This is a genomic window from Sphingomonas sp. GW821-FHT02B09 (assembly GCF_059421875.1).
In genome coordinates this window covers 1-112163 of the sequence record NZ_JBWKVV010000008.1, presented here as the reverse complement: position 1 = coordinate 112163, position 112163 = coordinate 1, and the positions used below count along the sequence as shown (strand labels likewise).

General features: G+C 67.8%; 107 protein-coding genes, 1 pseudogene and 1 riboswitch. Of the genes and pseudogenes, 61 read left to right on the top strand and 47 right to left on the bottom strand.

What is annotated here, in order from left to right; all coding sequences use genetic code 11:
• Positions 1-53 precede the first annotated feature (53 nt).
• Complete coding sequence (locus AC07U4_RS21475; RefSeq protein ID WP_495196994.1) at positions 54-482, top strand: hypothetical protein; 429 nt, start codon at positions 54-56, stop codon at positions 480-482.
• 70 nt (positions 483-552) lie between these two features.
• A complete protein-coding gene (locus AC07U4_RS21470; protein ID WP_495196993.1) occupies positions 553-1647 on the top strand; it encodes a DUF5694 domain-containing protein in 1095 nt (364 codons plus the stop codon).
• Between the two features lie 47 nt (positions 1648-1694).
• Here the strand turns inward: AC07U4_RS21470 and AC07U4_RS21465 are convergent, their stop codons facing one another.
• The gene (locus tag AC07U4_RS21465) at positions 1695-1931 is read right to left on the bottom strand and encodes a hypothetical protein (protein WP_041394156.1); all 237 of its coding nucleotides are present in this window, start codon (positions 1929-1931) and stop codon (positions 1695-1697) included.
• 147 nt (positions 1932-2078) lie between these two features.
• On the opposite strand from AC07U4_RS21465, the gene AC07U4_RS21460 reads away from it, so the two are divergent.
• Positions 2079-2486: a hypothetical protein gene (locus AC07U4_RS21460; protein WP_495196992.1), complete on the top strand. Its 408-nt coding sequence runs from the start codon at positions 2079-2081 to the stop codon at positions 2484-2486.
• 16 nt (positions 2487-2502) lie between these two features.
• On the opposite strand, the gene AC07U4_RS21455 is transcribed toward AC07U4_RS21460, so the two are convergent.
• Entirely contained in the window at positions 2503-3696 is a 1194-nt protein-coding gene (locus AC07U4_RS21455) for a PQQ-dependent sugar dehydrogenase (RefSeq protein WP_495196991.1), read from the bottom strand.
• 273 nt (positions 3697-3969) lie between these two features.
• On the opposite strand from AC07U4_RS21455, the gene AC07U4_RS21450 reads away from it, so the two are divergent.
• Positions 3970-4911 carry a diguanylate cyclase domain-containing protein gene (locus tag AC07U4_RS21450; protein ID WP_495181371.1) on the top strand — a complete coding sequence of 314 codons (942 nt, stop codon included), beginning with the start codon at positions 3970-3972 and terminating at the stop codon, positions 4909-4911.
• Between the two features lie 66 nt (positions 4912-4977).
• Positions 4978-5757: a hypothetical protein gene (locus tag AC07U4_RS21445; RefSeq protein WP_495196990.1), complete on the top strand. Its 780-nt coding sequence runs from the start codon at positions 4978-4980 to the stop codon at positions 5755-5757.
• A gap of 16 nt (positions 5758-5773) precedes the next feature.
• Here AC07U4_RS21445 and AC07U4_RS21440 read toward each other — a convergent pair whose 3' ends face one another.
• Positions 5774-6142: a hypothetical protein gene (locus AC07U4_RS21440; RefSeq protein ID WP_495196989.1), complete on the bottom strand. Its 369-nt coding sequence runs from the start codon at positions 6140-6142 to the stop codon at positions 5774-5776.
• Between the two features lie 129 nt (positions 6143-6271).
• Here AC07U4_RS21440 and AC07U4_RS21435 point away from each other — a divergent pair, with 129 nt between their 5' ends.
• Positions 6272-6640 carry a hypothetical protein gene (locus tag AC07U4_RS21435; protein ID WP_495181368.1) on the top strand — a complete coding sequence of 123 codons (369 nt, stop codon included), beginning with the start codon at positions 6272-6274 and terminating at the stop codon, positions 6638-6640.
• Positions 6641-6700: 60 nt separating this feature from the next.
• Here AC07U4_RS21435 and map read toward each other — a convergent pair whose 3' ends face one another.
• Together map and AC07U4_RS21425 are read right to left on the bottom strand one after the other, a co-directional pair.
• Positions 6701-7468, bottom strand: a complete 768-nt coding sequence (gene map, locus AC07U4_RS21430) for a type I methionyl aminopeptidase (protein ID WP_041394143.1) — start codon at positions 7466-7468, stop codon at positions 6701-6703.
• Positions 7468-7659, bottom strand: coding sequence for a ParD-like family protein (locus tag AC07U4_RS21425; RefSeq protein WP_041394142.1), 192 nt, complete (start codon positions 7657-7659; stop codon positions 7468-7470). The genes map and AC07U4_RS21425 overlap by 1 nt, the downstream gene beginning before the upstream one ends.
• A 334-nt stretch (positions 7660-7993) precedes the next feature.
• On the opposite strand from AC07U4_RS21425, the gene AC07U4_RS21420 reads away from it, so the two are divergent.
• Positions 7994-8149, top strand: coding sequence for a hypothetical protein (locus AC07U4_RS21420; RefSeq protein WP_171009366.1), 156 nt, complete (start codon positions 7994-7996; stop codon positions 8147-8149).
• A gap of 55 nt (positions 8150-8204) precedes the next feature.
• Here the strand turns inward: AC07U4_RS21420 and AC07U4_RS21415 are convergent, their stop codons facing one another.
• Positions 8205-9212 (bottom strand): aldo/keto reductase, encoded by a 1008-nt coding sequence (locus AC07U4_RS21415; RefSeq protein ID WP_495196988.1) that lies wholly within the window; start codon positions 9210-9212, stop codon positions 8205-8207.
• Positions 9213-9386: 174 nt separating this feature from the next.
• On the opposite strand from AC07U4_RS21415, the gene AC07U4_RS21410 reads away from it, so the two are divergent.
• Together AC07U4_RS21410 and AC07U4_RS21405 are read left to right on the top strand one after the other, a co-directional pair.
• Positions 9387-11417 carry an alpha/beta fold hydrolase gene (locus AC07U4_RS21410; protein ID WP_495196987.1) on the top strand — a complete coding sequence of 677 codons (2031 nt, stop codon included), beginning with the start codon at positions 9387-9389 and terminating at the stop codon, positions 11415-11417.
• Between the two features lie 13 nt (positions 11418-11430).
• Positions 11431-12516: a catalase family protein gene (locus AC07U4_RS21405; protein ID WP_495196986.1), complete on the top strand. Its 1086-nt coding sequence runs from the start codon at positions 11431-11433 to the stop codon at positions 12514-12516.
• A gap of 86 nt (positions 12517-12602) precedes the next feature.
• Here the strand turns inward: AC07U4_RS21405 and AC07U4_RS21400 are convergent, their stop codons facing one another.
• From AC07U4_RS21400 to AC07U4_RS21390, 3 genes are all read right to left on the bottom strand, one after another.
• Positions 12603-13043, bottom strand: a complete 441-nt coding sequence (locus tag AC07U4_RS21400) for a hemerythrin domain-containing protein (protein ID WP_495196985.1) — start codon at positions 13041-13043, stop codon at positions 12603-12605.
• Positions 13044-13105: 62 nt separating this feature from the next.
• Entirely contained in the window at positions 13106-13291 is a 186-nt protein-coding gene (locus AC07U4_RS21395; RefSeq protein ID WP_495196984.1) for a hypothetical protein, read from the bottom strand.
• 105 nt (positions 13292-13396) lie between these two features.
• Complete coding sequence (locus AC07U4_RS21390) at positions 13397-14119, bottom strand: Crp/Fnr family transcriptional regulator (protein WP_495196983.1); 723 nt, start codon at positions 14117-14119, stop codon at positions 13397-13399.
• A gap of 183 nt (positions 14120-14302) precedes the next feature.
• Here AC07U4_RS21390 and AC07U4_RS21385 point away from each other — a divergent pair, with 183 nt between their 5' ends.
• On the top strand, positions 14303-14593 hold the full coding sequence (locus AC07U4_RS21385; RefSeq protein ID WP_495196982.1) for a hypothetical protein: 291 nt from the start codon (positions 14303-14305) through the stop codon (positions 14591-14593).
• Between the two features lies 1 nt (position 14594).
• On the opposite strand, the gene AC07U4_RS21380 is transcribed toward AC07U4_RS21385, so the two are convergent.
• The 4 genes from AC07U4_RS21380 to AC07U4_RS21365 form a co-directional block, all read right to left on the bottom strand.
• Complete coding sequence (locus AC07U4_RS21380) at positions 14595-15578, bottom strand: GGDEF domain-containing protein (RefSeq protein WP_495196981.1); 984 nt, start codon at positions 15576-15578, stop codon at positions 14595-14597.
• Positions 15571-15804 carry a hypothetical protein gene (locus AC07U4_RS21375; RefSeq protein ID WP_495181362.1) on the bottom strand — a complete coding sequence of 78 codons (234 nt, stop codon included), beginning with the start codon at positions 15802-15804 and terminating at the stop codon, positions 15571-15573. Before AC07U4_RS21375 ends, AC07U4_RS21380 begins: the two co-directional genes overlap by 8 nt.
• 223 nt (positions 15805-16027) lie before the next feature.
• Positions 16028-17353 carry a chloride channel protein gene (locus tag AC07U4_RS21370; RefSeq protein WP_495196980.1) on the bottom strand — a complete coding sequence of 442 codons (1326 nt, stop codon included), beginning with the start codon at positions 17351-17353 and terminating at the stop codon, positions 16028-16030.
• A gap of 61 nt (positions 17354-17414) precedes the next feature.
• The gene (locus tag AC07U4_RS21365) at positions 17415-18533 is read right to left on the bottom strand and encodes a serine hydrolase domain-containing protein (protein ID WP_495196979.1); all 1119 of its coding nucleotides are present in this window, start codon (positions 18531-18533) and stop codon (positions 17415-17417) included.
• A gap of 58 nt (positions 18534-18591) precedes the next feature.
• On the opposite strand from AC07U4_RS21365, the pseudogene AC07U4_RS21360 reads away from it, so the two are divergent.
• Positions 18592-19319: pseudogene (locus AC07U4_RS21360) on the top strand (methyl-accepting chemotaxis protein); the annotation flags it as partial.
• Positions 19320-19334: 15 nt separating this feature from the next.
• Here AC07U4_RS21360 and AC07U4_RS21355 read toward each other — a convergent pair.
• On the bottom strand, positions 19335-19769 hold the full coding sequence (locus tag AC07U4_RS21355; RefSeq protein ID WP_495196978.1) for a pyridoxamine 5'-phosphate oxidase family protein: 435 nt from the start codon (positions 19767-19769) through the stop codon (positions 19335-19337).
• Positions 19770-19963: 194 nt separating this feature from the next.
• On the opposite strand from AC07U4_RS21355, the gene AC07U4_RS21350 reads away from it, so the two are divergent.
• A complete protein-coding gene (locus AC07U4_RS21350) occupies positions 19964-20611 on the top strand; it encodes a PAS domain-containing protein (protein ID WP_041394123.1) in 648 nt (215 codons plus the stop codon).
• On the opposite strand, the gene AC07U4_RS21345 is transcribed toward AC07U4_RS21350, so the two are convergent.
• The gene (locus AC07U4_RS21345) at positions 20608-21303 is read right to left on the bottom strand and encodes a thioesterase domain-containing protein (protein ID WP_495196977.1); all 696 of its coding nucleotides are present in this window, start codon (positions 21301-21303) and stop codon (positions 20608-20610) included. The two genes, AC07U4_RS21350 and AC07U4_RS21345, sit on opposite strands and share 4 nt — an antisense overlap.
• Before the next feature lie 431 nt (positions 21304-21734).
• Between AC07U4_RS21345 and AC07U4_RS21340 the strand changes: the two genes are divergently transcribed.
• Positions 21735-24779, top strand: coding sequence for a TonB-dependent receptor domain-containing protein (locus AC07U4_RS21340; RefSeq protein ID WP_495196976.1), 3045 nt, complete (start codon positions 21735-21737; stop codon positions 24777-24779).
• Positions 24780-25226: 447 nt separating this feature from the next.
• The gene (locus tag AC07U4_RS21335; RefSeq protein WP_495196975.1) at positions 25227-25808 is read left to right on the top strand and encodes a hypothetical protein; all 582 of its coding nucleotides are present in this window, start codon (positions 25227-25229) and stop codon (positions 25806-25808) included.
• Positions 25809-25986: 178 nt separating this feature from the next.
• Here AC07U4_RS21335 and AC07U4_RS21330 read toward each other — a convergent pair whose 3' ends face one another.
• The gene (locus tag AC07U4_RS21330) at positions 25987-26211 is read right to left on the bottom strand and encodes a hypothetical protein (RefSeq protein ID WP_495196974.1); all 225 of its coding nucleotides are present in this window, start codon (positions 26209-26211) and stop codon (positions 25987-25989) included.
• A 535-nt stretch (positions 26212-26746) separates the two neighbouring features.
• Here AC07U4_RS21330 and AC07U4_RS21325 point away from each other — a divergent pair.
• Positions 26747-27010 carry a hypothetical protein gene (locus tag AC07U4_RS21325; RefSeq protein WP_495196973.1) on the top strand — a complete coding sequence of 88 codons (264 nt, stop codon included), beginning with the start codon at positions 26747-26749 and terminating at the stop codon, positions 27008-27010.
• Between the two features lie 132 nt (positions 27011-27142).
• Positions 27143-27367 carry a hypothetical protein gene (locus AC07U4_RS21320; protein ID WP_495196972.1) on the top strand — a complete coding sequence of 75 codons (225 nt, stop codon included), beginning with the start codon at positions 27143-27145 and terminating at the stop codon, positions 27365-27367.
• A gap of 138 nt (positions 27368-27505) precedes the next feature.
• Here the strand turns inward: AC07U4_RS21320 and AC07U4_RS21315 are convergent, their stop codons facing one another.
• A complete protein-coding gene (locus AC07U4_RS21315; protein WP_495196971.1) occupies positions 27506-29656 on the bottom strand; it encodes a TonB-dependent receptor in 2151 nt (716 codons plus the stop codon).
• A 216-nt stretch (positions 29657-29872) separates the two neighbouring features.
• Here AC07U4_RS21315 and AC07U4_RS21310 point away from each other — a divergent pair, with 216 nt between their 5' ends.
• Complete coding sequence (locus tag AC07U4_RS21310) at positions 29873-30013, top strand: hypothetical protein (RefSeq protein ID WP_495181350.1); 141 nt, start codon at positions 29873-29875, stop codon at positions 30011-30013.
• Positions 30014-30037: 24 nt separating this feature from the next.
• Here the strand turns inward: AC07U4_RS21310 and AC07U4_RS21305 are convergent, their stop codons facing one another.
• On the bottom strand, positions 30038-32116 hold the full coding sequence (locus AC07U4_RS21305) for a TonB-dependent siderophore receptor (protein WP_495196970.1): 2079 nt from the start codon (positions 32114-32116) through the stop codon (positions 30038-30040).
• 141 nt (positions 32117-32257) lie between these two features.
• On the opposite strand from AC07U4_RS21305, the gene AC07U4_RS21300 reads away from it, so the two are divergent.
• The 4 genes from AC07U4_RS21300 to AC07U4_RS21285 all read left to right on the top strand — a co-directional run bounded on the left by AC07U4_RS21300 (position 32258) and on the right by AC07U4_RS21285 (position 36677).
• Entirely contained in the window at positions 32258-33520 is a 1263-nt protein-coding gene (locus AC07U4_RS21300) for a S41 family peptidase (protein WP_495196969.1), read from the top strand.
• A gap of 73 nt (positions 33521-33593) precedes the next feature.
• Positions 33594-33800 (top strand): TOBE domain-containing protein, encoded by a 207-nt coding sequence (locus tag AC07U4_RS21295; RefSeq protein WP_137897767.1) that lies wholly within the window; start codon positions 33594-33596, stop codon positions 33798-33800.
• 1 nt (position 33801) lies between these two features.
• Positions 33802-34179: a winged helix-turn-helix domain-containing protein gene (locus tag AC07U4_RS21290; protein ID WP_041394111.1), complete on the top strand. Its 378-nt coding sequence runs from the start codon at positions 33802-33804 to the stop codon at positions 34177-34179.
• A gap of 89 nt (positions 34180-34268) precedes the next feature.
• Positions 34269-36677 (top strand): TonB-dependent receptor, encoded by a 2409-nt coding sequence (locus tag AC07U4_RS21285; RefSeq protein WP_495196968.1) that lies wholly within the window; start codon positions 34269-34271, stop codon positions 36675-36677.
• Positions 36678-36759: 82 nt separating this feature from the next.
• Here AC07U4_RS21285 and AC07U4_RS21280 read toward each other — a convergent pair whose 3' ends face one another.
• Both AC07U4_RS21280 and AC07U4_RS21275 read right to left on the bottom strand, forming a co-directional pair.
• The gene (locus AC07U4_RS21280; protein WP_495196967.1) at positions 36760-38031 is read right to left on the bottom strand and encodes a PQQ-dependent sugar dehydrogenase; all 1272 of its coding nucleotides are present in this window, start codon (positions 38029-38031) and stop codon (positions 36760-36762) included.
• Between the two features lie 149 nt (positions 38032-38180).
• The gene (locus tag AC07U4_RS21275; RefSeq protein WP_495196966.1) at positions 38181-38906 is read right to left on the bottom strand and encodes an SDR family oxidoreductase; all 726 of its coding nucleotides are present in this window, start codon (positions 38904-38906) and stop codon (positions 38181-38183) included.
• Between the two features lie 148 nt (positions 38907-39054).
• Here AC07U4_RS21275 and AC07U4_RS21270 point away from each other — a divergent pair, with 148 nt between their 5' ends.
• The gene (locus tag AC07U4_RS21270; RefSeq protein ID WP_495196965.1) at positions 39055-39951 is read left to right on the top strand and encodes an AraC family transcriptional regulator; all 897 of its coding nucleotides are present in this window, start codon (positions 39055-39057) and stop codon (positions 39949-39951) included.
• A gap of 6 nt (positions 39952-39957) precedes the next feature.
• Here the strand turns inward: AC07U4_RS21270 and AC07U4_RS21265 are convergent, their stop codons facing one another.
• The 4 genes from AC07U4_RS21265 to AC07U4_RS21250 form a co-directional block, all read right to left on the bottom strand.
• Positions 39958-40302 carry a hypothetical protein gene (locus AC07U4_RS21265; RefSeq protein WP_495196964.1) on the bottom strand — a complete coding sequence of 115 codons (345 nt, stop codon included), beginning with the start codon at positions 40300-40302 and terminating at the stop codon, positions 39958-39960.
• A 4-nt stretch (positions 40303-40306) separates the two neighbouring features.
• On the bottom strand, positions 40307-40627 hold the full coding sequence (locus AC07U4_RS21260) for a Rap1a/Tai family immunity protein (RefSeq protein ID WP_495196963.1): 321 nt from the start codon (positions 40625-40627) through the stop codon (positions 40307-40309).
• A gap of 228 nt (positions 40628-40855) precedes the next feature.
• A complete protein-coding gene (locus AC07U4_RS21255; RefSeq protein ID WP_495196962.1) occupies positions 40856-41602 on the bottom strand; it encodes a hypothetical protein in 747 nt (248 codons plus the stop codon).
• A gap of 36 nt (positions 41603-41638) precedes the next feature.
• Entirely contained in the window at positions 41639-41914 is a 276-nt protein-coding gene (locus tag AC07U4_RS21250) for a hypothetical protein (protein WP_081974588.1), read from the bottom strand.
• Positions 41915-42294: 380 nt separating this feature from the next.
• Here AC07U4_RS21250 and AC07U4_RS21245 point away from each other — a divergent pair, with 380 nt between their 5' ends.
• The 3 genes from AC07U4_RS21245 (at position 42295) to AC07U4_RS21235 (ending at position 46794) form a co-directional block, all read left to right on the top strand.
• Positions 42295-44370, top strand: a complete 2076-nt coding sequence (locus AC07U4_RS21245; protein WP_495196961.1) for an ATP-binding protein — start codon at positions 42295-42297, stop codon at positions 44368-44370.
• A 184-nt stretch (positions 44371-44554) separates the two neighbouring features.
• Positions 44555-46369 carry a putative bifunctional diguanylate cyclase/phosphodiesterase gene (locus tag AC07U4_RS21240; protein WP_495196960.1) on the top strand — a complete coding sequence of 605 codons (1815 nt, stop codon included), beginning with the start codon at positions 44555-44557 and terminating at the stop codon, positions 46367-46369.
• A 53-nt stretch (positions 46370-46422) separates the two neighbouring features.
• Positions 46423-46794, top strand: a complete 372-nt coding sequence (locus AC07U4_RS21235; protein WP_495196959.1) for a response regulator — start codon at positions 46423-46425, stop codon at positions 46792-46794.
• 24 nt (positions 46795-46818) lie between these two features.
• On the opposite strand, the gene AC07U4_RS21230 is transcribed toward AC07U4_RS21235, so the two are convergent.
• From AC07U4_RS21230 to AC07U4_RS21215, 4 genes are all read right to left on the bottom strand, one after another.
• Positions 46819-47550, bottom strand: coding sequence for a TorF family putative porin (locus AC07U4_RS21230; protein ID WP_495196958.1), 732 nt, complete (start codon positions 47548-47550; stop codon positions 46819-46821).
• A gap of 5 nt (positions 47551-47555) precedes the next feature.
• Entirely contained in the window at positions 47556-48005 is a 450-nt protein-coding gene (locus tag AC07U4_RS21225) for a hypothetical protein (RefSeq protein WP_495196957.1), read from the bottom strand.
• Between the two features lie 539 nt (positions 48006-48544).
• Positions 48545-48742 carry a hypothetical protein gene (locus tag AC07U4_RS21220; protein ID WP_495196956.1) on the bottom strand — a complete coding sequence of 66 codons (198 nt, stop codon included), beginning with the start codon at positions 48740-48742 and terminating at the stop codon, positions 48545-48547.
• A gap of 130 nt (positions 48743-48872) precedes the next feature.
• Positions 48873-49166, bottom strand: coding sequence for a hypothetical protein (locus tag AC07U4_RS21215; RefSeq protein ID WP_495196955.1), 294 nt, complete (start codon positions 49164-49166; stop codon positions 48873-48875).
• A gap of 717 nt (positions 49167-49883) precedes the next feature.
• Here AC07U4_RS21215 and AC07U4_RS21210 point away from each other — a divergent pair.
• A complete protein-coding gene (locus AC07U4_RS21210; protein ID WP_495196954.1) occupies positions 49884-50690 on the top strand; it encodes a hypothetical protein in 807 nt (268 codons plus the stop codon).
• A 278-nt stretch (positions 50691-50968) separates the two neighbouring features.
• On the opposite strand, the gene AC07U4_RS21205 is transcribed toward AC07U4_RS21210, so the two are convergent.
• On the bottom strand, positions 50969-52819 hold the full coding sequence (locus tag AC07U4_RS21205) for a hypothetical protein (protein ID WP_495196953.1): 1851 nt from the start codon (positions 52817-52819) through the stop codon (positions 50969-50971).
• A 174-nt stretch (positions 52820-52993) separates the two neighbouring features.
• On the opposite strand from AC07U4_RS21205, the gene AC07U4_RS21200 reads away from it, so the two are divergent.
• Positions 52994-53776 carry a metallophosphoesterase family protein gene (locus AC07U4_RS21200; RefSeq protein WP_495196952.1) on the top strand — a complete coding sequence of 261 codons (783 nt, stop codon included), beginning with the start codon at positions 52994-52996 and terminating at the stop codon, positions 53774-53776.
• A gap of 151 nt (positions 53777-53927) precedes the next feature.
• Entirely contained in the window at positions 53928-54203 is a 276-nt protein-coding gene (locus tag AC07U4_RS21195) for a hypothetical protein (RefSeq protein ID WP_495196951.1), read from the top strand.
• Between the two features lie 155 nt (positions 54204-54358).
• Here the strand turns inward: AC07U4_RS21195 and AC07U4_RS21190 are convergent, their stop codons facing one another.
• Both AC07U4_RS21190 and AC07U4_RS21185 read right to left on the bottom strand, forming a co-directional pair.
• A complete protein-coding gene (locus AC07U4_RS21190; RefSeq protein ID WP_041394085.1) occupies positions 54359-54628 on the bottom strand; it encodes a hypothetical protein in 270 nt (89 codons plus the stop codon).
• A gap of 71 nt (positions 54629-54699) precedes the next feature.
• Complete coding sequence (locus AC07U4_RS21185) at positions 54700-55302, bottom strand: transglutaminase-like cysteine peptidase (RefSeq protein ID WP_052075863.1); 603 nt, start codon at positions 55300-55302, stop codon at positions 54700-54702.
• 194 nt (positions 55303-55496) lie between these two features.
• Between AC07U4_RS21185 and AC07U4_RS21180 the strand changes: the two genes are divergently transcribed.
• The 5 genes from AC07U4_RS21180 to AC07U4_RS21160 all read left to right on the top strand — a co-directional run bounded on the left by AC07U4_RS21180 (position 55497) and on the right by AC07U4_RS21160 (position 60855).
• Entirely contained in the window at positions 55497-56120 is a 624-nt protein-coding gene (locus tag AC07U4_RS21180; RefSeq protein WP_245640930.1) for a polysaccharide biosynthesis/export family protein, read from the top strand.
• A gap of 166 nt (positions 56121-56286) precedes the next feature.
• Positions 56287-56721 carry a hypothetical protein gene (locus AC07U4_RS21175; protein WP_156143938.1) on the top strand — a complete coding sequence of 145 codons (435 nt, stop codon included), beginning with the start codon at positions 56287-56289 and terminating at the stop codon, positions 56719-56721.
• A gap of 12 nt (positions 56722-56733) precedes the next feature.
• On the top strand, positions 56734-58047 hold the full coding sequence (locus AC07U4_RS21170; RefSeq protein ID WP_495196950.1) for an outer membrane beta-barrel protein: 1314 nt from the start codon (positions 56734-56736) through the stop codon (positions 58045-58047).
• A gap of 33 nt (positions 58048-58080) precedes the next feature.
• Positions 58081-60225, top strand: a complete 2145-nt coding sequence (locus AC07U4_RS21165) for a GumC family protein (protein WP_495196949.1) — start codon at positions 58081-58083, stop codon at positions 60223-60225.
• Positions 60226-60231: 6 nt separating this feature from the next.
• The gene (locus AC07U4_RS21160) at positions 60232-60855 is read left to right on the top strand and encodes a hypothetical protein (RefSeq protein ID WP_495196948.1); all 624 of its coding nucleotides are present in this window, start codon (positions 60232-60234) and stop codon (positions 60853-60855) included.
• A 136-nt stretch (positions 60856-60991) separates the two neighbouring features.
• Here AC07U4_RS21160 and AC07U4_RS21155 read toward each other — a convergent pair whose 3' ends face one another.
• The gene (locus tag AC07U4_RS21155; protein WP_495196947.1) at positions 60992-62353 is read right to left on the bottom strand and encodes an O-antigen ligase family protein; all 1362 of its coding nucleotides are present in this window, start codon (positions 62351-62353) and stop codon (positions 60992-60994) included.
• 192 nt (positions 62354-62545) lie between these two features.
• On the opposite strand from AC07U4_RS21155, the gene AC07U4_RS21150 reads away from it, so the two are divergent.
• The 3 genes from AC07U4_RS21150 (at position 62546) to opgC (ending at position 66138) form a co-directional block, all read left to right on the top strand.
• The gene (locus tag AC07U4_RS21150; protein WP_495196946.1) at positions 62546-63589 is read left to right on the top strand and encodes a cell wall hydrolase; all 1044 of its coding nucleotides are present in this window, start codon (positions 62546-62548) and stop codon (positions 63587-63589) included.
• A 41-nt stretch (positions 63590-63630) separates the two neighbouring features.
• Complete coding sequence (locus AC07U4_RS21145) at positions 63631-64905, top strand: glycosyltransferase (protein ID WP_495196945.1); 1275 nt, start codon at positions 63631-63633, stop codon at positions 64903-64905.
• 87 nt (positions 64906-64992) lie between these two features.
• The gene (opgC, locus tag AC07U4_RS21140; protein ID WP_495196944.1) at positions 64993-66138 is read left to right on the top strand and encodes an OpgC domain-containing protein; all 1146 of its coding nucleotides are present in this window, start codon (positions 64993-64995) and stop codon (positions 66136-66138) included.
• A gap of 175 nt (positions 66139-66313) precedes the next feature.
• Here opgC and AC07U4_RS21135 read toward each other — a convergent pair whose 3' ends face one another.
• Positions 66314-66784 carry a PilZ domain-containing protein gene (locus AC07U4_RS21135; RefSeq protein WP_495196943.1) on the bottom strand — a complete coding sequence of 157 codons (471 nt, stop codon included), beginning with the start codon at positions 66782-66784 and terminating at the stop codon, positions 66314-66316.
• A gap of 558 nt (positions 66785-67342) precedes the next feature.
• Here AC07U4_RS21135 and AC07U4_RS21130 point away from each other — a divergent pair.
• The 3 genes from AC07U4_RS21130 (at position 67343) to AC07U4_RS21120 (ending at position 72400) form a co-directional block, all read left to right on the top strand.
• Positions 67343-69289, top strand: a complete 1947-nt coding sequence (locus tag AC07U4_RS21130) for an oligosaccharide flippase family protein (protein WP_495196942.1) — start codon at positions 67343-67345, stop codon at positions 69287-69289.
• Positions 69290-69958: 669 nt separating this feature from the next.
• On the top strand, positions 69959-70987 hold the full coding sequence (locus AC07U4_RS21125) for an acyltransferase family protein (RefSeq protein WP_495196941.1): 1029 nt from the start codon (positions 69959-69961) through the stop codon (positions 70985-70987).
• A gap of 111 nt (positions 70988-71098) precedes the next feature.
• The gene (locus AC07U4_RS21120) at positions 71099-72400 is read left to right on the top strand and encodes a UDP-glucose dehydrogenase family protein (RefSeq protein ID WP_137897794.1); all 1302 of its coding nucleotides are present in this window, start codon (positions 71099-71101) and stop codon (positions 72398-72400) included.
• Between the two features lie 38 nt (positions 72401-72438).
• Here the strand turns inward: AC07U4_RS21120 and AC07U4_RS21115 are convergent, their stop codons facing one another.
• The 4 genes from AC07U4_RS21115 to AC07U4_RS21100 all read right to left on the bottom strand — a co-directional run bounded on the left by AC07U4_RS21115 (position 72439) and on the right by AC07U4_RS21100 (position 77313).
• Entirely contained in the window at positions 72439-73503 is a 1065-nt protein-coding gene (locus AC07U4_RS21115) for a glycosyltransferase family 2 protein (protein ID WP_495196940.1), read from the bottom strand.
• A 249-nt stretch (positions 73504-73752) separates the two neighbouring features.
• Entirely contained in the window at positions 73753-74727 is a 975-nt protein-coding gene (locus AC07U4_RS21110; RefSeq protein WP_495196939.1) for a UDP-glucuronic acid decarboxylase family protein, read from the bottom strand.
• Between the two features lie 36 nt (positions 74728-74763).
• Positions 74764-75762, bottom strand: a complete 999-nt coding sequence (galE, locus tag AC07U4_RS21105) for a UDP-glucose 4-epimerase GalE (protein WP_495196938.1) — start codon at positions 75760-75762, stop codon at positions 74764-74766.
• Positions 75763-75903: 141 nt separating this feature from the next.
• Positions 75904-77313: a hypothetical protein gene (locus AC07U4_RS21100; RefSeq protein ID WP_137897797.1), complete on the bottom strand. Its 1410-nt coding sequence runs from the start codon at positions 77311-77313 to the stop codon at positions 75904-75906.
• 309 nt (positions 77314-77622) lie between these two features.
• Here AC07U4_RS21100 and AC07U4_RS21095 point away from each other — a divergent pair, with 309 nt between their 5' ends.
• The 14 genes from AC07U4_RS21095 to AC07U4_RS21030 all read left to right on the top strand — a co-directional run bounded on the left by AC07U4_RS21095 (position 77623) and on the right by AC07U4_RS21030 (position 94300).
• Entirely contained in the window at positions 77623-78651 is a 1029-nt protein-coding gene (locus AC07U4_RS21095; protein ID WP_495196937.1) for a glycosyltransferase family 8 protein, read from the top strand.
• Between the two features lie 96 nt (positions 78652-78747).
• Complete coding sequence (locus AC07U4_RS21090; protein WP_495196936.1) at positions 78748-80262, top strand: lipopolysaccharide biosynthesis protein; 1515 nt, start codon at positions 78748-78750, stop codon at positions 80260-80262.
• Between the two features lie 37 nt (positions 80263-80299).
• Complete coding sequence (locus tag AC07U4_RS21085) at positions 80300-80632, top strand: YnfA family protein (protein ID WP_495197028.1); 333 nt, start codon at positions 80300-80302, stop codon at positions 80630-80632.
• Between the two features lie 310 nt (positions 80633-80942).
• Positions 80943-81443, top strand: coding sequence for an RNA polymerase sigma factor (locus AC07U4_RS21080; protein ID WP_495196935.1), 501 nt, complete (start codon positions 80943-80945; stop codon positions 81441-81443).
• Positions 81440-82396 carry a FecR family protein gene (locus AC07U4_RS21075; RefSeq protein ID WP_495196934.1) on the top strand — a complete coding sequence of 319 codons (957 nt, stop codon included), beginning with the start codon at positions 81440-81442 and terminating at the stop codon, positions 82394-82396. Before AC07U4_RS21080 ends, AC07U4_RS21075 begins: the two co-directional genes overlap by 4 nt.
• Positions 82393-84780 (top strand): TonB-dependent receptor, encoded by a 2388-nt coding sequence (locus AC07U4_RS21070; RefSeq protein WP_495196933.1) that lies wholly within the window; start codon positions 82393-82395, stop codon positions 84778-84780. The genes AC07U4_RS21075 and AC07U4_RS21070 overlap by 4 nt, the downstream gene beginning before the upstream one ends.
• A gap of 87 nt (positions 84781-84867) precedes the next feature.
• Positions 84868-86133 carry a glycosyltransferase family 4 protein gene (locus AC07U4_RS21065; protein WP_495196932.1) on the top strand — a complete coding sequence of 422 codons (1266 nt, stop codon included), beginning with the start codon at positions 84868-84870 and terminating at the stop codon, positions 86131-86133.
• Entirely contained in the window at positions 86133-87230 is a 1098-nt protein-coding gene (locus AC07U4_RS21060) for a KpsE/RkpR family capsule polysaccharide export protein (protein WP_041394059.1), read from the top strand. The genes AC07U4_RS21065 and AC07U4_RS21060 overlap by 1 nt, the downstream gene beginning before the upstream one ends.
• Positions 87227-88033: an ABC transporter permease gene (locus AC07U4_RS21055; protein WP_495196931.1), complete on the top strand. Its 807-nt coding sequence runs from the start codon at positions 87227-87229 to the stop codon at positions 88031-88033. Before AC07U4_RS21060 ends, AC07U4_RS21055 begins: the two co-directional genes overlap by 4 nt.
• The gene (locus AC07U4_RS21050) at positions 88030-89421 is read left to right on the top strand and encodes an ABC transporter ATP-binding protein (protein WP_495196930.1); all 1392 of its coding nucleotides are present in this window, start codon (positions 88030-88032) and stop codon (positions 89419-89421) included. The genes AC07U4_RS21055 and AC07U4_RS21050 overlap by 4 nt, the downstream gene beginning before the upstream one ends.
• The gene (locus AC07U4_RS21045; protein WP_495196929.1) at positions 89418-90710 is read left to right on the top strand and encodes a glycosyltransferase family 4 protein; all 1293 of its coding nucleotides are present in this window, start codon (positions 89418-89420) and stop codon (positions 90708-90710) included. Before AC07U4_RS21050 ends, AC07U4_RS21045 begins: the two co-directional genes overlap by 4 nt.
• Positions 90710-91873: a polysaccharide biosynthesis/export family protein gene (locus AC07U4_RS21040; RefSeq protein WP_041394055.1), complete on the top strand. Its 1164-nt coding sequence runs from the start codon at positions 90710-90712 to the stop codon at positions 91871-91873. Before AC07U4_RS21045 ends, AC07U4_RS21040 begins: the two co-directional genes overlap by 1 nt.
• 16 nt (positions 91874-91889) lie before the next feature.
• Positions 91890-93032, top strand: a complete 1143-nt coding sequence (locus AC07U4_RS21035) for a glycosyltransferase family 4 protein (RefSeq protein ID WP_495197027.1) — start codon at positions 91890-91892, stop codon at positions 93030-93032.
• Between the two features lie 59 nt (positions 93033-93091).
• Complete coding sequence (locus tag AC07U4_RS21030) at positions 93092-94300, top strand: CDP-alcohol phosphatidyltransferase family protein (protein ID WP_495196928.1); 1209 nt, start codon at positions 93092-93094, stop codon at positions 94298-94300.
• Positions 94301-94317: 17 nt separating this feature from the next.
• Here AC07U4_RS21030 and AC07U4_RS21025 read toward each other — a convergent pair whose 3' ends face one another.
• The 5 genes from AC07U4_RS21025 to AC07U4_RS21005 form a co-directional block, all read right to left on the bottom strand.
• Positions 94318-95190: a glycosyltransferase family 2 protein gene (locus AC07U4_RS21025; protein WP_495196927.1), complete on the bottom strand. Its 873-nt coding sequence runs from the start codon at positions 95188-95190 to the stop codon at positions 94318-94320.
• A gap of 37 nt (positions 95191-95227) precedes the next feature.
• Positions 95228-96343 (bottom strand): glycosyltransferase family 4 protein, encoded by a 1116-nt coding sequence (locus AC07U4_RS21020; RefSeq protein WP_495196926.1) that lies wholly within the window; start codon positions 96341-96343, stop codon positions 95228-95230.
• 43 nt (positions 96344-96386) lie between these two features.
• Positions 96387-96989: a sugar transferase gene (locus AC07U4_RS21015; protein WP_245640936.1), complete on the bottom strand. Its 603-nt coding sequence runs from the start codon at positions 96987-96989 to the stop codon at positions 96387-96389.
• Between the two features lie 293 nt (positions 96990-97282).
• The gene (locus AC07U4_RS21010; protein ID WP_495196925.1) at positions 97283-98413 is read right to left on the bottom strand and encodes a glycosyltransferase family 4 protein; all 1131 of its coding nucleotides are present in this window, start codon (positions 98411-98413) and stop codon (positions 97283-97285) included.
• 69 nt (positions 98414-98482) lie between these two features.
• Positions 98483-99361, bottom strand: coding sequence for a glycoside hydrolase family 16 protein (locus AC07U4_RS21005; protein WP_495197026.1), 879 nt, complete (start codon positions 99359-99361; stop codon positions 98483-98485).
• Between the two features lie 507 nt (positions 99362-99868).
• Here AC07U4_RS21005 and AC07U4_RS21000 point away from each other — a divergent pair.
• The 3 genes from AC07U4_RS21000 to galU all read left to right on the top strand — a co-directional run bounded on the left by AC07U4_RS21000 (position 99869) and on the right by galU (position 102986).
• Complete coding sequence (locus tag AC07U4_RS21000) at positions 99869-100807, top strand: glycosyltransferase family 8 protein (RefSeq protein WP_052075853.1); 939 nt, start codon at positions 99869-99871, stop codon at positions 100805-100807.
• 263 nt (positions 100808-101070) lie between these two features.
• Positions 101071-101973: a hypothetical protein gene (locus AC07U4_RS20995; RefSeq protein ID WP_052075852.1), complete on the top strand. Its 903-nt coding sequence runs from the start codon at positions 101071-101073 to the stop codon at positions 101971-101973.
• Positions 101974-102113: 140 nt separating this feature from the next.
• Positions 102114-102986 carry a UTP--glucose-1-phosphate uridylyltransferase GalU gene (galU, locus tag AC07U4_RS20990; protein WP_041394046.1) on the top strand — a complete coding sequence of 291 codons (873 nt, stop codon included), beginning with the start codon at positions 102114-102116 and terminating at the stop codon, positions 102984-102986.
• 57 nt (positions 102987-103043) lie between these two features.
• On the opposite strand, the gene rfbA is transcribed toward galU, so the two are convergent.
• From rfbA to AC07U4_RS20975, 3 genes are all read right to left on the bottom strand, one after another.
• Positions 103044-103979, bottom strand: coding sequence for a glucose-1-phosphate thymidylyltransferase RfbA (rfbA, locus tag AC07U4_RS20985; protein WP_495196924.1), 936 nt, complete (start codon positions 103977-103979; stop codon positions 103044-103046).
• The gene (rfbB, locus tag AC07U4_RS20980) at positions 103976-105049 is read right to left on the bottom strand and encodes a dTDP-glucose 4,6-dehydratase (RefSeq protein WP_495196923.1); all 1074 of its coding nucleotides are present in this window, start codon (positions 105047-105049) and stop codon (positions 103976-103978) included. The genes rfbA and rfbB overlap by 4 nt, the downstream gene beginning before the upstream one ends.
• Before the next feature lie 161 nt (positions 105050-105210).
• On the bottom strand, positions 105211-106626 hold the full coding sequence (locus AC07U4_RS20975; RefSeq protein WP_495196922.1) for an L-serine ammonia-lyase: 1416 nt from the start codon (positions 106624-106626) through the stop codon (positions 105211-105213).
• 105 nt (positions 106627-106731) lie between these two features.
• Positions 106732-106821: riboswitch (glycine riboswitch) on the bottom strand.
• A 352-nt stretch (positions 106822-107173) separates the two neighbouring features.
• Between AC07U4_RS20975 and AC07U4_RS20970 the strand changes: the two genes are divergently transcribed.
• The 4 genes from AC07U4_RS20970 to AC07U4_RS20955 all read left to right on the top strand — a co-directional run bounded on the left by AC07U4_RS20970 (position 107174) and on the right by AC07U4_RS20955 (position 110662).
• Positions 107174-108139: a replication initiator protein A gene (locus tag AC07U4_RS20970; RefSeq protein WP_495196921.1), complete on the top strand. Its 966-nt coding sequence runs from the start codon at positions 107174-107176 to the stop codon at positions 108137-108139.
• A 453-nt stretch (positions 108140-108592) separates the two neighbouring features.
• Positions 108593-109396: a helix-turn-helix domain-containing protein gene (locus tag AC07U4_RS20965; RefSeq protein ID WP_495196920.1), complete on the top strand. Its 804-nt coding sequence runs from the start codon at positions 108593-108595 to the stop codon at positions 109394-109396.
• Positions 109397-109718: 322 nt separating this feature from the next.
• On the top strand, positions 109719-110381 hold the full coding sequence (parA, locus tag AC07U4_RS20960) for a ParA family partition ATPase (RefSeq protein ID WP_495196919.1): 663 nt from the start codon (positions 109719-109721) through the stop codon (positions 110379-110381).
• Positions 110378-110662: a ribbon-helix-helix domain-containing protein gene (locus AC07U4_RS20955; protein ID WP_041394038.1), complete on the top strand. Its 285-nt coding sequence runs from the start codon at positions 110378-110380 to the stop codon at positions 110660-110662. The genes parA and AC07U4_RS20955 overlap by 4 nt, the downstream gene beginning before the upstream one ends.
• 391 nt (positions 110663-111053) lie before the next feature.
• Here the strand turns inward: AC07U4_RS20955 and AC07U4_RS20950 are convergent, their stop codons facing one another.
• Both AC07U4_RS20950 and AC07U4_RS20945 read right to left on the bottom strand, forming a co-directional pair.
• The gene (locus AC07U4_RS20950) at positions 111054-111209 is read right to left on the bottom strand and encodes a hypothetical protein (RefSeq protein WP_495196918.1); all 156 of its coding nucleotides are present in this window, start codon (positions 111207-111209) and stop codon (positions 111054-111056) included.
• A 161-nt stretch (positions 111210-111370) separates the two neighbouring features.
• Complete coding sequence (locus AC07U4_RS20945; RefSeq protein ID WP_495196917.1) at positions 111371-111685, bottom strand: hypothetical protein; 315 nt, start codon at positions 111683-111685, stop codon at positions 111371-111373.
• 269 nt (positions 111686-111954) lie between these two features.
• Here AC07U4_RS20945 and AC07U4_RS20940 point away from each other — a divergent pair, with 269 nt between their 5' ends.
• Positions 111955-112092, top strand: coding sequence for a hypothetical protein (locus tag AC07U4_RS20940; protein ID WP_495196916.1), 138 nt, complete (start codon positions 111955-111957; stop codon positions 112090-112092).
• Positions 112093-112163: the final 71 nt, after the last annotated feature.

Below are 112163 nucleotides of genomic sequence, written 5' to 3'. Positions count from 1 at the left end.
GGAGCCGCGGTCCGGCTTGCCGGGTTTATCCGTCAGGCAACCAAGGAGGATGTATGACACGCATGACGATCGCCGCGCCGCTGCTGGCACTGCTCGCCGCGACCGGCGCCTGGGCCAGCGTCGATCCCTCGCCCAGGCCGGGCGGCGTCTACCCGCTCAAGCCCGGCATCTACGTTATGAAAGGCGCGAGCTGCCGCGATCCGGCCAATGCCGAGATCCGCCAATATGACGGCCGCGGCCTCAGTACCGCACACACCCGCGCCTGTCGCGCCCGGGTGCTGTCGCGCAAGGGGAATCGCTATACCGTCAGCCAGTCGTGCATCGACGCGGGTGCCGGCCCCGCCCCCCGCTTCGTCGAGCGCCAGACGGTCACCGTCGCCGATGCGCTGACCTTCACGCTGGCGACGTACGGCCCTGCGACGTCCTATCGTTACTGCCCGATCGACCAGCTTCCCGCCGGGCTGCGCAGCGCGGTGCGGTAATCGTATACCACTGTATTGCTCGCCCAATACAGTGGTGGTAGCATGACGCATCCGCTTTTGGGGGATGCGCATGGTACGCAGGTTTGTGGGTGGGGTCGTAGCGGCGCTGTTGCTGGCTGGGGGAGCAGCGCCGGCGCAAGATTACCACCCCGTCTTTCACCCGGAGACGTTGAAGGGACCACCCGTCGGCAAGCCGAACGAGGTGCTGGTGCTTGGGACGCTGCACTTGTCGGGCCTCCCCGAAGATTTCGAGCCGGCGACGCTCACGCCGCTGCTCGACCGCCTCGCGGACTGGCGGCCGACGGGGATCGCGACCGAGGATATGTCCGGCCTGCAATGCGATGCGCTGCGTCGTTATCCGTCGCGTTATGACGAGACGGTCGAGGCCTATTGCTTCGATCCCGCGCCCGCCGGCCGTGCGACCGGACTCGACGTCCCCGCTGCCAATGCCGAGGCGGAGCGGCTGCTTGCCGGCTGGCCCGCCGCGCCCTCGCCCGCGCAGCGGCGCCGGCTGGCGGCGGTGTTCCTCGCCGCGGGCGAGCCGAATTCCGCGCTGGTGCAGTGGCTGCGGCTGCCCGTAGTGGAGCGCCATGCTGGCGACGGGCTCGACGCCACGCTGGTGACCGCGCTCGACGCGCGTAGGGTATCACGTAACGAGAGCAGTCTGATCGCGGCGGTACTCGCCGCGCGGCTCGGGCTCGAACGGCTGTGGAGCGTCGACGACCATTCCGCGGACACGCCCGACAGCCCCGATCCGGCGGAGCGCAAGGCGTATCAGGCGGCGATCGAACGGGCCTGGGACAATCCCGCCAATCGCGCCCGCGCAGCGGCGGAGGCGCCGCTGCGGCGCGGCCTGTCGCAGCCCGGCGGCCTGCTCGCTTATTATCGTTTCCTCAATTCGCTCGAGATGCCGCTACAGGCCTATCGCGCGGATTTCGGCGCCGCATTGATCGAACCATCGCCGCAGCAATTCGGCCGGGGCTATGTCGGGTATTGGGAGACGCGCAACCTGCGTATGGTCGCGAACATCCGCGACGTGCTCGGCCGCTATCCCGGCATGCGGATGCTCGCCATCGTCGGCGCGTCGCACAAAGGGTATTACGAGGCCTATCTCAGCCAGATGCACGACGTGCGGTTGGTCGATCCGCAGGTCGTGCTGCGCTAGCCGCAGGGGGGAGCCGGCGACGCGAGGGTCGCCGGCTCCGGATCCGGTCAGCGGCAGACGCGGACGCGGCGGTCGTGACGGATCACGGTGCGGCAGCGATCGTGACGGTTGCGCTCGAAGCGGCGGCCGCGATCGTGGCGCATGCCGTGCGGACCGCGATGGTCGCGATGCTCGTAGCGGCCGCGATCGCGGTCGTGGTCGCGGCGCTGCGCGTCGGCGGTGCCGACCGTGCCGAGGGTGGCGGCGATCATGCCGATGGCGCCCAGGATCGTGCTGATTTTCATGGATATCTCTCCGCACCCGGAAATGGGCTGGTGGTCAGCATTACGCGACCGACATGACATCGTTCCTGAACGAGTGCGCGGCCAAAGGCCGGCGCGTCGCGCGTTGCCGCTATAATGGGGATCATCGCGGATATCCGGGGGGACGGCGTGGATCGGGCAGGGATACAGGAGCAGGCGGAGGAATTCGTCGCATATTATCAGGATGATACGGGCAGCGCCTTGGACTATTCCGAAGCGGGCATCGGTCAGATGGACGCATTCCTCGAAGGGCTTCACCAGAAGAGGGTCGATCCGGCGGACGTCGCCGATCTGGTGATCGGCGTGGCCTGCTATGTCGGCGAGGTGATCCGGCGCAATCTCGGGGGCGCGTGGGCGGACGACGGCGATGCCGCGGCGCGCGGCGGCACGATCTTCAACCCCAGCATCGTCGTCGGATCGCTGCCGATCCGGCCGGTCGATGCGGTCTGCAACCGCATCAAGACCGGCGAAGCGGAGTCGCTGTCCGGCTGTTATGCCAGCCTGGCGCGGCGCGCGACGGAGCGATCGTCGACGTAACGGCGCCTCGCCTCCCCTATCGCGGCGTCAGCTGGACCAGCGCGCCCCCGGATCCGTCGCGCAATACCCAGAGCGTGCCGTTCGGCCCTTCCTCGATCTCGCGGATGCGGTTGCCGAGGCCGATGCGCGCGACCTCGCTGGCGGTGCTGCCCGACACCCGGACGCGGACGATGCCCTGTTGCGCCAGCCCGGCGAGCAGGAAGTCGCCGGTCCAGCCGGAAAAGGCGGTGCCGCGATACTGGATCATCCCGCCGGGCGCGATCACCGGCGTCCAGCTGACCAGGGGCGGCGTATAGGCAGGATTGGTGGCGTGGCGCGGGATCGGCGTGCCGTCGTAATTGTCGCCCTCCGACACCCGCGGCCAGCCGTAATTCTTGCCCGCCTCGATCAGGTTGAACTCGTCGCCGCCCGCCGGTCCCATCTCGGATTCGAACAGGCGGCCGTCGCTCGCGAAGACCAGGCCATATGGATTGCGATGACCGAGCGACCAGATCTCCGCGCGCGCGCCGGCGGTCGCGGCGAAGGGGTTGCCCGATGCGGCGCTGCCGTCGAGCGTGATCCGCACGATCTTGCCGAGCATCCCCGACAGATCCTGCGCCGGCGTGCCCTGCTGGCGCTCGCCGCTGGTGACGAACAATGTCCGGCCGTCGGGCGCGAAGGCGAGCCGCGCGCCCAGCTGCCCGCCGGTGGTCGCCGGCGTCGCGCGCCAGATCACCGCAAGGTCGGTCAGCCGCGGCGTGGTGGCGAGATCGAGCGTCGCGCGCGCGACGGCGAGCTGCTGGCCGCCGCTGGCGGGCTCGGCATAACTGATCCAGATCCGTGCGTTGCTTGCGAAACCGGGGTCGAGCACGACGTCCTGCAGGCCGAGCTGGCCCGAGAAGGTGACGCGCGGCACCCCGGCGACCTGCGTCTTGCCGCCGGTCTGGGTGACGAGCTGGAGCTGCCCCGATTTCTCGGTGACCAGCATCCGCCCGTCGGGCAGGAACACCATCGCCCAGGGATTGTCGAAACTGGCGACGACGCGCTGGTCGACCGCGGCCACCGCCGGGGTCGGGGTGGGCGTCGCGGTCGGTGTCGGCGTCGGCACCGGCGTCGGTGTCGGTGTCGGTGCGGGGCTGCCGATCGGGGCGGCGTCGCTGCCGCCGTCGCCATCGCCGCATGCGGCCAGCGCCAGCGCCAGCGCGATCGGGACATACAGGCCTGGCCGCATCACGTCATGCTCCCGTTGCGGCCCGTCGAAGGCCCCCGCCGCTGCGGAATGCGCCTGCGGTTTTCGACTAAACGTATGACAATCAAGGAGGATGCCGCGTGAAGAGGGTGAACGGCCGCTACACTATCCTGGATGAGGGCTTGCCCGCCGCCCGTCGTGTCAGGCACGATGTTTCCATAACCCAGGATGTTGCCTGCCGCATCCGGGCACGATATCTCGCGTCAGGGCAACTGTCCTATCTCCAAAACGGTCCTATCGAAAGCACCCGTCACGATGCCGTCGTTCGACCTTGCCCGCGAGGCCCTGGCATTTCTCGAACGGCATCGGCTGGACCCGAGTCCGGCCTATCAGGATCTCGCCAGCCGCTACGTCGCCAATCCGCATTCGCCGCTGGCGCGCGACATCGACGAGCATACCGACGGCGGGCTGCGGCTGACCGCGGATACCGCGACGATGCTGATCGACCGCTACTGTCGCGACGGGCCGCCGGAGGTCACGTGGCGCGAGCGCAACGTCGCGATGCAGGCGGACGAACTGGGATCGCTCGCCGCGGACGCCCACGACCTCACCCGCACGCTCGGCGCGGATATCGGCGCGGCGGGAGGCCGCGTACCGGTCGACCAGGATGCGATCGTCGCACGGCTGGCGCAGGCCGAGCGCGAGCTCGCCGACCTGCGTGGCGAGCTCGCCCGGCTGCGCGACGCGATCACCGGTGGCGCGCCGCGCGTCGCCGGGCACGAGCGCGACGGGCTCACCGCGGCGCTCGACCAGGCCGGCGGGGAGCGGCTGTTCCGCGAAGTCGCGCTGTCGGGGCGGTCGTATGTGATGATCCTGTTCGGGATCGACGGGCTGGTCGGGATCAACGCACGTTATGGCCGGTCGGTCGGCAACAACGTGCTCAGCGCCTTCGCGGCGACGCTGCGCGAGAGCTTCCCGGACGAGGAATTGATCCGGTGGAGCGGCAACGAATTCATCGTCGTGCTGCGCGACGTCGCGCTGACGATGGCGCGGGCGCTGGCGGAGGAGGCGCTCGACGCGTTCCATGCGCGGCGGCTGAAGCTGCGCGGCAGCGGCGACGTGATCGGGCCGCTCACCGCCTCGGCCGGCATCGTCGTCGGCAAGGGCGACGAGACGACCGCCTCGATCGAACAGGCGCGCGCCAATCTCGCCGCGGGCGCGGCCGCGGGTGGGCGCGACGTCTACGGGACGGTCTGAGGCGGCGCGTTTCCGCGGGCACGGCGATCCCGCTATAATGGACGGGTGACGATGGGGTGACGGTCCATGAAGCTAGCCAGGTCCACGCTGACGGCGATCGCCCCGATGCCGCATGACCGCGTCGCACCGGTATCCGCGGCCGAGGCCCCGGGAATCGGATCGGCTGACGGCACGCAGGCCGCGAGCGAGGCGCTGGCGACGCTAGACGCGGTACGACGCAGCGGCAGCGATGGCGGCAAGGCGCGCGCAGCCGCCAGGATCGCCGAACTGAAGACGCGGCTGCACCTGCTCAAATTGCTCCATGCCACCGATGCCGAGAAGCTCGTCCAGGCCGCGGCGCAGATCGCGCGCGAACTGGCCGAAGCGGTGCAGGAATATGTCGGGGCCGGCGGTACCGCCTTCGCGGTGCAGGGCACCGAGGTCACGATCGTCGGCGGGGCCAATCTGACGCCGACCCCCGCGCCGGCCGAGGACGTGCCGCAGGACCCCGCCGGCGCGACCGGCAACGCCGCCCGCAGCGAAGCGCAGGTGACTCCCGCCGCGGGCACCACGACCCGGACGCGGAGCGAGGCCGGCCGGCGCGGCGCTGCGGCACATCCGGACGATGGCGCCGACGACGCCGCCTTCGCCAATGACGCGCGCGCGCTCGCCAACGAGGTACGCGCGATCCTGCGCCGCGCCGAGCGGCAGCATGGCGCGGACGATCACGATGCCGCGCGGGGCAGTCTCAACGACATCGATCGTGCGATGGCGGCGATGACGCAGATGCCCGCCGCTTACGACGCCGCGGTCGCCCGGCTCGCGTCGGTCGCCTCGGGCGCCGCGACGATCTTCGCCCGCGGCTGAGCGCGGCCGCGCCGGATCACCGCCGGCAGAGGCGGGTGGCGACGGCGTCCAGCGCGCGATCGTAGGAGGCTCGTTCGCCTGCGCTGAGGAAGCCCTGTTGTCGCGTGAAGCCGTCGCTGCCGTGACGCACGCGCTCCACGCGTTGCCACAGCATATCGGCCTGCGGCTGGGTCAGCCGGCGTGCCTTGCGGGCGTTGCCGATGTCGGCCTGCAGGATGTTGGCGCGCAGCGCGACATGCGCCTGCCCCCGGTCCCCGCTCGATCCACCGGGCGCGCCGACGAGCGTATGCTGCGCGCGCAGGTCGCAGCTCGGATAGTCGCGCGCCGGCATCTGTGCCCCCGCGCCGGTCGCGGCCAAGGCCAAAGCGGTGATCAGCACGGTCATCATTCGCTCCATCAAATCCTGATCCCGCGGCGATAGACCGCACCACCTGAATGGCGGCTGCGCGATGCGGTCATCACGCTCGACAAACCGGTCGAGTCCGATCACTCTTTCGATTGGAATGGGGGGCTTATGATTTCGATCCGGCGATCATTGGTGGTTGCGACCATATTCGGCGCGGTCGCTTTGACGGCAGCGGCATTGCCGCGGCCGGATCTCAGGCTGTCGTTTGCCTATCATCCCGGTACGAAGCTCGCCACGGCGACCGATTACGATGGCAATCGCCATCTTCTGCAAGTCCGCTGCGTGACAAGCAGCACCGGCAATTGCCACTTCGCGCTGGAAAGCGCGGGCCGGCGCAAGATCGTGATCCTCGAGCCAGGGCGTACAGCGACGCTGGCGAACATAGCGGAAGCCGGGCGAATCTGCTCGAGCGCCGTCGAACTCACGCCGACGTCGTGTACGTGGCATCCGATCCTCGACCTGAAGGACCAAGTCTGAGCTGACGGGTCGGGGCGGATCGAGCGCAGGTACGCCGACCGGGCAGCCCGGCACCGTCCCCTACCCCGCCTGCGTCTCGTCGCGGCGCAGGGTCAGGACCTCGACGCCGTCGTGGGTGACCGCGACGGTGTGCTCGAATTGCGCGGAGAGCTTGCCGTCGTCGGTCACCACCGTCCAACCGTCGTCGCGGGTCGAGACCCTGCGGCTGCCCTGGTTGACCATCGGCTCGATCGTGAAGGTCATGCCCTCGCGCAGCCGTACGCCCGCGCCGCGCCGGCCGAAATTGAGCACCTGCGGCTCCTCGTGCATGTCGCGGCCGATGCCGTGGCCGCAGAATTCGCGCACCACCGAATAGCCGTTCTGGCGGGCATGGCGCTCGATCGCGAAGCCGATGTCGCCGACATGCGCGCCGGGGCGGACCTGGCGGATCCCCGCCCACATCGCTTCCTGCGCGACGCGGACCAGCCGCTTCGCCGCGGCGGGGGCGTCGCCGACCAGATAGGTCTTGCTGGAATCGGCGATGAAGCCGTTCTTCTCCAGCGTGATGTCGAGGTTGATGATGTCGCCGTCGCGGACGATCTCGTCGGCGTCGGGGACGCCGTGGCAGACGACCTGGTTGATCGAGCAGTTGAGCACGAAGCGAAAGCCGTATTGGCCTTTGCTCGCCGGCCGCGCGGCGAGGTCGACGGTGATGAAGCGTTCGACCATGTCGTTGATCTGCAAGGTCGACATGCCGGCGAGATCCTGCGCGTCGAGCATCTCGAAGACCGAGGCGAGCAGCCGGCCGGCAATGCGCATCAGCGCCAGTTCGTCGGGAGTCTTGACCATCAGGCGGCTGCCGCCGCGCGGACCGACAGCTGCGTGGCGACGATATCGTTGAACGACAGCGTCGGATTGGCCTCGGCGAGCATGCCGATCTTCATCCAGAATTCGGCCTGCGCGTTGATCGAGCGGCACATCGTCGTGCTGGCGCGGCGCGCCTGTGCGTGCAGTGCGTCGTCGATCTTGACGATACCCATTTCTTCGTCCCTTTCGGCTATACGATTCGTATATGGACCGTATGCCGGCCGGTCAATGCCACGGCGTGCAGGAGGGACTGGTTCCTGATAATCGTCATGGCCGGACGGAGATCATAAGCGGGGTCGGACAATGATATTGCCACATAAGGGTGGCGAAAGCTCTTGCCTCTGCAAGTTGTTTGGCGTTTACATGCTTACGATGATGTTAATCATGACGAAGCTATCATCGGTTCGTCACGCAATCACTTACAATCATTGGCTAAGTTCGTTGGTAGGCGGCGCTTATGTTGCGTAGGCGCCGCTCAGCCCTAACCCGGGCCAATGGATACGAACGATGACCGACAGTTTCGAAGCTTTGTCCCTGATGGAACGTGCCCTGATGATCATGGATCGGATGGGGCTGGCGTTGCCGGCGGCTCATCTGAGCATGTCGATCGCCACGCTGGAGGAAAGCTTCGGGCTCGTCGACGAGGGCGTCGCGGTCCATTGAGGTGCGGCCGATCCCGGGCGAACACGACGGGGGCCGTGTTCGCCCGGGGTCGGCATCATGCCGGCGGGACCGCCGCGTCCGGATGGAGCACGCCGGTCGCGCGCAATTCGTCCCAGAAGCCGGCAGGGATCTTCGCCCGCAACGCGGCATGGTCGGCGAGGATATGCGCCGGGCTGGCGGTGCCGACGATCAGTGCCGCGGCGACGTCGGGCGCCAGGCTGAACTGCAGCGCCGCGGCGACGAGATCGACGCCGTGCCGCCCCGCGACCGCGCGCAGCGTCGCGAGCTTGTCGCGTTTGTCGGCGGCAATCACCATATTGTCGGCGCCGTAATTGTAGCGCGGTTCGCCGCCCAGGAAGCCCGCGTTGAGCGCCGAACCGACGACGAAGCTCACCCCCGCCGCGCGCGCCGCGGGCAGCACCTGTTCGACCGCATTGGCGTGATCGACCAGCGAATATTGGCTCGCGAGCAGATGCACGTCGCTGTCGGCGACCTCGAGGCAGCGCAGGATCGGCTGCGGGCAGTTCACCCCCATCCCCCAGCCGTCGATCACGCCTTCCTCGCGCAGCCGGGTCAGCGCCGGGAAGGCCCCCCGCTCCGCGACGGTCCACAATGTCTCCCAATCGTCGGGCAGGAAATCGTTGTCGGGCGACAGGTCGTGAACGAAGACGACGTCGAGCCGGTCGAGCCCGAGCCGTTGCAGACTGTCGTCGATCGAGCGCAGCACGCCATCGGCGCTGTAATCGAAATGCGGCGTATTGGGTGAGTTGGTGAACGGGAAATAGCGTTTCGCCTGATGGTCACGGCTGGCGCGCAGCAATTTGCCGACCTTGGACGAGAGGACGAATTCGTCGCGTGGCTTGCGCGCGAGGAAGCGGCCGAAGCGCCGCTCGGCGAGGCCGAGCCCATACCAGGGCGACACGTCGAAATAGCGCACGCCGGCATCCCAGGCGGCGGCCAGCGTCGCCTCGGCCTGATCGTCGGTGGCGAACTGGAATTCGTTGCCGATCGCGACCCCGCCGAGGCCGAAGTCGTGCGGGGGACGATACCGTTGCCGAGCCATGATGCGGCCTTTCCTGCCAGGGGCGAACCGGCCGTGCGCCGATGCCGGGTGTAGCGGCCAGAACGGCAGCCTTGGCCCGTCGTTCCCGGCCAATATGTTTTATTGATTCAGATTAAAATTGGAACGCGCGAGTTGATCGACGGTTGTCGGCGGTGACGTAACAGAAAGAACGCCATGCCGACGGTCGCCCGTGATGATCTGATCATCGATTATCGCGAATTGGGCGGACGCGATGCGCCCGCGATCTTGCTGATACATGGCTGGCCCGACGATGCATCTACCTGGGACGCGGTCGCACCGGTGCTGGCCGAGGCGGGATTCCGGGTGATCGTGCCGACCCTGCGCGGCTTCGGCGCCACCCGCTTCGCCGATGCCGCGGCGCCGCGCACCGGCAACAGCGCGATGCTGGCGATCGACGCCATTGCGCTGATGGATGCGCTCGGCATCGCGCGCTTCATGGTCGCCGGCCACGACTGGGGATCGAACACTGCCGAGGCGCTCGCGGTCGGCTGGCCCGAGCGGATCGTGCGGCTGGCGATGCTGTCGACCCCGCCGCGGCTCGGTGGCATGCCGACCCCGCCGTTCGAACAGGCGCAGCGGCAATGGTATCACTGGTTCATGGCGACCGCGCGCGGCGCGCAGGCGGTGCGCGACGACCGCAAAGGCTTCGCGCACATCCATTGGGTCAATTGGTCGCCGCCCGGCTGGTTCGACGAGGCGACCTTCGCGCGCGTCGCGCGGTCGTTCGACAATCCCGACTGGGTCGACGTGACGCTGCACAGCTATCGCGCGCGCTGGGACGAGGCCGAGCCCGATCCGCGCAGCCAGTGGCTCGAGGACAGGGTCAAGGCGACGCGCACGCTGTCGCTGCCCGCGATGTACATCCAAGGCGACGCCGACGGGATCAATCCGCCGAGCGCGTCGCAGGACGTTCCCGCCAAATTCACTGGCCCGTTCGCGAAGGTCCATCTCGCCGGCGTCGGCCATTTCCCGCAGCGCGAGAACCCCGATGCGGTCGCGCGCCACCTGCTCAACCTGTTCGCCGGCGATCCCGCCGCGCTCACCGATAGTATCGACCGGAGTTTGCCCATGAAGAAAGTCGCCCCCTTTGCCGCCGGTATCGCCGCGATCGGCCTCGTCGCCGCGGCGGCCGTCGGCGTCGCCCAGGCGCAGGGGCGCGACAGCCGCCTGACCCAGGTCGCGCAATTCGACCATCAGGCGACCGGCGTCGCGGTGACCGCCGACGGCCGCCGCTTCGTCAACTTCCCGCGCTGGACCGACGATGCGCCGATCTCGGTCGCCGAGGTGATGAAGGACGGCTCGCTGCGCCCCTATCCCGACGCCAAGTGGAACAGCTGGCGCAACGCGCGCGCCAACGAACTGCCGGTCGGCGATTATTTCGTATGCGTCCAGTCGATCGTCCCCGACGGCCACGGCAATCTCTGGGTGCTCGACCCCGGCGCGCCGGGCAATGAGAAGATCCTCGAGGGCGCGCCCAAGCTCGTCCGCATCGACCTTGCCGGCAACCGCGTCACCAAGGTGATCGCGGTGCCCGGCGACGTCGCGCTGCAGGGCACCTATCTCAACGACATCCGCTTCTCGCCCGACGGCAAGACCGGCTACATCACCGATTCCGGCACGCGCGGCGCGATCATCGTCGTCGATCTGGAGAGCGGCAAGAGCTTCCGCGCGCTCGACGGCCACGCCTCGACGCAGATCGACAAGACGGTCAAGGTGGCGATCGACGGCAAGCCGCTGGTCCGTCCCGACGGCCGCCAGCCGGCTTTCGCGTCGGACGGCATCGCCATCTCCAAGGACGGCAAGACGCTGTATTATCAGGCGCTGACCGGCAAGACGCTCTACGCGATCGACACCGCCAAATTGCGCCCCGAGGTCAGCGAGGCCGACCGCGCGGCCGCGGTGACCACCGTCGCACAGACGCATGTCGCCGACGGCCTGTGGATGAGCCAGGCGGGCGTGCTATACCTCACCTCGCCGACCGATTATGCGATCAAGCGGCTCAACGGGTCGACCGTCGAGACGGTGCTGACCGACCGCCGGCTGCGCTGGCCCGACACCTTCTCGGAAGGGCGCGACGGCACGATGTACGTCACCGCCAGCCATATCCAGGACACCAACTGGTTCACGCCGGGCGCGCCCGCGTCGATCAAGACCGAGCTGTTCTCCTTCCCGCCCGTCAAGTGATCCGGAGGCAATCATGACCTATCTGCGCTACGCCCCCGGGATCGAGACGCCCGAGCCCGACGAACAGAAGACGATCGACGGCATCATCGCCGGCATGACCAAGGAGAGCCAGACGGTCGAACAGCGCGAGGGCCATGCCGTCCGCGCCAGCCACGCCAAGAGCACCGCCTGCGTGATCGGCGAACTCACCGTCGCCGACGACCTGCCGCCCGAACTGGCGCAAGGCCTGTTCGCGCGCGGCGGCACGTTCCAGGTCGCGGTGCGCTTCGCACAAGGGCCGGGCGAGCGGCTCGGCGACCGCGTCTCGACGCATCGAGGCATGGCGATCAAGGTGTTCGGCGTCGAGGGCGAGAAACTGCCCGGCCATGACGCGCCGACGCAGGATTTCGTGCTGGCGAGCGGCACCACCTTCCCCGCCGGCACCGCCGCGGGCTTCCTGTCGCAGGCCGGCAAGATCGGCGCGGCGACGCCGCTGCCCGAGGGCGTGAAGAGCGTCGCCTCGTCGCTCGCGCGCAACATCAACAAGGTGCTCGACGCGGTCACCGGCGGGCCGAGCCCGACGCTCGATTTCTATGGCCATCCGTTCAGCCACCCGCTCGACGATTATTATTTCAGCCAATGCCCGATCCGCTTCGGCGATTACGTCGCCAAGCTCGGCGCCTTCCCCGTCGCGCCCGAGCAGCGGGCGCTCGGCGACTGGCAGCTCGACCCGCATGCCGACGAGGACGGCTTCCGCCACGCCGCGGTCGACTATTTCGACGTGCACGACGCGGTGTTCGAGCTGCGCGCGCAGCTGTGGGCGAATGCCGAGACGCAGCCGATCGAGGACACGTCGGTGGAATGGCCGGTCGAGGACAGCGCCTATGTCACCGTCGCGACGATCCGGCTGCCGCGTCAGGCCGCTTATGGTCCCGAGCGCGTCCATTATTTCGACGAGGTGATGACCTTCCGTCCGGCGCACAGCCTCGCGGTGCATCGCCCGCTCGGCGGGGTGATGCGCGCGCGGCTGCAGGTCTACAAGGCGCTCAGCGACTTCCGCCATCGCGAGAACGGCATCCCGGCCGCCGACACCGCGACGATCGAGGCGATACCGGCCTAGCCGCGTCACTCCGCGGGTTTGCGCCTACGGTCCGGTTTTGTGTTCCCGCTTGTGCGGGAGCACTGGCTGAGTCCCGCCGCCACAGGTTATGTCGGACCGGCGTCGCGCGGTGACGGGCGTAGCTGAATCAGGCCTTCACGCAGCGCCATCGCGTAGAGCAGGCTGGTTTCCTTGATGACACGCTCGCGCAGCCGTTCCAGCATGCCGCCGGCATCGTGGCGGAACGCCGACCAGTCCGCCGGCCGATCAGGTTGCGCCCAAATGGCAAGGAAGTCGGTCCAGTCCTTCTTGAGGATTTCGAACTCGATTATCAGGCCGTTCGCATCGGCGGGATCGGTCGACCGCGCCAGATTGGGGTAGATGAAGCTGTCTTCCTTCGCGAGATGCGTGACAATCGCGGCGGAGAGTTGCGCGAGCAGCCGGTCGGCCTCGGCGAAGCGATCGTCGGGACTGCCGGTCAGTTGCTCGAGCTGGCGGGTGAGCCGGTCGATCCGGTCGTGATCGTCGATCAGCTCCTGATATGCCAATGTCGGGGGCCCACCCTGCCCGGGTTAGCCGCAGATGCCGATTGATCGTGCGGTGGCATCGATCAGTGTCGTGGCTTTGCGGGCCCAAGCGCGGCGAGCCGCGCCGCGACGCAATTGCGGCTGTCGGCAATCATCGCGCTGATCAGATGCTCGTCGCCCGCGTCGGCCACCAGCAGCATGTCGGCCAGTACGGAGTTGATGATCAACAAACGCGCTCGCGCCACCGCGCTGCCGTCTTGTTCCTCCATACTGACTCCTGCGCCGTTGTTGTACGGATCATCCGCGGAGCGATGCTAGCGTGCTGCAGCCGTCATTTTGGCAACATGCGTTCAGATAGCCGACGTAAATTGTTATTATGAGGTGGTCCTGGCGCGACGATGGAGATAGCCGTCGTCGAAGCCGGCGATGCGGACCAGCTTGGCGGGATCGCTGACCTCAAGGCTGCCGCGATGCAGCGTCATCGCACCGGCCACGCGCAGCTCTTTGAGCACGCGGTTGATGTGCACGCTGGTCATGCCCAGTGCATCGGCAAGCAGCACCTGCGACAGCGGCAGCGACAAGGATTCATCGCCGGCGATCTGGATATCGCGCGCGCGCAGGTACAATTCACACATCAGATGCGCGACGCGCTCGATGCTGGTGCGGCGGCCCATGCTGGTGATCCAGGCGCGCATCGTGCCTTCGTCGACGAGCTGCGCAATATACATCGCGCGTGCCACCGCCGGCCGCTGCGCCATCAACAGGTCCATGTCGATCCGGTCGATCATCACCACCCGCGCCGGGGTGATCGTCTGGATGCTGTGATCCATCTCGGCGAGCAGGCCGATGTGGAGATCGCAGGCATCGCCCGGCATCAGGAACGCCAGCACCTGCCGCGTGCCGCTCGGCAACACCTTGTAGCGGCACGCCCAGCCCTCCATCATCACGAATACCGGGCCGGGCCGGTCGCCCTCGCGGATCAGGTCATGTCGCGTCTTGATAACCCGTGGGCGGGCGGTGAGCGCGAGCAGCCCGGCGACGTCGTCTTCGTCGAGCGGCGAATAACCGCGGAGTTTTTCGACGAAGAGATTGGTCATGCTGCTTCATCACACAGGATCCCAGCATGTAATATTGCTCAAAGTTATATACAAATGTTGATGCAAGCATGAGGCAGGCGGCCCGATTCCTGCTAGCTATGTCCCTGTCGGCCATATCCCAGGCTCCGCCGGCTGCGAGACGCAGAAGACGCTCGCGCCTGACCGGAACGGATGACGCGCATCATGATCGACGACAATCGCGACCCCGCCCCCAATCTCGACCTCGACAGGGCTGCACCGCCGGCTGCCGACGCGCATGGCGAAGCGGCGCTGCTGCTGGTCGAAAGCCTGATCCACGGTCTCGTCGCCCGGTCCGTGCTCAGTGTCGACGAGGCGATCCCGCTCGTCACGGTGGCGATGGACGCGCGGGCCGAGATCGTCGCCGAGCGCGGTGAGCGCGAGGAGGCGCAAGACCGTGCGCTTGCCTTTCTGTCCGGGATCGGCACCAGCCTCGCGTTCGACGCCGGCGGGTGAGCTACGCCGGCGCCAGGCGCACGCAATTGCGCCCGCCCGCCTTGGCGGCATAGAGCATCGTATCGGCGCGCTGCAGCCAGACCGGAAAGGATGCGATGTCGGGGCCGAGTGCGGCAACGCCGAAGCTCGCGCTGACCGGCAGCATGCGGCCGTCGGTGAGCGCGATCGGGTGATCGGCGATCGCACCGCGCAGCCGCTCGGCGACGACCATCGCCTCGTCGCCGTTGGTCTCTGGGAGCAGCAGCGCGAATTCCTCGCCGCCCAGCCGGCCGAGCACGTCGCTCGGGCGCAGCGTTACGCTGGCGACCTCGGCAACGCGTTGCAGCACCTGATCGCCGATCGGATGGCCATAGGTGTCGTTGACCGCCTTGAAATGGTCGAGGTCGAGCATCACCAACGTGCTCGACCGTCCGTAACGGCACGACCGCGCGATCTCGCGCTCCGCCTGTTCGACGAAGCCGCGGCGGGTCAGCGCGCCGGTGAGGTGATCGACCTGTGCGATCATGCGCAGCTCGAGTTCGTCGGAGACGATATTGGCGAAATTGCCGAGGATCGCGATCTCGGCCGCGGTGAACTGGCGGACGACGGTGTCCATCGCGCACAGCGCGCCGACGTTATAGCCCTCGGGGGTGCGCAGCGGGATGCCGGCATAGCTGCGGACATGGGGCGGCCCGGCGACCAAAGGGCTGGCGGCGAAGCGCGGATCGGCCTGCGCATCGGCGATGATCAGCGGCTCGCGCTGCTGGATCGTGTGGGTGCAGAAGGAGATCGCGCGCGGTGTCTGCCGGCAGTTCATGCCGCGTTCCGCCTTGAACCATTGCCGGTCACGATCGACCAGCGTCACCGTCGCGATCGGCACCGCCAGCACGGTACGGATCAGCGTCACGATCTTCTCGAACGGCGACTCCGCCGCGCTGTCGAGCACGTCCAGCCGGCGCAGTGCGGCGACGCGGGCATCCTCGTCGTGCAGCCGGGTGTCATCCATGCAACTGCCCCCTCAGCATCTCGCGCAACGCGGCGGTGAGTTCGTCGGCATAGCTGTCCACCAACGTGCGGACGCTGGCGGCGACCATAGCCTCGTCGACGCCCGCCGCGCGCAGACTGGCGATCAGCGCGGAGAGATGCTCCTGATGGCGGGCGACGCTCGCCGCCAGCTCGGGCGGGATCGCCAGCGGCGTCGCGCCGGGCGGCATCGGCCGAAGCTCCTCCATATCGCTCTCCCTCCTGTGCGGCGTGTCCTTGCCTCCACGCTAGACCGCAAAGGTTAACGTGCGGAAAAAGCACATTATTGCGGGGCCGCGGCAAAAGGCCGGCTGCCCCCCGGACGAGGGGCAGCCGGAGGAGTCCATCAAAGGATCGCCAGGCACAGGGTAAAGAGGCACTGGCAGACCGATACTAGCAGGCGCGCCATAAGTGTGCCATCAATATAATACACTAAGGCGCCTGATGCGGTGAAAAGGTCGCCGACAGGCCGTGGTAGAGTTTCTCGCGGCACACCGCCTGGCTCGCCCAGTCGGCGAGGAAGGCCGCGGCGAACATCGGCAGCATCAGCCCGCGGCTCGCGGTCGTCTCCGACAGGATGATCACCGCGGTCAGCGGCGCGCGCACCACGCCGGTGAAATAGGCGACCATGCCCAGGATCACCACCGCGCCGTTGGGATCGGCGGGGAACAGCACGTGGAGCAGGTTGCCGACGCCCGCGCCGACCGCGAGGCTCGGCGCGAAGATGCCGCCGGGCAGCCCCGCCACCGCCGTCGCCAGCGTCGCGACGAACTTGGCCGGGCCGAACCACAAGGGCGCATCGACCCCGCCGATCATCCCGCGCGCGGCACCATAACCAGTGCCCCAGGTCATGCCGGTGGCGACGCCCAGTCCGGCGACGACCAGCCCGCACAGGCCGGCGAACAGCAAGGGGCGCGCCTTGCTCCACCGCGTCAGCCGGCTGCCGCCGCGCGCCAGCGCCAGCATTGCGCGCGCGAACAGTCCGCCCGCCAGTCCGCCGGCAAGGCCCGCCACCGGCACCACGACCAATGCCGCGGTCAGCGACATATGCGCGCCGATCTCGCCGAAATAGACGTAATTGCCGGTCAGGCTCTGCGCGACCATGCCGGCGATGACGATCGACGACAGCACCATCAGCGTCATCCGCTGCTCATAGGCGGCGGCCAGTTCCTCGATCGCGAACAGCACGCCGGCGAGCGGCGTGTTGAACGCCGCGGCGACGCCCGCGGCGCCGCCCGCGATCACCACCGTGCCCTTCATCGTCACGCGCATCAGCCGGTGGCTGACCCCCATCACCGCCGCGGCGATCTGCACCGTCGGCCCCTCGCGCCCGACGCTGCCGCCGCACAGGATCGCGCCCATCGTCAGCAGCGCCTTGCCCGTCACCGTCTTCACCGCGATCAGATTGCCGGTCGCCGCAGCGGGGTCGGCGCGCGCCGCCATCACCTGCGGGATGCCCGATCCGCGCGCCAGCGGCACGTAGCGGCGGGTCAGCCAGACCAGCGCCACGAACCCCAGCGGCGTGGTCAGCAGCGGCAGCCACGGCAGCCGCCGCACGTATCGGTCGAACAACAAAGCGGTCGCGTCGGCGGCTTCGGCGAACAGCACCGCGACGATGCCGATCGCGACCGCACCGGTGATCACCGCGATCCGCTGGCGGAAGCGCACCGACGTCGGCCCGCGCGACCGCAGCAGCGCGCGGAACCGCGACGGGGTCCAGCGGCGGCCACGGCGGGGAAGCGTCGGTATATCGGGCATGCCGCCTCTTAATCCCCCTGCGCGGCGATCGTCACCCGCCTTATGCCCGTATCGCCGCGTGTTAAGGCTGCAACCAGGTCAGCGCATCGAACTCGCGTGCAAACCTGACCCGCGCCGCGCGCGCATAGACGCGCTGGCCGCCGGCGCCGTTGGTCAGCACCACCAGCCCCGTGCCGCGGTCGAGATCGAGGACGAACAGATTGGCGACGCCGTCGTTGCTGCCCCAATGCCAGGCGAAGCGCCGCCCGCCCGACCGTTCGAGCCCCCAGCCCAGCCCCCAGGACAGATCGCCCGCCACCGTCACCGTTGGCACGTCCATCGCCGGATAGCGCCGCGCGAAGCGCAGGAAGCGCGCATAATCGCCCGCCGTCGTCCACAATCCCGCCGCCATGTTCGGCGTCATGAAGAGCGGCAGCGGCGGCTTGCCGAGCGCGGCAGCCGCGGCGATCTGGTCGCTGCGCGTCCACGTCTCGACCGGGCGGCGCGGTCCAGCGGCCCGTTGCGCCTCGAAATGCGCCGGCCCGGCCTCGGGCATCAATTCCCCGTCGGCGTCGTGCGCCCAAGCGACCGCCGGCGTTTGCTCCGTGGTCCAGCCGTAGCGGCTGCGCGTCATCCCGGCCGGGACGAGCACGCGGGCGCGCACCACCTCGGCCGCGGTGCGCCCGGTCACCGCCTCGACCAGCCGGCCGAGCAAAACGAACCCCTCCCCCGAATAGCGGAACGTCGACCCCGGCGCGAAGCGGCTGACAAGGTAGCTGCCCGCATCGGTGCGCCAGTTCGGCAGGCCGCCGGCATGCGATAGCAAATGGCGCGGGGTAATCGCGCGGGTCGCGGCATCGCGGGTGAAGTCGACATGGCGCGCGACGGGCGCGTCGAGGTCGATCCTGCCGTCGCGGACGAGCGCGTGGACCGCGGCGGCCAGCACCGGCTTCGACAGCGATGCCGCCTCGAACAGCGTCTCGGGATTGGCGGGGACGCCCGCGCGGGCGTCGCCCTCGGCCTGCGCGGTCACCGTCGCTCCGTCGAGCCATGCCCAGCTCGCCCCCGGCAGCGCGGCAAGCTCCAGCCATGGCCGCAACCGGAACGCCGGGGACGTGCGCCTAGCCGCCCCGGCGCCGCTGGTGATAGCTCCGGCGGTTGCGCCGATCAGGAGCGTACGGCGTGTCGTTGTCATCGTCATGCGCCGATCATAACGTATCGGCGAATGTGTGTTGCATGAATAATACGGATGGAAAGGATCGGATCGCCGTGCCGAGGATAGCGGCGTCGCGGTCGATCGCGCGATGCAGGCGATGCGCACGATCGCCGAGAAGATCGGCATCGTCCAGGAGATCGCCCGCCAGACCGACCTGCTCGCGCTCAACGCCGCAGTCGAGGCGGCGCGCCGACGACCACGGCAAGGGCTTCGCTGTAGTGGCGGCGGAAGTGCGCAAGCTCGCCGAACGCAGCCAGGCCGCCGCGGCGGAAATCGGGTCGGTCTGCTCCGCCACCGTCGTCGCGGCCGGAGAAGCGGGCGAGATGCTGACGCGGCTGGTCCCCGGTATCCGCCGCACCGCCGAACTCGTCGTCGAGATCAGCGCGGCATGCCGCGAACAGGATATCGGCGCCAATCAGGTCAACCTCGCCATCCAGCAGCTCGATTAGGTGACGCAGCAGAATGCGGCCGCCTCCGAGCAAATCTCCTCCACCTCCGACGCGCTAGCCGACCAGGCGGAGGGATTGCAGCAGACCATCGGCTTCTTCCGGATCGACGAGGCGCACCCGGCGCGGACGAGGACGAGCGCGCGCAAGGCGATTGCGGCCGCCCCGCCCCGCCGGCCGGCGATCGGCGGGACGAAGGTGGCGACCTGAGCAAAGCCCGGCCGGGATCGGTGCTCGACCAGCAGGCGCGGGTCGTGGCTTCGCGCTCGATCTGACCAGCGGCGGCCCGGATGCCGAGGATGCGGAGTTCAGTCAGGTGGCGTGAGGCCGCCGGGCCGCGTCAGGGCGTGATCTCGCCCTCGTCGCTGCCGTCCCAATAGCGGATGCGCGCGGCGTCGACGCGGATCATCACGATGCCGGACGTGTCGATGCCGTCGGGGAAGTAGCGGTCGAGATCCTTGGTCCAATGGTCGGCGAACGCCTGACGGTCCTCGATCAGCGCGGCACGGCCCTCGACGGTGACGAACAGCGGCGGCCCGCCGAGCATCCCGGCCGCGCCGGTGTAACTGAGCGTCGTGTGCGGATCGTCGCGCAGGTCGGCGATCTTGCGCGAATCCTGATAGGAGAAGAAATAGCTTTCGCCGTGATAGTCGACGTCGCCGTTGTTGCTCATCGGCCGTGCGGTGATGACGCCGGCCGCCGAGCGGGTGGCCATCATCGCGAAATCGAGCTTGGCCATCTTCTTCGACAGATCGTGGAGCGTGAGGTCCGTCATGCGGCATGTCCTTTGCTGGGCGCGAAGGTGCGACAGGCACCGGCGGCTGGAACGAACGCAGGTGCCGTTCGGGTGCGTCGTGCCCCCCAAGCCCATATCGTCGCGAAGAATAATCGGTTATGGACTAAGATGCTGCTTTACCACGATACTCTGGCACCCGCCGCGGCACGGGGGCCGGCACTATAGGATTCGGAATGCCTGTTGCGCATTGTGTCTCGAGCACGGCGGGAACGATACTCGTCGCGGACAGCAATTTCTGCCGCCTGCTGCAACGGCCGCATGCCGAATTGATCGGCGCCTCCTATCGGTCGATCACCGTCGCCGAGGATCTCGACAAGAGCGCCGACATGCTCGGCAGCCTCGTCGACAAGGCGGCGCCGACCCGGCTGCGCAAGCGCTATTGGCGCCCCGACGGCACCACCGTCGAGGTCGACCTGCTCGTCTCGCGCTTCGATGCGGCGGGGCATCTGGTCTCGACGCTGTCGTGGCGCGAGGATGAGGCCCCGCGCGACACGCCACTGCGCATGTGGAAGGCGGCGCTGCGCCTCAAGCACCTCTACAGCCTCAAGATGGAGGAATTCGGCCGCGAGCTGTTCGGCGATTTCCCCGGGCTCATCCTGCTCGACCTCTATCTCGCCGAGGCCGAGGGGCGGCTGGCGTCGGTCGCGGACGTCGCCGGATCGACCGGCCTGCCGGTCGACTCGGTGCAGCGCTGGCTGCGGGTGCTGGCGCAACGCCGGCTGGTGCAGTCGTCCGATGGAACGGCGAGCGTCCAATTGGGGCACGACGGCCTCGGCAAGATCGAACGGCTGCTGACCGCGGCGCTCCAGCCGGTCGACTAAACGCCGCTCGCGGGTCGGTCGTGCAGCAGGTCGGCAAGATCGTCGTACAATTCGGGCTGTTTGAGGATCGTCCAGTGATCGCCCGGCATCCGCCTCATTTCGAAGGTCGCGGCGAACCGGCTCCAGCCGAGATCGGCCGCGGTGATCCGCGGCCGGTGCTTGGCCGCCTTGTACAGCAGCACGCGCCCGCCATAATCGGGCAGGGTCGTTCCCGTGATCGCATCCACCCAATAATGCACGAGGAGGCGCATCCGTGATCCGTTGATATGCTTGGGGCTGATCTTATTCCCCAGCCGCACGTACGCCCGGGCGACGCGCAACAGGCCGCCGCGGATCGCCAGCATCGTCGGCAGGTTGATGACGATATAGCGCAGGCCCCGCGCCAGCTCGGTCCTGACATCCTGCTCGAGGCTCAGTGCGGCGGGTGGATAGACCGCGCTGCTGTCGATCATGATGACCAGGTGCGGTGCGCGGCCGCGGCGCGCCAGCCGGTCGGCGAGCGCGAAGGCGAGCGTCCCGCCGATCGAATAGCCGACCAACACGACGCGCTGCGCCGTCGGCGTCGCCGACAGAGCGGGTTCGAGCAGATCGAGCAAGGCGGCGAAGGTCCCGGCAGTCCGCGGCGCCATGCGGAGATCCGGCACGCTGCGCAGCTGGTGGACGCTGCCGAACCGCTCCAGCGTCGCTACCAACGTGCGGACGTGATGGCCCGCGTCGTCGCCCAGCCCGGGAAGCAGCTAAAAGTGATAGGGGAGCGCTGCCGTCATGCCTTCGCATCATAATCGATGACCCGTTGAGGCTTGCTTACCGGCAGCAGCGGTGCGGGCGGTGGTCGACGATGCCGGGCAGCGCGCTGGCATCCGGTCGCGGCGGTGGCCGATGGGAGCGGTCCACCGCCTGCCCGTCAGCGCCCCTCATGGCACGCATGTCACAGTTGCAGGGGATAAGTGCCTTCAAAATCAAGATGTATTTACTTTAGGAGGGAATTGGTATTATCCCGGTCTGGTGAGGACCTGATTTGGTTCCGACCGCCGGACAGTTTACGGTAGCGTTATCAGGCGGCGAAAAGAGAGGGAGAGGCGTGTTGATTCACTCGGTTTCGCGTATCGCATTGATCGGTGCGATGGGGCTTTGGACCCTCCCGGCGATGGCGCAACAGGCGCCTGCGGCGACCCCGAATCCGGCCTCGCCTGATGCCGTCACGCAGGCGGCGCAGGCCGATCCGCAGCCCGGCGCCGATGCCGAGGTCGCCTCCGACACCCGCGCCGCGGCGATCGCCGGCCAGTCGGGTGACGCGCCCAGCTCGGGCGAGATCGTCGTCACCGGCACGCGCATCAACCGCCCCAACGTCACCTCGGCCGCGCCGATCACCTCGGTCACGCAGCAGGACATCCGCGCGCAGGCGCCGGTCAACGTCGAGGACGTGCTCAACCGCCTGCCGCAGGTCGCGCCCGACAGCCAGCAGACCTACAACGATTCCGACGGTCGCCAGCGCATCAAGCTGCGCACGCTCGGCTTCGAGCGGACGCTGGTGCTGATCGACGGCAAGCGCCTCGGCACGCAGAACGGCCAAGACGTCGGCATCATCCCGCCGTCGCTGCTCGAGCGCGTCGACGTGCTCACCGGCGGTGCCTCGTCGGTCTATGGTTCGGACGCGGTCGCCGGCGTTGTCAACTTCGTCCTGCGCAAGGACTTCGAGGGCGTCCAGCTCGACGCCAATTACAATTTCTACAATCACAACAACAAAGACACGATCGTCTCGCCGCTCGCCCGTGCCGCCGGTTTCGGCAGCCCGCGTGGCCTGACCAACGACGGCGGCCGCGCCGACGTGACGCTTACCGCCGGCACCAAGCTGCTCGACGGCAAGCTCCACCTCAGCGGCTTCGTCAATTATCGCAAGACCGACGAGGTCCCCCTCACCTCGCGGTCGAACGCGGGCTGCTACATTACCCAGTTGCAGCTCAACGGTCCGCTGTCGTGCGGCCTGACCCCGAGCAGCTCGACCAGCGGCCTGATCACGCCGCAGGCGGGCGCCAACAAGGGCGGCCAGTTCGTCAACAATCCCGATGGTTCGCGCAATTTCGTGCCGTTCGCCGCAGGCCCCGGCAACGCGTCGAACTATTTCAGCGGCTATGCCTATCAGCGGCCGTCCGAGCGGGTGAACGCCGGCGGCTTCGCGACGCTCGAACTCGCCCCCGAGGCCGAACTCTATGCGTCGGGGATCTGGTTCCGCGACAAATCGTACAACAACTATCCGACGATCGCGAGCGGCACCGTCAACGTCAATTGCAGCAACCCGTATCTGTCGGGCACGCAGGCGACCACGATCGGCTGCGGCGCCGGCACCACCAGCGTGCCCGTCACGCTCGCCTATCGCCTTGGCGAGAACAGCGACCGGCCGGATACCTATGTCAACACCGGCGTCCGCCTGACCGGCGGTGTCCGCGGCAAGGTCGGCGATGCCTGGACCTATGACGTGGGCGGCGTCTACGCGCGCAACCATCAGGATTACATCCCGAGCTTTGGCATCCCCGGCAACCTGCAGAATGCGGTCAACGTCGGCGGCACCGCGGCGGCACCGACCTGCGCGAGCGGCGCGGCGGGCTGCGTGCCGTTCGACATCTTCAGCGCCGGCAACACCGACCCTGCGCTGATCAACTATCTGTTCGGCACCGGCACCTCGGTGACCACCGGCACGCTGTACGACGTCCAGGCCAACATGACCGGCGACCTCGGCAAATACGGCATCACCTCGCCGTTCGCCGAACAAGGGCTGGCGATCGCGCTCGGCACCGAGTATCGCAAGGACACGCTGTCGTCACGCGCCGACGCCGCCTATCGCAGCGCGCTCGGTGGCAACGACACCTATCTCAGCCAAGACGTCTGGGAAGCCAATATCGAGGTGCAGGCGCCGCTGGTCGAGCACAAGCCGTTCGCCGAACTGGTCCAACTCAACGGCGGCTATCGCGTCTCCAAGTACAGCAGCAATCCGAGCACCTTCAACACCTGGAAGGTCGAGGGCGTTTACGCCCCGGTTCGCGACCTGACCTTCCGCGCCTCGTTCAACAAGGCGCAGCGCGCGCCGACCGTCGTCGAGATCCGTCAGGCCAGCAACATCGAATTCGCGGGCGGCGGTTCGGGCACGTTCAACGACTTCTGCGCACCGACCGTCACCACCGGCGCCAATGGCGTGACCTATGGCGCGCCGATCGCCTCGCGCGAAGTGTGCCGCGCAACCGGCCTGTCGGACGCGCTGTATGGCAGCCAGACGCTGTTGTGCAGCAACGGCACCACGCCGAACGGCACGGCCGCCTGTTCGGTGCGCTCGGGCGGCTTCACCGCCGATCCGGAGACCGCCTACACCCAGACCTACGGCCTGGTGGTCAAGCCGCGCTTCATCAAGGGGCTGGTGTTCTCGGTCGACCGTTACCGGATCAAGATCGACAATTCGCTCGGCTACAACGACTATAGCTATTACACCGATGGCTGCCTGCGCTCGGGCGGCGACCAGTTCTTCTGCCAGGGCATTGTCCGCAACCCGACCACCGGTACGCTCTTCGCCAACGGGACGAACGCGACCACCGGCTATATCCGCCAGGGCACGACGAACTATTACACCTCGATCGCGCAGGGCTGGGACTTCCAGGCGCAATATGCGCTCGACCTCGACACGATCGGCCGGCTCGACTTCGGCTTCAACGGCTCGTTGACCACCTTCGCCGGCGGCCAGGATTCGCCGGTGCAGCCCGAGCGCAATTGCGCGGGCTATTACGGCAACGGCTGCGGCCAGCTGATCCCCAAGTGGAGCCACGGCCTGCGCACCACCTATACGACGATGGACAAGAAGTTCAGCGCCTCGTTCAACTGGCGCTATGTCGGCTCGCTGACCAACGCCAACAATTCGGGCGATGCGGCGATCGGCGGCACCCCGGAGCGGGCGCTGACCAATTACTATCGCGTCGCGCCGCAGAATTATTTCGACCTGGCGCTCAACTTCGCGATCGCCAAGCAGTTCGCGCTGCGCCTGATCGCCAACAACCTGCTCGACAAGAGCCCGCCGATCGTGCCGGATTCGTACAATATCAGCCTGGCGCGCAGCAACACCATCCCCCAGCGCTACGACTCGCTGGGCCGTAACATCGCGATCGGGACGACGATCAACTTCTAAGCCTAGAACCAGAACTGAAAGGGGCCTGCGGACGATCCTGCGGGACCTTTCTCAGCTAACGCCGAGCAGCTGGAAGCGTTCGTCGAGATGCGCATTGCCAGCCTTGTGCAACCGGTCAAGTACAAGTTGGGACCGCACGGCTCCGCTGACCGCCCCAGAACCAAAGGGCTGCTTGGGCAACCGGGCGGCCCTTTTCTGTTGCATGTTGCCGCCTGCCCCCTCCCCGGCTCGCTCGCATCGTACGGCCCCTTCGAGCCGCCCTCGCTACGCGTCGGCAGAGGAAGCGCCAGTGCGGGCATCGAGCCCGCCCTGGCGCTGCTGACGCGCTCTTTAACGAGCCTTCCTCGCCGGGGATGGAAGCAGCCCAACCACCCCGGTCGCCGGGCGGTACAACCTCGCCGGAGAGGAGGGCGAAAGGGAGACGCGGTTTCAACGAAGGAGGTCAAGATGACCATCACGTTTCGCGTCGACGATGGCCACAACGTCCTGTCGCCCTCCCCTGCCGTCATCACCCCTGACCAGCTCGGCGCGTTGCACGATCTGCTCGACCGCCATCTCGTGCGCAGCGGCGTCGCCATGATCGTGCCGATCCACGGCGATCCGGCTTCCGGTTCATCCGAGATCGAGGTCCGCGTCTGCCCGCTCGCGCTGGCGTCAATCGCGCGCTGTTTCGACTGGGACCCGGCCGTCATCACCGTCGTCGACGAGGCACAGTTTCTCGGCCGCCGCGCACGCATCTGGCAGTCGGAACCGGGCGGCGACATCAAGCTTGGCCTCGGCCTCAACCCCGACGCCGCGCCCGAGCTGGAGGTCGCCAACGGCAATGCCTATGCGATCCTCGCCAGTCTCGGTCTGGACGAGGAAAGCTGCGGTGCCGTGCCCATGTCGGAGGTGCGGCAGCGGCTTATGGACCCACGCATCCGGCGACGGCTCGATGACGATCCGCACATGACCCGCTACGTCGAAGCGCTGACCACCATGGCGGCGCTGAAACCGGTCGATGGCGAGTACCATCTCGCATGGGCCTGACGACCCCGCTCGGCACTCGAAGGGACCCATAGGGACGCCCAGCCTCACGGCTGGCGCGTCCCTTTTTTTGCCTGCCAATCTCAAGCCGGCTGCGCCGCTTTTCCGACTGAAAAGAGAATGGCCGCACAGGGTAGCAGCCCCGTGCGGCCATCGCCGTGACCATCGGTGTCGAACCGGCTCAGGCTGTCGCCGTGAGCCGCTTCTCCACCTCGTCGACGCCCAGCGTCTTCACCGCCTTCATCAGCCCCTCAAGTCGATCGAGCGGGAGCTTCAGCAGCCCTGCCCTCTCGACCGTCCCGACAGCCGCCTCCCGCACCTTCGCCTGATGCGCCTGACGGCGCTCGACGAGCTTGCGTTCATCGGCCGCGATCGCAGCCAGTTCAGCGTCTAGTGACTTCGCCATAGTCTTGCCTTTCGGTCAGGCTCATCGGCTTCTGAACGGCGCTGTTATACCGGCCACTGTCGCTCTCTGGAAGCCACCTCGCATCACCCCCGAGCAACCCCGGATACGATCCATGAACCAACCTAGTCAGCGCGTCAGCAACCCGGCGCGCAGCGCCCCTCAGAGCCTGCCATTCCGCCTCACGGCGGTGCAGATCCCGGCGGAAAACCGGGACACGCCCACAGCCTCCTCGAAGGACCTTAGGGGGTCAAAGCGGGACAGAGGAATCGGGACTTCAGTAGAGCACACCGAACGCAAGCTTCGCTTGCCTTTTTCCCCGGATTTCCGCGGTTTTTCGGGGCTTTCTAGGCTGTGACAACGTCTGACGCTCTGTCCGACGATGTCACAGCCCTGTTTTGCGTCGAAATCTGTCTGACGGCGTCTGACTGGGAGCTTGATCGATCTCGACGACTACAGTACGACAAGCTGCTTTTCGGAGTCCCACCAGCCTCTCTGCTAGGAGGTTGAGTTGGACAACGGCTCTCGCCGATACACTATGCGGTTCGATCCTGTTCAGTACGAACAGATCGAGGAGATCGCGGCCAAGCTATCGATAGCGCCGGTCGACGTGGTTCGACGGGCAATCGGCAATTACCTCGCGGGTCAGAAGCTTCTGACTGACAGTGAGCTGCGCCACCTCCGCGTCGCCGAGTATACCCAGGTCGCGCTCGACGCGATCATCCGGGAAGAGCACCCGGAGCTGCGCGACACGCTGGTCCTCGAGACGAACCGCCGCATGGAGAAATACCATGGCGCGTGACGACCCCAAGGGCATGCGGCGAGACATCCGCAACAACCGCCTGGCGATCCCGCAGGAGCACCATTCCTCGCGCGCGACACGCCCCGCAATTCGAGTAATTTTACCCGCGGCTCGCAGCTCCTGAACACCCAGGTGCTGATGTGGCTTGGGGTGTCCGCACTGGCGGCCCAGTTACCTGGAATTGCCCGGCGAAATGCTGCTGAAGAAGGTGCCATTGTCGCCGGCGAAGCACGCCGGTTGACCGTTAACCTGCGCGTTGCCCATCGGCTTTCCACTGGCTATTGTCACCGTGAGTTCGGCGAGATGCGCGACCTCGCATTTCGCCTAGGTGGTGCCGGGCATCGCGAGGGCCAGTGACAGCAGGGCGAGCCGGGCGAAGGACATGCGGCACTCTCCTCCCGCGGTGCTGCGGGCGGGAGGAGGATGCTGTCGCCGCTACGGTCGGGCAAATGACAAAGGTGTCAGGGATCTGCCCGACGCGGCCAGCGCCGGGCGTCAGCCAAAGGCTTTGCTGACCCCGAAGAAGACGCCGCGCCGCGGGCCATATTGCGGCGCGCCGACGCCGACCCCGCCGCCATCGCGGATTTCATATTTATGGTCGGCGACGTTGATTACGTCGAAACGCACGTCGACGTTGGGCGCGGCGAAATGGTGGCTCGCGGTCAGGTTGACCTGCGCATAGGGCGACAATTTGGCGCCGTTCGGCACCGCACCGTCGGTGCGCAGGCCCGAGCCGTAGAGCAGGCTGCCGCCCAGCTTGGTCCCGGCCAGCGCGCCCGTGCGCATCGCATAGGACAGGCCACCCGAGCCGGTGTAGCTCTGGTCGTGATCGAGATAGATGTAATGGTCGGCGATATAGGCGAGATCGCCGGCGCCGAAGCTGAACTGGCTCGAGACGATGTCGCGCCCCTTCGCCTTCGCCGCGGCGAAATTGGCGTACACGCTCCACGGCCCGCGGGCGTAGCTCGCATTCGCCTCGATCCCGCCGATCCGCCCCTGCGCATAGTTGAACGGCGTCAGGATGATCGGCGCGCCGAACTGGCCCTCGTCGATCAGGTTCTTCGAGATGCGGTAATAAGCGTCGATGCCCCAGGTGAGATGCGCATCGGGCTTCATCTGGAAACCGGCGTCGAAATAATGCTGGCGCTCGGCGAACGGCGTGGTGTCGGTAGTGACCGCGGGATAGGCGCTGGTGCCGGCGAGCGAGGCGACACTGGTTACCGCGACATTCTCGAAGGGCGGCGGCACGAAATAGCGCGCATAGCTGATATGGCCGGTGAAGCGGGCATCGGGCTGCCAGACCAGATTGGCGCGCGGGCTGAGCTGGTTCTCGGTGCGATAGCCGGCATAATGGTCGTAGCGCGCGCCATAGTTGAGCGTCAGCGTGCGCGCGAAGGCCCATTCGTCCTGCAGATAGCCGCTCAGCGTCACCGCGGTCTTGGCGGCGCGATCGGCGATCACGATCGGCTCGCCCGCCTGCGCGCCGTCGTCGTCGACCGGGAAGACGTTGGTCTGCGTCGCGCTGGTGCTGCGGTCGCGGCTGGCGAGCAAGCCGCCGCGCAGCGTGTGCGCGCTGCCGATATGATAGACCGCGTCGGTCTGCACGCCGAGCGTGAAATCCTGCTTGAGCGCCGCCTGCGCCTGGCCGTTGAACAGCAGTTCGCCGAGCACGTCGGGGCGATAGCGCAGCGACGAATAGCGGCCGAACACCGACGCCTGCACGGTCAGCGGTTCGGCGTCGTGGAGGATGCTGAGCTGCCCGAAGCCGGTGCGTTCGAGCTGGCGCTCGTCGAGCGCCTCGCTCGGAAAGGCGGTGCGGCCGCCGACCGACCAGGTCCCGTCGGGCTGCGCGCCGACCGGATTGGGGATCTGGAACCATTGGTTCGAATAGCCGCCGACGAACGAGATGCGGTTGTTGTCGTTCAGGATGTGATCGACATAGGCGAAGCCCTGATATTGGTCGGTATCGTCGTGCACCGGGTTCGACCGGCCGTCGACGCTCTCGATGCCGAGCGCGTCGTGGCGATAGTCGCCCGAGACGAAGTAATTGGTCCGCCCGGTCGAGCCGCCATAGGTGAAGCTCGGCTCGATCGTGTCGTGGCTGCCGCCGTACAGCGACACGGTGCCGCCGTTCTGGAACAGCCCGCTCTTGGTGGTGATGTCGATGATCCCCGCGCTGCGCAGGCCATATTGCGCGGGCAGCGCGCCGGTGAGCAATTCGAGCTTGTCGACGAGGCGCGGCGACAGCGTCTGGCCGAACACCGCCAGCCCTTCGGGCAGGATGGTGCCGTTGATGCGATATTGCAGGCCGTTATGATCGTCGCGGACGTGGAACTGGCCGAAGCCGTCCTGCACTACGCCGGGCAATTGCAGCAGGATCTGGTTGAACTGCTGGTTCTCGCCGCCCGGCAGTGCCTGGATCGTCGCGCTAATCATCTCGTAGCTGGTCGCGCCGAGGCTCGGCTGGATATGCGCGCGCGCCGCATCGAGCCGCTGGCCGGTGACGACGATGTCGGTGCCCGCACCCGCATCGCCGGTCTGCGCGGCCGGCGCGGTGGCGGGCGGCACCGGCGTCGGCGCATCCTGCGCGCGGGCGATCGACGGGGCGAGGAACGGCAGCAGGCTTACGATCAGGGCAGGTCGCATCGGCGTCCCCTATGTTATAGTGTAACATGATCTCCCGGGCCGCAGCCCCTGCACCGCACGTTCGCCACCGGCAAGCCGAACCGGCGATGATGACGCATTATTCATCAGGACGTTAGCCGAACGGGCGACTGGCCCCCGTCATTCCTCCGCACGCCGGACCGTCGGTGCCGTTTCTGCGCGCTCGTGCGTTTGCACCGTACAGCAGAGGACGAGACGATGAACCCGACCCGCATTCCGGGCAACGAGCCCGACCCCGGCGATATGTCCACCGAGCCGGGCACCGGCATGCCGAACGACAGTCCGGCGGAGCATGATCTGCCCGATGACGAGGCCGATAAACTGGGTAATTTCGCCTAGGCGAAACGCCGTGCGTCGGCGTGGTCAGATCCCGATCCGCAAGGATGCGCGCACCGTCCGCGGCGCACCCGGAAAGACCCACAACCTGCTGTAGGAACTTGCGGCATAGCGGGCGTCGAAGAGGTTGTCCGCTTCGAGCCGGACGCGCAGCACGTCGGACACCGGTACCTCGATCGCGGCCTTCGCCTTGACGTAGTCGGGCAGCACCAGCGGCACGGCGTCGAGCGATCCGGCGCGGTCGCCGACATAGCCGATGCCGCCGCTGAGCTGCCATGTGCGGTTCGCCACCGGCAGGTGGTGCACGACGAACACGGTGCCCGCATGGGCGGGAACGCCGAGGACCCGCGGCGTCGCGAAGGTCGCGTCGTCGTTGCGTGCATCGACCCAGGCGTAATTGGCGACGACCTGCCAGCGCTGCCCCAGGCGCAACGAGGCGTCGACCTCGACACCCCGACTGTTCAACTCGCCCACCGGCGCATTGAACCCGGCGTCGATGGGATCGGTGGTCAGGATGTTCGTCTTCGCAATGTCGAACCAGGTCAGGCCGACGTCCAGTCCTTGCCAGCGTCCGGCAACGCCCACTTCATAGCCGCGCGCCTGTTCGGGGGCGAACCCCTCCCCGGTCCGGCCGGTGCCCGAGTTGAGGAGGAAGGAGTCACCCCAATTGGCGTGGACGGAGACATAGTCGTCCACCGCATAACGCGCGCCGGCGCGGAACTTGACCGGTGCGTCGACGGTGCGTCCGGTACCGCCCGTGGTGTTGTTGACGATCGTCTGACGATAGGGATCGATCCTGGCCCCACCGACGAGGGTGAGCCGATCGGTCGCGTCCCACATGTCCTGCACGTAGAGCGTGCCGGCCCAGCGGCGCTCGTCGTTGTTGGTGAAGGGCAGAAGCGGCGCGGCGATCGCGCCATAGGTCGGCGCAGGATCGTACAGATCGACCGCATAGGGCGCCGCCCCGGTGGGATTGCGACGCATCCAGCGCTCGCCATAGGTCAGGCGATATCCCTTCAGCCCGAGGCTCACGCGGTGCCGTCCGACGTCGCCGGCGAGTTCCAGGCGTGCGGACAGATCGTCGACGGCAAAGTCGCGCGACCGGCGCTGGCGCCATAGCTGCGTGCTGACGATCCGCGACTGATCCGCGGAAAAGCCCTTGAGCGATCCCGTCCGCCACACGACACCGCCGTTCAGCGTCCAGTGGGTGTCGAGCCGCGCGAGGCCGGTGAGCTGATGGCGCATATTGCGGAACCGCGTGACGCCGTTCGCCGGCTCGCCGTAATAATTGGAGCGCGGCAGCGCATTGGCATCGTCCCCGACGGCGGGGATGCCGCGATCGAACGGCGTGTCGAACCGCATGATCTCGCCGAGATAGGTCAGGCGAACCGCCGCGCTGGGCTGCCAGGTCAGCGATGGCGAGACGATGCGGCGCCGGAGCGACACGGTATCGCGCCAGCCGTCGCTGTCCTCCGCCGCGACGACGATCCGTGCGGCCAGAGTGTCGCTGATCGGCCCCGTCGCATCGAGCTCGGCCCGGCGCGTATCGAACGATCCGTAGGTGACGGCAGCATGCGCATGCGACGAGAAGCGCGGCACCTTGCTGACGATGTTGACCCGCCCGCCCGGATCGACGTCGCCGAAGACGGCACCCGCGGGCCCTTTCAGCACCTCGATCCGCTCGACCGTCGCGGGATCGCGGGGCGGCGCCATGCCGCGATTGGCGACGAAGCCGTCGACGTAGAATTCGGCGCCGCCATCGGGCGTGCCGAGAAAGCCGCGGATGGCGAAATTGTCGAGGACACCGCCGCGATTGTTCTGCTGGCTGAAGCCGCTGACCAGCTCCAGCGCATCGCTGAGCCGGTACGTGCCCGCCGCTTGCAGGACGTCGTGTTCGAGCGAGCGGCTCGACTGCGACATCCGCTCGGTCACCGGATCGGACGACAGCGTCCGATCGACCGTGCGGCGCGTGCCGAGCACGACGATGTCGGCGCGCTCCTCCTCGACGTCCTGCGCCTCCGCGGCGAGCGGCGCGGCACCGATCACAAGGACGTACCCCAAAGCGGACGGACGGAAACGACGGACGAAGCCGGTTGTAAGAGGCATGCGGTCTCCAGGCACCGATCCATCGGCGTTAGGTATGTTGCAACGTATCATAAAGCTGCTTTGCTGCGACGCAATACCGCCTGCAGCCGATCGTCGGCATCGCCCTTCCCGTGGCGCGCCGATTGTCCGATACCACACGCCATGATTGCACCGCGCCTGCTCGTCCCGCTCTGCGGATGGATGCTGTTATCGAGCAATGCCGCGAACGGGCAGCAGCAGTCCCAGCCGCTTGCGTTCGACGCCGGCAAGGCATGGTCCTCGTTCGAAACGCTGTTGCACGACCAGTACGGCTATTTCGATCGGGCGGGCATCGACGGCGATGCGATCCTCGCCGCCTTTGCGGCCCGGGCCAAGGCTGCGCCGTCCGACAAGGCGTTCATCGATACGCTCCAGTTGGTATCGCACAATTTTGCGGACCCGCACTTCATCGTCGGCCCCTTCGAGGCGGACGATTGGGCGATCATCCCGACATCGTCGGACCTGTTCGGCACCTATGATGGCGCGGCGTTCCGGATCGGCGAGGTGCGGGCAGGCAGCGATGCGCTGGCCAAGGGCGTCCGGTCGGGGATGACGGTGCTGCGGATCGACGGAGACACGCCGCGCGCCGCGATCGAGGCGGTGACCGGCCGCCCGTTCGCCGCGTTGAGCCCGGTCCAGGTCGCTTTCGCCTTCAACGTGGCGCTGGCGGGACGCCGCAAGCAGCCGCGATCGCTGGACATCGTCGACGGCCGGCGCCGGCGCACGATCGCGCTGGCGGCGACGTCGGACCAGGCGGCTCGTATCGACACCGGTCCGCTCGTCGATGTCGAACGGCACGGCACGCTGGGCATCATCCGGATCAACAACGCCTTGGGCGATCAGGCGCTGATCAAGCAGTTCGGCGAGGCGTTGGCGACGCTGGCGGACACGACGACGCTGCTGATCGATCTGCGCAATACGCCGAGCGGCGGCAACACCAGCGTGGCGCGGGGGATCATGGGGCATTTCCTCGATCACGACCGGCCCTATCAGACGCACGTCATTCCCTATGAGACGCGCGTGCTCGGGCCGACGCGCAAATTCACCGAATTTGTCGCGCCTTATGGCAGCCGTTACGCCGGCAAGGTCTATGTCGCCGGCGGCCATTGGACCGGCAGCATGGGCGAGGGATTGATGATCGGCTTCGACGCGATCGGGGCGACGACCGTCGGCACCGATCTCGCCCATCTGCTCGGCGGATTGAGCAACGAGACGATCGACGGATCGGCAGCCAGGGTCGATATCGGCACCGAGCAGCTGTTCACCGTCACCGGCCTGCCGCGCGAAGCCTATCGGCCGACCCTTTATCTCGACCGCGCCGAGCGCGATCGGACCGCCGATCCGGTGCTGGCCGCGATCGGCAGTGGCGGATCGCCTGCGCGATGATGCACCGTGGCGATCGGCGGGCGATCGACGTAGACGGGTCCGACACGATCCGACACGATGAGGAGGATGAACGATGAAGCTGAGCGCGCGTAATCAGATTTCCGGCACGATCGTCGCGATCACGCCCGGTGCGGTCAACGGCACCGTCAAGGTCGACATCGGGGGCGGCACAATCGTCACCGCCAGCATCACCGAAGAGGCGATTGCTGACCTCGGCCTCGCCGCGGGCGATACCGTGACGGTCATCGTCAAGGCGAGCGACGTGATGATCGGCAAATGACATGAAGATCGGCCCGCTCTGGCTCAAGCTCCAGATCGCCTGCGGCGACGCCCTCGCTCTGGGGCCGGGCAAGGCCGACCTGCTCGACGCGATCAAGACGCATGGCTCGATCTCGGCGGCCGGGCGCGCGCTCGGCATGAGCTACCGGCGCGCCTGGCTGCTCGTCGACGAGATGAACCGCTGCTTCGATCCGCCGGTCGTCGAGACGCTGCGGGGCGGCGGGGTGGAGCGGGGCGCGCGTATCACCGACACCGGCATCCTCGTGCTGCAGGCGTATCGCGAGATGGAAGCGGAGGCGGCGACGATCGCCGATCGCCCCGCCTATGCACGGCTGCGCGCCAGCCTCCGCCCGGAGCCACTGCCCCCCGCCGCGCGCTAAGCCGATCCTCTATATACGTCTGAATACACAGTCGATATACGCCCGGATATAACGAGCGCGGACGCCCCGCGCCAAAGGGGTGTTCATCGATGTCCAAGCGTCTCGCGGTCTTGCTGGGTGCGGTTGCCATGCCTGTCGTCGCGGCACCCGCCGTCGCGCAATCGACCACCGCCGACGCGACGCAGGCCGAAGCCGCCGACAACACGGACGGCGTCGCGGACGTCATCGTCACCGCACGGCGCCGGGCAGAGAATGCGCAGAAGGTCCCGGCCGCGCTGTCGGTGGTGGGCGGCGCGCTGATCGACCAGAGCTATACGGTCAACACGCAGGGGCTGACGACGCTGATCCCCAGCCTCAACTACAGCTCGGCCAATCCGCGCAACACCGCCTTCACCATCCGCGGCCTCGGATCGAGTGTCGTCGCGGTCAGCCAGGCGAATGACGGGCTGGAGCCGGGCGTCGGCTTCTACGTCGATCAGGTCTATCACGCCCGCCCCGCCACCGCCGCGTTCGACTTCGCCGACCTCGAACAGGTCGAGGAACTGCGCGGCCCGCAGGGGACGCTGTTCGGCAAGAACACCACCGCCGGCGCGCTCAACGTCACCACGCGATCGCCGACCTTCACGCAGGAGGGCTTCGCCGAACTGTCCTACGGCTCCTACAATTTCGCGCAGGCCAAGGGCTGGGTCTCCGGCCCGATCACCGACAGCATCGCCTATCGCCTGTCTGCCGTGTCGACGCGACGCGATGGCGTGATCGACAACATCCGCACCGGCCGCGACACCAACACGCTCGGCACGCAGGCGGTGCGCGGGCAGCTGCTGTTCAAGCCCGACGACGCGATCCAGATGCGGGTCATCGCCGACTTCACCAATTTCCAGGCCTATTGCTGCGGACAGGTCTATCTGCGCACCGGCACCAGCCTGCGTGCTGCCGGTCGGCAGTTCGGCGGCCCCGCCGGCCTCGCCGCGCAATTCGGCTATACGCCGGCGAGCACCAACGCCTATGATCGCGTCACCGACATCGACGGGCCGCTCGGCGTCGACACCAACGAAGGCGGGGTTAGCGCGATCACCGACTGGAACCTCGGTTTCGCGACGCTGACCTTGGTCAGCGCGTGGCGCTTCTGGAACTGGGATGCGGAGAACGACCGCGATTATACCGGCCTGCCTGTCCAGCTCTCACAGCACATCCCTTCACGGCAGGACCAGTACAGCCAGGAGTTGAGGCTGGCGTCGAACGGCACGGGGCCCCTCTCCTACGTCGTCGGTTTGTACGGCTTCCGGCAGAAACTCGTCGGGCGGCCGATCAGCATCTACGGGCCGGCCGCGGCGCGCTATCTGATCGGGACGAGCGTCACGACCGGCACCGCACCCACTCAGGTAGTGACCGCGGTGCCATCCAATCTGCTGGACGGCTACGGCCAGGATGGCCGCACCGACTTCCGCAGCCGCAGCTATGCCGCGTTCGGCGAGGTCAACTGGCGGATCGTGCCGACCGTCACTGCCACGCTCGGCCTGCGCTATACGCAAGAGGACAAGGACGGCTATTACAACACTACCGTCTCCGGCGGGCCGGCGACGACCAACGCCGCATTGATCAACGCGCGCCTCGGCGTGTTGCGGCCGCAAAGCTATGACGCACACGACAGCGACGGCAGTTTGTCCGGTCGCAGCAACATCGCGTGGCAGGCGACCGAAAACACCATGGCCTATGCGAGCTATGCGCGCGGTTTCAAATCGGGCGGGATCAACATGTCCGGCCTGCCGCTCGACAACAATAATCGCCCGGTGCTGGCCACCGCGGTGGTGCGCCCGGAGCGCAACGAAACCTATGAGGTCGGGATCAAGAACACGCTGTTCGACCGGCGTCTGATCGTCAACATCGACGGCTTCTACACCAAGGTGCACGACTTCCAGGCGACGGTGGTCGAGAATTCGCTGACGCAGACGGTGCAGCTGCGCGGCTATCTCTCCAATATTCCCGAGGTGACGGTGAAGGGGATCGAGGCGGACGTCACTGCCGTCCTGTTGCCCGGCCTCAGCGCCCGCACCAATTTCGCCTATTCGGATGGCGAGTATAGCAACTACCCGGCCGGCCCCTGCCCGCTGGAAGTTCAGACTGCCGCGACGACCCAATGCAGCCTGACGGGCCGACGTCTTGCCTCACTCCCGCGCTTCGCACTGACGGCGGGGCTAGATTACACCCGGCCTGTCGGCAGCGGCGAGGTATTCGTCCACGTCGATACCGCCTCGCGCAGCGGCTATAACGGCGACCCCAGCCTGTCGCGCTTCACCTACATCCGCGGCTACAATCTGACCAACGCCAACATCGGCTATCGCTTCGCCGATGGCCTCGAGGTGATCGTCTGGGCGCGCAACCTGCTGGATGCGGACTATATCCAGAATTTGACGATCCAGGCGGGCAATTCCGGCCTGATCCTCGGCTCGCCGAGCGACCCGCGCACCATCGGCGGCACGATACGCTTCCGGATGTAGCGCTGCGGCCGATGCCGAGGCGCTGCGAACCACCAAGCAGATCTACGGGGTCAATGCGAAGGCTGAAGAGGCGTGGTGACGGTCACGACGTGCGGCGCACCAGCCAGACGGTGTCGCCCGCATCGTCGACGACGAACACCGCGCCGTCCTCGCGCGTCTGGACGCTCACCGGGCGGCCGTAGACTTCGCCCTTCTTGGCATCGGCGACGAAGCCGGTGAGGAACGGCTGCGGCGCCGCGGTCGGCCGACCTGCCGAGAACGGCACCGCAAGCACGTCATAGCCGCTGAAGCTGGCGCGGTTCCACGATCCGTGGCGCGCGACATAGGCGGTCTGCCCATCCCCCTTGGCGAAGGCGAGGCCGAGCGCCGCGGCATGCGCCCCGACCGCGACGTCGGGCATCAGCGTCGTCGCTAGCAGATCGCGGCGTTCGTTGGCGTGGCGGGGGTCCTGCCTGCCGTAATAGCTGTACGGCCAGCCGTAGAAGCCGCCGTCGCGCACGCCGACGAGATAGTCGGGCGAGATGTCGTCGCCGATCTCGTCACGCTCGTTGACCGCGGTCCACAGCACGCCGCTGGCCGGCGCCCACGCCATGCCGACGGGATTGCGCAGGCCCGAGGCATAGATCCGCTCGCGTCCGCTCGCGACATCCACCGCGAGGATGCCGGCGCGGCGCTTTTCCTCCGCCATGCCGTGCTCGCCGACGTTCGAGGCCGAGCCGACCGACACGTAGAGCGTCCGCCCATCCGGGCTGAGCAGCAGGTTGCGCGTCCAATGGTTGTTGTAGCCGCCCGCAGGTAGCGCGATCAGCGGCTTGGGCGCGGCGGTGATCCGCGTCTGCCCGGGCGTATAGGGAAAGCTCACCACCCCGTCGGTATTGGCGACGTAGAGCCGACCGTCGGCATATTGCATCCCGAACGGCTGGTTGAGCCCCTCGCGCAGGACGAAGCGTTGCTCGGCGACGCCGTCGCGGTCCGCGTCGCGCAGCAGCGTGAGGCGGTTGGCGCTGTATCCCGCGGTCTTCGACAGCGCCTGGCCGCGTTGCACCTCCGGCTCGGCATCCAGCTTGGGCTTGGTGCGCGCCTCGGCGACCAGCACGTCGCCATTGGGCAGCAGCAACGCCTGGCGCGGATAGTCGAGACCGCCGGCGAACTTGACCACCTCATAGCCACGTGGCGCGACCGGCGTGCGCCCCTCGGGCCAGCCGATCGTGCGCGGATGATTGATCACCGATGCCGTCGCATAGGGTTCGGGCTGCGGCGCGAGCCCGACGACCTTGGGTGCGGACTGCGCATGCGCCGCCCCGGCGAGCATCGTCGAGGCGAGAACAAGGTGCGCAAAGAGGGTCTTGGTCATGGTGGCTCCGGCTTCGTCGACCGTGGAACCGCCCGCATCGGTCACATATCCCTCGCGACGTCCGCGACACAAAATGTAACCTGATCGCGCATGCCCCCGACGGCCCCCGCCCCCGCTCCCGGGGCGGGCCGTCGGGAGGCGTCCGGGGGCTACATTCCGGCGGCCGTCGGTCGGACGATGACCTCGTTGATATCGACGCCGTCGGGCTGCGCGAGCGCATAGCGGATCGCGCGCGCGATCGCGTCGGGGGTGAGCGACTTCTGCCGCCACGTCGTCAGTGCGGTCGCGATGTCCGGATCGGTGATGTCGTTGCCGAGCTCCGTCGCCACGACGCCGGGCGAGATGATCGTCGTGCGGATGTCGTCATGTTCCTGCCGGAGGCCTTCGGTGATGGCCCACACCGCATGTTTGGTCGCGCAATAGACCGCCGCGCTGGGCATCACCATATGCGCCGCGATCGATGCGACGTTGACGACATGCCCCGATCCCTGCGTGACGAAGCGCGGCAGCACCGCGGCGATGCCGTTGAGCACACCGTGGATGTTGACGTCGATCATCCGCGTCCATTCGTCTTGCTTCAGCGCGGCGAGCGGCGAGAGCGGCATCACGCCGGCATTGTTGACGAGCACGTCGATACGCCCGAACCGCGCCTGTGCGGCGTCGGCGAAGGCGGCGAAGCTCGCCGCGTCGGTGACGTCGAGCGCCTGCCAGCCGACATTGGCGCCGAGCTCGGCCGCGAGCGCTTCCAGGCGGTCGGTCCGGCGCGCGCCGATGAACAGACGGACGCCCGTCGTGGCCAGTTCGCGTACCGTCGCCTCGCCGATGCCGCTGGAGGCACCGCTGATCAGGATGGTCTTGTCGATGACGTCGGTCATGATGCTTTCCTTGCTGTCGCTGTGACGCGACACAGGTGGCACCGGCGCCGGCCGGAGCGTGAGAGCGATCCCCCGGACGTATTGCACGATCCTCCGAAACCGCAGCGATGCGCTTGCGGGCGTGGCGGGATACGGACACACAAAGGCGATGACCCGGATCGCCGACCTCGCCGCCCTTGTCGCGCGGCACATCACCCGCACCGGCATGGCGAGCACGGCGGTAAAACGGCTGTCGCTGTTTCGTGCCGACGAGCCAACGGTGCCGCTGCCCGCGGTCTATGACGCGTCGCTTTGCCTGATCGCCCAAGGCGCCAAGCGCGTGTCGCTGGCGGATCGCAGCCTGGTCTACGATGCGACGCACTATCTGCTGGTGTCGGTCGACCTGCCCTTGGTCGGGCACGTGACCGAGGCCAGCGCCGAAGCGCCCTATCTGTGCTGCAAGATCGATATCGACCAGGCCGCGCTGGCGGACCTCATCCTCGCCGCGGGTGGCCGCGCGCCGAAGGCCGATTTGCCGGCGCTGGCGGTCTATCGCAGCGACGACGATCTGATCGATGCGGCGATCCGGCTGGTGCGGCTGCTGGAACGGCCCGAGGATATCCCGACGCTGGCACCGCTGATCGAGCGCGAGATCCTCTACCGCCTGCTCAGCGGCCCGCACGGCGCCGCGCTCCGCTACATGGCGGTCGCCGACAGTCACCTCAACCAGGTGAGCCGCGCCATCGCGCTCATCCGCAACGGCTTCGACCGGCAATTGCGCATCGGCGACATCGCCGCGGCCGCGGGGATGAGTCCGTCGTCGCTGCACGAGCATTTCAAGGCGGTGACCAAGATGACGCCGCTCGAATATCAAAAGCAGCTTCGCTTGCAGGAGGCGCGCCGGCTGATGCTGTCGGAAGGGGCGACCGCGGGAAGCGCGGGCTTCGCCGTCGGCTATGACAGCGCGTCGCAGTTCAACCGGGAATATGCTCGCCTGTTCGGTGCCCCGCCACGCCGGGATATCGAGCGGCTGCAGACCAGCGGCAGCCTGTTGATGCCGGTGTGAGGCGCGTCACGGCCGTTCGCCATAGCCGCGGCGCTGGGCGATGGTGGCGCGGTCCCACCAGGCGCGGGCGAGCAGCGTGGCGATGCGCCCGGTCGCGGTGGTGCCATAGCGGACGAGGATCGCCGGCCAGCCGCGATAATGGTCCGTTTCCCAGAAGGTCGCAGGGTCGGTGTCGATCAGCACCTCCTTGTCGTGAAGAGCGACGTGGAGGACGAAGCTCGCCGGGTCGGGGGCGGTGGTGGCGACGAGCATCCGGCCGCGGAACAGCAACGCCGGGCGGCCATAGCGGCTGCCCTGCTCGACCCCGGGCAGCGCCAGCCCCGTCGCGACGACCTCTGCCCAGTCCTTCATGCCGTTACTTGCGTTTGCACGGAAAGGTGTCGCGCAGCGCGTCGCGGATGACGAAGGCCGGGGCGGCAGCGGCCTTCTTGTGCTTGCGCAGATATTTGCGGGCCGAGGCCAGCACCTCGATATTGGATGCGCGCGCCGGCGACGGGCAGATCTGGCGGGCCAGCGACAGCGTGTCGAAGACGCCGAGGATGTAGCCAGTGCAGAAATTGGAGGTCGGGTCGTTGTCCTTGCCGCGGCATTGCTCGACGAGCTGGCCGGTGGTCAGCGCGCTCACCACCACCGGTCGGTCCGCCGCAGCCAGCAGGGCAAGCGTGAGCATCAGCATGATCGTTCCTTCGCATGACCGCCTCCGGTGCCGGGGCGCAGCGGCAGCCTAGGTCAGACCGGCAGCCAGCAAAAGCAGAAGGATGGTTCGCGTGGAGGCGCGGAGGCGCGGAGGTGTTGCATTTGCCGCGCCCGCGGCGTTTCCCGTCGGGCCATGCGATGACGGGACCGCGCTGACCCATCCGATATATCTCTGCGCCTCCGCGCCTCCGCGCGAACGAAACCTGCTTCAGGCGGTCGCGCCGAGATAGGGCAGCAGGCGCAGCCGAGGGAAGACGTCGTCGAGCGGCAGCGTGTCGGGCAGGATGTAGACGATACCGCCCTTCTTCTGGAACAGCGGGCGCAGCGACTTGGTGTAGAAGCTCGTGCCGACGTTGATGCAGCCGAAGCTGATCCGGTTGTCGTCGGGAGTCGGCGACAGCAGGCGGTCGACGCGATGTTCGCTCTTGTGGGTGGTGATCACCGCATGCAGCGCGACCGAATTGGCGTAATCGACCCAGAGTACGCGCTGGTTGCCGAAGGCGCGGCCGAATTTGGCGACGAACCGTCCCGCCGGCGTCGTCCGTTCGGCGGGGCCGATCTCCTCGAGCCGCTTGGCGCCGATCCCCGGCGAGGACTCGTCACCGACGCCGACCCCGAGCAGCACCGGCGTCTCGCCGAGGAATTCGCCCTTGGCGCTGAACAGGAAGAGCGATGCGGTCGGCTTGTCGATCACCGCATAGGGCAGGCCGGCATTGTCGTGCGCTGCGGCGACCCATGCGATCACCCGGTTCGCTGCGTCCGAGCGCGGCAGCGCCGGCACGACGACGGGAGCGACCGGTTTCGCGGTCTTGGCCTTGGTTTTGGCCGCCTTGGCGCGCGGCGCGGTCTTGCGAGCGCCCGGCTGCGGCGCGGTTGCCGCAGCCGGGACGCTCAGCGCGAGCGCGACCAGCACGGCGAGCGCCGTGCGGCCGCGACGGGACAGCCCTGTCGACACGATCTTGTTCAGCAGAGCCGTCCGGTGCCCTGGTGCTTAACCGCGGGGACGGCGGGCGCGCTGCTGCGCCTGCTGCTGGACCTGCTGGTCGAGGCCATCGACGCGACCATTGAGCTGGTCGATGCGCTGGCCGTTCTGCTGCGCCTGGCCCGCGGCGGCCTGTGCCTGGGCGAGTGCCTGGCCCGAGGTGCCCTCGACCGTGCGCAGACGGCCGTCCATGCCGTCGATGCGGGTGTTGACGGTGGCGATCTGCTCCCGGACGAACCCCTTGGTCGCGCAGCCGCCGAGCGCGGTGGCACCGACCAGGATCACGACAACCGCGGAAGATTTAGGGAAATTCAGACGCATATACTCACCTTTCCAACATGGATCGCAGGAGACAGCTCAGGCTCGGCGCCAATTGACAATCGATATCAGGCAAGACGTGCGGGTTATGCGGCGGGAGTCAGGCGACTTCGGAGCGCCGATCGGGCCGATTCATCGGCTGCGGCGGATCCGACGGCGCATTTCATCCTGTCGCGACATCCTGCTGTTACGGGGCTTTAACGATCCTTCGCCAGGATCATTGCAATCGGCCGCCCGGCCGATCGCGATCAGGCCATCCACGCGGTTTCACGCTGTTTGTCTCGTCGCGTTCGCCGGGGGGAGATGATAAGGGTCATGCGGGACCCGCTCCCACGAAGGAACCGATAGTGCCCCAGGGGCGAGAGGTCAGTGCGCTGCTCCGCGAAGCGAGCGAACGGCTCGGCGCCGCCCGGTCGATCGCCGCGGTGGTCGAGGCGCTGCGGCTGACCGCGCGCGACGCGCTCGACGCCGAGGGGATCGCGGTCGCGCTCAAGGACGGCGACCAATGCTATTACGTCGCCGAGGATGCGATCGGGCCGCTGTGGCGCGGCAATCGCTATGCCGCCGACAGCTGCATCTCGGGCTGGGTGATGCGCCATCGCCAGACGACGGTGATCGCCGACGTGCGCACCGATCCGCGCGTGCCGCAGGACGCCTATCGCGCCACCTTCGTGCGCAGCCTGATCATGGCGCCGATCGGCACGCCCGAACCGGTCGCCGCGCTCGGCGCCTATTGGTCCGAGCCCGGCGACCATGGCCCCGAGGTGATCGACCGGTTGCAGATGCTCGCGCAGCTCGCCGGCACCGCGATCGAGAATGCGCGGCTGATCCACGCGATGGAGGAAAGCGAGCGGCTGCGCACGCTGACGCTCGACGCCGGGCGGATGGGCACCTGGGCGCTCGATGCGCTCGGCCACCGGCTCGAGACGTCGGAGACGTGCCGCGTGACGTTCGGCCGCGATCCCGCCGCGCCCTTCACCTACGAGGATTTCGAGGCCGCGGTCGCGCCGGAGGATCGCGACCGGGTGCGCGCGGCGATCGAGGCCAGCTTGGCGCAGGGGCGCGACTATCACGTCGAATATCGCATCACCACGCCCGCCGGCGACCAGCGCTGGATCGAGGCGCGCGGCCGCCCGGCGCTGCTGCTGGGCGGCGGGGTCGAGGGCATGGCGGGCGTCACCATCGACATCACCGAGCGCAAGGTGATGGAAGAGGCGCTGCGCCGCGCGGCGAGTTCGCTCGAACAGCGGGTGGAGGAGCGGACCCGCGAACTGGTCGAGACGCAGGAGGCGCTCAAGCAATCGCAGAAGCTGGAAGCGATGGGATCGCTGACGGGCGGTGTTGCGCACGACTTCAACAATCTGCTGACCCCGATCATCGGCAGCCTCGACATGCTCCACCGCCGCCAGATCGGCGGGGAGCGCGAACAGCGGCTGATCGCGGGCGCGTTGCAGTCGGCGGACCGGGCGCGCACGCTGGTGCAGCGGCTGCTGGCCTTCGCACGCCGGCAACCTTTGCGCCCCGAGCCGGTCGCGCCGTCAGCGCTGATCCATGGCATGGCGGACCTGATCGGCACGACGCTGGGGCCGCAGATCCGGTTGCAGCTCGATATCGCCCCGGCGCTGCCGCATGCGATCGCCGATCCGCAGCAGATCGAAATGGCGCTGCTCAATCTGGCGGTCAACGCGCGCGATGCGATGCCGGGCGGCGGCCGGCTGACCGTGTCGGCGCAGCACGGGGAGAATCCGGCCGCGGCGGGGCTGGCACCGGGGGCCTATGTCGTCATCCGCGTCACCGACACCGGCACCGGGATGGACGCCGACACGCGCCGGCGCGCGGTCGAGCCGTTCTTCTCGACCAAGGGCGTCGGCCGCGGCACCGGGCTCGGCCTGTCGATGGCGCACGGTCTGGCGTTGCAGCTCGGCGGCCGCCTGACGATCGACAGCCATGTCGACGAAGGCACGTCGGTGGCGCTCTGGCTGCCCGCCGGCGCGGCAGCCGCGGCGTTGCGTCCGGCGCCGGGCGTCGCCGCGGCCGCGGTCGCCGGCACCGTGCTGCTCGTCGACGACGAGGATCTGGTGCGGGCGTCGACCGCCGACATGCTCGTCGATCTGGGCTTCGCGGTGATCGAGGCGCGTTCGGGGAGCGAGGCGCTCGCCCGTCTGGACGAGGCGGGCGCGATCGACCTGCTCGTCACCGATCATCTGATGCCCGGCATGACCGGGGTCGAGCTGGCGCGCGAGATCGTCGCGCGGCGGCCGGGCCTGCCCGTCCTCGTCGTCTCGGGCTATTCGGATGCGGTCGGTCTCGCGGCCGATCTGCCGCGGCTCGAAAAGCCGTTCCGCCAGGCCGATCTGCTCGCCGCGCTGACCGGAGTGCTGGCCAAGCCGGCGCCGGCCGACCGCCAGCTCGCCCATTCCTGAGCGGAGCCTTTACCTTTCGTTAGGGAATAAGCGTCAGTGATCCTGACGCTCGGTGCCCCCCAAGGCCGGGTAAATGCCTCGCCCGACGCCGTCCAGGCGCGGCGAGGCGTTTCATGGCGGCTCGGCGACCGCCGGCGGTCGGCCGCCACACATATTTAAGACATTGTTTCTAATCCAAATCGCAATGAAACCGCGCGCGAACGACGTCGAAGACGCCCGGCTGGATGCCCTCGCCCAGCTCAAATTGCTGGACACACCGCCGAGCGAAAGCTTCGATCGCATCACCCGCATGGCGAGCCAGATCTTCGGCCTGCCGGTAGCCGCCGTCTCGCTGACCGATCGCGACCGGCAATGGTTCAAGTCGCGCGTCGGTATCGATCATTGCAGCATCCCGCGCGACAAGGCGCCGTGTGCCGCGGTCGCGGAATCGACCGCGCCGCTGGTCGTCGAGGATCTGCTGGCTGACCCTCATTACGCCGACAGCGTGCTGGCGCGCGCGGGTACGCGATTCTACGCCGGCGCGCCGCTGATCACCAGTGACGGCTATGGCCTGGGCGCGCTGTGCGTCCTGGGCACCGTGCCGCGGCAGGTCTCGCCGGCCGAGCTGGCCGGGCTGGTCGATCTCGCCGCGATGGTGATGGCGCAGATCGAGTTGCAGCACGCCTTCGGCCGAATCGATCCGATCAGCGGCCTGCCGACGCGCAACCAGTTCCGCGACGATCTGACCGATCTTGCGCGCGACCGTGGCAGCGAGCCGCGCTTCGCGGTGGTGGTCGATCTCGCGCGCGACGACCAGATCAGCCGGATCACGCGCGTGATGGGCGGCACGCGCGTCGACGAGCTGATCCGCGAAGCGGCGCGCTCGCTCGCCCGGATGCTCGGGCCGAGCCGGACCGTCTATCACGTCGGAGCGGCGCAATTCGCCTTCCTGTCGCCGCCCGACACCGAACAGGCGGCCTATCTCGAAGTGCTGCAATCGGGGTTCGCGCTGATCCGCCGATCGTCCTCGGCACGGTTCGTCACCAGCGTCGCGATCGGCGTGCGGCCCTTCGTCCTCGGCGACGTGCTGCCCGACGACGTGCTGCGCGGCGCAGCGAGCGCCGCGCAGGATGCGCGCCGCGCCGACGGGTCGATCGCGCTCTACTCCGCCGCCAACGACACCGCCCACCAGCGCCAATATCGTCTGTTGCGCGATTTCGGCGCGGCGCTGGAGGCGGGCGACCAGTTGCGGCTGGTCTATCAGCCGCGGCTCGACATGGCGAGCGGCCGCTGCGTCGGCGCCGAGGCGCTGCTGCGCTGGCGGCATCCGCAGCTCGGTGAGATCTCGCCGGCCGAATTCATCCCGATCATCGAACAGACCTCGCTGGCGCGGCCGACGACGCAATGGGTGCTCGATGCGGCGATGGACCAATTGGCGCACTGGGACCATGCGGCGATCACGCAGACGCTGTCGGTCAACATCTCCGCCGCCAATCTGACCGAGGCCGACTTCGTCGCGCGCGTCCAGCACGGCCTCGCGCAGCGTGGTCTGCGTCCCGACCGGCTCGAGATCGAGCTCACCGAAAGCGCGATCATGGCGCAGCCCGATCAGGCGCTCGCCATGCTGCGCGAACTGGCCACGGCGGGCATCTGCCTGGCGATCGACGATTTCGGCACCGGGCACAGCAGCCTCGCCTATCTGCAGCGGCTGCCAGCGCGCGTGCTCAAGATCGACCAGGCCTTCATTCGCAACCTGACCGGCGCGCAAGGACCCGATTTCGTGCTGGTCGAGACGATGATCGGCCTCGCCAAGAAGCTCGGCTATCACGTCGTCGCCGAGGGGATCGAAACCGAAGCCGCGGCGATGGTGCTCACCCGGCTCGGCTGCGACGAGGCGCAGGGCTTCTGGTTCGCGCGGCCGATGGAAGCGGGCGACTTCGCCACGTGGCTGGCGGACCATCGCGACCGGCAGGTCGTCGACAGTCAGACGGCCGTCGCCTTGCAAATATCGTTACACTAACGGAACAATCCTGCTTTGACGGCATTTTCCAAGCGGTTAGCTGGAAGTCCCTAATGCCGCACGTCTTGATCATCGAGGATTCCTATCTGTTTGGTCAGTTCGTGTGCGATGCCGCGATCCTCGCGGGTGCGCGCACCGTCGAGGTGGCGGAGACGGAGGCCGAGGCCGAACAGGCGGCGACGCGTCGCGTGCCGGCGTTGATCGTCGCCGACGTCAGGCTGCGCCGTGGCACCGGCGTCGCCGCGGTGCGGCGGATCACCGGCGCGGGCGGTCCCATCCCTGTCCTCTACGTCACCGGCCATCCCGAGGGCTGTCGCGGCTGCCCGTCCGCAGGCACGGTGATCCAGAAGCCGGTGTCGCACGACCGGCTGCGCGATACGATCCAGCGCTTCATCACGCGACCCGTTCGGTCCGTTACCCACTGACGGACATCGCTCCGGCCGGTGGGATCAGAAGGACAGTTGCGCGCGACCGACCAGCCGGTCGCCGGCGTGGCGCGCATCGGCGAAGCGGGTGCTGGCGTCCGCCTGCGCGACATCGGTACCGAGATAGTCGATGCCGAAGGTCAGCCGGTCGCGGCGATGCTCGACGCCAAGCCGCCAGTCGACATAGCTGCCGCCCGGCCGCAGCCGGTCCGCGCGGACGGGATCGGTGACGCTGCCCGAGGAATGGCCGAGCCCGGCCAGCAGGGTGAACGGCGTGCCGGGGATGCCGGCGTTGGCGTCGGCGCGGACATGCACGTTGCTGCCGCCGATCGCATCCTGCGACGGCGCGACCGCGACGCCGAGCGTCGCGTAGATCGGGCCATAGCCATAGCCTGCGGTGGCACCGAACTCGACATAGTACAGCCGGCCGCGCGCACCGGCGAACAGATGCCCGGTCGCGGTGGCGTCGAGCCGGATCGCGCCGAGGTCCCAGCCGGTGCCGGCGGTCAGATCGACGACAGCCTCGGCGCCGGCATGGCGCGGACTGTCGCGCAGCGTCACCGCGCGCACCGACGCGTCGAGCGCGCCGCGCGAACCACGCAGTTCGCCGGCGACTGCGGCGCGGCCGCCGCTCCAACTCAGTCCGCGCCGCACCTCGTCGCTCGTCACTTCCGCGCTCGCGGTCACGCCGGCGGAGGGCACGTCCTGCGCCGCGGCGGGGGCCGCCGCGACGAGCCCCAGCATCATCGCCCGCATGCGTATCATCCGGTGCGTTCCGCCCCGTGCAGCCGGTCGAGTTCGGCGCGCAAGGCGGCATGATCCTCTTCGGCGACCGTCACCAGATGGCGCTGCATGTCGCCGGCGCGGTTGGCGACCTCCTCGCTGATCGCGGACCGGTTGGTGATGCACCAGCCCGGCCGGGTGCCGGCGATCGCGGGCGTATCGGCGATATGGCGGCTCATGCTCGTGCCGCCGGTGCCGGTCGCGTGGCGGGCGACGGTCATCTTCGCGGTCCAGTCGCAGTGCAGCGTCGCGCCGCGGCCGCCGCCCGTCGCGGTGCCGACCTGCTTGTGGTGGATTGCGACATCACCACGATAAGTAACGGCGACGCGGCCGCTATGGTGATCGAGCTGCGTGCGATGATCCACGGTCATGCCGAGCGTGGCGCCGGCAGCGCCGAGCGCCAGACCGGCGAGTAGCATATAAGCCATCATGTCTCTCCTTGCGGCATCCCGGCCTGTCCCGGCCGGTGATGCGGATGTTGTGGGACCATGGTCCTACAATCCGGGCAAGGGGCCTCGGGTTGCGGCGCCGGCGGTGCGCAACAAAATGTAAGACGGGCGCAGCATCGGCAGCGGCGATCGGCGGTCATCGGTGCGCCGCGGCATTAGATCTGCGCACGCCTCGACCCGCATAATTGCGCGATTGGTCGCCATACGTTCGCCTGTCCTAGGTCAACGCCAGCCATCCGGACGAGAGGTCGGGAGACCACGGAAACAGACGGCGGGCAGTTCCTGTTTTTTGCACAACTTATACGGCGGGCCGTGGCGTCAAGCGTCTGGGAACAAGCGGAAAATGCCGTCGATACAATTCATAAGGTTCCTTAAGATGGTACAATTACGGGGCCAAAATCTTGCAACAACAAGATAGGTGGGCCTTAAGGAACCTTAAGGTGGCTTGATTGAGAGACGAGATTTGCAAGCCGGCCGGGAAGCTCTTCCGCGATAGGCGGATCATCTCCGAACAGCCGTCATCGGGTCGGCACGGGGTACCCGGCGAAGCGGTCGCCATCGTCGCGGTCGGCGCGTTGCCGTTCGTCCAGCGTCGCGAAGATCGCCGCCTGGTCGAGGTGCGCGCGCCGGCGCGCCGTGGTCGGCGAACGGGCGGCCAGATCCAGTTCGGTTTGCGCCAGTTGCGCAAAGTCGATCGGCACGGACAGGTCGGACAATCACGGGCTCCTTCGCAGTCGCAGCATGCGAGTGGCAAGCTACGAACAAACTTGCCGAATGATGCAGCCGCAGCCGTCCCGCGGGATGAAACGGTGCGGACGCCGGCCCAAAGGACCGGCGTCCACTCGGTCAGAAGCGCAGGCGCACGCCCGTCGCGATGCTCTCGCGATGGTCGTCGCGGCCGGTCTGCGCCTCGACGGTCGAGAACAGCTCGATGCCGCCGTTGAGGCGATAGCCGACCCCCGCCGAGACGGTTCCGACCAGCGGCGCGCGCTGCGCCCCGAAGGCGCCGAGTACCAGCGGCGCACCGGCATAGCCGCCGAACGCCTCGGGCCTGCGGGTCTGCAGCTGCGCGCGCAGGCCGAAACCGACATAGGGGCGGAAGGCGGCGTCCGAAGTGTCGGCCGAATCATTAACTATCAAGACCCAGCCGCCATCGTGTCGGGCAGCCGTCTCACAGTCGCAATAGACCGTACCCGAACCACGAAAACGCTCCCGTTGCATCCGGCTTCGAAAAAAAACCACGCCCCGGTACGGACGTTCACCCCGCGTCCGGACACCCCCCGCCATCGCCCCACTTTCACCGTCCCGACGGCCATCGCAGCGGTCGCGCATCGCCCCGTTTTGAGACGCGATAGACCCGTGATGGCTGGTAAAACCCGTGTGTTTGGATAAGGATAGCCCAAGCAAGGTGAGGCGTTTGCGTGCTGAGATTTCTCTGCCGGCACGGCATCCACCGATGGCAGCACAAGCCTGCCACGGCGAGGGTCGGGACGACGATTTCGAGATGTTGTCGCTGCAATGCGGTGCGGGTGACCCATGCCAAAAAAACAAAAGATCCGTCTACCCCTTGAACCTCTTTCCCAAATTGGTACGTTAACCTCCTAAGGCGAAAACGCTGGGAGAGGTTCTGATGCGTATTTTCAATTACCCCGAAGCCGAGCGTCACCCCTTTGGGGCGCATGGCATCCTAATCGCGCTGCCGATCGCCGCCGCGCTCTGGGCGGGCATCATCGCGACCGTATTCTGATCTGACGCCGCGGCGTGGCCGGGCAGGCCATGCCGCGGTCCGGCGTGCCGTCGGGCGCGCCGGCGCCTGTCGCGGTTCCGCGGTTCCGGATTCCATCCTATGATGGACGCATGAAGATAGGCAGCGCCTCGCCGGCGGTTTCCGCCGATCCGCAGCAGTTCGGCATCGCGCCGGTCCAGGACGTGTCGGCAAGCGACGGCACGGTGGATGTCGGCGCCCCCGATCCCAACCGCATCGATCCGCAACAGCCCCATCCCGTGCATCGCCCGGATGCGCACAAGGTGTCGGGCGCGAGCGAGACGCTAGAAACGCTGCGCGCGGTGAAGCGCAACGCGGAGATCGCGCGCGCGCATGCCAGCAAGAAGCTGCAGGACCTCAAGGCGCAGCTGCATCTGGTCGAGATGATGCACACCGGCGATCCCGCCCGGCACGGACAGGCGGTGGCGCAGATCGCGCGCGAACTGGCCGCCTCGGTGCAGGCGTTCATCAGCGTCGGCGGCATGCCGATCGATCTTAGCGCGATCGACATCGATCCGGTCAAGGACACCGCCCCGCCGAAGGCGGTCAGCCCGACCGATCCGGCGGTGCTGGTCGCGGCGGCCGCGGTCGCCGCCACCCGTGGCGACGTGCAGCATGCCGCCGTGATCCAGGCCGCGACCGCGCAGCGCGACACCGAGGCCGCCGACCTGACCAGCGCCGTCACCAGGGTGAGCGATGTGACCAGCGTCGCGGTCACCGTCGGCGAGGATCCCGACGCCGCCTTCGCCCGCGATGCGCGCGCGCTGGCCCGCGATCTCAAGGCGAGCGTGCGGCGCCGCCACGAGCAGGACGGCGACGACGGCGATGCGGCGGCCGACGACGTCGATCGCGCACTCGCCTCGCCATCGAACACCACGGCCGCGCCCGCCGCCATCTGATCGCAGGGGCGCTAGTGGCCTACCCTGCTGGCGATGACCGGACCGATAGGCACAGCCGTCCACCGCCGGCGCCCAGTCCAGCGCCGGAAGGCACGTACAACGGCCAATCTTGCTAGGTCGTACCGCGATCGCTTGCGAGGGGATCGAGTGCGATCCCCCGACCCATTTGTGGCGATCAACGGCGCGCTGTCGCTGCGTCTCGCCTGGTAACGGACGAACGGGCCGCCGGCGGGGTGCCGGCGACCCGTTCCCCGGGACGTTGGCGCGATGCGCCGCGATCAGGACGCGCGGTACATCTTGATCCGGTAGTTGGTCGTGTCGGTGCCGGCGGCATTCTTGTTTGGCCCGACGACGAAGGTGATGACGTCGCCCTGCTTGAGGCTGATCCCCTTGAGGCTCATGTCGTAATGGCCGTTGAAGATCGTCGCCAGCACGGTCTGCGAATTGACCACGACCTGCACGTCGATGCCGTCCGCCGAGTTGGCGTTGACGTCCCACACCCCGCTGATGTCGAACTTGCCGTCATAGGGCGAGGTGTAGCGCAGGATCGCCTTATAGGCGTCGGGCGACCCGCCGGTGTTATAGTCGACCGGGCTCACCGTATTGGCGTTGATGTTGAACGGGCGCAGCCAGTCGATGCCGATATAGGGCATCCAGTCCGAACTCGCGACCTCGCCCCCGCCCTGCGTATAGGCCAAAGTATAGGCCTGTGACCGCACGCCATAAGCGAAATAGGTCCATGGCCCCTCGAACTTGGTCGAGCCGTCGAGCGAATTGGTGAAGTCGAACTGGTCGTAGCTGTCGGCGACGAGCTGGCTGGAGCCGAGCACGACGGTGTCGCCATAGACCAACGGACTGTCGCTGACGATGATCGTCGGCGACTTGGCGTCGATCGTCGTCGGCTGGGCGATCTCGATGCCCTGCGAATTGTAGAATTTCGCGCTGGCCTTGACCGTCAGGCTGCGCGGATCGCCCCAGACGACCATCGCATTCTGGCCGAACTGATAGGCATAGACGAAGGGATCGGTGGCGATCCGCCGGCCTGCGCCCCTGGCGAGGACCTGCGTCGCCATGACCTTATAGCCCTGCCCCGGCGGCAGCACCGCGCCCGAGAAGGAGGCGAGCGCGACGTTCTTGTACCAGATGTTGTTGGGGCCGCCCTGCTGGCGCAGCGCGTACCAGTCGGCCTCCGCGACGCCCGCGGTCGCCATCACCGCGACGCTCTTGACCAGATAGTCGGCGGTGTCGACGACGCTGTCGAGCTCCTTGGCGAATTCGGTGACGTGGATCGGCTTGGCATTGGCGCCCATCGCCGACTTGAGGACGGTGAGCTGCTTTTCGAGCTGTTCGGCATCGGTCGTATAGGGATGGACGACGATGCCATCCATGTAATTGAGCCCGCCCATCGCGAACAGCGGCTTGAAATAGCCGACCGGGATGGCGAGCGCCGCACCGCCGAGCACCTTGACGTCGGCATGCGTCGCCTTGACCGCGGTATAGACCGCCTTCAGCGTCTCGTAATAATATTTCTGGCGCGCCGGATAGCCGTCGTTGAGCACCGGACCGGTGACGAAGTTGAAGGCGTTGTATTCGTTGCCGACCTCGATCGTCTTGACCTTGGGGAAATGGTCGAGCGTCGCGACGATCATCTTGGCGTAAGCGGCGCGGCCGGCGTCGGTATAGGGCGTCAGGCCGCCGTCGTAGAGCGGATTGGTGTTGTCGAACAGCAAGGTGACCGGGAAGCCGCTGTCGCTGACGTTGTTGATCCAGCTCACCTTGGCCGAGTTGAACTGATAGACGCCGGGCGACTTCTCGATCTCGGTCCAGGCGACGCCGTCGCGTACGGCGGCCGTGCCGAGCGACCTGGCGGTCTGCAGGATCGAAAAGTCCCAGGTCTGCTGGCCGAACGCGGTGGCGGCGCCAAGGATCATCGCGCTCGGCGTGGTCGCGACCGGGGTCGGAGTGGGGGTCGCGGTCGGGGTCGCAGTGGGCGTCGGCGTTGCCGTGGGGGTCGCGGCGGGAACGACGACGACGGCGCCGGACGAACCGGCCGCGCTTTCGCCGGCAGCACCTCCGCCGCCTCCTCCGCAGCCACCGAGCAGCAGCGCGCCGCACGTCGCAAGAGTCATTCGGAAGTTCAGCATGACGATCCAACTTGAGATTATTCTCAAGTTCTTAGCGGCGCCGAGTTAAATATCGGTTGCCGCTTGGCGGATATGATGGTTGGAGCCGCTCGCCGTTTCACCCCGTCCCGCCCGATCCCGCTTCCCGTTGGTCCGCCCGCGGCATGTCTGGTTGTCCCAATGGTATTCCGAAGCCGCCGCCCCGCGACCGAACCGTGCCTGCCGCCGGGCCGGCGCGTCTATGCGATCGGCGACATCCACGGCGAGGCGGATCTGCTGATCCGCCTGCTTGAGGCGATCCGGGTCGACTCCCACGCCCGCCCGCCGGCTGCGGTGACGTTGGTGTTCCTCGGCGACTTCATCGATCGCGGCAAGGATTCGGCGACGTTGCTCAAGGTCTTCTCGCTCGCCGACGCCGATGCCGAAGACGTGAAGGTGCTGAAGGGCAATCACGAGGCGGCGCTGGTCGACGTCTATCGCGGCGACGAGGAGGCACTCGCCTTCTGGCTGCAGTTCGGCGGGCGCCCGACGCTGGAGGGGCTGGGCGTGCCGGTCGGCGGGCGGCCGTTCGACAGCGCCCGCACGCTGGCGCTGCTGCGTGGCGCGCTCGACGGCGCGATCGTCGACTGGCTCGACCGGCTGCCGCATTCGTGGAGCCTGGGTGATTATTTCTTCACCCATGCCGGCATCCGGCCGCGGGTACGGCTGACCCGGCAGGATCCCGACGATTTGTTGTGGATCCGCGAACCTTTCCTTTCGAGCAAGCGCCGACACGAGAAAGTGGTCGTCCACGGCCATACCGTCGAGCCCGGCATGCCGCGGCTCGGCGGCAACCGCATCGGCATCGACACCGGCGCGCACGAGACCGGCTGCCTCACCGCGCTCGGCTTGGAAGGCGGCGCGCAATGGCTCGTTCAGGCGCGTGACGGCCGCCCGCGCATCGTCAGTCCGCCGCTCGGCTAGCGGCCGCGGTGCCGGGCGATATCGCGCTCACGCCCCGCCCCGGTTCCACCGCAGTGCAAAAGAATCCGTGGCTTGGATGGTAGAGGCTCGCGTCCTGACGCGTTCGGTCGGGCGGCGATGTTCGCCGACAATCGCAACCGGGAGTATCTCTATGCTTAAATCCGTCATGCTGGGCGCCTCGACGCTCGCCCTCGTCGCCAGCCCGATCGCTGCCAGCGCCGCGCCGACCGTCGCCGCGCCGGCCAATGCCGCAAGCGCGCTGTCGCTGTCGTCCGCGCATCGTGCCGGCACGCCCGCAGGCAAGTCGAGCAAGCTCGCCGGTGCCGGCATCGGTCCGATCGCCGCAGCGGTGATCGTCGCCGGTATCGCGATCGGCGCCGCGGTGCTGATCAGCGACAAGGAAGACAATGATTCCGACAGCAACTAAGCTGTGACGTCCGGCCCCGTCCGTCGTACGCGGCGGCCGGGGTCAGGCTGTTGCCGGTCTACCGCAACGAAAAAGGGCGCCCGGTTGACCGGACGCCCCCCAGTCCGGAGCTGTGCTTGGGAACAGCCCGGCCTGACCCGGAACTTCGCCGGCCGTCAGATACCGTTCGACAGATTGGTGTCGGGGTCGTTGGTGCGCATGTCATCGGCCTGATTCTGGCCGGTCGCCCGCACCGCGTCCGCCTTGTTCTCGAGGCTGGCTTCGGCTGCGCTGGTGCTCGCATTGTCCGCGGCGTCTTCCAGATTGTCGGCAACCGCTTCGCTGTTCGCCTCGATATTGTCGGCAACCTGCTCGCGCGGGCTGGAATTGCAGGCCGACAGGCTGGCCAGACCGGCCGCCATGGCGAGAACCACCATCTTCTTCATCGAAATTACCCCTGTTATCGAACGGCTTGAAAGCCGAAGGGGGTCAATCGCCGAGCAATGGGTAAGTTCCGTCAGGAGCTGCGCTGGATGCCGAACCAGCGCGCCGGGTCCTGCCCCGACTGCGCGCCGATCCAGCTATAGGGCACGTCGCGCCACATCCGGATACCCGCGGCGCGGCTGTCGAGCACCAGATCGCCCGAGCCGGTGCGCGCGACCAGCACGACATGGAGGCCGATGCGCCGCGCATAGCCGACGGCGAGGAACAGATTGTCGGGCGGGAAGCCGGCCTTGATCAGCTCCAGCCGCTTCTCCAGCGCGATATCCTCGCAATCGCCGACCGCGCGGCGGCCGCGACCCGACGGCGTCCACACCTCCGCACGGCCGTAGGCGCGCAGATCGCTCTCTTGGCGGACATGACGGTTGACGGTGCGGTTGACCTGATCGAGCAGGCGCAGGTCGTCGGTGATCTCGGTCTCGCCCGTCCAGGGCTGGTTGCTGCACAGATCGGGGCGCGTCTCGCACATCACCGCAAAGCCGCGTGGCGGGGTGATCGGCTGGGCGAGCGCGATGAACAGGTCGGGCCGGCTCGCGCTCGCCGGGGTGGCGGACAGCACGGCCAGCGCCGCGGCGAGGAGGGCCGCGATACGGCCGGTCGAGGAGGGCGCGGTGATCATCTCGTCATGTAATGTACCGCGGGAAGGTTAAGGAAAATTCCTGTGCCGTCCCAGAAAAGGGCGCGTTGCGGGGCGTGTCCGACAGGTGACAATAATCGCGACCTGCGCTAGCCTTAACCGATTGAGACCGCGGCTGCGGCGGTCGTTCGGAAGATAGAGTGGCAAATGGGGAAGTCCGGCGAATGAAAATCCTGATGACCCTGATCGCGGCGATCGGCCTGGCGGGTTGCGGCCCTGCCCTCGCCTCCGGCCAGACCGCGCCGACCACCGCCAGCGCGCCGGCGCGCCCTGCCGCCACCGCCGCGGGCGGCGTCACCGCCTCGGCGCAGGCCGGTCCGGCGGGCGTCACCGCGTCGACCGACGATTACCGGCTCGGCGTCGCCGACAAGATCCGCATCCTGATCTTCGACGAACCGTCGCTGTCGGGGGAATTCCTGGTCAACGCCAACGGCAAGCTGTCGCTGCCGCTGATCGGCGACGTCGATGCCGCCGGCGTCACCACGACCGCGCTCGCCGCGACCATCCAGCGCAAGCTCGCCGACGGCTATCTGCGCGAGCCGCGGGTCAGCATCGACGTGCTGACCTTCCGGCCCTATTATATCCTCGGCGAGGTCAACAAGCCGGGCGAATATCCCTATTCCTCGGGGCTCACCGTGCTCAACGCGGTCGCCACCGCAGAGGGCTTCACCTATCGCGCCAGCAAGAAGTCGGTGGTGGTCAAGCACGCCGGCGAGGCGACCGAGGAGACGGTGCCGCTGTCGCCCGATCTGCGCGTCCGTCCCGGCGACACGATCCGCATTCGCGAGCGTCTGTTCTAGCAACCGGCCCGGCGACGGCCCCCTTTCCGTCGCCGGACCCACGTCGAAACCGTGTGATTAGGGCCATTATTGTCCCGAAATCGGACGGAATGTTGGCCGGGCCATGCCACGTGATTGCCGATTGCGGCGTTATGTGACACAGACTTGTCAACTAAGGGGTTCAGCTATGCGATTGGTTTTGTTCGGCATGGCGGCGACGCTGTCTTTCGTCGGTGCCAGTGGTGACGCGCAGATCCCGGTGACGCCGCTGTCGCCGATGGTGTCGCGCGACGATCCCAACGTCATCGCGCTCTATACCGAGATCATGCGGACGATCGCCGGCGTTCCCGCCCCGGCGGGCCGCGACCAGCTCGAAGCGCAGATCGCTTATACGGTCGATCAGAGCCAGGCCAATTGCCCGGTCGTCGTCGCCGCGCTGCACGAGGCGCTCGACGTGCCGCGCAGCCCCAAGCCGACCGTCGAGGCGCTGCGTGACGTGCTCACCAACGCCTCGCGCTGCGACCGCTACGGCACCGCCGCGGTCGGCGGCCCGGGCGCGACGCTTGCCCAGGGTCCCGCCGTCGGGATCGGCGGTGGCAGCTCCAATTACGCCTCGTTTTAATTGATGACTTTGATGACAGGTATTTCGATGCGGCTGCCCTTTGTTGCCCTGGCGGGCATGCTGACGATGCCATTCGCTGCCGGCGTGGCGCAGGCGCAGTCGACCGATTCCAATCTGGTCCTGCCCAATTTGCCGCTCGACTTTGATCGCGGCAAGAACACCAGCGTCCTCCAGCGCGAGCGCCCGGAATATCAGGCGCAGGGCGTGCGGGCGGGCTCGTTCCTGCTCTACCCGAAGCTGGAACTCGGTGCCGGTTTCAGCGACAACGCCTATCAGGTCGACAACAACAAGCAGAGCGACGTCTATGCGCTGATTGCGCCGTCGATCGCCGCGAACAGCAACTGGTCGACGAACGAGCTGAACTTCAACGCCGGCGCGCGGCTGCGCCGCTTCGCCAGCGAGACGCCGCGGAACGAGACCAACTACAATATCGACGCCAGCGGCCGGCTCGACGCGACGCGCTCGCTGACCTTCAACACCCTGCTGCGCACCGCACGCTCGACCGAGCCGCGCTCGTCCGCCGCCTCGCCGCAGGATGCCGCCGAGGCGATCCAGTTCCAGCAGACCACCGCCAGCGTCGGCAGCGCCTTCGCCGGTGCGCGCATTCGCGGCCAGGTCGCGGTCAGCGTCGACCAGTTCAACTTCTCCGACGTCCGGTCCTTCTCGGGCGGGCTGATCAGCCAGCAGGGCCGCGACCAGGTGCTGCTGCGCACCACCGCGCGCGGCGAATATGCGGTGTCGCCCGACACCTCGCTGTTCGTGCAGGGCGGCTATACCGACACCACCTACAAATATCCGCTGACCACCGGCATCCCCAATCGCGATTCCAAGGAATTCAACGTGATCGGGGGCGCGAGCTTCGATCTGTCGGCGCTGATCCGCGGTGGCATCGGGGTGGGCTACGTCAACCGCCGCTACGATTCGCCGATCTATCGCGACATTTCGGGCATCGCGGCGGAAGCGAAGGTCGAATATTTCCCGACCCAGCTCACCACGGTGGGGCTCAACGTCCGCCGCACCGTGCAGGACAGCTATTTCGGCACCAGCAGCGGCTTCTTCGCGACCGCGGCCGCGCTGCGCGTCGATCACGAACTGCTCCGCAACCTGCTGCTCAACGCGCAGGTCGGCTATGAGCAGGACGATTTCGTCAACCAGAACGGCCGGTCGAAGATCGTCCGCTACAGCGCCGGCGGCCGCTATCTGCTCAACCGCAATTTCGGTTTCGGCCTGCTGGTCGGACGCGACAACCGGTCCGCCCGCGGCAACGTCGGATTACAGGCTTTCGACGAAACCCGTGCGCTGTTATCAATCGTCCTGCAGCGCTAACGCTGTCGTCCCCCAAGGGAAAATAGCGACCGTATGAACAAGATGTCCACGCTGGCCGAGCAAGATGAAGCAAGCCGCTTCGACCAGTCACGTCATGTCGGACGGCGCGCTGTCACCCTGAAATCGGTCGGCGAAGCGATCCGTCGCCGCTGGATCATCGTGGTCGTCACCGCGCTGGTGGTGTTCGCGGCCGCGCTCGGCACGGCGCTGATGCTGACGCCGAAATATGACGCGTTCGCCAAGGTGCGCATCACCCCCAATGCCGCCTCGCCGCTCGACTTCGGCAACGGCACCGAACAGCCCGCCGACCAGACCGCGGTCAACACCGAGGTGCAGGTGATCGGCTCGCGCGCCACCGCGCGCAAGGTCGTCACCCAGCTCGGCCTCGATCGCGATCCCGAATTCACCGGCAAGGGCCCCGCCAACACCGCGATCGAACGCGCGACCAGCGGCGTGCTCGAGCACCTCAAGATCAACCGCGACGACAAGAGCTATCTCGTCCTCATCGGCATCCGCTCGATCGATGGCGCCAAGGCGGCGCGGATCGCCAACACCTATGCCAGCACCTATGTCGCCGGCACCGCCGACAATCTGATGGGCACTGCGGCGAAACAGTCGCAGTCGATCCAGAACCGGCTGCGCGAGCTCGGCGCCGAGGTGCAGTCCGCCGATGCGCGCCTCGCCTCCTATCGCGCGCAGAGCGGCATCAGCCAGAGCGGCGAAGGCGGCACGATCACCGATCAGCAGATCGCGCCCTTGTCGATGCAGCTCGCCACCGCCGAATCCGAAGCCGCCGCGGCGCGCTCGGCGGTGTCGGTGGCGGAACGGCAGAATGCCACCGGCGGTACCGACGCGATCTCCGCGGTGCTGTCGTCGGGGGTCATCGCCGACCTGCGCCGCCAGCGCACCGAGGCGGAGAAGCGTCGCGCCGAGCTCAGCTCGCGCTACGGCCCGCGCTATCCGCTGTCGATCCAGGTCGCGCAGCAGATCGAATCGCTCGACGCGCAGATCCGCCAGGAGGCGCAGCGCGTCGTCGGCGGCCTGCGCAGCCAGGCGCTGTCCGCCGAAGCGCGCGCCGCCAGCCTGCGCAATCGCCTCAACACGCTCCAGCGCGGCGTCGCCCGCGACGATCAGGCATCGGTGATGGCCGGCAGCCTCGAGCGCGACGCCGAGGCCAAGCGTACCGCCTACACCCGCCTCGCGCAGGCGGCGCAGCAGTCGACGCAGGCGCAGCGCGTCTCGACGCCACAGGCGAACATCATCGAGAATGCGACGATCCCGACCAAGCCGACCTTCCCGCAGGTCAAGGCGTTCGCCGCGGCCGGCCTGCTGATCGGCCTCGTCTTCGGTCTCGCCGGCGTGCTGCTGTTCGAGGGGCTGAGCTCGACGATCCGCAAGCCCGAGGACATCGAGACGATGCTCGGCCTGCCGTTCGTCGCCTCGGTGCCGCGTCTGCCGACGCCGTGGAAGCTGCGGTCGCGCCGCGTCGCCAATCCGGCGACGACGCTCGTCGCCAAGCCGATGACGGTCTATGCCGAGGCCTATCGCGCGATCCGCTCGTTCATCGTGTCGCGCAACCAGAGCCAGCCGACCCAGGTGATCGCGCTCGCCTCGACGTTGCCGGGCGAGGGCAAGACGACCAGCGCGCTGTCGCTGGCGCGGATCATGGCGCTGAGCGGAGATCGCGTGCTGCTGATCGACTGCGACGTGCGCCGTGCCGGCGTGTTGCGCGCGCTCAACCGCTCGGTCGACACCGGTCTTGCCGACGTGCTCGAAGGCCGTGCGTCGATGGCGCAGGCGGTGATCCCCGACGAGGTCGACGGGCTCGACCTGCTGCTCGTCCAGGGCTCGCTGTTCACCCCGATCGATCTGTTCGGCGGAGGGCGGATGGAAGCGATGCTCGCCGAGGCGCGCGGCCGCTACGATTTCATCATCCTCGACACCCCGCCGCTGCTCGGCATCGCCGATGCCCGCACTTTGGTCGGTCTCGCCGATGCGGTGATGCTGGTCATCAAGTGGAACACGACGCCGATCGCCGCGGTGGATGCCGCGCTCGCCGGGCTCGAACAGAGCCAGGGCGAGGTGCTCGGCGCGGTGCTGACGATGGTCGATCACCGCTCGGAAGCGATGGGCGGCCTCTATTATTCGGCGCGTTACTCCTCTTATTACAACGAATAGGCAGCGGTGACCCGCTCCCGCCTGAGGCCGGCGTGGCTGGCGGCTGCGGGGGTGACGCTCGTCCTGTCGGGCATGGCGATCGGCAGCGAACGGCGCGTCGCCGCAGTCGCTGCGGCGCGCGACGCCGAACCACCGGTCCGCGCCGCGCTGCTCGCCGAGGCGGCGGGCTGGCGGCCCGCCGACGTGCCGCCACGCGCCGCGATCGGGCTTGCCGCTTTGTGGTTGCGGCAGGCCGGCGCCGCGGTGCCGCCCGGCTCGGATCGCGCCAGCCTCGCCCATGCGCGCGCGATGCTCGCGGTTGCCGATGCCGGCCGGCCGGACGCCGCGGCGACCTTGCTGCTCCATAGCCAGCTCGCGATCGCCCCCGGCGACCATCCGACCCCGGCGAGCCTGCGGGCCTTCATCGCCAGTTATGCCGCCGCACCCTTCCTCACCGCCGAGGGCTTCTGGCGCGCAGCCTATGCGGCACGCTACTGGCGCGACCTGCCCGCCGCGACGCAGGAGGCGGCGGTCGCCGAGGCGGCGTGGCTCGCGGCGCTCGACGGCCGCTTCAACGACCGGCTGGTCGACATCATGGGCGGCTCGCCGATGTCGGTCCGCTTCGCGCTGCGGGTGCAGCCCAAGCCTTGAGGCGTGACGACGGGAGGCTGCCTGCTTACCCGCCTCCCAGCCCGTTCGCCCTGAGCCTGTCGAAGGGCAGGTAGGTCCCAAGGTGCTTCGACAGGCTCAGCACCAACGGATGGATATTCGCACCAACGGATGGATGTCAGGTCGTCGAGGCCTTCGCGCGCCGCGGTCGCTTCCGCGCCGTCACGGGCCGTCGCGGCGCCACCGGCCGCCGCGTCGCGCCGCTCGCCAGCGCCGCACCCCATACCGAGCCGAGCAGCACCGCGAACACTGCCGCCACCGCCGGTACGTTGAGCGCGATGTCGACCATCGCGCTGCCGGCGATCGCGAGCAATGCGCACAGCGGCGCGACCGACCACCAGTCGCGCCGCGCCCGCGCGATCTGGAAGGCGATCGCCGCCAGCGCGATCAGCAGCAGCGCTAGCCCCGGCCAGCCCGCCTCGATCGCGAGCTGCACCGGCGCATTGTGCGCGGCGCCGAAATTCCAGTAGAGCGGCGCCACCTCCGCGGTCAGCGTGCGCTGGTTGACCTCGTAGAAGCTGCCGAGGCCATGGCCCCACAGCGGGCTCTGGTTGGCCACGCCGGTGTAATGATCGATCACCGCCCAGCGCGATCCGGCATCCTCGGGTAGATAGGCCGAGCGGTCGGCGACCGGGGTGAACACTGCGACCAGCACCAGCAGCACGATCAGCGCCAGCGCCGCGGGACCGAGCAGTCGCAGCGGCGGCCGGCCGTCCTGCCAGCGCCGCCAGCGCCGCACCAGCAGCAGGACGCCGCCCAGCATCGCGAGCAGCACCGCGCTGCGGCTGCCGGTCAGCGCGCACAGCACCAGCGCCACCGCGCTCCCGGCCAGCGCGGCGAGGCGCAGCTGCATCGCTTCCTCGTCGGGGGCGAGCGCCAGTCCGCCGGCGAGCAGGGCGAGCGCCGCGAAGGTGATGCCGGCGGCATTGGGATTGCCGATCGTGCCGCTGTAGCGCGACGCGCGCGCGCTGTCGTACAGCCAGTCGATAGCATCGACCGCCGCCCAGGCGAGATAGACCAGCCCGACCAGCGTCAGCACCCGTATGACGCCGCGCGCCGAGCCGGCGCGATAGGCGAGCAGCGCGGCGACGAGGGTCAGCAGCGTCGTCGCCAGCGCCTTGGCGAGCGCGAGGCCGAACAGGTCGGCGGCCGGATTGGCGGGCACGCCGAGCGCGCTGCCCAGCCCTTGCGGCAGCAAACCGGGCAGCGCCGCCCACGCCAGCGCCACGGCGAGCAGCGCGAGCGGCAGCCGCGCCAGCCGCCAGAAGCGCGACGCGGCCGGCGACAGCGCGATCACCGCGATCGCAAGCAAGGCATCGGCGAAGGCGGCGATCGCGCTGGCGAGGCCCTGATTGGCGCCGCCCGCAAGGATCTGCACGACGACCAGCCCGGCAAGCGCCGGCGCCGCCCAGCCGAGCGGACGCGGCGCCGATGTCGGTGGTGCGGGCGAGGCACGCTCGCGATCGGGCAATACGCTCATATCCCTCCCCTGTCCGACCGAGCCGTGGCCAACCGGCGGTTCGCGACGACCCTAGCCAATGCAATCGCCTCTGCCAGCTTGCAAATGTCCCGAAAACACACGATGCGGCGGGGATCGATCCGATCCCGCGCAGGACACCCGCCGAACGATCGGCATAAGGGTGCGGCCGCCCCGATTGCCCGAGGACCGCCCGTGTCGCTTTCCCATTCCCAACGATCGACGCTCTGGGGCCTCGCCGCGGTGCTGCTTGTCATCGGGCTAGTGACTGCGCTGCTGACGATGGACGACGACAGCACCTTCCTCGACGCCATTCCCTTCGGCCCGGCGCGCACTAAGGTCGAAGCCCCCGCGCCGCTGGCCGAGGACGAGCTGCCGCTCGACACCTTCGTGCCGAGCGCGATCCTCAAACTGTCGCCGCAGGATGCGCTCGCCCGCAATCTCGCGCTGCCGCTCAGCCATGCCAGCAACCCGCTGGCGCCGCCCTTCGTCGCCGCCTGGCTCGGCGCCGATCTCGAACGCCAGACCGTCTGCCTCGCCAATGCGGTCTATTACGAGGCGAACGGCGAGCCGCTGAGCGGCCAGCGCGCGGTCGCGCAGGTCGTGCTCAACCGGCTGCGCCATCCGCGCTATCCCAAGACGATCTGCGAGGTGGTCAACCAGGGGTCCGACCGGCCGACGGGCTGCCAGTTCAGCTTCACCTGCGACGGTTCGCTCGCGCGGGCGCCCAATCCGGCGCGCTTCAAGGTCGCGATGGGTGTCGCCACCGCCGCGCTCGACGGCTGGACCTCGGCCGAGGCCGGACAGGCGACGCATTACCACACGCTCTACGTCTTCCCGAAATGGGCGCCCGAGCTGCTCAAGCTCGGCATCCTCGGCCACCATATCTTCTACCGCCTGCCCGGCCAGCCCCACGATTACACCGCCTTCCGCACCGCGGCCGCGGCGCTGCCCACCGACCCGGCGCTGCTCGCGCCGACGCTGCCCGATCCGACGCTGCCGGCGAGCGACGTCGATACGCGCGCGGTCGTCGGCGTGCCGCTCGCGCTGCCCGCTTATCCCGGCCCGACCGTCACCGGCACCACGTCGGACAGCGGCGCGGGCGCGGGCGGCGGCAGCGGCGCGACCGCCGGCCAGCCGGCCCCCGCCGCGACCCCGACCCCGGCCGCCAAAGCGACGCCGCGCAATTATTTTCCCGATCGCCGCGACACGCGTTCCCATCTGCCGCTGCCCCAGTAAGTTCGCGGCATGGCGCTGCTTTTGCAACAGGACCCTATTCGATGACCGTAGACCCCACGCCCGGCGAGAGCATCCCGGCCCGCCCGCGCAAGGTGGCGATCGTCCATTACTGGCTGGTGACGATGCGGGGCGGCGAGCGCGTGCTCGAGCGGATCTGCGATCTCTATCCCGACGCCGACATCTTCACCCATGTCGTCGACGAGAATGCGCTGTCGCAGACGCTCAAGCGCCATCGCATCTTCAGCACCTTCATCAGCAAGCTGCCGCTGGCGAAGACGCAATATCAGAAATACCTGCCGCTGATGCCCGCCGCGCTCGAGGCGCTCGACCTCAGCGCCTACGACCTCGTCATCAGTTGCGAGGCCGGGCCGGCCAAGGGCGTCATCACCCGCCCCGACGCGGTCCACGTCACTTATTGCCACTCGCCGATGCGCTACATCTGGGATCAATATCACGCCTATCGCAAGGCGAGCGGCAAGCTCGCCGGCCTCTACCTGCGGCTGGTCGCGCCGCGGATGCGCGCCTGGGACCGGATGAGCGCGTCGCGGCCCGACGTCATCATGGCCAACAGCCAGTTCGTGCGCCGGCGCATCGGCAAATTCTGGGGCCGGGAGGCGAGCGTCGTCTATCCGCCGGTCGACGTCGACATCTTCCAGCGCAGCGATGCGGTCAGCGACGAATGCGTCTGGATCAGCCAGCTCGTCCCCTACAAGCGCCCCGACATCGCGGTCGACGCCTTCACCCGCAGCGGCCGCAAGCTGCACGTCATCGGCGACGGGCCGATGCTCGAGACGCTGAAGGCGCGCGCCGGCCCCAACGTCCGCTTCACCACGCGGATGCGCTTCGACGAATTGCGCGCGGCCTATGCGCAGGCACGCGCGCTGATCTTCACCGCCGAGGAGGATTTCGGCATCATCCCGGTCGAATCGCAGGCTGCCGGGCGCCCGGTGGTGGTCTTCGGCCGCGGTGGCGGCACCGAGACGGTGATCGACGGCGAGACCGGCATCCACTTCCACGAACAGAGCGCGGAGTCGCTGATCGCGGCGATGGAGCGGTTCGACGCCTGGCTGCCCGGCTTCGATCCCGAGGCGGCGATCGCCAACGCCAGCCGCTTCGCCCGCGCCAATTTCCTGCGCGACTTCGCCGCGGAGGTCGCGCGCGCCGAACGGCTGGTCGCGGCCGACAGCGTGCTGGCGTCGGACCGGGAGCTGGCGGACACCGGTCGCCTGCCGCCGGCCGGACGCCTGCCGGTGACGGAAGGCCGTGCCGCCCCCGATCGGGACACCGGCGGCATACCGGTCGACGTTGATGGGTGACGATCGCGAAGCCGTGCGTTAAAATGCAATAATGCGAAAGCCGCGGATGGATGTCGCGCGGTCATCCATCATCGGGGGGCAATAACCATGCAGGCGAACGGCGTCCCGCGCGAAACGCGTATCGATATCGTACGCGGCGCGGCGATGCTGATCATCGCCATCAACCACATCACCGTCGCTTTCCGGATCTACGGCCTCAAGGGATTTGGCATTCCGACGCCGACCGCGCTCGGATATTCGTCGTCGGCTTCGATCTTCGTGATCATGTCCGGCTATATGGTCGGGATGGTGTATCAGCGGAAACCGCGGCCGGCGCATGCGGTCCTGGCGCGTGCCCGCACCCTCTACATCGACAATCTGCTGCTGCTCGTCGGGGTCGCCCCCGTCCTGCTGCTCATGCAGCGGTGGGAGGCGGTCGCCTGGGACGCCGGCTTCCTGTTCGACGCCCCCCTCTCGGGGCTGCTGATGTTCGTCGCCCTGCTCAGGGCGCCGGCGTTGCTCGACGTGCTGCAGCTCTACGTGATCTTCATGCTGCTCACGCCCGCCGCCTTGTGGCTCCATCGTCGCTCGCCGGCCGCTTTGGCCGCGCTGTCCGTGACGCTGTGGCTGCTCTCGCAACTCGCGACCGCCACCCTTCTCCTCGACGCCAAGCTCGTCGAGTGGAAGTTCAATCCAGCCGCCTGGCAGCTTCTGTTCTTCATACCGTTGATTCTGGGCTCTGCGCGCGCTCATGTCCCCCTGTTCCGGCTGCTCGAGGCGCATAGATGGATCACCGTCGTCGTCGGCGTTGTTGCCGCCGCCTTCGCGGTCGCCAAGCTGCTCCACGTCGAAGAGGCGATCCCCCGCTATTGGCTGCTGACGTCCAAGGGTAATCTGGGCACCTTGCGGCTCGTCCACGCACCGGTCGTGATCCTGTTCTACTGCGGATTGCTGACGCTCAGCCGCCGGCTGCCGGAATGGGCGCCGATGCGCGCCCTCGCCTGCGTCGGCCGGCAGACCCTGTATTGCTATATTGGGAGTGTTTGGCTGACCTATATTCTCGCGATCGCATGGAGCCGCTTGGGCGGCGGTTACTTGACGTATCTTACGTCGGTACTGTTTTCGCTGCTGGCCACCTTCGCCATCGCCGTGCTATTCGATGCGCGATCGGGACGGCGGGCCGCACGCATGCGCGAGACCCAATCGCGCGACGGCGACCGGACGATACCGGCGAGGGTGGGAGAGGCGACGTGAAGGGCTATGTGATCGAAACCGCCAGCATGGTCGTCGGCATTCCGGTGCTGATCGCACTGAGCGCGGCCGACATGATCATCACCCTGCTGCGCCGATCGCCCGCGGCCTGAAGCCGAAGGCTCGTCGGTCGGGCGAAAACGATCGGCCGGCGCTTACTATCCCCCGCCCTCGACGCTCAGGTCAGCGCGAAATACAGGCCGGCTGCGACCGCCCAGCCAGCGGCGGCCGCGACCGTCGCGATCGCCAGCTTGGTGCGGCCCGAATAGGGTTCGACATAAGGTTCGGGAACGTGGTCGAGCAGCGACGGGCCCGCAGCGATCGGGAAGGCGATCGGTGCGACCGGGCCGGCGGTGAGCGCGCGGGTCAGCATCTCCTGCGTGATCGGCGTGACGAACTCGCAGCCGTAGACGTCGCCGTCCTGCCGCGTCACCCGCGCCTGATGCACGCCGATGCCGGCGAAGCCGATCGACGCCTCGCTGCCCAGCGCCATCGCCGGGCCGCCCGACAGGCGGAAGCCGGTCAGCGACAGATCGTCGATCATCACGTCGTGGGGACGCGTCACCTGGTCGCGCAGCGTCGCGTTGAGCCCGACCGGGAACCGTTCCGAGCTGCGGTCGTCACTGATGATCTGAGCAGTTATCGCCATATCGCACCCTAATCTTCTGGATATAGCTCTAAGCCAAAAAAGGTAAAGACAGTGTGAACGATGTTCACCGGCCGTACCAGCTTATTCGCAACCGTTGTGGCAACAGTGATGAACAGAAAGACCGCGGCGATAACACTCATGGCCGATCCCGCGCGTCTGGACCCTGCCGGGACTGCGATCGCGCTGTTGCAGCGCACGTGTCGTGCCGATCTGTTCTTGGTCAACAGGCGTTAACTATACCAGAGGCGGCGGGTCGGTGCTGTTGCTCGGCCGTCGTCTGCATTCCTCTCCCGTCGGCCGCGGTCCGGCGCGCACCTGCATCGTGCTTATGGCCCCATATCAGGCCAGCGACGCGCCGAAAGCAATGGTTCAATGCGGGTGACAGACGATGAAGGAACCGCTAATCAATGCGCTAAGCGGCTGCGGCGCGGCTTGCGGTCCAGGATCACGTCGGTCCCGGTCCGTCGATGTCATCATCGGAGCAGAGAGTATTGGCGTTCGTTGCGGCCGTGCGCCCCGTCCCCGGGACGCCCCTTTCTCTTGCGGCGCGGTCCTGACGTGGCGCTAGGATCGGCGGGCGTCCCCGCCCCGGCCGCCGCCACCCGCACCACCGCCGTCGCGGCGACCGCCTCGCATCGTACCGCGCTCGCCTCGATCCTCGCGGTCGGCGGGCGCCTGCTGTCGCGGCTGATCGATCTCGTCGCGCTGATCGTGCTGGCGCGGCTGTTGCAGCCCGCCGACTTCGGCCTGATCAGCATCGCGATGAGCCTGATCTTCATCGTCGAGGCGGTGATGGAACTGCCGGTGTCGCAGGTGCTGCTCGTCGAGCGCGACATCACCCGGACGATGATGGACACCGCCTTCACGCTCAGCGTGCTGCGCGGCGTCGTCCTCGCGATCCTGATCGGCGCGGCGGCCTGGCCCTTCGCGATGGTCTATGGCGACGCACGATTGCTGCCGCTGATCGCCGCGCTGGCGCTGGCGCCGGCGTTCCGCGGCATCAGCAACCCGCGGCTGGCGCTGTACAATCGCGATCTCGACTTCCGCCGGACCGTCGCCACCGAATTGCTCGGCAAGGTCGTCTCGCTGTGCGTGTCGATCGGCGTCGCGGTGGCGACGGGCAGCTATTGGGCGCTGGCGCTCGGCACCATCCTGTCGCCGGTAACGGCGTCGCTGATGTCGTTCGTCCTCGCCCCCTATCGTCCCACTTTCTCGCTCAAGGACTGGCGGCTGTTCCGCAATTTCCTGAGCTGGCTGAGCGGCGCGCAATTGTTCTCCGCCTTCGCCTGGCAGATGGACCGGCTGGTGCTCGGCCGGCTCGCGCCGACCGCGACGGTCGGCCGCTTCACCATGGCGGACAGTCTGGCGTCGATCCCCGGGCAGGTGCTGCTGACGCCGATCCTCGGGCCGCTGTCGGCGGGGCTGGTCGCGGTGCGCGACGATCCCGAGCGGCTGCGCCAGGCCTATCTCAAGACCTTCGCGGCGGTCGCACTGCTCGGCTTTCCGATCCTCGCCGGCACCGCCCTGCTCGCCCATCCCGTCGTCAGCCTCGCGCTCGGCGCGAAATGGGACACGGTCGCGCCGATCCTGCAATGGCTGGCGCTCGCCGGCATTCCCGGCCTGTTGTGGACGCCGCTCAACGCGCTGGCGCTGGCGCTGCGCCGTTCGACGCTGATCTTCAACCGCCAGCTCACCGACTTCCTCGTCAAGGTGCCGTTGGTCATCGCCGGCGCCTGGTTCTTCCTGATCCCGGGCATCGCGGCCGCGCGGGCGGCCGCCGCGCTGGTGCTGGCCGGGATGGCGGTGCGCGCCGCGCGCGACGCCATCGAACTGCCGGTCTGGGCGCAGCTCAAGGCGATCCTGCGCCCGATCCTCGGTTGCCTGGTGATGGGGGCGATCGTCTTCCCGGTGGCGCAGCTGCTCCCGACCGATCTGTCGCGGCCGTGGCTGACGGTGGCGCTCGCCGCGCTCGCCGCGCTCGGCGCACTGGCGTTCGGCGCGACGGTGCTGCTGCTCTGGCAGGTCGCCGGCCGGCCGCAGGGCGGTGAATCGATGGTGCTCGGCATCGCCGCCAAGCTGCGCCGTCGGCGTGGCGGTGCCGCGGCGGGCGACGGCGCCATGGTGTCGCCTGCGCAGGAGGCGGCGCATGCCGATGCGCGCGACCAGATCTTCGCGCTCGCCACCGCCTCGACCAAGGTGAACGCCGAACCCGCCGCGGCGAGCGTCTATCGCATCCTCGATATCCTGATGCAGGCCAACCTCGTCCAGCCGACCGACAATCGGGCGATAGAAGGCGAGCAATATCAGCCGCGTATCACCCTGGTCTGCCAGAGGTGCGGGCAATCCACGCCGATCAGGGGCCATACCGCGGCGAATATCATCAGCGTTGCCGCCGGCGCCGCAGGGTTTCGCATGACCGCCAAGACGATCGAGGTCGACGGACATTGTGTACGCTGCCCGACCCCGTCGCGCCAAGTCGCCCGACCCTATCCGAAACGGCCATGATCCCTCGAAATGCCGCAGTGCCGTACATGAGCATTAATCCCGGATCGGGTCTGCCCATAGCCGGTCACCGCGAATATTGATCGTGCATTGCTCAAGGCGCGGATCGCGATCGCGCTATAATGGTCTCGACCGGCTCATGCTGTTTGAATGGCGTGGCGACCTTGATGCCCGCCTCGCGTTTATTTTGTATTTACCAAAACTGGCCTGGTCAAGTGTCGCTATTGGCCGTTATCGGGTCCAATGCTTTCCCATTGTTGAACACGGTGCGAGGCGATTTGGCGTTGCATATCGCAGCGCATCATTGTTAGATGCGGCAACGCGTTCACGAGGGAGCCTTTGATTAATCGTGAGCATGTCGGTTCCTACCCTCATCATAATCGCGGCGCTGGTCGGATTAAGTCTGATCGTGGTTTTGCTGAACCGACGGTCGAGGCGCAGAAGGCGGCGCGCGTATCGCAATTATTACAAGGACTGACGCTGCCCGGTAAAATTACCGGGGCGATCCCAGTCGCTTAGCCGTTTATCGCGCCACCTTTCGCAAAAGCTTGCCGGTCCGTCGCCGGGTTATGCTAACCTTTGCCGCCAACCTGTTGGCGGTGCTTGGCATCTCCCCGTCCAGATCGTGCCGACACCGTGTCGGGCCGGTCCGGCCGCCGGTCGATGCGAGGCTTGAGCGGAAAGGGATCGGCCATCGCGACGGCAATCGACGCTTCCCCGGTGACGCCGCCAGACGGCACGATCCGCCTCGCCGGCATCGACCTGATGCGGCTGGTCGCCTTCGTCGCGGTGGTGCTGATCCACGCGGTGTCCAACGGCGCCCAGGACGCGCCGGTCGCGGCCGACGTGATCGCATTGCTGTCGCGCTTCGCAGTGCCCTTCTTCTTCGTCGCCTTCGGCTATTTCATGCCGCAACGCTCGCCCGAGCGGACCGCATTGCGCCTGCTCGTCAGGCTCGCGCCGCCTTTCCTGGTCTGGGCGCTGGTCTACATCCTCTATTTCCAGGGCTCGCTCGCCGAATTGCGCTCGCCGGCGATGATCGTGCGGCTGCTGATCACCGGTCTCGACGGCCAGCATCTCTGGTTCCTGCCCGCGTTAGGCGTCGCCGGCGTGCTGTTCGCCGTCGTGCGCAGCCGGCTCGGCTGGGGCGCGGTGCTCGCGCTGGCGCTCGTCTTCTATGCGCTGGCGTTCGCCTTCGGGCCGTTGCGCCTGCTGCTCCATTTGCCGAAGCCGCCGTTCAACACGCGCAACGGCCCCTTCTTCGGCCTGCTGTTCGTCACCGCAGGCGCGTGGCTGCGCGATCGCGGCCGTCATATTCCGCTCCGCCTTGCGCTGGCAGTGTTCGCCGTCGCCGCGCTGCTGCAACTAGCCGAGGTCGCGGCGCTGGTCGCGGTCGGCACCATCCCCTTCCCGCGTTTCACCGACGACACGCTGATGACGATCCCTTATGGCATCGCCGCCTTCCTCGTCGCGCTGGCGATCCCGTCGAGCTTCCGACTGTCGCCGCTGTTCGCGCGGCTCGCGCGGCTCAGCCTCGGCCTCTATGTCGTGCACCTGCTGTTTCTCGACCTCGCGGCGCGCCTGCTGGGCCAGGCGGCGCTCGCCGCCTGCCTCGGCAATGCGCTGCTCGCGGTGCTGGCGTCGGCGCTGTGCGTCTTGATCCTCGACCAAATCCCGCCTATGCGTCGCCTGATCCGCTGATCCCTGCCCAAAATAGGACAGCAATCGCGCGTTCTCTAACCTTTCCCCTTTTGTTAGAGATCGTTGCACACCGCATCGTTGCTGCGGCGGTCCCCCAGACGATGAGGCTCTATGCGTATTACCATGATCGGTTCGGGCTATGTCGGCCTCGTCTCGGGTGCCTGCCTGTCCAACTTCGGTCATGATGTGATCTGCGTCGACAAGGCGGCCGACAAGATCGCCGCGCTCGAGGCAGGGCGGATGCCGATCTTCGAGCCCGGACTCGACGCGCTGGTCGCCGCCAACGTCGCGGCCGGCCGGCTACGCTTCACCACCGATCTTGCCGCGGCGGTGGCGGGCGCCGATGCGATCTTCATCGCGGTCGGCACGCCGGCGCGACACGGCGACGGCCATGCCGACCTCAGCTACGTCTTCGCCGCGACCGAGGAGATCGCCGCGGCGGTGACCGGGCCGACCGTCGTCGTGACCAAATCGACCGTGCCCGTCGGCACCGGCGACAAGGTCGAGGCGATCCTGCGCGAGAAGCGCCCCGACGTCGCGGTGGCGGTCGTCTCCAACCCCGAATTCCTGCGCGAGGGCGCCGCGATCGGCGATTTCACCCGCCCCGACCGGATCGTCATCGGCACCGACGACGAGGTCGCGCGCAAGGTGATGCGTGAGGTCTACCGCCCGCTCTACCTCAACGAGAGCCCGATCCTGTTCACCGGCCGGCGCACGTCCGAGCTGATCAAATATGCGGCAAACGCCTTCCTCGCGACCAAGATCACCTTCATCAACGAGATCGCCAATCTGTGCGAGGCGGTCGGCGCCGACGTCCAGGACGTCAGCCGCGGCATCGGCCTCGACAACCGCATCGGCAAGAAGTTCCTGCACGCCGGCCCCGGCTATGGCGGCTCGTGCTTCCCCAAGGACACGCTCGCGCTGCTCAAGACCGCCGAGGATCACGACAGCCCGATCCAGATCGTCGAGGCGGTGGTCAAGGTCAACGACAGCCGCAAGCGCGCGATGGGCCGCAAGGTGATCGCGATGCTCGGCGATGCGCCGCGCGGCAAGACGGTCGCGCTGCTCGGCCTGACCTTCAAACCCAACACCGACGACATGCGCGACGCGCCGTCGATCGCGATCGTCCAGGCGCTGCACGATGCCGGCGTGACGGTACGCGCTTACGATCCAGAAGGCATGGCCGCGGCACGCGCGACGCTGCCCGACATCACTTATTGCAGCGACGCCTATGACGCCGCGACGGGCAGCGACGCGGTGGTGATCGTCACCGAATGGGATGCGTTCCGCGCGCTCGACTTCGAGCGGCTGAAGCGGACGATGGCGGCCCCGGTGCTGGTCGACCTGCGCAACGTCTACCGCCCCGCCGAGATCGCCGCGCTCGGCTTCGCCTATACCTCGATCGGGCGGTGAGCCGGCTGGCGCCGGTCCGGCACGACCGGATCGGCGCCCTATTCGAACTTGCGGGTCAGCGACAGCATCGAGCGCCAGAACAGCGAGCGGTTGGTCTGGGTGCGCGCCTTGCGCACCTGGCGTTCGACCAGCCGGCGCGGCGCATAGCCGAGGAACGCCAGCCAGCCGAACCGCGCGACGCTGCCCGGCCAGCCGAACGGGTGGAGCTCGACCAGCCAGTGGACGGCGTCGGTCATCACCGTCTGGCGGCTGTCGGGCGGGCGCTTGTCCGGATCGGCGAAGCGCAGCGCCTGCATGCGATATTCGAGCGCCTGGAACGAGCGCAGCAGCGGCTGGCGAACCGCGACGCCCTGCGTCTGCGCCGCGCTGACGAAGGCGCGTTCGAGCACCCGGTCGAACGCGAGCCAGCGTAGCGCGGTATCCGCGCTCCACGTCTTCTGCGAACTCGCCCAGGCGTTCTGGCCGTGGACGCGATAGCCGCCAAGCACTTCGCGCAGCGAGCGCACCGGCCCGTAGAGCGGCGCGAGCTTGCTGAGATAGCCGTCCGGCGACCGATAGACCGTCTTGGCATCGATCGGCATCACCCGGTCGAGGAAGCCGCGGACGAAGACGTTGCCGGTCGACACCGTCCAGGGATACCAGCCCGAGCGCGCCGCGCCGCGCAACACGTCGTCGGCGGAGAAATTGGGCGGGAAATGCGGGAACGGCATGTTCTGGTCGGCGCCGGTGCGGTCCAGCGTCGCCAGCCGGAACTGCACCTTGGAATCGCCCGGCTGGAGCATCGCCAGCGCGCGGCGCAGGCAGTCGGGATGGATCAGGTCGTCGGCGTCGAGGAACAGCACCACGTCGCTCGACGAGGCGGCGTAGCCGGCGTTGACCGCCTCGACATGGCCGCCCTGCGCCTTCATCACCGCCCGGATGCGGTCGCCATAGCCGGCGATGATCGCGGCCGAATGGTCGGTGGAGCCGTCGTCGACCACGACCACTTCGACATCAGGATGATCCTGCGCTAGCGCGCTGTCGATCGCGGTGGCGAGGAATTCGCCGTAATTGTGGTTGATGACGACGACGCTGGCCCGGATCGACGGCATCCCCTCAGTCATGCCGGCGATCCCGTTCCTGACGGATATGTAGTCCCGCGTCATGCGGCCGGCACAATACATACTGGTCTATCGTGCGCACGCCCGTTTTGGTCCTAACCGTTTAGCTCGCTGGATCGCGGCAACTTGCATGTTGTGGTAATGCTATGATTACCAACACCTTCAAGTCGCCTGGCTAAGCGATGATCCATGGCATGGCCGGCGCGGGATTTGCAAGCGTCACGCCGCCACGGCGACGGTGATTTCGTCCTATCATGGATCGGCCGGCTGGTGCTGGGCGTAACCGGTGAGCTGCGCGTCGAAATAGGCGATCGTCTTCTCGAGACCCTCGCGCAACTGGATCTTCGGCTCCCAGTCGAGCTGTTGACGCGCCAGCGTGATGTCGGGGCGGCGCTGGCGCGGATCGTCGGCGGGCAGCGGCATGTGGACGATCCTGGAGCGCGAGCCGGTCAGCTCGATCACCAGCGTCGCCAGCTCCAGCATCGTGAACTCGACCGGATTGCCGATGTTGATCGGGCCGGTGACGTCATTCGGCGTGTCCATCAGCGTGACGAACCCGGCGAGCAGGTCGCTGACATAGCAGAACGACCGGGTCTGCTCGCCCGATCCGAAGATGGTGATGTCCTGCCCGCGCAGCGCCTGGACGATGAAGCTCGACACGACGCGCCCGTCATTGGGGTGCATGCGCGGCCCGTAGGTGTTGAAGATCCGTGCCACCTTGATCGCCAGGCCGTGCTGGCGGCGATAGTCGAAGAACAAGGTCTCGGCGCAGCGCTTGCCCTCGTCGTAGCAGGAGCGGATGCCGATCGGGTTGACGTTGCCCCAATAATCCTCGGTCTGCGGGTGGACGCTGGGGTCGCCATAGACTTCCGAGGTCGAGGCCTGGAAGATCTTGGCCTTGGTGCGCTTGGCGAGGCCGAGCATGTTGATCGCGCCGACGACGCTGACCTTGGTGGTCTGCACCGGATCGCGCTGATAGTGGATCGGGCTGGCCGGGCAGGCGAGATTGTAGATCTCGTCGACCTCGACGAACAGCGGGAAGCTGACGTCGTGGCGCATCAGCTCGAAACGCGAATTGTCGCGCAGATGGTCGACGTTGCGCTGCGTGCCGGTGAAGAAATTGTCGACGCACAGGACGCGATGGCCGCGGGCGAGCATCATGTCGCACAGATGCGAGCCGAGGAAGCCGGCGCCGCCCGTGATGAGGATGCGTTTCTCAAGATGCATGATCGGTCCCCGAGGAGCGGATGGAGGCGGCCGGGGTCAGGATGACACGGCCTCGCGATGGGTCTTTACGTGCCATTGCCAGGCCGAGGCGATGATGTCGCGCAAGGCCGAATGGCGCGCGGTGAAGCCGAGGTCGTCGCGCGCGACCGCGACGTCGGCGACGAGCTGCGGCGGATCGCCGGGGCGGCGGTTGCCGGTCGGCGTGGCGAGCGGCCGGCCGGACACCGCGGCGATCGCGGCGAGCACCTCGGCGACCGAATGGCCGACGCCCGAGCCGAGGTTGAAGATGCGTCGGCCGCCGGTGCCGGCGAGCAGCCGCTGCACCGCCAGCACGTGCGCGCGGGCAAGGTCGGCAACATGGATATAGTCGCGGATCGCGGTGCCGTCGGGGGTCGGGAAGTCGCTGCCGAACACCTGGAAATCGGGGAGATGGCCGAGCAGGTGAAGGATCGCGCGCGGAATGAGATGCGGTTCGTACTCGCGGTCCTCGCCCAGCTCGCCGTCGAGGTCGGCGCCGCTCGCGTTGAAATAGCGCAACGCGACGAAGTCGAGGCCGTAGGCGGCGGCATAATCGGCGAGCATCCCTTCACCGATGAGCTTGGTCCGGCCATAGGGATTGACCGGCGCCGGCACCGTGTCCTCGGAGATTGGCAACGTCGTCGGGTCGCCATAGACCGCGCAGGTGCTCGAGAAGACGATCCGGCCGCATCCTGCCGCGCGCATGCCGGCGAGCAGGCCGATCATGCCGCCGACGTTATTGTCGTAATAGCGTGCGGGGTCGGCGACCGATTCACCGACATAGGCGTCCGCGGCGAAATGGATCACGCCCTCGGCGTCATGATCGGCGATCGCGCGGGCGACCGCAGCGGCATCGCGGACGTCGCCCTCGACCAACGGTCCCCAGCGTACGCGCGCCGGATCGCCCAGGCTGAGATTGTCGTAGGTGACGGGCAGGAACCCCTCGGCCGCGAGCGCCTTGCAGGTATGGCTACCGATATATCCCGCCCCGCCGGTTACCAGAATGCGCCTGCTCATGCGTTGGATTCCTGTGCTACGGCCGTGAGATCAAAGGTGAATTACCCCGGATCAGGACAGGATTAACGATCGTGTGTTGATAACAGGTATGTACACCGGCGCCACCCGGCGCGGTGCCGCCACCCGTATCTCGGCCCGGCCTCAACGCTGCGCCACGGCATTGGCCTGCACGCGCGGCGCCCGCGGTACGCGTCGCCGGCGCGTCGCCACCGGGATCAGCGTCGGCAGCGCGGTGGTGATCGCGAACAGCGTCGCGTTGAACGCGCCGAAATCGACCAGCGTGCCCGCCACCGCGCTGGGGACGAGGCAAACCGCGAGGCTGTAGCGCGCACCGATCACCACCCGGCGGATCTCGTCGCTGGCATTGCGCAGGCCCAGCGTCAGCAGCCGCAGGAAGAACAGTGCCATCAACAGGCCGCCGATGACGCCGGTGCTGCTCAGCACCGCGACCGGCCAGCTCGATGCGCGGGTCGAACCGACGCCGACGCCATAGCCGCCGGTGGCGACCAGGCCTTCGAGGCTGACGAGGTTCCAGCTGCTGCGCTCCGAATAGGAACTGCTCGACGTTTTCTTGAAGATCAGGCTGTCGACGAGTTCGACCGCGCCGTTGAACATGCTCGGCGTCGCCACCACCAGCGCCGCGACGATCAGCCCCGCAGCGCCGATCACGAGCAACTGGATCAATGCCCGCTTCTCGTCGGCGGGGTGGCGCAATGCCATGACGTTGGCGACGACCGCGAAGACGCCGAGGATACCCAGTCCCAGGAAAGCGGCGGACGAGGTCGACAGCACGGTGAACGCGATCAGCGCGAGCGCCATCGGCGTCTGGATCTTGGCATAGATGCCGCCCAGCGCCTCGCCGATCCGCGTGAAGTAGATGATGGCACCGAACGACAGCACCAGCGCGCCATAGGCCGAGGCTTCGGTGTTGAAGCCGATGACGCGGCGCATGCCGCCGACGTCGTCGCCGTCCATGATGACATAGGTCGCGGTGCGCAGCGGCGCGAGCATGCCCGAACCCGCGGTCGCCATGTCGATCATCCCGGCGATGAGCGCCATCGCGCCACCGACGAAGATCGCCTGATAGACCATGCGCCGCGTGTCGGTCTGCAGCAGCAGCTGATAGATGGAGATGGTGATCGCGAAGGCAGCGAGCAGGTAGAGCGGCTGGGTGATATTGCCCGAGCCGAAGCCCAGCGGGCTGCGCGTGATGTTGTTGAGCCCCATGATTGGCGCACCGTGGAACAGGAACGGCGCGGTATAGGTGACCATCAGCCCGTAGACGATGAAGGCGGTGAGCAGGCCGAGCTTGTTATAGTCGAGCAGCCCGTCGATCAGCAGGTGCGGTTTGCGGCAGGCGATGAACGAGCGGATGCAGAGCAACGCCGAACAGGCGGTGTGCGGCAGGAAGGTGGTACCGCCGGTCAGGTTGACGGGCAGGATGGCGAGCGAGCCGAAGGCGAGGCTGGCGAAGAACAGATACAGCGTCCAGCGGATACCCGACACCGCCGCAGCGAAGAACAACAGCCAGAAGATTGCTAGAACGACCATTGCAGACCCTTATCGGGGCGCGGGACCATCGCCTGACCGCACCCTTCCCGAAGAAGGCGACGCCGTCGCACGATGGACGCGCACCGTCCGTCGACCTGATAGCAGGCAACAAAACCGTAGCATCGCCTGTCGCCCAAGGCTATCCTCGTGGGCCGAACCCGTGCCAAAACGGGCGCTTACTAATTATTGACCTGCGTCGACCATAGGGGGACATGAACGCGGCGCACCGCGGGATGCCCGTCGTGCCATGCTGGTCGCGACGTGAGGTCGGCCCGGCGCCGGCCCGATGCGCCAGTCAGGAGTGTACCGGTGAACAAGCTAACCCTGGGGACACCCGAGTGTGACAGGCCGGGGATCACCCGGGTCATCACCTTCGTGAGCGACCGCGGCTATGTCGGCCAGGCGATGATCGCCGCCTCGCAGCTTGCCGCGCAACCCGATGTCGTCGCGATCGCCGACATCATCATCTATCTGATCGATATCCCCGACGAGGAACAGGCGGCGATCCAGACCGCACTCGGCGGGGCGCGGTTCAACTTCCGCTTTCTCGACAGCCGCCGCTTCATTCCCGACAGCGTCGACCGCCTGCCCGACCTGCATTGCCCGAGCTCGACCTTGGGCCGGCTCGCGGTCGAGGCGGAGATCCCGGCGCAATATGAGACGGTCATCTATATCGACGGCGACGTCCAGATCGTCGGTCCGGTCGCGCCGCTGATCGCGCACGACTGCCCGCCGGGCACGTTGCTGGCGGGGGCCGACCGGCTCGACAACGGCGGCCGCTACGCCAATCCGCAATCCTATCTGAAGGGCATCGGCATCGACCGGGTCGCGGATTATTTCAACGCCGGCGTGATGATGGCACAGCGCGAGGCGTGGCGGACGTTCACGACGCAGGCGCTGCGCTTCCTCGCCGAGAACCCCGAACGCTGCAAGCATCACGACCAGAGCGCGCTCAACGCGGTGGTCAGGTCGCAGCGCGAGATGATGCATCCGCGCTACAATTATTCGACCTGGTTCCGGCTCGCCGATCTCGATCGCTCGCTCGGCCCGCGGATCGTCCATTTCACCGGCCCGGTCAAACCGTGGAATACCACCAACGGACCGTGGGACCCGAGCCACCGCCAGGTCTATGTCGATTTCCTCAAGGACTATCCGTATTTCGCCAAATATCTCCGGATCGATTCCAGCCGGAACATCGACCCGAAATATCTCACCACGTCGGTGCGGATGCGGGCGCGGCGGATGGCCAAGGCGGCCAAGGAGGCGGCCGAGCACCGCTGGCAGGCGGTGCTGCTCAAGCGCTTCCTGCACAGGACTTTTTTCACGTCACGCGATTGAGTAGGACGCGCCGACGTGCGCCGCCCCGATCGCCGGGCGGCCGCCGGGGCTGCGGGGAGCGGGCCGGCACTGGATGATAAGGGTGGCATTGCGGCGATGACGGACAAGTCAGGGGGCGGGCCGGAGCGTGGGCCGGGGGTCGGCAGCCGGACGGCGGGCAGCGTGGCGTGGCTGATGGCCTCGCGGCTGATGGCGCGCGGCATCGATTTCACCACGCTGATCGTGCTCGCGCGGACGCTGTCGCCGCAGGATTTCGGCCTGATCTCGGTGGCGATGACGCTGATCTTCATCGTCGAGGCGGTGTCCGAACTGCCGATCGTCCAGTCCTTGGTCCGGCTCGACCAGATCGGCCGCAGCCATCTCGACACCGCCTTCACCATCGGCGTGATCCGCGGCGCGATCCTCGCCATCGTCATCGCCGGCGCCGCCTTTCCCTTCTCCTGGGCCTATGCCGATCCGCGACTGGTGCCGCTGATCCTGTTCCTCGCGCTGTCGCCGATCGCGCGGGGGCTGCAGAGCCCGGCGATGGTGCAATATGCCCGCCGCATCGACTTCCGCCGCGATCTGGTGATCGAGATCGTCAGCAAGGTGTTCGGCTTCTCGGTCGCGGTCGTGCTCGCGATCACCACCCACAGCTATTGGGCGATCGCCGCGGGCACCGTCGTCACGCCGCTCGCCAGCATGGTGCAATCCTATTGCTTCGCGCCGTTCCGGCCGCGGCTCGGCCTGTCGCAATGGCGCAGCTTCGCCGGCTTCCTCGGCTGGGCGAGCTTGGCGCAGGCGCTCGCCGCGCTGAGCTGGCAGTCGGACAAGCTGATCCTCGGTCGTTTCATCAGCAAAGGCGACCTCGGCCATTTCTCGATGGCGGCGGACCTGTCGTCGGTGCCCGAACAGGTATTGGTGACGCCGGCGATGCGGCCGCTGATGGCCGGCTTCGTGACGCTCAAGGATTCGCGCGAGCGGATGGCGCGCGCCTATCTGCGCATCTCGCAGACGCTGCTGACCATCGCCGCGCCGGGCATGATCGGGCTCAGCCTCGTCGCCGATCAGGTCGTGCCGGTGGTACTCGGCGGCAACTGGATCTCGTCGATCCCGATGTTGCGCTGGCTCGCGCTCGCGCCGGTGTTCGTCGTCTGGGTCTCGCCGCTCGACCCGATGGCGATGGCGATGGGCCGCACCGCGATCTTCCTGCGTCAGCGCCTCGTCGAGATCGTCATCAAGCTGCCGGTGCTGGTCGCGCTGATCTGGCATTTCGGCGTGATGGGCGCGGTGATCGGCCGGGTCCTCACCAATGCGACGATGATGCTGGTGACGATGGGCTATGTCCGCAAGCTCGTCGGCCTCGGCATCGTCGCGCAAGTGCTCGCGCCGTGGCGGATCGCGCTCGCCACCGCCGGCATGGCCGCGGCGATCCTGCTGCTGCCCGATGCGATGCGCCAGTCGCTGTCGCTGGTCGCGGTGATCGGCACCGTCGTGCTCGGCGCATCGGTCTACGGCGCGATCCTGCTCGGCTCCTGGGCGGCGGTCGGCCGTCCCGAGGGGCCGGAGAGCATGGTGGTCGACCGGCTGTCGCAGATCGGGCGGCGGTTCGGGCGGCGCGGCCCCGCATAGGCCACCGGAGGCCTTTGCCATGAGCGCGAACGCAACGATGACGGCCTTTGCATTCCTTGCGGCAGCGCTGGCCGAAATCGCCGGATGCTTCGCCTTCTGGGCCTGGTTGCGCCTCGGCAGATCGATGTGGTGGGTCGTCCCGGGCCTGCTGTCGCTATGCCTGTTCGCCTCTCTGCTCACGCTGCCGGCCGTGGCGCAGGCGGGGCGCGCCTATGCTGCCTATGGCGGCGTCTACATCGCATCGGCGGTCGTCTGGCTATGGCTCGCCGAAGGTACGAAGCCGGATCGCTGGGACGTCCTGGGGGCCTGCGTGTGCCTTGCCGGCGCAGCGATCATCTATTGCGGCCCGCGCGTCGCGTCCGGGACTTGACCGCCGCCTTCCGTGAGGGGGCAAGGCTGCGGCTCCAAGGGTTTGCCCGTCCGACTCCGTCTCGGTTGCTAAAGACCGGGAAAGACCGACAATGCGCCTCGACGAGGGTCTGCAAGACAGGACGGATGGATGGGACGAGACGCGGCCGATCGCGGCTTGCGCGGCGGACAGGTGCGTCCCCCCGCTGGACGAGACCGCCGATGATGCCTCTTCCCCGCGTACCGGAGCGGACCACGGCAAACATGGCTTCTCCTGTCAGGCCTCTCCGATTAGACAGCGGCATCTTCCAACGCGGACGACCCGTCACACCATGCCGCCGAACGGCCTCGAAGCAGTCTATCTGGACAATCGTGACAAGCTGCTTCGTTTCCTCCGGGCACGTGGTGCGGGCGAGGCTGCCGAGGACCTCGTCCATGACCTCTGGCTCAAGGTGGCGGGGCGCAGCGACGGACCGATCGCCAATCCCGTCGCCTACCTCTATCGGGCCGCCGATATGCTGATGATCGACCGCTATCGCTCGCTGCGGCAGGCGGAACGGCGCGACCAGGCCTGGCACGACGGACAGCAGGATCATCCCGCGACCGCGCCGACCCCGGAACGCGAGGTCGGCGCGCGGCAGGAGGCGGCGAAGGTCACGCAGCTCCTGCGCAGCCTCGGCGATCGCAAGACGACGATCTTCCATCGGGCGCGCGTCGAGGGGGTGCCGCAACGGGTCATCGCTGCGGAGCTGGGCATCAGCCTGAGTACGGTGGAGAGCGATTTGCGCGACGTGACCAAGGCCTTGGTCAAGCTGAAGGGTGAGATACGATGAGCGCGTTCGGACCGGGCGCCGCAGGACATGTCGTCGACGGCGTGGCTCTGGACTGGGCGCTGCGGATGGCCGAGCCCGATGCCGATTGGGACGCCTTCACGCAGTGGCTCGAAGCGGATGCGGGGCATGCGGAGCTGTACGATCGCGCGGTCGTCGCTCTGGCCGCCGCGACCGAAAGCGTCGCGCGGACCGTCGCGACGCCGCCACGCGCCGCGAATGATCCCGAGCCGGTCATTGCCGAGCCTTCGCAGCGGCCGGCACGCGGCATCTGGCTCGCCGTCGCCATCGTGCTGGTCGGCTTGTTCGGTTTCGGTCTTTGGCGCGAACAGGATCGATCCTATACGATCGCCACCATGGCGGGTGAACGGCGCAGCATTGCGCTTGCCGAAGGCAGCAGCATCGAACTGGCCGGCGGGTCGCGCGTCCGGCTCGATCGGGCCCGGCCGCGTCGTGCCACCGTCGAGGCGGGCGAGGCGCTGTTCCGGGTGCGCCACGACGCCGACGCGCCGTTCCACGTCGATGTCGGCGGCCTTGCGCTGACCGATCTCGGCACCGTGTTCGACGTGCGGGTGCTGGGCGCGCGCAAGCAGGTCGCGGTCGGCGAAGGCGCGGTGATGGTCGACCCCAAAGGCGCTGCGCTCCGCCTTGACCCCGGTCAGGGGGTCGTCGCCGATGGCGACACGTTGCGGCGCACGCGGACGGACGTCGCCGATGTCGGCGCCTGGCGCGATGGCCGCCTCGCCTATGACGGCGCGACGATGGCGGAGGTCGCCGAAGACCTGTCGCGCCAGCTCGGCTGGCGCATCACCGCCGCCCCGGCGGTCGCCACCCGGATCTTCAACGGCACGCTGGAGATGCACGCGTTTCGCGACGACCCGACGCTGCTCGCGGCGCTTCTGGACGTCAGCGTGCGGCGCAACGGCGACGGTTGGACGCTGGATCTGCCTCGGTGAGGCGCGGGACGAGCGGCATCGCCGCCTGCGCGCTGCTCCTCGTCTCGCCCGCGGTTCGCGCCGAGACCCTGTCGATCAACCTGCCCGGCGGCACCGTCGGGCAACAAGTGACCGCGCTCGGCCGTCAGGCCCGGATCAGCATCGTCGTGCCCGACGCATCGCTCTGGTCGCGCGCGGTCCCCGCATTGCGCGGACGGTTGTCGGCCAAGGCGGCGCTCGTCGCGATCGCCGCACGCGCGCATGCGCAGGTCGAGCCGATCGGCGCGCAGAGCTGGCGGCTGCGCCCCGCGCCGCCCGCCGCGCCCCGTCTGCTGCCCCGCCCGAAACCCCCGTCGCCGCCAACCCCCGCGCCGCAGCCCGACGGCGACATCGTCGTCACCGCCAGCAAGCGCGATACGACCCAGGACAATTTCGCCGGCCAGGTCTCGAGCATCCCGGGCGGTGAACTAGAGCGCGGCGGTGCCGGCGGCACGGATCGTCTCGTCCAGCGGCTGACCAGCGTGACCTCGACCTATCTCGGCGCCGGCCGGAACAAGCTGTTCATCCGCGGCATCGCCGATTCGAGCTTCACCGGCCCGACCCAGGCGACGGTTGGCCAATATTACGGCGACCTGCGTCTCAGCTACAACGCACCCGATCCGGATCTCCGCCTCGCCGATCTCGCGGCGGTGGAGGTATTGGAAGGCCCGCAGGGCACGCTCTACGGCGCCGGATCGCTCGGCGGGCTGATCCGGCTGGTGCCCAATCCGGTCGCGCTGGACCGTGCCGCGGGATCGGTGGTGGTCGGCACGTCCGCGACGATGCATGGCGGTCCGGGGCTGGACGCACAGGCGGTGCTGAACGTGCCCGTCGTCACCGACCGGCTGGGCGTGCGCCTCGTCGCCACCGACGCGATCGAGGGCGGCTATATCGACAAGCCGCTGCTCGGCCGCGCCGACGTCAATCGCACCCGCATCGAGGGCGGGCGGGCGACCGCGCACCTCGAGATCGGGTCCGGCTGGAGCGCCGAACTGATCGGCATCGGCCAGCGGATCCACGGTGCGGACAGCCAATATGCCGATCGCGACGGCGCGCCGCTGACCCGCCTCGCCCCGGTGACCGAGGGCTTCCGCGCCGATTACGGTCAGGCACAGGCGGTGATCGCCGGTCAGATCGGCGCGGTCCGGTTCCGCTCGACCAGCGGCCTCACCGCGCACGACCTGCTCGAACGCTATGACGCGACGCCGCCCGGCGGCCCGCCCCGCCTGTTCGTCCAGGCCAATCGGACGCGGATGCAGGCGAACGAGACCCGCGCCTGGCAGAGCGCCCCGGACGGCTCGGGCTGGCTCGCCGGCATCAGCTACGTCCACAATCAGACCCGGTTGCGCCGCCTGCTCGGCGCGCCCGACGCGCCCGCGCCGACCACCGGCGTCGTCAACAGCGTGCGCGAATGGACCGCTTATGGCGAAGGCAGCATTCGTCCGCTGCCCGGCCTGCTGCTCACCGGCGGCCTGCGCGCGACGCGGTCGACGCTGGACGGCAGTCCTGAGGATGTCGCCACCACGGCGCGCGACGGCGAGACGGCGCAGCGGTCGCAGACGATCGTTCTGCCGGGGGCCTCGGCGCTCGTCGACGTCGCCCGGCGCACCAAGCTGTTCCTGCGCTACCAGCAGGGATTCCGTCCGGGCGGGCTGGCGATCGAAAGCGACTATGTGCGCCAGTTCCGCAACGACCGGGTGGCGACGATCGAGGCCGGGGTGCGCCATGGCTCGCCGCTCGCCGATCTCAGCGTGACGGTCGCGCGGGCGTCGTGGCGCGACATCCAGGCCGATTTCATCGACGGCCTCGGACTGCCGAGTACCGCCAATATCGGCAACGGCCGGTTGTGGACGATGGAGGCGACCGGCACGCTGCGCCCGGTCGGCGGCCTGCGCCTTGAAGGCGCGGTGTCGTACAACGACGGTCGCATCGAAGAGCCGTCGAGCCGGCTGCTCGCGCTGATCGCGACGCCGGAACTACCGCCGGGGGCGGCGGCCACGCGCGCGCAGGCCTCCGCCCGGCTCGAACAGATTCCCAATATCGCGAAGGTGACCGCGCGGGCCGGGGCCACCTACCATCACGATCTCGGCGCGGCGGGGCTGACGGTCGACGGCTGGCTGCGCTACGTCGGGTCATCGCGGCTCGGCGTCGGCCCGGTGCTCGGCCAGCGGCAGGGCAGCTATCTCGATACCGAGGTCACCGCGCGGCTTGCTTTCGCGCGCTTCGGCGTGACCGCGGGGGTGAGCAACCTGCTCGACACGCGCGGCAACCGCTTCGCGCTCGGCACGCCGTTCGCCACCGGCCGCGATCAGGTCACGCCGCTGCGGCCACGCACCTTCCGGATCGGCCTCGACACGCGTTTCTAGATCGGGCGTCAACGGCGCGGTGGGCACGCTCCGGAAAAATTCGCGGGGCCACCAAGGTCGGGGCGCGGCGCCTCCGTCTGTCTCAGGATGAATGCGGTCACTCCAGGCTTCCCCAGCGCGGCGACAGGCGAGGCGCCCGTCCTGCTCGACGTGACGCGTCTGGTGGCGCTGCGCTGGACCGGGCGCCCGGCCAACGGGATCGACCGGATCTGCCTTGCCTATCTGCACTATTTCGCGCCGCAGGCCCGCGCGGTGGTGCAGCATCGCGGCGTCATCCGCGTGTTCGGCCGATCGGCGTCGCGCCGGCTGTTCGCGCTGCTGGCCGGCGATCGTCGTCGCGGTATCCGGCATCGGCTGGCGCTGCATCTCGCCGCGGCACTGGCACGGCCGCGTCGGCCCCGTCCGGGCGGCCTCTACCTCAACGTTTCCCATACCGACTATGACCTGCCGGCGCATGTCCGCTGGATCGCGCGCCACGGCCTGCGCGCCGTCTACCTCGTCCACGACCTGATCCCGATCCTGCACCCGGACCATTGCCGCCCCCACGCCGTCAGGCGGCATACGGACCGCGTCGCCGCGGCGCTGCACCACGGCGCCGGGATCATCGTCGGCAGCGCCGCGGTGGCGCGCGACCTGCACGCGCATGCGGCGCGGCTGCGCCTCCCCTGCCCGCCCGTCGCGCTCGCGCCGCTGGCTGGGGCCGCGCTGCCTCGCGATGCGCCACCGCCGGCCGACGACGATTATTTCCTGTGCGTCGGCACGATCGAGAGCCGCAAGAACCACGATCTGCTGCGCAGGGTCTGGGACCGCATGCGCGCCACCGCCGGTAGCATGCCGCCACGGCTGGTCATCGTCGGGCGATGGGGCAGCGGGGTCGCCGCGCTGCGCGACGCCCTCGCCGCGTCGCAGATGGCCGGCGGCCTGATCGAGATCGTCGAGGATTGCGACGACGCCACGCTCGCCTCGCTGATGCGCGGCGCGCGCGCGGTCCTGATGCCCTCGCTGGCGGAGGGGTTCGGCCTGCCGATGGCCGAGGCGCTGGCGATGGGCGTGCCGGTGATCGCCAGCGACCTGCCGTGTTTCCGCGAGGTTGGCCAGGGCATTCCGTGCCTGCTCGATCCGCACGATGTCGCCGGCTGGGCGGCGCGGATCGTCGCCTTCGATCGCGCCGCGGCGCAACGGCAGCGCCGGATCGATGCGCTGCGCGGCTATTGCCCGCCGAGCTGGGACGATCATTTCGACCAGGTCGCGCCCTGGATGACGGCCCTCGCCCGCCCGGCCGCCGACCTTCGCCCCGGGACCGGCCGTCCGGTGCCCGCCGGCTGTCACATCAATCTGGGAACCGCCAACTAGTGTCGTCCACATTCACGCGCCCGTCGCCGTTGTTCCTCGCGCTGGTGGTGGTGCCGACGGTCCTGGCGACGCTGTACTTCGCGCTGTTCGCCAGCGACGTCTTCGTCTCGGAGGCGCGCTTCGTCGTGCGCAGCCCGAGCAAGGCGGCGGTCACCTCGCTCGGCCAGGTGCTCAGCGGCAGCGGCCTCAGCGGCGCCACCGAGGAAAGCAATGCGGTGGTGGAGTATCTCGAATCGCGCGGCGCGCTGGCCGATGCCGATCGCGACGGTCTGCTGACCCGCGCCTATACCGCGGGGTCGGTGTTCCTGTTCGACCGGTTCGGCGGCCTGCTGCCTGCCAATCGCGAACGCTTCTTCGATTATTATCTCGGCAAGGTCGAGGTCGAGCCCGACACCACGACGCAGGTCCTCCACCTCAGCGTCAGCGCCTTCGATCCGGTCGCGGCGCGGGCGATCAACGAACGCCTGCTCGAACGCTCGGAAGCGTTGGTCAACCGCCTCTCCACCCGGGCGCGGTCCGACGCGCTGACCGTCGCTGAAAGCGACGCACGCGACGCGCAGGAGCGCGCGCGTACCGCCGCGGTGCGGCTCGCCGCCTATCGCAACCGCGCCGGCATCATCGATCCCGAGAAGGAGGCCGAGGCGCGGCTTCAGGGCATCGCCAAGCTCGACGACGAACTCGTCTCCGCCCGCACGCAATTGCAGCAGATGGAGGCGTTCACCCCGGCCGCGCCGCAGATCCCCTATCTGCGCACCCAGATCGACGGGTTGCAGAAGGAGATCGCGCAGCGCCGCTCGGGGGTCGCCGGCGGCCGCAACTCGCTGTCCGCCGCGGCCGCCCGCTACCAGGTGCTGCAGCTCGACAGCGAACTGGCCGCCAAACAGCTCGCCGCGACGCTGATCTCGTTGCAGGACGCGCATGCCGAGGCCCGCCGCAAACGCGCCTATGTCGAGCGGATCGCGCCGCCCAGCCTGCCCGATTATCCGATCCGGCCGCGGCGGCTGGGCGGGATTCTGGCGGTGCTGGTGCTCGGCCTGCTCGCCTGGGGCATCCTCACCATCCTGCTCGCCGGCGTGCGCGAGCATCGCGAGGGATGATCCCCGCCGCACCACTCGCCCGTCCGCCGCTGCACGACAGCCTGCGGGTCCAGGGCCGCGTCCTCGTCGCGCTGCTGCTGCGCGAGATGCTGACCCGCTATGGCCGGCACAATATCGGCTTCCTGTGGCTGTTCGTCGAACCGATGCTGTTCACGCTCGGCGTCGCCGCCTTGTGGACCGCGGCCAAGGCCTATCACGGCAGCAACCTGCCGATCGTCGCCTTCGCGCTGACCGGCTATTCCAGCGTGCTCCTCTGGCGCAACATGCCGGGCCGCTGCATCGGCGCGCTGTGGAGCAACCTGTCGCTGCTCTACCACCGCAACATCCGCGTGCTCGACATCTATGTCGCGCGCGTCGCGCTCGAATTCGGCGGGGCGTCGATGTCCTTCGCCGGCTTGAGCGTATTGTTCATCGTGCTCGGCTGGATCGATCCGCCCAAGAACATCCTCGAGGTGGTCGGCGGCTGGCTGCTCATCGCCTGGTTCGGCGCGGCGCTGGCGATCACGCTGGGTGCGCTCAGCCACGAAAGCGAGCTCGTCGACAAGCTCTGGCACCCCGCCTCATATCTGATCTTCCCGTTGTCGGGTTCGGCGTTCCTCGTCGATGCCCTGCCAGCCGCGGCACAGAAATACGTGCTCTATATCCCGATGGTGCATGGCACCGAGATCGTCCGCGAGGGCTATTTCGGGTCGCGCGTCCACGCCCATTACGACCTCGGCTACGTGCTGCCGTTCTGCCTGGTGCTGACCTTCGTCGCGCTGTTCACCACGCAATGGGTGGCGCGCCGCGTGGTGCCCGAATGATCCGGCTGACCGACGTCCGCAAGGTCTACCACACCCGCTCGGGCGACAATGTCGTGCTCGACGGCGTCGGCTTCGAGCTGGCGATGGGCGAACGGCTCGGCGTGCTGGGGCGCAACGGCGCGGGCAAGTCGACGATGGTCCGCCTCATCAGCGGCGCCGAGCGACCGACCTCGGGGCGCGTCGAGCGCGGCATGTCGGTGTCGTGGCCGCTCGCCTTCGGCGGGGCGTTCCAGCCGACGCTGTCGGGGATCGACAACATCCGCTTCATCAGCCGCATCTACGCGCAGGATTTCCAGCGCAACCTCGCCTTCGTCGCCGACTTTTCCGAACTCGGCGCCTATCTGCACGAACCGGTGCGCAGCTATTCCTCGGGTATGCGGGCGCGGCTCGCCTTCGCCATCTCGATGATCATCGAATTCGACTGTTTCCTGATCGACGAGATCGGCGCGGTCGGCGACGCGCGCTTCCACGATCGCTGCAACCACGAATTGTTCGGCAAGCGCGGCGATCGCGCGATGGTGCTGATCTCGCACGACCCGGGTTATCTGCGCGACCATTGCAACCGCTTCGCGCTGCTGCACGGCGGCCGGCTCGCGCTGTTCGACGATTTCGACGAGGCGTACGACCGGTTCCGCGAGGCGATCGGCCTCGTCGCCGCGCCGGCGATCGATCGCGCCGCGGCGGTCGACCGCACCGCGCTGATCGAGGTCGCGCAGCATCGCGCGCTCGCCGACGACCGTTTCCGGCTGCTCGTGCGCGAGGGCGACTGGCGCCGCGACGCGCGCGACTGGGCCGCGGCGGAGGAGCGTTATGCCGCCGCGCTCGCGCTCCATCCCTATCAGCGCTCCTATTGGGTGCAGCATGCACATGTCGCCAAGGAGGGCGGGCATTTCGCGCGCGCCGAGGCCTCGTACCGCACCGCCTGCGCGCTTGGCGAACCCGCCGCGGACGTCGTCGAGCATCTCCGCTTCGTCGTCGCGCAGGGCGGCGCCGAGCTCGCCGCCTGGCCGATCCATCCCTATCGCAAGGGACCGGCGGCTACGCAGGTGCCCGGCCGTCCCGATGTCGACGCATTGGCATGGCTGCTGTGGCCGGGCGCGACGGTCGCGGACACCGAGATGGTCGCGCTGCTGCGCCGCCACGGCAGCTGCGACGCGCTCGCCGCGGCAATGATCGCCGATCCGCGCTTCGCCGATGCCGCCGACGCCGTTCCGGATGCGGCCGATACCGACGCCGAGACGATCCGCGTCCTCGCCTTCGCGCATCTCCCCCCGGCCGACGGCGCGACCGTCGTCGCGACGCTGCCGACCGACGCGCCGATATGGCCGGCCGCGGCCGCGGCGGGCGCGTTCCGCGACTGGCCCGCCACCCAACGGGCATTCGCATGAAACACGTCCTGATCGACGGATACAATCTCGGGCTGGAGAAGGGCACCGGCGTCGCCACCTATGCGCGCAACCTCAGTTATGAGGTCGGGCGGCTCGGGCATCGCACCTCGGTGCTCTACGGCCATCAGGGGCTGGCGGCGCGCGAGCCCTTGCTGCGCGAGATCGGCTTCTTCGATAGCGGCACCGCCAAGCGGCAGGGCCGCCTGCGCGACCTTGCCGGCCTCCTGTCGCCGCTGGCTTCGCGCGCCGCGGCGGTGCCGGTGACCGGGCGGGTGGTGACGCGCCAGTTCGGCGCGCGGCTGCCGCATTACGACACGCTCTACAATGCCACCGACGTGTTCCGCCGCGCCAACGGCCGCTTCCACGCCTGGGGGCGGACCACGGCGGTCCGCCTGCCGGTGCAGCCCGACCTCGCGCATTGGACCTATCCCTTGCCGCTGCGCGTGCCGGGCGCGGCCAATCTATTCACGCTGCACGATCTCGTGCCGCTGCGGCTGCCTTATACGACGCTCGACGACAAGCGCCGCTATCTCGCGCTGCTGCGGACGATCGCGCGCACCGCGGACCATCTCGTCACCGTCTCCGAATGCTCGCGCCGCGACATCATCGAGCTGACCGGCATCGCGCCCGAGCGGATCACCAACACCTATCAGGCGGTCGACATCCCCGCCCGCTATCTCGACACGCCGGAAGAGCAGGTCGCGCGCGAGGTCGAGGGTGCGATCGGCGCGGGCTACAAGGACTATTTCCTGTTCTGGGGTTCTATCGAGCCCAAGAAGAACATCGGCCGCATCGTCGAGGCCTATATGGCGAGCGGGCTGACGACGCCGCTCGTCATCGTCGGTGCCCGCGCCTGGCGCGCCGAGGGCGAATTGCGCCTGCTCGACGCGCTCGCCAACGGCAAGCCCGCCAAGGGCGACGTGCGCCGCGGCCGCATCATCCAGCTTCCCTATGCGCCGTTCGGCCTGCTCGTCAGCCTGATCCGCGGCGCCAAGGCGGCGCTCTTCCCCTCGCTCTACGAAGGATTCGGCCTGCCGGTGCTCGAGGCGATGCTGCTCGGCACGCCGGTGCTCTGCTCGAACACCTCGTCGCTGCCCGAGGTGGCGGGCGACGCCGCGCTCGCGGTCGATCCCTATGACACCGCCGCGATCGGTGCCGGGCTGCGCGCGCTCGACGCCGACGCCGATCTGCGTGCCGATCTCGCGCGCCACGGCCTCGTCCAGGCCGCGCTCTTCTCTCCCGACCGTTACCGGGCGCGCCTCGCCGCGCTCTACGAGAGGTTCCTCTGATGCCCATCCCGCCGCGCCTGTCGGCCGCGCTCCTCCTGCTGCTCGCGACCGGCTGTTCGACGATCGGCGGCTCCGGCCCCTCCGCCAAGGCGATCGGCCGTGCCGCCCGGCCCGGCACCGCGGCCGACCGCGGCATCAGCGTCGTGCCGCTCGACGAGGCGACCGCGCGACGCGCGGCCGCCTTCGCCCGCGCGCAGCGGTTCGCCGACGTGTTCGGCGTGGTCGCGCCGACCAGCACGGTGATCGGCGTCGGCGACGTCCTCGACATCGCGATCTGGGAGGCGCCGCCCGCGGTGCTGTTCGGCGCGACGCCCCCCGGCGCCAATATCGGCAGCGCCATCGCGCAGAGCGCCGGCATCCCGCAACAGGTGGTCGGCGAGGACGGCACGATCACCATCCCGTTCGTCGGCAGCGTCGCGGTGCGCGGATCGACCCCGCAGGCGGTCGCGCGCACGATCGTCGCGCGGCTGGCGGGGCGGGCGCACAGCCCGCAGGCGATCGTGCGGCTGGCGCAGAACGACAGTCGCGCGGTGACGGTGATGGGCGAGGTCGGCGCGACCCGCCGCATGCCGCTGACCCCGCGCGGCGAACGCCTGCTCGACGCGCTCGCCGCCTCGGGCGGGTCGCGCCAGCCCGTCGCCAAGACGACCGTCCAGCTCACCCGCGCCGGCCGCACCGCGGCGATGCCGCTCGACGCGATCGTCCGCGATCCGACGCAGAACGTCATGTTGCAGGCCGGCGACGTCATCACCGCGATCTTCCAGCCCTATAGTTTCATCGCGCTGGGGGCGGTCGGCCAGAATGCCGAAGTGCCGTTCGAGGGCGGCGGCATCTCGCTGGCGCAGGCGCTCGGCCGGATCGGCGGCCTGCGCGACGATCGCGCCGACGTGCGCAGCGTCTTCGTCTTCCGCCTCGAACATCCCGAGGTGCTCGACCCTGAGATGGCGCGGACGGCGCGGCGCACCGCCGAGGGGCTGGTGCCGGTCGTCTACCGGCTCGACCTCGGTCAGGGCGCGTCCTTCTTCACCGCGCAGGATTTCGGCATCCGCGACCGCGACGTGCTCTACGTCTCGAACGCGCCGATCGCCGATCTCCAGAAATTCCTCAACATCGTGTCGAGCGCCGCCTTCTCGGTCACCGGCATCAACAACGCGGTGCAATGAGCGCCGCCCCGTGCCGATGCCGACGATCTGTATCGACTGCCGCTATATCGGTCCCCGGCCGAGCGGCATCGCCGAGGTGGTGCGCGGCCTGATCGACCACGTGCCGGCGCTGGCGCCGGACCTGCGCTTCCTGCTGCTGCGCCACCCCGCGCATCGCGGCCGGCTGAGCGACGCGCCCAACGTGGTCGAGCAGCGGGTGTGGCAGGCGGCCAATGGTCCGGCGACGATGTGGTGGCTGCCCGAGGTGGTCGATCTGTCGCAGGTCGACCTGTTCCACGCCACCTTCAACATCATGCCGGCGGGCCTGCCGATGCCCTGCCTCGTGACGATCCACGACATCATGCGGCTGACGCATCCCGCCTGGTGCCGTACCGGCCTGCGCGGCGAAGTGGAGCGGCTCTTCTACGGCCACGGCCTGCGCCGCGCGATCCGCACCGCCGATGCGATCGCGGCGATCAGCACGGCGACCGCGACGCAGCTCGCCGCTTATGATCCGGACGTGGCGGCGCGAACGACGGTGACGCTGTCGGGCGTCTCCGATCATTTCCGGCCGGTCGCACCGGACCCTGCGGCGCTGGCGGCGCTCGGGCTGACACCCGGGCGCCCCTTCGTGCTGACCGTCGGACAGGACGCGCCGTACAAGAACCACGAAGGCGCGATGCGCGGCTTTGCCGCCGCCTTCGCCGACGATCGCGGCATCGATCTGGTCATGGTGCAGCGGCGTGGTGCGGGGCGGGTACGGCTCGAAAGCCTGGCGCGAGCGCTCGGTATCGACGAGCGGGCCCACTTCCTCCCCGTCGTCGGCAGCGATGCGCTGGTGACGCTGTACGGCGCCGCACGGGTGCTGCTGCATCCCTCCTTCGCCGAAGGCTTCGGCAATCCCGTCGCCGAGGCGATGGCGAGCGGCTGCCCGGTCGTCACCAGCATGACCTCGTCGATGCCGGAGGTCGCGGGGGGTGCGGCGCTGCTTGCCGATCCGCACGACATCGGGTCGATCGCCGACCGGCTGCTGGCGGTGGTGCGTTCGCCCGCTCGCGCCGAACGGATGCGGGCCGCCGGCCTGACGCGGGCGCGGGCGCTGCGCTGGCGTAATTTCGCCGCGGCCAATCTGACGCTCTACCGCCGATTGCTGGCAGACGCCCCGGTCCGGCGGTTTTGACCAAGGTTTTGCTGCCGCCGTTCCGTCAACCCAGCGACGCACCAGCGGGAACGAGCGACTTGCCCCAGATCATCCTTGTCTTTTCGAGTGCGGCGACCGCGGAATATCGCGTCGCCGGCATTCCCGCCGCGGCCCGCGCCGCGCAGGCGATCGCCGGGATCGCGGAGCAGGACGGCATCCGCCGGTGTTCGATCGTCGTCGACGAACCATGGGTCCCCGGCGACGCGCTGCTGGCGGAATGCCGGCGTCTGGCGCCGGATCTCCGGCTCGGTTTCGCGATCGTACCTTCGGACGACGAGAGGCTGACCGTACGCGGCGAGACGTTCGTCGCGGCATTGGCGCAACGGCATAGCGGTCCCGGGCGCGAGAACGTGCTCCCGGCGCTGTTCGACGCCTGCGTCAAGGACCGGGTATCGCTGTCGTCCGCGCTCCTGCCGCAGGCGGCGGCCTTCAAGCTGCTCCGCCGCGCGAGCCGCGACGTGCTCGCCGCGACCGGCAAGGGCGGCGACGGCATCGTGTCCCGCTACATCAACCGCCCGATCTCGCGGGCGATCAGTCATCAGTTACTGCGCATCCCGGCCGTCACCCCGTTCCATGCCAGCCTCGGCACCGCTTTGCTGGGTCTGGCGATGGCGTTCGCCCTGTTCCTCGGCGACGGTACCGGGCTGATCCTGGGGGCCTTGCTGTTCCAGGCCGCCTCGATCTTCGACGGCGTCGACGGCGAGATCGCGCGCGCGACCTATCGCACGTCGGAACTCGGCGCGACGCTGGACAGCGTCATCGATGCCTTCACCAACCTGGCGTTCATCACCGGCGTGACCGTCAATGTCGCCATGGCCGGCGACGTGACGAGCGCGGTTGCGGGCGGCATCGCACTGGTCACGCTGGCCGCCGGCCTCCTGCTGATCGGCAGACATGCGAGCGCGATGGGCGAGGCGATGAACTTCGACGTCATCAAACGGCAGCTGCGCAACGGCCGACGCACGTCGCGGCTTACCGAGTTCTTCATTCATCTGACGATGCGGGATTTCTTCGCCGCGGCCTGTGCGCTGATGATCGTCGCGGGGTTCACCGACATCTTGCTCATCGCCTTCGCGGTGATCGCTCTGGGCTGGTTTTCGGTAACCGCGCTGGTCCTGTCGAGGCTGAGGCGGACGACGCGGGGCGGCATGACCATGATCGCGGCGGCACGACGCGCCGAGCCCTGCGCCCTCGCCCCGGCCAGCCTCGCTTTCCCGCAGAGCGGCACGGCCATCCGCAGGGACTGAGCCGCCGCTCGCCGTTCCTAGAAGTCGAGGATCCGGTCCGGGCGCAGCTTGCCGGTCAGCAGATCCTTCACCGCGCGCCAATTGCCCGCGACGCGGCCCTTGCGATCGACCCACGGCTCGGGGGTGAATGCCTTGACGTGGTTGCTGCCGACGTTGCGCATCATCAGCCACAAGGCGTCGCTTGGCGCCATGGTCCCCTTGCGGATGAGATAGAGCGGGTTGGCGACCTGCGAATAGCCGAGGCGCATGCCCGGGCTGCGACCGCCCTTGACCCCCTGGTGCACCCCGACGAAGCCGTGCGTGCGTTCCACGCGGCCGCGGCTGCGCAACCGCCGTGAGAAGTCGACGTCCTCCTGCCAGGCATAGAGCGGCAGCTTTTCGTCGAAGCGGACGTCGCCGATCGCCGCGCAGCGGAACGCCATGTTGCAGCCATAGGTGCCCATGGCCTTGATCAGCGAGGTATCGATCGGCGGATCCTCGGCATCATAGGCCTCGACCATCGTCGTCGCCGTCTCGTAGTCGACGCCGGCGCTATGGATGCCGTCGGCGAGCAGCTGCCCGCTGGTGCCGACCAGATCGGGATGCGCCGTGAACACCGCGGCGATCCCCTCGATGCAGCGCCGGCTCGGCACGTAATCGTCGTCGAAGAAGGCGACCACGTCGGGCGCGCTGGTCAGCGCATCGAGCCCCGAGTTGCGCTGGTGGCACGAGCCCTTCGGTCCGCGCAGCACCTTGACCGACGGATCGGCGAAGCCCGCCGGAATGTCGGCGTCCGAGGCGATCGAGAAGATGATCTCGCTCGGCGTCAGCGTCTGGCGGCGGGCATGGTCGACCCAGCGGGCGAGCTCGACCGGGCGGCCGACGCTGGCGATGACGATGGCGACCTTCATCGGGCGTTCCTTGACTGGCCAAACAGGGTGTGCGGGCTCATGCGCGCTGCCCCGGCAGGCAGCGGCGCAGCGCGTCGACCAGCAGGTCGCCGGCGCGTGCCCAGGTGAAGGTGGCGGCCTGCGCCGCGCCGGCCTCGCTCATCCGCGCGCGCAATGCGGGATCGTCGCGCAGGCTGCGGATCTGCGTCCGCCATGCCTCGGGCTGGTCGGGGTCGGCGTAGAGCGCCCCCTCCCCGCAGGCTTCGGGCAGCGCGCCGCACGGTGCGACGACCGCCGGGGTGCCGAGGATCATCGCCTCGAGCGGCGGCAGGCCGAAGCCCTCGGTCGTCGAGGGCATCGCGAAACACAAAGCGGTCTCGAGCAGGCCGCGCAGCTCGCCGTCGTCGATCATGCCGGTGAACAGCACGTCGTCGGGCAGGAAGGGATAGGCCGTGCGTATCTCGTCGGCGCTCGCCTTGCCGAGCAGCACCAGCCGGACGTCGCCCATCGCGTCGTCGGCGAAGGCGCGCAGCAGCACCGCGATGTTCTTGTGCGGCTGCGTCGTCGCCAGTGCGACGACATAGCGGCGCTCGGTAAGCGCGAGGCGGCGGACGGCGCCGGCATCGCTGGCGAAGCCGAGGATATGGTCGACGCCGTTGGGGATCACCGTGATCGTCTCGGCGCGCGCGACCTTGTGATCGACGAGCTGCTGCTTGGAGAAATGCGAGACGGTCAGGATCTGCAGGTTGCGGCGGCCAAGCCGCGGCAGCAGGAAGCGATACCAGCGCACGAAGGCGGACGAATAGGATTGCGGCGCGGTATAGACCTGCGCGTCGTGGATCATCGTGATACCGCGCGCCGCGGCGAGCGGCCCGACGTTGGAGAGCGACAGGATGACGTCGCCCCTCCCCTGCCGCGGCAGCGTGAACTGTTCCCAGATCTGGCCGCCGCGACGACCGGCCTGATGCACCGGCAGGCCCGCGATCGTCGCCGCGACATCGCCGCGCGGCGCCTCGACCTGCACCCCGGCGGGGAACAGACGCAGCAGCTCGTCGCGGCGCGCGCCCAATTGGTGGAGCAAGGCGGTGGCAACGCGCTGGACGCCGGTCGGCCGGGCATAGAGGAACCGCCCGTTGACGAGCAGCCGCCCCGCCCCCGCGGGTCCGCCGGTCATGTCCTTGCGCAATCCGTTCCCCCTTTTCGCGTCCGTCGCGGCTCTAGCGGCTGCCCTTGGCCGCCAGCACCGCAGGCACCGTCATCATCATGATCTTGATATTGAGCCCGAGCGAACGATGCTTCGAATAAGCGACGTCGAGCGCGACGCGGCGCCGGTAGGTCGTGTCGCTGCGCCCGCTGACCTGCCACAGGCCGGTGATGCCCGGCCGCACCCGGCAATAATCCTGGAAGCGGCGGCCGTAGCGGACCACTTCGGCGTTCACGATCGGCCGCGGTCCGACGATGCTCATCGTGCCGTTGATCAGGTTGAAGAACTGCGGCAGCTCGTCGAGGCTGCTCTTGCGCAGGAAGCGGCCGAGCGGGGTGATGCGCGGGTCGTTGCGCAACTTGTGGTCGCGCGCCCATTCGGCGCGCGCGGCGGGATCGTTGGCGAGCAATTGCTCGAGCCGGTCGGTCGCGTCGACCACCATGGTGCGGAACTTGAGGCAGCGGAATTCGCGCCCGTTCCGCCCGATCCGCGGCTGCGCGAAGATCAGCGGTCCGGGATCGCTAGCATAGATCGCGATCGCCAGACCGATCAGCAAAGGAGCAAAGACGATGATGGCGATGATGCCAACGACAAGATCGAGCATGCGCAGGATCATCTCGTTAACATGATTTTCGGATGGGCGATCGGACACGCGCGGTTCACCGCCCCTTTCCTGGGTTAGATACATAACGACAACCCCTTCACCAGCCCAATCGCACCGCGCCCGTTGCGGTAAGGTTAATACCGCCGAAATAATTCGCGCGCCACTCGGCATCATGGCCGGTTTTGCCGCCGCTACATCATACCATCCTGATAACGGTAGATAATTCCATCACAAGTGTGCCCAGATCGGCACAGATGGCCGATGCGGCCTGTCTCACGTCGGGAAATGCGCGGTCCCGTGCCCGATCATGCGACCGCCGCTTGCCGACGCCCAACAGGCGATCGCGTCTCACCGACAAGTGATTGGGAAATCTCGACATGGCGGCGTGCGAAGGCGTAGGAGCTGAGCCCGTCCGGCCCCATCCGGTGCTGCGCGGCGACCGCCTGGGCGTAGCGCTTCTCGGGGTCCGACAAGAGCCCGTCGATCGCCCGCTCGAGCCCGTCGACATCGCCACTGGCATAATAAGTTACCGCATCTGCATCGAAATAATCGCGCAGCCCGCCGACGTCGCTGGCGATCGCAGCGACGCCGTTGAGCGCCGCCTCCTGCAGGACGGTGATCCCTGAGGCATGGGCGTTGGGCGACAGCGGCACGATCGCGATCGTCGCCTGACGATACAGCGCCTTGAGGTCGTCGTTATTGTCGACCCCGGCGATCTCGACATTGGCGATCCCCTCGGCGAGCGCCGCGGGACATTTGGTCGAGACGATGCGCAGCCGCCAGTCGGGATGGCGCGCCACCGCCTGGATCAGCGTCGGCCAGTCGCGATGCACGTCGTTGCCGACCGCGATGATCCGCTGCGGATCGCCCGCCTGACCGCGCACGGGCGGCGTCTGCTCGCTCGCGTTGATCCCGAACAGCACCAATTCGCTCGGCCGGTCGGCGAGGCGCTGGCGCGCCATCTCGAGATTTTCCTGCGAATGGAAGGTAAGCATGTCGGCACTGCGCATCAGCCGTCGGTAATAGGCACGGCGCAGACCCGACAACCGGTCCCAGCCATCCATCAGCCAGACGCTCTGCGCGAGCAGCTTGGGCCGCTCGGCCGGCGTGAGCCGCTGCAGCGCGAACACCTGGCTGACCGCGAGATGCTGCGATTCGGTGTGCGTCCAGACGACATCGGCCGCGCGCATCGCCCGGCGGTTGCGCCAGGCGTGCAGGACATCGAAGCCGAGCACGGCGCGCAGCCCGAGCCGCACCAACCGGCCCAACCGGCCTTCGGGATGATCGACCGACTTGGTCATCGCCTCGACCATCGGCATGGCATGGCGATAGCCATAAGGGTCGCGTTCGTTGACGCCGATCAGCTCACCGCTGTCGAACCTGCGACCCCACCGATCCTCGCCGAAGCCATAGGCCAGGTGGACATGAACCTTCATGATCATCGTCCTATCTCAATCTCTTGGCAGCGAACTTACCATCGCGACATTGCAAATCACTGACGGGGCTCACGGGCGGGGGCGTTTGACATAGGCGCGCACGTAATCGACCGTCATCGCGCGATCGTCGGGCATCTTGTCGATCGGCCAGCCGCCACCCGCGCCCAGGTTGAGGAGCAGCATCTTGGGCTTCAGATACTCGGGGGCCGACGCGAAGCAGGCGACCGAGCGGCCGTCGAGGAAGACGTTGATCGCATCCTTCTCGACGCTGACGCCATAGCGATGCATCCCCGTGGTCAGCGAATCCGGCGGCACCCGCACCACCTTGGGGCCTTGGTCGCGGCTCTTGCCGTCGGTCCACAGATGCGTGGTGGCGAGGAAGGTGGCGGGATCGCGGCCGTAATGTTCGAGCACGTCGATCTCCGGCGTCGTCTCGCCCTTCTTGCCGAGCGAGCCGAGCCAGAACGCCGGCCAGACGCCGTCGCCTTTGGGCAGGATCGCGCGCATCTCGAAATAACCGGTGTGCTGCAGGAAGCCGCGGCCCTGTGCGTCGCTCGACGACAACAGTCCCGAATGCCATTTGCCCTGCGCGTCGCGCTTCATGTGGATGGTCAGAAGACCGTCGCGGACCGAGAAGGGGAAGCCCGGCTGCGGATCGACGAAGGTCGAGGAGCCGAAATCGCCGTTCCACGGCGTATGCGCGGTCCAGCGCGTGCCCGGGCCGCGCGCGGAGACGTCGAGCGTGTCGAACGGTTCGTCGAAGGTCTGGCGATACTGGCGCAGATCGATCGTCGCGGCGCATCGGGGCAGCGGCGTACAGGCGGCGGTGGTGGCCAGCGTCAGCGCCGCGCAGCCGGTCATGCCGGCCGAAAGCAAACGGCTGCGCTCGGCGTGCGTACGGACCGAACGCGTGCGGTCGATGTGGGTCCTGGGCAGGAATGGGATCATGGCCACCTTTGCCTTCCATCGTTGGGGAGCAGCGTGCCGGCCCTTTGCGGGCCATCGCCGGGTTTCTTGCCCGGCTGGCAACCTCGATACGCCGCATCGTCGTCGCGGTCGGCGCCATCGTCCGGTGCGCCGCGCGTCTACGCACCACCGCGCCAGTCGATCCGACGGTTAACGCAACGGTCAGACTTTCTTTAAGCCAGTCCGCGGTCCGGCGCTACCCATCGCGCCCCACGTCCGATTTTGGCACAGGAGAATTGACCTATCCGCTATCTCCCGCCGGCCGCGGAAAATAATACGCCGATATGAAGGCTCGATGAGCCACGTCGTTCCCTTCCCTCCCTTACCGCGGGTCGCGACATCCGTTATGCCGGCTGCACTGAGGGAGGAGGCTAGCGTCTTGAGTGACTGCGAAAAATGTCACCAGCGGCGCGGCACGGACATCGGTTCCACGAACGTATTGACGGCGGTCGGTCGTCCGTCACACAGAGTGGCCGCAAAGGAATTTACGTGACTGTCAATTCTTCCCCGCCGCGATCGTGCATTTGCTACATAGCGAACCAGGGGTATCTGTTCCAATCGCTGGTCAGCGCAATACAGGCGCGGCAGTTTTCGCCGGCGCATTGGGATGTCATCGTCTACGATCTGACCCGCGAACCGGGCGAGGAAAGCCGCCGCATCGCGCATGTCTGCGCGGCCAAGGGGATTGCGTATCGCTGGGAGGACCCGGCCTTCCTCGGCGATCTGCACATCATGAACGCACGCCTGTTCCTCGATCAGCTGCTGCCGGCCGACTATGCGGAAATCCTCTATCTCGACGGCGATACGCAGGTCGTCGGCGACCTGACCCCGCTGCTCGACTTCCAGCCGCAGGACGGCGGGTTGTGCGCGGTGCGCGACCCGATGATCTATCTCAGTGGCATCGCCCGGCTGCGCGGCGATTTCGAGGATGAGATCACCGCATTCGGCGAGAATTACGTCAACAGCGGCGTGTTCCGGGTCAACCGGGCGAGCTGGGCGGCGATCTCGCGCGAGGCGCTGGCGCAAATCGGTGCGGCGTCCAGCGCGCTGCACTTCGAGGATCAGACGATCATCAACCGGGTCACCGACGGGCGCCGTGATTACGCCTCGATCCGGTGGAACTTCCCGGGGTTCGTGCTTGGTTACGGCATCGACACCATCGCCCCCCCGGCGATCGTCCATTTCATGTCCAATCCACGCCCGTGGCAGGGTGCTTATGCGCCGTGGGGACGGTCGTGGCACAAGCCCTATCTCGCCATTGCCCGCGAGTTCCCCGAGATCAGGGAATATTGTGCGGCGCTAGATCTGCGCCGGCGCGCCGCCTACAAAGTCAAGCAGATCGCCAAATCCTATCTCGAACGGCGGCTGTGGAACGAGCCTGAGTTGCTGGATCATATCCGCCGGCTGGAATTGCAGGCCGCGGTCTGATCGCCGCACCGGCAAGACGATGCGGCCATGGCGAAGACGCGACTGTTCAGCAACCATATTACACAATTCGCCGTGCAGTGTGGCAATGCGGCCATCGTCCCGCCGGAATGCTTAAGTGGGACGGTCGGCATGCGTCAGGATGCTGGATTGATACGATGAAATGCGCTACCCGACGCCGATAAAGCGCCCGACCCCGGCGGAATTGCCGCGACGTACGCCCTGCGGAGACACGGGAGCATCATGCATTCCAGGACTGCCCATTGATGCTTGGCCCGGCAAATTCGAAAAATTTGGTCATCACGCGGGCGGGACCGAAAAGTCTGCACGAGCGCTGGCTCGCGCCTGCCTCCGCGCGCGACTTCGATCTGCTCGTCGCCTCCTTCGATCCCAACAGCCGCCCGCTTGACGCGGCGGGCACATTCCACCGCTTCATCCCCGGCACCAAGGTGCAGGGCTGGCGTGCGACGCTGTCAGACAATAGCGATTTCATCGCCCAATATGACTATGTCGCGCTGATCGACGACGACATCGACACCGATGCCGACAGTCTCAGCCGGCTGTTCGCGCTCGGCGCGGCGGAGGGGTTCACGATCTTCCAGCCGAGCCTGACCTGGGACAGCTATTTCACCTACGCCGGCACCGCGCGCAATCCGTCCTTCACCTTCCGCGAGGTGAATTACATCGAGATGATGGCGCCGTTTTTCGCGGCGCGTGCGCTGCGTGAGGTCGCGCCGCTGTTCGACTACGGCTGGGAAAGCGGCATCGACCTGGTCTGGGGCAGCGCGCTGCCGCCCGAGGACCGGCGCTTCGCGATCGTCGACGCCATCCCGATCCGCCACACCCGCCCGGTCGGCGCGCTGAAGGAGGCGAACGGCTTCATCAACCGCGGCTATGAATCGGATATCGACGCGGCGCTGGGTCATTTCACGATGCCCTGGCCGAGCTTGGTCGCTACCTCGGGCGTGACCGCTGCGGGACAAAGGGTCGGCCGCTGGGGGCTCGCCTGGCGCGTTTTGGCGCTGCTCACTTTGCCCTTCCGGACGCCGACGCCCAGGGCGTTCCGCCGCACCTTCGACCATATCCGCCATCAATGGATGCGTCGCCCCGCCTATGCCGAGGAGGTCCGCGGCCTGCTCGCGCACGATGCCGCCGGCCGGCTGCGCTGAGCCGGCATCCCGCCTGCGCCGGGTCGCGACCGATCCGGTACGAATGGGTGGATGACTGTATTTCCTCTGTCTTCATAACATTCTAGACCCCCGGGCGACGGTGGTCTCGACCGCCTCCACAGCAATCGATGGGACCAGTCATGACGATCAAGCGCGTACGCAAAGCGGTGTTTCCGGTAGCCGGGCTCGGCACGCGGTTCCTTCCCGCGACCAAGGCGATGCCCAAGGAGATGCTGACCGTCGTCGACAAGCCGCTGATCCAATATGCGGTCGAGGAAGCGCTCGAGGCGGGGATCGAGCAGATCATCTTCGTCACCGGCCGCGGCAAGGGCGCGCTCGAGGACCATTTCGACATTTCCTACGAGCTCGAGGACACGATGCGCGCGCGCGGCAAGTCGCTCAGCGTCATCGAGGGCATCCGCCAGAAGCCCGGCTCGCCGGTCTACGTCCGCCAGCAGGAACCGCTCGGCCTCGGCCATGCAGTATGGTGCGCGCGCGAGATCGTCGGCGACGAGCCGTTCGCGGTGCTGCTCCCCGACGAGCTGATGGTCGGCAAGCCCGGCTTCATCGCGCAGATGGTCGAGGCCTATAATCAGGTCGGCGGCAATATCGTCGGCGCGCTCGAGGTCGCCGACAGCGAGACTGACAAATACGGCATTATCTCGCCCGGCGCGATCGATGGCCGCCTCACCGAGGTGAAGGCGCTGGTCGAGAAGCCCAAGCAGGGCAGCGCGCCGTCCAACCTGATGATCCCCGGCCGCTACATCCTCCAGCCCGAGGTGATGCGCATCCTTGAGAGCCAGGAAAAGGGTGCAGGCGGCGAGATCCAGCTCACCGACGCGATGGCGCAGCTGATCGGCCAGCAGCCGTTCCACGGCTTCACCTTCGACGGCGAGCGCTACGATTGCGGCGACAAGGCGGGCTATATCCAGGCCAATCTCGCCCTCGCCCTCGCCCGCGCCGACATCGGCCCGAGCGTGCGCAGCTTCGCCGAGGGGCTGCTCGCCAAGTAAGATGATCGACAGGCCGACGTGTAGACATGTCGGCCTATCGATCATGTGTTTTTCGGCTCAGCCTCTGCGCCTGTCATCAGCGCGGCGTTCGCCAAACGGTAGCGGTGCGTACGCTTCCTCTTCGATCGCCGTCAGGATCGCGCGACCATAGGCTGTTTTGGCAAGCGCCCTGCCCTGTTCCGCGGCTGCCTCGGCCGTGATGAATCCTTGCAGGAAAGCGATCTCCTCCAAGCAGGCGATCTGGATACCTTGGCGATGCTGAATGGTGCGGACGAATTCGGCCGCCTCCAGCAGGCTGTCGTGGGTGCCGGTGTCGAGCCAGGCGAAGCCTCTGCCCATCGGTTCGACATGGAGCGTGCCAGCCTCCATATAGCGCCGCGCCAGATCGGTGATCTCCAACTCCCCGCGTGGCGAAGGGGTTAAGCCGACGGTATGATCGCAAACCTGGGCATCAAAGACGTAAAGCCCGGTGATCGCATGGTTGGAGCGCGGGCGTTCCGGCTTCTCCTCGATGGAAACAGCGCGACCGTCCGCGTCGAAGGCGATGACGCCGTAACGTTGGGGATCCTCCACTCGATACGAAAATATCGTGGCACCGCCCTTGCCTGCCTCCGCACGGGCGACCGCCCGCCGCAGCATTGGTCCCAAGCCATTGCCGAAGAAGATATTGTCGCCAAGAATTAGTGTGACCGGCTCGCTCGCAATCCACTCGCGGCCAATGGTAAACGCCTGGGGCAGGCCTTCGGGACGTTGCTGCTCGGCATAAGCAATCTGGAGGCCAAGCCGAGACCCATCATCGAACAATGTTCGATAATGCGATAGATATTCGGGACTCGAGATGATCAAAACCTCGCGGATGCCCGCGAGCATCAGCGCAGATAGCGGGTAATAGATCATTGGCTTATCGTAGACCGGCAGCAACTGCTTGTTGACGACCAACGTTGCAGGATGGAGCCGCGTGCCGGTGCCGCCGGCGAGAATGATGCCCTTCATGCCGAACGCTCCATTTGTCCATTCAGCCCGCGTCGCACGTCTGCCGCTTGCCTATCGACCAGTGGCTGCCACCAAGCTGCGTTGTCGAGATACCAGCGGATCGTCATTTCCAGGCCGCTTTCGAAACTCTCCTGTGGCACCCAGCCCAGTTCGGCACGGATGCGGGTAGCGTCGATCGCATAGCGCTGATCGTGACCCGGACGATCGGCAACGAAGCCGATCTGTTCGGCGTAGGAGCCTCCCTTCTCGCGCGGCCGCAGTCGATCAAGCGTCGCACAGAGTGTTTCGACCACGTCGATATTCCGTCGCTCGGCGCTGCCGCCGATATTGTAGCGGCGCCCCGGGACGCCACGTTCGAACACCGCTTGCAATGCGCGGACGTGATCCTCGACGAACAGCCAGTCGCGCACGTTTTCGCCGCGCCCGTAGACAGGCAAGGTCTCTCCCGCCATGGCCTTGACGATCATCAACGGGATCATCTTTTCGGGAAAATGATAGGGGCCGTAGTTGTTCGAGCAATTGGTGACGAGCACCGGCAGGTCATACGTATGGCCCCAGGCACTGACCAGATGATCGGATGCCGCCTTTGACGCCGAATAGGGCGAGCGCGGATCATAGGGCGTCTCTTCGGTGAATGCACCGGTAGGCCCCAACGAACCGAACACCTCGTCGGTCGAAATGTGATGGAAGCGGAAGGCCGCCCGATCGGTTTGTGAGAGGCCCTGCCAATAGGCACGCGCGGCGGTAAGCATCGTGAAGGTGCCGACGACGTTGGTCTGTACGAAGGCGCCAGGGCCATCGATCGATCGGTCGACATGGCTCTCGGCGGCCAGATGGGTGATCACGTCCGGGCGGAAGTCGTGGATCGCGGCGCCGACGGCCGCCGCATCGCACACGTCGGCATGGACGAAACGATAGCGGGGATCGTCGGCGATCGGCGCGAGGGCGGTCAGCGTACCGGCATAGGTCAACGCATCGAGGTTCAGCACCTCGTGCCCGGTGTTGCGGATCAGGTGGCGGACCAACGCCGAGCCGATGAAGCCGGCTCCCCCGGTGACGAGAATACGCATGGCTTGTGCCTAGCTGCAAAGGGTTAACAGGCACATCTAGGCTACGACATGTCGCCGTGTCGACATGTCGGATTGCATAGGGATCGACGATTAGGTTTGTCGATGTGCATTCCGCTCAAGTCGCACATGCTTGGATGTATGGCTGTCGACACGCCGACACGTCAACATTCCACCACGTTGACGGCGAGCCCGCCGAGGCTCGTCTCCTTGTATTTCGAGCGCATGTCCTCGCCGGTCTGGCGCATCGTCTCGATCACCGCGTCGAGGCTGACGACGTGGCTGCCGTCGCCGCGCAGCGCGAGATAGGCGGCGTTGATCGCCTTCACCGCACCCATCGTGTTGCGCTCGATGCACGGGATCTGCACCAGCCCGCCGATCGGGTCGCAGGTGAGGCCCAGATTGTGCTCCATGCCGATCTCCGCGGCATTCTCGATCTGGCGGTTGCTGCCGCCGAGCACCGCGGCGAGCGCCCCCGCCGCCATCGAACAGGCGACCCCCACCTCCCCCTGGCACCCCATCTCCGCGGCTGAGATCGACGCGCGTTTCTTGTAGAGCATGCCGATCGCCGCGGCGGTGAGCAGGAAACGGCGCGCGCCCTCGTCGTCGGCGCCCTCGATCAGCGTCTCGTAGAAGCGCAGCACCGCGGGCAGCACGCCGGCCGCGCCGTTGGTCGGCGCGGTGACCACCCGGCCACCGGCGGCATTCTCCTCGTTGACCGCGAGCGCCCACAGGCTGACCCACTCGAACACCTCGGCGGGATTGCGGCCGGGCGTGTCGCCGGTGAGGCCCTGCTGGATCGCGCGAGCGCGGCGCCGCACCTTGAGGCCGCCGGGCAATATGCCCTCCTGCGCGATGCCGCGGTCGATGCACGCGCTCATCGCGGCGCGGACCGCGTCGAGGAAGGCGTCGGTCTCCGCGGGGCTGCGCCACGCCTCCTCGTTGGCGCGGACCAGCTCGGCGATCGACAGGCCGGTGGCATCGCCGAGCACGAGCAGATCGGCGCCCGAGCCGAACGGGTGGCGCACCGCGACATTGCCCGCGGCGAGCCGTTCGCCTTTGCGCAGGATCGCGCCGCCCCCGATCGAGAAATAGGTCTCGGCATAGGTTGCGCCATCGGCATAGCGGGCGGTGAAGGTCATGCCGTTGGGATGTTCGGGCAGGAAGTCGCGCGGGTGGAAGACGACGTCGTCGGGCGCGAAGGCGATGACGTGGCGGCCGGCGAGCGTCAGCCGCCGCTCGACGCGGATATCGGCGAGGATCGCCGGCGCGGCATCGGGATCGAGCCGCTCGGGCTCCCAGCCGGCGAGGCCGAGGATCGTCGCGGTGTCGGTGGCATGGCCGCGCCCGGTGAGCGCGAGGCTGCCGTAGAGATCGCAGGTGACGCCGACCGGAGCCCCCTGCCCTATCCCCTGCCCCGCGCCCTGTCCGAGCGCGCGCTGCCCGAAGTCGAAGGCGGCGCGCATCGGGCCGACGGTATGCGAGCTCGACGGGCCGATGCCGATCGTGAACAATTCGGCGACGCTGATCGGGCGATCGAGGTTGCGGTCGAGCGGCGCGGTGACGGGATCGGTGTGCATGCGGTCCTTCCGCCGGTCGCTGCCGGCCTGCATGCCCCATCTGTCCCTTGCGCCTGAGATCATTATCCCGTCGGCGGGCACCGGCTGGCGCCACTCTCCAGATGTCGTCGTCGATCGGTCCTTCTGCCTGAGAGTTTCCGGGGCGGTTGCTCCTTCGGCGCCGGGGCCAGCCCGGTCTCTCCCTGATCGACGTCGCGGACGGTATCATCGCCCCGCCACCGGTCAAGGGCACCGCACGCGCCCGTTCCATCCTGTCGAGCTATCGACATGTCGACAGATCGACCTCGTGGCGTCTGGCACCGCAAAAGATTCGAAGGACTTGGCAGTACAAGGTCGAGGCATAGACATGTCGACAATCCGACGCGTCGTACGGCATACGTCGGGCGCGGCGCCCGCTCCTGCCGGAGCCCGCCATGGGTCGGCGAAACCCGCCGCTCGCGCGCCATTTCCTACTCGAAAGCACGAATGGGACGGCGTCCAAGCCCATTTTCCCTCGGGAATCCCGTGTGGGGTGCCAAAAGTTCGTGCTTTCGAGTAGGAAATGATCATGGCCCGTTCCCCTGCCCCGACCCGCCCGTCCGCCAGCGCCGGTACCGTGCCGCACCGCGACCTGTTCACGCTCGACAGCCCGCTGCACGGCGAGATCCGCGGCGAGCGGTCGCTGATGGCCTTTCCCTTCTTCGCGCTGTCCAAGAACGCCTGGATGAAGCCGCTGACCTACGACCACGCCACCGTGTCGATCGAGGTGCGACCCTCGGCAAGCGGCGTCGCGACGATCTACGACAAGGAGATCGTGCTCTATATCGCCAGCCTGATGGCAGCGAAGCTCGAGGCGGGCGAGCACGTCGAGCAGGACTTCATCTTCACCGCGCACGATTTGTTTTCGGTCACCGGCTCCAACCACAGCGCGCGCTCCTACGGCCGGCTGTCGGAGGCGCTGGAACGGCTACAGGGTACGCAGATCAAGACCAACATCGAAGCGGGCGGGGAGGGGGAGGAGGGCTTCTTCTCGTGGCTCTCCGAAGCAAAACTCCATTATTCCAAGACGAAGAGCGGTGAGCGGCGGCTGAAGGCGGTCAAGGTGCGGCTGTGCGACTGGCTGTTCCGCGCGATCCTGCTCGATCGCCACGTGCTCGATTATGCCGCCGCTTACTTCCAGCTCGGGCCGATCGAACGGCGCATCTACGAGGTGGCGCGCTCGACCTGCGAGGAGGGCGGGCTCGACCTCGATCTCGCCACCTTCCGCCTGCAGATCGGCTATCAGAACCCGCTGTCGAACTTCAAGGCGGCGCTCAAGCAGATCGTCGCGACCGACGGCATCCCCGATTACCATCTCGAGCTGGTCGAGAGCGAGGCGGCCGAGGAGGAAGGCGCCGCCCCGCGCCGCGGCCGCAAGGCGCCGCAGAACCGGGTGGTGATCACGCCGCGGCCGCAGCCGGGGCAGGCGGTGCTGAGCGAGCATCGCACCATCGTCGAATCGGCCGTGGCAGAGGGAACCAATCCGGTCGGGTGATTCGCCGACGGCTGCGAATTGTTACTCGAAAGCACGAATGAATGCGGTGCATTCCTACTCGAAAGCACGAATGGCGGCGCGCCATTGTTACTCGAAAGCACGAATAGAAACGTCTATTCTACTCGAAAGCACGAACTTTTTCGGGCTAAATACTCGAAAGCACGAATCGTAAGCGCTTCCGCTGTTGGATCATTGCTGCAACAAGAATGACACGCGGTCATGTCGACCGCGGCGATGTTCATGGAGTGGCCGTGACCACATAAAGGAAAGCCCGGCACGAAGGCCGGGCATCCCAAGGAAATATTCGAGAGACCGGCGTCGCCAAACGTCGATCGGTGACTTTTCAACAGCTCACGTCTCCCGAATAGCTCCGAACCCGTTCCGGTTCAAGGATGCGCGTTTCGCGCCACGGTCTTTTTTGTCCTCGGTCCCGGCCCCGCAAGGGGATGGAAGATGACGGCGTTTACCCTCGGGGAGGCGAGCGCCCGCGTGCTCGCGCGGGCGGGCGACGGGCTGCGCGATCGATCATGCGCCCCGGCACGTACCCGCACACCCCACCGCACCGGTGCGCCGGTGCTGCGCGACAGTATCGAGGCGGGGACGTTCGAGGAGCTGTTCTTCGCGACGCCCGCCCCCGGCGAGACCGACCGGCTGCTGCGCGCCTGTCGCCGCACGCTCGACGCCGGCCGCCGGCTGCGCCGCGAAGAACGCGCCGGTACCCGCACGCTGAGCGCCACCGAGCGCAGCATCGCCGGGCTGACAGCAGCAGCAGTGCGCGTGTTCGAGGAATTGTGCACGCTCGCCCGGCTCAACCAGGGCCGCGTCTATCCGAGCTACGACTGGCTCGCCGAGGCGACCGCGCTCGGCCGCGCGACCGTCGCCCGCGCGCTGCACGCGCTCGAACGCTGCGGCTTCCTCGTCCGCCAGCGCCGGTTCAAGCGGGTGGAAGGGGAGGGGCCGCGCTATCGCCAGACCTCCAACGCCTATCGCCCGCTGCTGCCGGCGCGGGTGCTCGCCTATCTGCCGCGCTGGATGCGTCCCGCACCGCTGCCGGTCGATCACGAGCAGCATCGCGCCGTCGAGGCGGAGGCACATGAGATGATGCTGGCCAGCCTGTCCTGCCGGGACCGTGCCACGGCCAGCGTCGGCGGCATGCTGGGCAAGGTGCTCGCGTCGCTCGGCGCGGCGATCGACCGGGACATGGCGTCAGCGTGCGAGTCTCAAAACCATCCGCAACCCCTCATGAATCCTATTTAAATGGGACCAGCAGGGTTGGCCTAGACGGCCAACAGAACCGTCTGACGACCACGAAGGACCAACAGGAAACCAAAACAACCCAAGAATAAGACGAAAAGACAGGAGTGCCGGCTACGCCGTCACATGCTCCCTAGAAAGAGCAAGCGGTTCAGGGCGGTGATCCTCACCTTTGGCAGCGTGCGTCAAGGTGTCGACGGATCGACGGCCGTATCGTGTTCGTCGATTCCGCTGATCGCCCGGTCGGGCAGGGGGCTCGACGCGTCTATATGTCTATACGTCGAGGACTTGCCACGTCGGCATGTAGACATGTAGGGAGGACGACATGGCGACCATCGCGATCATCAGTCAGAAGGGCGGCGCGGGCAAGACGACGCTCGCGCTCCACCTCGCCGCAGCCGCGCAGGATGCCGGCCGCGTCGCGCTCATCATCGATACCGACCCGCAGGCGACCGCCAGCCAATGGGCGGCCTGGCGTGGGGAGGCGCCGCCCGAGGTGATCGACAGCCCGCCGCCACGGCTCGCCGCCAAGGTCGAGGCAGCGCGCGGGCAGGGGGCCGAGCTGATCGTCATCGATACGCCGCCCCATGCCGACAGCGCTGCCCGCGCCGCGGTCGAGGTCGCCGATCTCGTGCTGATCCCATGCCGGCCGAGCGCCTTCGACCTGTCAGCGATCCAGACCACCGCCAAGCTGGTGCAGCTGCTGCGCAAGCCCGCCTATGTCGTCTTCACCGCCGGCGCCCCCAATGCGCCGCGCGTCTACCAGGAGGCGGGCGAACTGGTCGAAGGCTTCGGCACGCCGCCTTGCCCGGTGCAGATCCCCGACCGCGCCGCCTATCGCCACGCGAGCGGGGAGGGGCGCACCGTCATGGAATATGAGCCCGACGGCAAGGCCGCCGAGGATATTCGACAGCTCTACGCGTGGACATGTCGACAGGTCGGCGTGCCGGTTGCTAAGGCCAAGACCCGCAAGAAGGTATCTGCATGAGCCGCAAGCCGAGTTTCGCCAATCTGCGCACCGTCAGCGCGCCGCCCGCCACCGTCGCGGCGCCGGCACCGGTCGCCGCTCCGACGCCACCCGCCGGTGCGGCAGGGCAGGGGCCGGCAAGCCGCCAGGGCCGCAAGCAGATCGCCGGCTTCTTCAGCCCCGAGATGTCGTTCGCGATGCATACCCTAGCGCGGCGGCAGGGCCGCAGCCTGCAGGCGCTGATGGCCGAGGCGTTCAACGACGTGCTGCGCAAGCACGGCGAGAGCCCGATCGGGGATTGAGCCGGTGAGCGCATTACCTCTTCTGTAGAACAAAGAACGGACACGCTTCTGCATGCCTTGCCCGTTGCAGTCTGCAATATTGTTTGCGCGGGGCAGGGCGTCAGAAGCGCAGTCTGATGCTGGTGGTCAAACTTTCCTGATGAATTTCGCGGTTCAGTGTGCGAAACTACCAAACTGAACAGATCGAGTCCCGTCAGACGATAGGCGAGGCCCGCCACAGCGGTGCCGACCAGATCATCCCGCGCTCGGCCTAATGCAGTCGGGCCGGGCCCGCCACCAGTATAGCCAGTGACTGCATCGGTACGGCTGCCCTTTGATCTAGTAGCGTTGACTAAGCGAAAACCAGGCCGAGATCGGCAAAGCCTGCGACGTGGCGATCGCGCGCCAAGTTTTAGCACGAAGGCGCTGCGAAGCCGCCGGTCATCGTCAGCGCTTCGATCTTGGAAAACGAGTAGAACGCCACCTGTGCCGCGTCGCTGCCGCCCAAAATCGTGATCGTGTTGCGACCGGCGCCGCCATCACTGACCCAGCGAACCGGCGCCGCCATCACTGACCCGGCGAAACGGCGGACAATGGTCAGGCGATTGTCGCCCCTGCCAAACTGAACCTAGCCGGTGGTCAGCGTGCTGCCCGCCAAGGCGACGAGGTTGGCACTGCCGATCACCCAGTCGAAGCCGTAGGTCCCTACGAGCGCCATAGCCATAGCCATTAGTGGTCAGCGTCGTAGAGTCGGCCCGCGCCAAAATAGAGGTCGTTGCCGCTGCTGCCGACGCCCTCGATAAATACGTCATTGCCCCCATCGAGCTTTACCGGACCAAGGATCGTAGGGTCGTTAGCAACCGTCTCGCTGGCATTGCTGCCGGTCAGCGCAATCGGGCCGCTGGTGGCGAGCGTCTGGCCAGACGCGACGCTGAACATGCCGCCGTTGACGCCGACCGTGTCGAACTTGAAACTGCCGAGGAGGACGTTGCCTTTGAGGCCGCGGTTATGGATTCCTTCATTGTCGTCGCCAAGCGCGATCATGCCTGTGTTAACGATGCAATCACCGGCATTGCCGAGAGTCTGGATCGCGCGCACGAGATGAAGCGCGCAGAGATAGATGGTGAGAGTCAGGGGAGGACAGAGTGGTGCCTGCGCTGCAGCGGATCGTGACGGCATTGTCGAGATCCAACGCGGCACGGACAAGGATCGCGGTGGACAGCGTACCGTCGCCTCGATCAAGCCTTCGCTGGCGTTGGTGATCTCTGCGATATCGCGGGCGCGAGATCCGCGAAGGGCGGCTGGAGGTGGCGATGCCCGAATGGAGCGTCGCGCCGCTCGGTCTCCACCTCATCACCCCGCCGAGCCCGTTGCGCCCGCGCCGCGTCACGGTGCTGATCGATCATCTCGCCCGGGCGCTGGCGAAAGCGCCGTGGGCGGTGGCATCCTAGAGCCGGTGATAGGCGCGATACCAGTCGACGAAGCGCGGCACGCCGACGTCGATCGTCGTGGTCGGCCGATA

Bases quoted from the DNA above. Each gene is read 5' to 3' on its own strand.
- AC07U4_RS21015 (WP_245640936.1), bottom strand. From the start codon at position 96,989: ATGATCCTGCGCATGCTCGATCTTGTCGTTGGCATCATCGCCATCATC.
- AC07U4_RS21165 (WP_495196949.1), top strand. From the start codon at position 58,081: ATGAACAAGATGTCCACGCTGGCCGAGCAAGATGAAGCAAGCCGCTTC.
- AC07U4_RS21465 (WP_041394156.1), bottom strand. From the start codon at position 1,931: ATGAAAATCAGCACGATCCTGGGCGCCATCGGCATGATCGCCGCCACC.
- AC07U4_RS21390 (WP_495196983.1), bottom strand. From the start codon at position 14,119: ATGACCAATCTCTTCGTCGAAAAACTCCGCGGTTATTCGCCGCTCGAC.
- AC07U4_RS21315 (WP_495196971.1), bottom strand. From the start codon at position 29,656: ATGCGACCTGCCCTGATCGTAAGCCTGCTGCCGTTCCTCGCCCCGTCG.
- AC07U4_RS21170 (WP_495196950.1), top strand. From the start codon at position 56,734: ATGACAGGTATTTCGATGCGGCTGCCCTTTGTTGCCCTGGCGGGCATG.
- AC07U4_RS21280 (WP_495196967.1), bottom strand. From the start codon at position 38,031: ATGACCAAGACCCTCTTTGCGCACCTTGTTCTCGCCTCGACGATGCTC.
- AC07U4_RS21325 (WP_495196973.1), top strand. From the start codon at position 26,747: ATGCGGTTCGATCCTGTTCAGTACGAACAGATCGAGGAGATCGCGGCC.
- AC07U4_RS21270 (WP_495196965.1), top strand. From the start codon at position 39,055: ATGACCCGGATCGCCGACCTCGCCGCCCTTGTCGCGCGGCACATCACC.
- galE (WP_495196938.1), bottom strand. From the start codon at position 75,762: ATGAGCAGGCGCATTCTGGTAACCGGCGGGGCGGGATATATCGGTAGC.
- AC07U4_RS21190 (WP_041394085.1), bottom strand. From the start codon at position 54,628: ATGAAGAAGATGGTGGTTCTCGCCATGGCGGCCGGTCTGGCCAGCCTG.
- AC07U4_RS21440 (WP_495196989.1), bottom strand. From the start codon at position 6,142: ATGACCGTGCTGATCACCGCTTTGGCCTTGGCCGCGACCGGCGCGGGG.
- AC07U4_RS21420 (WP_171009366.1), top strand. From the start codon at position 7,994: ATGACCGACAGTTTCGAAGCTTTGTCCCTGATGGAACGTGCCCTGATG.
- AC07U4_RS21285 (WP_495196968.1), top strand. From the start codon at position 34,269: ATGTCCAAGCGTCTCGCGGTCTTGCTGGGTGCGGTTGCCATGCCTGTC.
- AC07U4_RS20955 (WP_041394038.1), top strand. From the start codon at position 110,378: ATGAGCCGCAAGCCGAGTTTCGCCAATCTGCGCACCGTCAGCGCGCCG.
- AC07U4_RS21235 (WP_495196959.1), top strand. From the start codon at position 46,423: ATGCCGCACGTCTTGATCATCGAGGATTCCTATCTGTTTGGTCAGTTC.
- AC07U4_RS20965 (WP_495196920.1), top strand. From the start codon at position 108,593: ATGACGGCGTTTACCCTCGGGGAGGCGAGCGCCCGCGTGCTCGCGCGG.
- AC07U4_RS21155 (WP_495196947.1), bottom strand. From the start codon at position 62,353: ATGAGCGTATTGCCCGATCGCGAGCGTGCCTCGCCCGCACCACCGACA.
- AC07U4_RS21055 (WP_495196931.1), top strand. From the start codon at position 87,227: ATGATCCCCGCCGCACCACTCGCCCGTCCGCCGCTGCACGACAGCCTG.
- AC07U4_RS21290 (WP_041394111.1), top strand. From the start codon at position 33,802: ATGAAGATCGGCCCGCTCTGGCTCAAGCTCCAGATCGCCTGCGGCGAC.
- map (WP_041394143.1), bottom strand. From the start codon at position 7,468: ATGGTCAAGACTCCCGACGAACTGGCGCTGATGCGCATTGCCGGCCGG.
- AC07U4_RS21305 (WP_495196970.1), bottom strand. From the start codon at position 32,116: ATGCCTCTTACAACCGGCTTCGTCCGTCGTTTCCGTCCGTCCGCTTTG.
- AC07U4_RS21260 (WP_495196963.1), bottom strand. From the start codon at position 40,627: ATGCTGATGCTCACGCTTGCCCTGCTGGCTGCGGCGGACCGACCGGTG.
- AC07U4_RS21340 (WP_495196976.1), top strand. From the start codon at position 21,735: ATGGGGCTTTGGACCCTCCCGGCGATGGCGCAACAGGCGCCTGCGGCG.
- AC07U4_RS21300 (WP_495196969.1), top strand. From the start codon at position 32,258: ATGATTGCACCGCGCCTGCTCGTCCCGCTCTGCGGATGGATGCTGTTA.
- rfbA (WP_495196924.1), bottom strand. From the start codon at position 103,979: ATGAAGGGCATCATTCTCGCCGGCGGCACCGGCACGCGGCTCCATCCT.
- AC07U4_RS21050 (WP_495196930.1), top strand. From the start codon at position 88,030: ATGATCCGGCTGACCGACGTCCGCAAGGTCTACCACACCCGCTCGGGC.
- AC07U4_RS21310 (WP_495181350.1), top strand. From the start codon at position 29,873: ATGAACCCGACCCGCATTCCGGGCAACGAGCCCGACCCCGGCGATATG.
- AC07U4_RS21395 (WP_495196984.1), bottom strand. From the start codon at position 13,291: ATGGAGGAACAAGACGGCAGCGCGGTGGCGCGAGCGCGTTTGTTGATC.
- AC07U4_RS21295 (WP_137897767.1), top strand. From the start codon at position 33,594: ATGAAGCTGAGCGCGCGTAATCAGATTTCCGGCACGATCGTCGCGATC.
- AC07U4_RS21375 (WP_495181362.1), bottom strand. From the start codon at position 15,804: ATGGAGGAGCTTCGGCCGATGCCGCCCGGCGCGACGCCGCTGGCGATC.
- AC07U4_RS21065 (WP_495196932.1), top strand. From the start codon at position 84,868: ATGAATGCGGTCACTCCAGGCTTCCCCAGCGCGGCGACAGGCGAGGCG.
- AC07U4_RS21450 (WP_495181371.1), top strand. From the start codon at position 3,970: ATGCCGTCGTTCGACCTTGCCCGCGAGGCCCTGGCATTTCTCGAACGG.
- AC07U4_RS21415 (WP_495196988.1), bottom strand. From the start codon at position 9,212: ATGGCTCGGCAACGGTATCGTCCCCCGCACGACTTCGGCCTCGGCGGG.
- AC07U4_RS21195 (WP_495196951.1), top strand. From the start codon at position 53,928: ATGCTTAAATCCGTCATGCTGGGCGCCTCGACGCTCGCCCTCGTCGCC.
- AC07U4_RS21135 (WP_495196943.1), bottom strand. From the start codon at position 66,784: ATGGCGATAACTGCTCAGATCATCAGTGACGACCGCAGCTCGGAACGG.
- AC07U4_RS21230 (WP_495196958.1), bottom strand. From the start codon at position 47,550: ATGCGGGCGATGATGCTGGGGCTCGTCGCGGCGGCCCCCGCCGCGGCG.
- AC07U4_RS20940 (WP_495196916.1), top strand. From the start codon at position 111,955: ATGCCCGAATGGAGCGTCGCGCCGCTCGGTCTCCACCTCATCACCCCG.
- AC07U4_RS20975 (WP_495196922.1), bottom strand. From the start codon at position 106,626: ATGCACACCGATCCCGTCACCGCGCCGCTCGACCGCAACCTCGATCGC.
- AC07U4_RS21475 (WP_495196994.1), top strand. From the start codon at position 54: ATGACACGCATGACGATCGCCGCGCCGCTGCTGGCACTGCTCGCCGCG.
- AC07U4_RS20950 (WP_495196918.1), bottom strand. From the start codon at position 111,209: ATGGCGGCGCCGGTTCGCTGGGTCAGTGATGGCGGCGCCGGTCGCAAC.
- AC07U4_RS21455 (WP_495196991.1), bottom strand. From the start codon at position 3,696: ATGCGGCCAGGCCTGTATGTCCCGATCGCGCTGGCGCTGGCGCTGGCC.
- AC07U4_RS21205 (WP_495196953.1), bottom strand. From the start codon at position 52,819: ATGACTCTTGCGACGTGCGGCGCGCTGCTGCTCGGTGGCTGCGGAGGA.
- AC07U4_RS20970 (WP_495196921.1), top strand. From the start codon at position 107,174: ATGGCCCGTTCCCCTGCCCCGACCCGCCCGTCCGCCAGCGCCGGTACC.
- AC07U4_RS20945 (WP_495196917.1), bottom strand. From the start codon at position 111,685: ATGATCGCGCTTGGCGACGACAATGAAGGAATCCATAACCGCGGCCTC.
- AC07U4_RS21200 (WP_495196952.1), top strand. From the start codon at position 52,994: ATGGTATTCCGAAGCCGCCGCCCCGCGACCGAACCGTGCCTGCCGCCG.
- AC07U4_RS21425 (WP_041394142.1), bottom strand. From the start codon at position 7,659: ATGGGTATCGTCAAGATCGACGACGCACTGCACGCACAGGCGCGCCGC.
- AC07U4_RS21265 (WP_495196964.1), bottom strand. From the start codon at position 40,302: ATGAAGGACTGGGCAGAGGTCGTCGCGACGGGGCTGGCGCTGCCCGGG.
- AC07U4_RS21185 (WP_052075863.1), bottom strand. From the start codon at position 55,302: ATGATCACCGCGCCCTCCTCGACCGGCCGTATCGCGGCCCTCCTCGCC.
- AC07U4_RS21115 (WP_495196940.1), bottom strand. From the start codon at position 73,503: ATGACTGAGGGGATGCCGTCGATCCGGGCCAGCGTCGTCGTCATCAAC.
- rfbB (WP_495196923.1), bottom strand. From the start codon at position 105,049: ATGCGTATTCTCGTCACCGGGGGAGCCGGCTTCATCGGCTCGGCGTTG.
- AC07U4_RS21175 (WP_156143938.1), top strand. From the start codon at position 56,287: ATGCGATTGGTTTTGTTCGGCATGGCGGCGACGCTGTCTTTCGTCGGT.
- AC07U4_RS21405 (WP_495196986.1), top strand. From the start codon at position 11,431: ATGACCTATCTGCGCTACGCCCCCGGGATCGAGACGCCCGAGCCCGAC.
- AC07U4_RS21035 (WP_495197027.1), top strand. From the start codon at position 91,890: ATGCCGACGATCTGTATCGACTGCCGCTATATCGGTCCCCGGCCGAGC.
- AC07U4_RS21370 (WP_495196980.1), bottom strand. From the start codon at position 17,353: ATGCCCGATATACCGACGCTTCCCCGCCGTGGCCGCCGCTGGACCCCG.
- AC07U4_RS21330 (WP_495196974.1), bottom strand. From the start codon at position 26,211: ATGGCGAAGTCACTAGACGCTGAACTGGCTGCGATCGCGGCCGATGAA.
- AC07U4_RS21365 (WP_495196979.1), bottom strand. From the start codon at position 18,533: ATGACGATGACAACGACACGCCGTACGCTCCTGATCGGCGCAACCGCC.
- AC07U4_RS21410 (WP_495196987.1), top strand. From the start codon at position 9,387: ATGCCGACGGTCGCCCGTGATGATCTGATCATCGATTATCGCGAATTG.
- parA (WP_495196919.1), top strand. From the start codon at position 109,719: ATGGCGACCATCGCGATCATCAGTCAGAAGGGCGGCGCGGGCAAGACG.
- AC07U4_RS21225 (WP_495196957.1), bottom strand. From the start codon at position 48,005: ATGGCTTATATGCTACTCGCCGGTCTGGCGCTCGGCGCTGCCGGCGCC.
- AC07U4_RS21445 (WP_495196990.1), top strand. From the start codon at position 4,978: ATGAAGCTAGCCAGGTCCACGCTGACGGCGATCGCCCCGATGCCGCAT.
- AC07U4_RS21075 (WP_495196934.1), top strand. From the start codon at position 81,440: ATGAGCGCGTTCGGACCGGGCGCCGCAGGACATGTCGTCGACGGCGTG.
- AC07U4_RS21210 (WP_495196954.1), top strand. From the start codon at position 49,884: ATGAAGATAGGCAGCGCCTCGCCGGCGGTTTCCGCCGATCCGCAGCAG.
- AC07U4_RS21470 (WP_495196993.1), top strand. From the start codon at position 553: ATGGTACGCAGGTTTGTGGGTGGGGTCGTAGCGGCGCTGTTGCTGGCT.
- AC07U4_RS21335 (WP_495196975.1), top strand. From the start codon at position 25,227: ATGACCATCACGTTTCGCGTCGACGATGGCCACAACGTCCTGTCGCCC.
- AC07U4_RS21275 (WP_495196966.1), bottom strand. From the start codon at position 38,906: ATGACCGACGTCATCGACAAGACCATCCTGATCAGCGGTGCCTCCAGC.
- AC07U4_RS21355 (WP_495196978.1), bottom strand. From the start codon at position 19,769: ATGACGGACCTCACGCTCCACGATCTGTCGAAGAAGATGGCCAAGCTC.
- AC07U4_RS21145 (WP_495196945.1), top strand. From the start codon at position 63,631: ATGACCGTAGACCCCACGCCCGGCGAGAGCATCCCGGCCCGCCCGCGC.
- AC07U4_RS21385 (WP_495196982.1), top strand. From the start codon at position 14,303: ATGATCGACGACAATCGCGACCCCGCCCCCAATCTCGACCTCGACAGG.
- AC07U4_RS21010 (WP_495196925.1), bottom strand. From the start codon at position 98,413: ATGAAGGTTCATGTCCACCTGGCCTATGGCTTCGGCGAGGATCGGTGG.
- AC07U4_RS21380 (WP_495196981.1), bottom strand. From the start codon at position 15,578: ATGGATGACACCCGGCTGCACGACGAGGATGCCCGCGTCGCCGCACTG.
- AC07U4_RS21120 (WP_137897794.1), top strand. From the start codon at position 71,099: ATGCGTATTACCATGATCGGTTCGGGCTATGTCGGCCTCGTCTCGGGT.
- AC07U4_RS21240 (WP_495196960.1), top strand. From the start codon at position 44,555: ATGAAACCGCGCGCGAACGACGTCGAAGACGCCCGGCTGGATGCCCTC.
- opgC (WP_495196944.1), top strand. From the start codon at position 64,993: ATGCAGGCGAACGGCGTCCCGCGCGAAACGCGTATCGATATCGTACGC.
- AC07U4_RS21005 (WP_495197026.1), bottom strand. From the start codon at position 99,361: ATGATCCCATTCCTGCCCAGGACCCACATCGACCGCACGCGTTCGGTC.
- AC07U4_RS21085 (WP_495197028.1), top strand. From the start codon at position 80,300: ATGACGGCCTTTGCATTCCTTGCGGCAGCGCTGGCCGAAATCGCCGGA.
- AC07U4_RS21110 (WP_495196939.1), bottom strand. From the start codon at position 74,727: ATGCATCTTGAGAAACGCATCCTCATCACGGGCGGCGCCGGCTTCCTC.
- AC07U4_RS21080 (WP_495196935.1), top strand. From the start codon at position 80,943: ATGCCGCCGAACGGCCTCGAAGCAGTCTATCTGGACAATCGTGACAAG.
- AC07U4_RS21090 (WP_495196936.1), top strand. From the start codon at position 78,748: ATGACGGACAAGTCAGGGGGCGGGCCGGAGCGTGGGCCGGGGGTCGGC.
- AC07U4_RS21020 (WP_495196926.1), bottom strand. From the start codon at position 96,343: ATGACCGGCGGACCCGCGGGGGCGGGGCGGCTGCTCGTCAACGGGCGG.
- AC07U4_RS21025 (WP_495196927.1), bottom strand. From the start codon at position 95,190: ATGAAGGTCGCCATCGTCATCGCCAGCGTCGGCCGCCCGGTCGAGCTC.
- AC07U4_RS21180 (WP_245640930.1), top strand. From the start codon at position 55,497: ATGACCCTGATCGCGGCGATCGGCCTGGCGGGTTGCGGCCCTGCCCTC.
- AC07U4_RS20995 (WP_052075852.1), top strand. From the start codon at position 101,071: ATGCTTGGCCCGGCAAATTCGAAAAATTTGGTCATCACGCGGGCGGGA.
- AC07U4_RS21435 (WP_495181368.1), top strand. From the start codon at position 6,272: ATGATTTCGATCCGGCGATCATTGGTGGTTGCGACCATATTCGGCGCG.
- AC07U4_RS21045 (WP_495196929.1), top strand. From the start codon at position 89,418: ATGAAACACGTCCTGATCGACGGATACAATCTCGGGCTGGAGAAGGGC.
- AC07U4_RS21100 (WP_137897797.1), bottom strand. From the start codon at position 77,313: ATGGTCGTTCTAGCAATCTTCTGGCTGTTGTTCTTCGCTGCGGCGGTG.
- AC07U4_RS21040 (WP_041394055.1), top strand. From the start codon at position 90,710: ATGCCCATCCCGCCGCGCCTGTCGGCCGCGCTCCTCCTGCTGCTCGCG.
- AC07U4_RS21350 (WP_041394123.1), top strand. From the start codon at position 19,964: ATGCCTGTTGCGCATTGTGTCTCGAGCACGGCGGGAACGATACTCGTC.
- galU (WP_041394046.1), top strand. From the start codon at position 102,114: ATGACGATCAAGCGCGTACGCAAAGCGGTGTTTCCGGTAGCCGGGCTC.